At 57.5% G+C, this 115,343-nt stretch carries 87 protein-coding genes and 3 pseudogenes (1 of these 90 running past the window's edge); 65 read left to right on the top strand and 25 right to left on the bottom strand.

The genetic code is table 11. The features are described from left to right. On the top strand, positions 1–360 hold the 3' portion of the coding sequence (locus H7C18_RS32415; RefSeq protein ID WP_185133274.1) for a M24 family metallopeptidase. It extends 747 nt beyond the left edge of the window; the window shows 360 of its 1,107 coding nt (coding positions 748–1,107); its start codon lies off the left edge, out of view; the stop codon is at positions 358–360. A 167-nt stretch (positions 361–527) separates the two neighbouring features. Here the strand turns inward: H7C18_RS32415 and H7C18_RS32410 are convergent, their stop codons facing one another. Next, the gene (locus H7C18_RS32410; protein ID WP_185133273.1) at positions 528–752 is read right to left on the bottom strand and encodes an EthD domain-containing protein; all 225 of its coding nucleotides are present in this window, start codon (positions 750–752) and stop codon (positions 528–530) included. Between the two features lie 137 nt (positions 753–889). Then, positions 890–2,095, bottom strand: a complete 1,206-nt coding sequence (locus tag H7C18_RS32405; protein WP_185133272.1) for an MFS transporter — start codon at positions 2,093–2,095, stop codon at positions 890–892. A 175-nt stretch (positions 2,096–2,270) separates the two neighbouring features. Here H7C18_RS32405 and H7C18_RS32400 point away from each other — a divergent pair, with 175 nt between their 5' ends. Continuing rightward, entirely contained in the window at positions 2,271–2,852 is a 582-nt protein-coding gene (locus H7C18_RS32400) for a TetR/AcrR family transcriptional regulator (RefSeq protein WP_185133271.1), read from the top strand. Between the two features lie 11 nt (positions 2,853–2,863). On the opposite strand, the gene H7C18_RS32395 is transcribed toward H7C18_RS32400, so the two are convergent. After that, the gene (locus H7C18_RS32395; RefSeq protein ID WP_185133270.1) at positions 2,864–3,787 is read right to left on the bottom strand and encodes a proline dehydrogenase family protein; all 924 of its coding nucleotides are present in this window, start codon (positions 3,785–3,787) and stop codon (positions 2,864–2,866) included. A 150-nt stretch (positions 3,788–3,937) separates the two neighbouring features. Between H7C18_RS32395 and pruA the strand changes: the two genes are divergently transcribed. From pruA to H7C18_RS32370, 5 genes are all read left to right on the top strand, one after another. Beyond that, positions 3,938–5,485 (top strand): L-glutamate gamma-semialdehyde dehydrogenase, encoded by a 1,548-nt coding sequence (pruA, locus tag H7C18_RS32390; RefSeq protein ID WP_185133269.1) that lies wholly within the window; start codon positions 3,938–3,940, stop codon positions 5,483–5,485. An 89-nt stretch (positions 5,486–5,574) separates the two neighbouring features. After that, on the top strand, positions 5,575–6,642 hold the full coding sequence (locus tag H7C18_RS32385; protein WP_185133268.1) for a lactonase family protein: 1,068 nt from the start codon (positions 5,575–5,577) through the stop codon (positions 6,640–6,642). Between the two features lie 49 nt (positions 6,643–6,691). Next, positions 6,692–7,528: a lipase family protein gene (locus H7C18_RS32380; protein ID WP_337914025.1), complete on the top strand. Its 837-nt coding sequence runs from the start codon at positions 6,692–6,694 to the stop codon at positions 7,526–7,528. Between the two features lie 70 nt (positions 7,529–7,598). After that, complete coding sequence (locus tag H7C18_RS32375; RefSeq protein WP_185133267.1) at positions 7,599–11,747, top strand: choice-of-anchor I family protein; 4,149 nt, start codon at positions 7,599–7,601, stop codon at positions 11,745–11,747. Between the two features lie 173 nt (positions 11,748–11,920). Further along, positions 11,921–13,249, top strand: a complete 1,329-nt coding sequence (locus H7C18_RS32370; protein ID WP_185133266.1) for a DUF6688 domain-containing protein — start codon at positions 11,921–11,923, stop codon at positions 13,247–13,249. 165 nt (positions 13,250–13,414) lie between these two features. On the opposite strand, the gene H7C18_RS32365 is transcribed toward H7C18_RS32370, so the two are convergent. Further along, positions 13,415–15,445, bottom strand: a complete 2,031-nt coding sequence (locus H7C18_RS32365; RefSeq protein ID WP_337914023.1) for an eCIS core domain-containing protein — start codon at positions 15,443–15,445, stop codon at positions 13,415–13,417. Positions 15,446–15,608: 163 nt separating this feature from the next. On the opposite strand from H7C18_RS32365, the gene H7C18_RS32360 reads away from it, so the two are divergent. The 21 genes from H7C18_RS32360 to H7C18_RS32260 all read left to right on the top strand — a co-directional run bounded on the left by H7C18_RS32360 (position 15,609) and on the right by H7C18_RS32260 (position 42,189). After that, positions 15,609–16,049 carry an ATP-binding protein gene (locus H7C18_RS32360; RefSeq protein WP_185133265.1) on the top strand — a complete coding sequence of 147 codons (441 nt, stop codon included), beginning with the start codon at positions 15,609–15,611 and terminating at the stop codon, positions 16,047–16,049. A gap of 17 nt (positions 16,050–16,066) precedes the next feature. Then, positions 16,067–16,408: an STAS domain-containing protein gene (locus H7C18_RS32355; RefSeq protein WP_185133264.1), complete on the top strand. Its 342-nt coding sequence runs from the start codon at positions 16,067–16,069 to the stop codon at positions 16,406–16,408. A 34-nt stretch (positions 16,409–16,442) separates the two neighbouring features. Next, on the top strand, positions 16,443–17,810 hold the full coding sequence (locus tag H7C18_RS32350) for a PP2C family protein-serine/threonine phosphatase (protein ID WP_185133263.1): 1,368 nt from the start codon (positions 16,443–16,445) through the stop codon (positions 17,808–17,810). 94 nt (positions 17,811–17,904) lie between these two features. Beyond that, positions 17,905–20,139, top strand: coding sequence for an ATP-binding protein (locus H7C18_RS32345; protein ID WP_185133262.1), 2,235 nt, complete (start codon positions 17,905–17,907; stop codon positions 20,137–20,139). A 113-nt stretch (positions 20,140–20,252) separates the two neighbouring features. Continuing rightward, positions 20,253–20,831 (top strand): Pvc16 family protein, encoded by a 579-nt coding sequence (locus H7C18_RS32340; protein ID WP_337914027.1) that lies wholly within the window; start codon positions 20,253–20,255, stop codon positions 20,829–20,831. 2 nt (positions 20,832–20,833) lie between these two features. Continuing rightward, positions 20,834–21,640 carry a hypothetical protein gene (locus tag H7C18_RS32335; RefSeq protein ID WP_185133260.1) on the top strand — a complete coding sequence of 269 codons (807 nt, stop codon included), beginning with the start codon at positions 20,834–20,836 and terminating at the stop codon, positions 21,638–21,640. Positions 21,641–21,868: 228 nt separating this feature from the next. Next, positions 21,869–23,581, top strand: coding sequence for a phage tail sheath C-terminal domain-containing protein (locus H7C18_RS32330; RefSeq protein WP_185133259.1), 1,713 nt, complete (start codon positions 21,869–21,871; stop codon positions 23,579–23,581). Positions 23,582–23,663: 82 nt separating this feature from the next. After that, positions 23,664–24,098, top strand: a complete 435-nt coding sequence (locus H7C18_RS32325) for a phage tail protein (RefSeq protein ID WP_185133258.1) — start codon at positions 23,664–23,666, stop codon at positions 24,096–24,098. Positions 24,099–24,215: 117 nt separating this feature from the next. Then, a complete protein-coding gene (locus tag H7C18_RS32320) occupies positions 24,216–24,596 on the top strand; it encodes a phage tail assembly protein (RefSeq protein ID WP_185133257.1) in 381 nt (126 codons plus the stop codon). Beyond that, positions 24,527–24,793, top strand: a complete 267-nt coding sequence (locus H7C18_RS35900; RefSeq protein ID WP_337914021.1) for a DUF6760 family protein — start codon at positions 24,527–24,529, stop codon at positions 24,791–24,793. Before H7C18_RS32320 ends, H7C18_RS35900 begins: the two co-directional genes overlap by 70 nt. A gap of 9 nt (positions 24,794–24,802) precedes the next feature. Beyond that, on the top strand, positions 24,803–25,264 hold the full coding sequence (locus H7C18_RS32310; RefSeq protein WP_185133255.1) for a phage tail protein: 462 nt from the start codon (positions 24,803–24,805) through the stop codon (positions 25,262–25,264). A gap of 14 nt (positions 25,265–25,278) precedes the next feature. Beyond that, entirely contained in the window at positions 25,279–29,868 is a 4,590-nt protein-coding gene (locus H7C18_RS32305; RefSeq protein WP_185133254.1) for a hypothetical protein, read from the top strand. A 19-nt stretch (positions 29,869–29,887) separates the two neighbouring features. Then, positions 29,888–30,547 carry a CIS tube protein gene (locus tag H7C18_RS32300; RefSeq protein WP_185133253.1) on the top strand — a complete coding sequence of 220 codons (660 nt, stop codon included), beginning with the start codon at positions 29,888–29,890 and terminating at the stop codon, positions 30,545–30,547. A 12-nt stretch (positions 30,548–30,559) separates the two neighbouring features. Continuing rightward, positions 30,560–31,651: a contractile injection system protein, VgrG/Pvc8 family gene (locus tag H7C18_RS32295; RefSeq protein ID WP_185133252.1), complete on the top strand. Its 1,092-nt coding sequence runs from the start codon at positions 30,560–30,562 to the stop codon at positions 31,649–31,651. Next, a complete protein-coding gene (locus H7C18_RS32290; protein WP_185133251.1) occupies positions 31,648–32,376 on the top strand; it encodes a phage baseplate assembly protein V in 729 nt (242 codons plus the stop codon). The genes H7C18_RS32295 and H7C18_RS32290 overlap by 4 nt, the downstream gene beginning before the upstream one ends. A gap of 34 nt (positions 32,377–32,410) precedes the next feature. Next, positions 32,411–32,812: a GPW/gp25 family protein gene (locus H7C18_RS32285; RefSeq protein ID WP_185133250.1), complete on the top strand. Its 402-nt coding sequence runs from the start codon at positions 32,411–32,413 to the stop codon at positions 32,810–32,812. Between the two features lie 18 nt (positions 32,813–32,830). Beyond that, positions 32,831–35,917 carry a baseplate J/gp47 family protein gene (locus H7C18_RS32280; protein WP_185133249.1) on the top strand — a complete coding sequence of 1,029 codons (3,087 nt, stop codon included), beginning with the start codon at positions 32,831–32,833 and terminating at the stop codon, positions 35,915–35,917. Positions 35,918–35,955: 38 nt separating this feature from the next. Then, entirely contained in the window at positions 35,956–36,120 is a 165-nt protein-coding gene (locus H7C18_RS32275; RefSeq protein ID WP_185133248.1) for a hypothetical protein, read from the top strand. A gap of 25 nt (positions 36,121–36,145) precedes the next feature. Next, complete coding sequence (locus H7C18_RS32270; RefSeq protein ID WP_185133247.1) at positions 36,146–38,353, top strand: putative baseplate assembly protein; 2,208 nt, start codon at positions 36,146–36,148, stop codon at positions 38,351–38,353. 37 nt (positions 38,354–38,390) lie between these two features. After that, positions 38,391–40,496: a phage tail protein gene (locus tag H7C18_RS32265; protein ID WP_185133246.1), complete on the top strand. Its 2,106-nt coding sequence runs from the start codon at positions 38,391–38,393 to the stop codon at positions 40,494–40,496. Between the two features lie 46 nt (positions 40,497–40,542). Continuing rightward, the gene (locus tag H7C18_RS32260) at positions 40,543–42,189 is read left to right on the top strand and encodes a hypothetical protein (RefSeq protein WP_185133245.1); all 1,647 of its coding nucleotides are present in this window, start codon (positions 40,543–40,545) and stop codon (positions 42,187–42,189) included. Between the two features lie 685 nt (positions 42,190–42,874). On the opposite strand, the gene H7C18_RS32255 is transcribed toward H7C18_RS32260, so the two are convergent. Next, complete coding sequence (locus H7C18_RS32255) at positions 42,875–45,001, bottom strand: MORN repeat-containing protein (protein WP_185133244.1); 2,127 nt, start codon at positions 44,999–45,001, stop codon at positions 42,875–42,877. Further along, positions 45,001–45,387, bottom strand: coding sequence for a DUF4280 domain-containing protein (locus tag H7C18_RS32250; RefSeq protein WP_185133243.1), 387 nt, complete (start codon positions 45,385–45,387; stop codon positions 45,001–45,003). The genes H7C18_RS32255 and H7C18_RS32250 overlap by 1 nt, the downstream gene beginning before the upstream one ends. 186 nt (positions 45,388–45,573) lie before the next feature. On the opposite strand from H7C18_RS32250, the gene H7C18_RS32245 reads away from it, so the two are divergent. The 4 genes from H7C18_RS32245 (at position 45,574) to H7C18_RS32230 (ending at position 56,477) form a co-directional block, all read left to right on the top strand. Next, positions 45,574–48,324, top strand: a complete 2,751-nt coding sequence (locus tag H7C18_RS32245) for an adenylate/guanylate cyclase domain-containing protein (protein ID WP_185133242.1) — start codon at positions 45,574–45,576, stop codon at positions 48,322–48,324. Between the two features lie 57 nt (positions 48,325–48,381). Next, on the top strand, positions 48,382–48,879 hold the full coding sequence (locus tag H7C18_RS32240) for a GNAT family N-acetyltransferase (protein ID WP_185133241.1): 498 nt from the start codon (positions 48,382–48,384) through the stop codon (positions 48,877–48,879). Between the two features lie 32 nt (positions 48,880–48,911). Then, positions 48,912–52,019, top strand: coding sequence for a HEAT repeat domain-containing protein (locus tag H7C18_RS32235; protein ID WP_185133240.1), 3,108 nt, complete (start codon positions 48,912–48,914; stop codon positions 52,017–52,019). A 585-nt stretch (positions 52,020–52,604) separates the two neighbouring features. Beyond that, the gene (locus tag H7C18_RS32230) at positions 52,605–56,477 is read left to right on the top strand and encodes a heparinase II/III domain-containing protein (RefSeq protein WP_185133239.1); all 3,873 of its coding nucleotides are present in this window, start codon (positions 52,605–52,607) and stop codon (positions 56,475–56,477) included. A 66-nt stretch (positions 56,478–56,543) separates the two neighbouring features. Here the strand turns inward: H7C18_RS32230 and H7C18_RS32225 are convergent, their stop codons facing one another. Together H7C18_RS32225 and H7C18_RS32220 are read right to left on the bottom strand one after the other, a co-directional pair. Next, positions 56,544–56,984, bottom strand: coding sequence for an SRPBCC family protein (locus tag H7C18_RS32225; protein WP_185133238.1), 441 nt, complete (start codon positions 56,982–56,984; stop codon positions 56,544–56,546). Positions 56,985–57,007: 23 nt separating this feature from the next. Further along, complete coding sequence (locus tag H7C18_RS32220; protein ID WP_185133237.1) at positions 57,008–57,913, bottom strand: AraC family transcriptional regulator; 906 nt, start codon at positions 57,911–57,913, stop codon at positions 57,008–57,010. Positions 57,914–58,069: 156 nt separating this feature from the next. Here H7C18_RS32220 and H7C18_RS32215 point away from each other — a divergent pair, with 156 nt between their 5' ends. The 3 genes from H7C18_RS32215 to H7C18_RS32205 are packed head-to-tail and all read left to right on the top strand — an operon-like array spanning position 58,070 to position 60,588. Then, entirely contained in the window at positions 58,070–58,690 is a 621-nt protein-coding gene (locus H7C18_RS32215) for a carbohydrate-binding family 9-like protein (RefSeq protein ID WP_185133236.1), read from the top strand. A gap of 40 nt (positions 58,691–58,730) precedes the next feature. After that, positions 58,731–59,573, top strand: a complete 843-nt coding sequence (locus H7C18_RS32210; protein ID WP_185133235.1) for a sugar phosphate isomerase/epimerase family protein — start codon at positions 58,731–58,733, stop codon at positions 59,571–59,573. Between the two features lies 1 nt (position 59,574). Continuing rightward, positions 59,575–60,588 carry a Gfo/Idh/MocA family protein gene (locus H7C18_RS32205; RefSeq protein ID WP_185133234.1) on the top strand — a complete coding sequence of 338 codons (1,014 nt, stop codon included), beginning with the start codon at positions 59,575–59,577 and terminating at the stop codon, positions 60,586–60,588. A 180-nt stretch (positions 60,589–60,768) separates the two neighbouring features. Here the strand turns inward: H7C18_RS32205 and H7C18_RS32200 are convergent, their stop codons facing one another. After that, a complete protein-coding gene (locus tag H7C18_RS32200) occupies positions 60,769–61,134 on the bottom strand; it encodes a hypothetical protein (protein ID WP_337914017.1) in 366 nt (121 codons plus the stop codon). Positions 61,135–61,267: 133 nt separating this feature from the next. Between H7C18_RS32200 and H7C18_RS32195 the strand changes: the two genes are divergently transcribed. Continuing rightward, positions 61,268–61,495: a cold-shock protein gene (locus H7C18_RS32195; RefSeq protein WP_185133233.1), complete on the top strand. Its 228-nt coding sequence runs from the start codon at positions 61,268–61,270 to the stop codon at positions 61,493–61,495. A gap of 88 nt (positions 61,496–61,583) precedes the next feature. On the opposite strand, the gene H7C18_RS32190 is transcribed toward H7C18_RS32195, so the two are convergent. Further along, positions 61,584–62,441 carry a helix-turn-helix transcriptional regulator gene (locus H7C18_RS32190; protein WP_185133232.1) on the bottom strand — a complete coding sequence of 286 codons (858 nt, stop codon included), beginning with the start codon at positions 62,439–62,441 and terminating at the stop codon, positions 61,584–61,586. A gap of 184 nt (positions 62,442–62,625) precedes the next feature. Here H7C18_RS32190 and H7C18_RS32185 point away from each other — a divergent pair, with 184 nt between their 5' ends. Next, on the top strand, positions 62,626–64,509 hold the full coding sequence (locus tag H7C18_RS32185; protein WP_185133231.1) for a beta-L-arabinofuranosidase domain-containing protein: 1,884 nt from the start codon (positions 62,626–62,628) through the stop codon (positions 64,507–64,509). A 93-nt stretch (positions 64,510–64,602) separates the two neighbouring features. On the opposite strand, the gene H7C18_RS32180 is transcribed toward H7C18_RS32185, so the two are convergent. Genes H7C18_RS32180 through H7C18_RS32170 form a run of 3 tightly spaced genes read right to left on the bottom strand, consistent with a single transcriptional unit; the run spans position 64,603 to position 67,887 of the window. Continuing rightward, a complete protein-coding gene (locus H7C18_RS32180) occupies positions 64,603–65,424 on the bottom strand; it encodes a phosphate/phosphite/phosphonate ABC transporter substrate-binding protein (RefSeq protein ID WP_185133230.1) in 822 nt (273 codons plus the stop codon). A 36-nt stretch (positions 65,425–65,460) separates the two neighbouring features. Further along, positions 65,461–66,588, bottom strand: coding sequence for an acyl-CoA dehydrogenase family protein (locus H7C18_RS32175; protein WP_185133229.1), 1,128 nt, complete (start codon positions 66,586–66,588; stop codon positions 65,461–65,463). A 39-nt stretch (positions 66,589–66,627) separates the two neighbouring features. Then, positions 66,628–67,887: a sulfurtransferase TusA family protein gene (locus H7C18_RS32170; RefSeq protein ID WP_185133228.1), complete on the bottom strand. Its 1,260-nt coding sequence runs from the start codon at positions 67,885–67,887 to the stop codon at positions 66,628–66,630. A 318-nt stretch (positions 67,888–68,205) separates the two neighbouring features. Here H7C18_RS32170 and H7C18_RS32165 point away from each other — a divergent pair, with 318 nt between their 5' ends. From H7C18_RS32165 to H7C18_RS36230, 6 genes and pseudogenes are all read left to right on the top strand, one after another. Beyond that, positions 68,206–69,006, top strand: a complete 801-nt coding sequence (locus tag H7C18_RS32165; RefSeq protein WP_185133227.1) for a response regulator transcription factor — start codon at positions 68,206–68,208, stop codon at positions 69,004–69,006. 21 nt (positions 69,007–69,027) lie between these two features. Continuing rightward, positions 69,028–70,875, top strand: coding sequence for a sensor histidine kinase (locus H7C18_RS32160; RefSeq protein ID WP_185133226.1), 1,848 nt, complete (start codon positions 69,028–69,030; stop codon positions 70,873–70,875). Between the two features lie 303 nt (positions 70,876–71,178). Next, complete coding sequence (locus H7C18_RS32155) at positions 71,179–72,129, top strand: ABC transporter permease (protein ID WP_238358110.1); 951 nt, start codon at positions 71,179–71,181, stop codon at positions 72,127–72,129. 26 nt (positions 72,130–72,155) lie between these two features. Beyond that, positions 72,156–73,055 (top strand): carbohydrate ABC transporter permease, encoded by a 900-nt coding sequence (locus H7C18_RS32150; RefSeq protein WP_185133224.1) that lies wholly within the window; start codon positions 72,156–72,158, stop codon positions 73,053–73,055. A 69-nt stretch (positions 73,056–73,124) separates the two neighbouring features. Further along, positions 73,125–75,059: a type 2 periplasmic-binding domain-containing protein gene (locus tag H7C18_RS32145; protein ID WP_185133223.1), complete on the top strand. Its 1,935-nt coding sequence runs from the start codon at positions 73,125–73,127 to the stop codon at positions 75,057–75,059. Between the two features lie 62 nt (positions 75,060–75,121). Beyond that, a pseudogene (locus H7C18_RS36230) lies at positions 75,122–75,223 on the top strand (ABC transporter ATP-binding protein); the annotation flags it as partial. A 177-nt stretch (positions 75,224–75,400) separates the two neighbouring features. Here H7C18_RS36230 and H7C18_RS32140 read toward each other — a convergent pair. The 6 genes and pseudogenes from H7C18_RS32140 to H7C18_RS35420 form a co-directional block, all read right to left on the bottom strand. Next, complete coding sequence (locus tag H7C18_RS32140; RefSeq protein ID WP_185133222.1) at positions 75,401–76,993, bottom strand: response regulator; 1,593 nt, start codon at positions 76,991–76,993, stop codon at positions 75,401–75,403. After that, on the bottom strand, positions 76,993–78,780 hold the full coding sequence (locus tag H7C18_RS32135; RefSeq protein ID WP_337914014.1) for a cache domain-containing sensor histidine kinase: 1,788 nt from the start codon (positions 78,778–78,780) through the stop codon (positions 76,993–76,995). The genes H7C18_RS32140 and H7C18_RS32135 overlap by 1 nt, the downstream gene beginning before the upstream one ends. Before the next feature lie 112 nt (positions 78,781–78,892). Next, positions 78,893–80,569, bottom strand: a complete 1,677-nt coding sequence (locus H7C18_RS32130) for a type 2 periplasmic-binding domain-containing protein (protein WP_185133221.1) — start codon at positions 80,567–80,569, stop codon at positions 78,893–78,895. A gap of 62 nt (positions 80,570–80,631) precedes the next feature. Then, positions 80,632–81,525 (bottom strand): carbohydrate ABC transporter permease, encoded by an 894-nt coding sequence (locus tag H7C18_RS32125; RefSeq protein ID WP_185133220.1) that lies wholly within the window; start codon positions 81,523–81,525, stop codon positions 80,632–80,634. Between the two features lie 6 nt (positions 81,526–81,531). Beyond that, complete coding sequence (locus tag H7C18_RS32120; RefSeq protein WP_185133219.1) at positions 81,532–82,425, bottom strand: ABC transporter permease; 894 nt, start codon at positions 82,423–82,425, stop codon at positions 81,532–81,534. A 115-nt stretch (positions 82,426–82,540) separates the two neighbouring features. Then, a pseudogene (locus H7C18_RS35420) lies at positions 82,541–82,732 on the bottom strand (helix-turn-helix domain-containing protein); the annotation flags it as partial. Between the two features lie 470 nt (positions 82,733–83,202). On the opposite strand from H7C18_RS35420, the gene H7C18_RS32110 reads away from it, so the two are divergent. The 3 genes from H7C18_RS32110 (at position 83,203) to H7C18_RS32100 (ending at position 86,618) form a co-directional block, all read left to right on the top strand. Further along, positions 83,203–83,790 (top strand): beta-galactosidase trimerization domain-containing protein, encoded by a 588-nt coding sequence (locus tag H7C18_RS32110; protein ID WP_185133218.1) that lies wholly within the window; start codon positions 83,203–83,205, stop codon positions 83,788–83,790. Between the two features lie 707 nt (positions 83,791–84,497). Then, on the top strand, positions 84,498–85,082 hold the full coding sequence (locus H7C18_RS32105; protein WP_185133217.1) for a TetR/AcrR family transcriptional regulator: 585 nt from the start codon (positions 84,498–84,500) through the stop codon (positions 85,080–85,082). A 105-nt stretch (positions 85,083–85,187) separates the two neighbouring features. Beyond that, positions 85,188–86,618 (top strand): MFS transporter, encoded by a 1,431-nt coding sequence (locus H7C18_RS32100; protein WP_185133216.1) that lies wholly within the window; start codon positions 85,188–85,190, stop codon positions 86,616–86,618. A gap of 340 nt (positions 86,619–86,958) precedes the next feature. On the opposite strand, the gene H7C18_RS32095 is transcribed toward H7C18_RS32100, so the two are convergent. After that, a complete protein-coding gene (locus tag H7C18_RS32095; RefSeq protein WP_185133215.1) occupies positions 86,959–87,333 on the bottom strand; it encodes a VOC family protein in 375 nt (124 codons plus the stop codon). A 196-nt stretch (positions 87,334–87,529) separates the two neighbouring features. Between H7C18_RS32095 and H7C18_RS36155 the strand changes: the two genes are divergently transcribed. The 7 genes from H7C18_RS36155 to H7C18_RS32065 all read left to right on the top strand — a co-directional run bounded on the left by H7C18_RS36155 (position 87,530) and on the right by H7C18_RS32065 (position 94,701). Next, entirely contained in the window at positions 87,530–87,772 is a 243-nt protein-coding gene (locus tag H7C18_RS36155; protein WP_420481898.1) for a glycoside hydrolase family 95-like protein, read from the top strand. A gap of 206 nt (positions 87,773–87,978) precedes the next feature. After that, complete coding sequence (locus H7C18_RS32090) at positions 87,979–89,460, top strand: class I adenylate-forming enzyme family protein (protein ID WP_185133214.1); 1,482 nt, start codon at positions 87,979–87,981, stop codon at positions 89,458–89,460. Continuing rightward, positions 89,457–90,608, top strand: coding sequence for a thiolase family protein (locus H7C18_RS32085; RefSeq protein WP_185133213.1), 1,152 nt, complete (start codon positions 89,457–89,459; stop codon positions 90,606–90,608). The genes H7C18_RS32090 and H7C18_RS32085 overlap by 4 nt, the downstream gene beginning before the upstream one ends. Continuing rightward, positions 90,605–90,985: an FAS1-like dehydratase domain-containing protein gene (locus tag H7C18_RS32080; RefSeq protein WP_185133212.1), complete on the top strand. Its 381-nt coding sequence runs from the start codon at positions 90,605–90,607 to the stop codon at positions 90,983–90,985. Before H7C18_RS32085 ends, H7C18_RS32080 begins: the two co-directional genes overlap by 4 nt. Then, complete coding sequence (locus H7C18_RS32075; RefSeq protein ID WP_185133211.1) at positions 90,982–91,332, top strand: MaoC family dehydratase; 351 nt, start codon at positions 90,982–90,984, stop codon at positions 91,330–91,332. The genes H7C18_RS32080 and H7C18_RS32075 overlap by 4 nt, the downstream gene beginning before the upstream one ends. Then, complete coding sequence (locus H7C18_RS32070; RefSeq protein WP_185133210.1) at positions 91,325–92,164, top strand: SDR family NAD(P)-dependent oxidoreductase; 840 nt, start codon at positions 91,325–91,327, stop codon at positions 92,162–92,164. Before H7C18_RS32075 ends, H7C18_RS32070 begins: the two co-directional genes overlap by 8 nt. Positions 92,165–92,742: 578 nt before the next feature. Further along, positions 92,743–94,701 carry an ATP-dependent DNA helicase gene (locus tag H7C18_RS32065; protein ID WP_185133209.1) on the top strand — a complete coding sequence of 653 codons (1,959 nt, stop codon included), beginning with the start codon at positions 92,743–92,745 and terminating at the stop codon, positions 94,699–94,701. Positions 94,702–94,800: 99 nt separating this feature from the next. Here H7C18_RS32065 and H7C18_RS32060 read toward each other — a convergent pair whose 3' ends face one another. Together H7C18_RS32060 and H7C18_RS32055 are read right to left on the bottom strand one after the other, a co-directional pair. After that, positions 94,801–95,190, bottom strand: a complete 390-nt coding sequence (locus H7C18_RS32060; protein WP_185133208.1) for a ThuA domain-containing protein — start codon at positions 95,188–95,190, stop codon at positions 94,801–94,803. A 44-nt stretch (positions 95,191–95,234) separates the two neighbouring features. After that, positions 95,235–96,317: a LacI family DNA-binding transcriptional regulator gene (locus H7C18_RS32055; RefSeq protein ID WP_185133207.1), complete on the bottom strand. Its 1,083-nt coding sequence runs from the start codon at positions 96,315–96,317 to the stop codon at positions 95,235–95,237. A gap of 592 nt (positions 96,318–96,909) precedes the next feature. Here H7C18_RS32055 and H7C18_RS32050 point away from each other — a divergent pair. The 10 genes from H7C18_RS32050 to H7C18_RS32005 all read left to right on the top strand — a co-directional run bounded on the left by H7C18_RS32050 (position 96,910) and on the right by H7C18_RS32005 (position 108,120). Beyond that, a complete protein-coding gene (locus H7C18_RS32050) occupies positions 96,910–97,890 on the top strand; it encodes an ABC transporter permease (protein ID WP_185133206.1) in 981 nt (326 codons plus the stop codon). 31 nt (positions 97,891–97,921) lie between these two features. After that, positions 97,922–98,791: a carbohydrate ABC transporter permease gene (locus tag H7C18_RS32045; protein ID WP_185133282.1), complete on the top strand. Its 870-nt coding sequence runs from the start codon at positions 97,922–97,924 to the stop codon at positions 98,789–98,791. Positions 98,792–98,899: 108 nt separating this feature from the next. Continuing rightward, positions 98,900–100,447, top strand: a complete 1,548-nt coding sequence (locus tag H7C18_RS32040; protein ID WP_185133205.1) for a DUF3502 domain-containing protein — start codon at positions 98,900–98,902, stop codon at positions 100,445–100,447. A gap of 80 nt (positions 100,448–100,527) precedes the next feature. Further along, positions 100,528–101,169, top strand: a complete 642-nt coding sequence (locus H7C18_RS32035) for a ThuA domain-containing protein (protein WP_185133204.1) — start codon at positions 100,528–100,530, stop codon at positions 101,167–101,169. Between the two features lie 33 nt (positions 101,170–101,202). Further along, positions 101,203–101,994, top strand: a complete 792-nt coding sequence (locus tag H7C18_RS32030; RefSeq protein WP_238358108.1) for a sugar phosphate isomerase/epimerase family protein — start codon at positions 101,203–101,205, stop codon at positions 101,992–101,994. 28 nt (positions 101,995–102,022) lie between these two features. Further along, complete coding sequence (locus H7C18_RS35890; RefSeq protein WP_185133202.1) at positions 102,023–103,009, top strand: zinc-binding dehydrogenase; 987 nt, start codon at positions 102,023–102,025, stop codon at positions 103,007–103,009. 51 nt (positions 103,010–103,060) lie between these two features. Continuing rightward, positions 103,061–103,471 (top strand): VOC family protein, encoded by a 411-nt coding sequence (locus tag H7C18_RS32020; protein WP_185133201.1) that lies wholly within the window; start codon positions 103,061–103,063, stop codon positions 103,469–103,471. Positions 103,472–103,631: 160 nt separating this feature from the next. After that, on the top strand, positions 103,632–104,588 hold the full coding sequence (locus H7C18_RS32015) for an ROK family protein (RefSeq protein ID WP_185133200.1): 957 nt from the start codon (positions 103,632–103,634) through the stop codon (positions 104,586–104,588). Positions 104,589–104,607: 19 nt separating this feature from the next. Next, a complete protein-coding gene (locus H7C18_RS32010) occupies positions 104,608–107,007 on the top strand; it encodes a glycoside hydrolase family 9 protein (protein ID WP_185133199.1) in 2,400 nt (799 codons plus the stop codon). Between the two features lie 27 nt (positions 107,008–107,034). After that, the gene (locus tag H7C18_RS32005; protein ID WP_185133198.1) at positions 107,035–108,120 is read left to right on the top strand and encodes an SIS domain-containing protein; all 1,086 of its coding nucleotides are present in this window, start codon (positions 107,035–107,037) and stop codon (positions 108,118–108,120) included. Between the two features lie 143 nt (positions 108,121–108,263). Here H7C18_RS32005 and H7C18_RS32000 read toward each other — a convergent pair whose 3' ends face one another. Then, entirely contained in the window at positions 108,264–109,169 is a 906-nt protein-coding gene (locus H7C18_RS32000; RefSeq protein WP_420481900.1) for an AraC family transcriptional regulator, read from the bottom strand. Positions 109,170–109,367: 198 nt separating this feature from the next. Between H7C18_RS32000 and H7C18_RS31995 the strand changes: the two genes are divergently transcribed. Continuing rightward, the gene (locus H7C18_RS31995; protein WP_185133196.1) at positions 109,368–110,207 is read left to right on the top strand and encodes an SDR family NAD(P)-dependent oxidoreductase; all 840 of its coding nucleotides are present in this window, start codon (positions 109,368–109,370) and stop codon (positions 110,205–110,207) included. A 197-nt stretch (positions 110,208–110,404) separates the two neighbouring features. On the opposite strand, the pseudogene H7C18_RS31990 reads toward H7C18_RS31995, so the two are convergent. Continuing rightward, positions 110,405–110,946, bottom strand: a pseudogene (locus tag H7C18_RS31990) (IS110 family RNA-guided transposase); the annotation flags it as partial. Positions 110,947–111,442: 496 nt separating this feature from the next. Continuing rightward, the gene (locus H7C18_RS31985) at positions 111,443–113,749 is read right to left on the bottom strand and encodes a serine hydrolase (RefSeq protein ID WP_185133195.1); all 2,307 of its coding nucleotides are present in this window, start codon (positions 113,747–113,749) and stop codon (positions 111,443–111,445) included. Between the two features lie 169 nt (positions 113,750–113,918). Between H7C18_RS31985 and H7C18_RS31980 the strand changes: the two genes are divergently transcribed. Further along, positions 113,919–114,833, top strand: a complete 915-nt coding sequence (locus H7C18_RS31980; protein WP_185133281.1) for a class I SAM-dependent methyltransferase — start codon at positions 113,919–113,921, stop codon at positions 114,831–114,833. Positions 114,834–115,343: the final 510 nt, after the last annotated feature.

The raw sequence follows: 115,343 nt of genomic DNA, 5'->3' as shown, positions 1-115,343 counted from the left end.
CAGGAGCGGATCTACGAGACGGTGCTGGCGGCGAACCGGGCCGGCATCGCTGCAGCGCGGGCGGGCACCGCGGCTTCCGAAGTCGACAGGGCCGCGAGGGATGTCATCGCGGCTGCCGGCTACGGGGACTTTTTCACCCACCGCGTCGGTCATGGTTTCGGATTGGACATTCATGAATTTCCGTCCCTTCACGGCGCCAATCCGGCGCTGCTGGAATCGGGGATGCTGTTCACCGTCGAACCGGGCATCTACGTTCCGGAGCTCGGCGGCGTGCGGATCGAAGACGATGTTTACGTGCAAGAGGATGGATCTGTTCGAGTATTGACGAGCTATCCGAAATCGTTGACGCGGCTTGGGTAGCGGCGCAAACCCAAAACGCTTTTTCAAAGACCAACCGGGACATCGCCATTTGACTCCTAATCGGAAGTCACGTGTTCTTCGACGATATAAGATCTCGTTCGCGAACGATCAAGAAAATGGAGCTCGTCCTCTGCAACTCCGGAATGGGGAGCATACATCTTGGCTACTCAAGCTTCATAAACGCCACGGTCGGGAAATACGAGTTCTGTCACGATATCGAAGTCATCTTTTGTGCTGGAATCGTCCTTTCGTAAAATGTAATTGCGTTTGTAAACGCTAGGGAGCGGTGCCAATCTAGCAATCAGCGGTACATGTTGATTCTCATAGTATTCGATAAGATCTCGTGTATTCATTCCATCCTTTTTGGCAAGAAAGGCCATTACCTTCATCATGTTGATCCACCTCGATAGTTTTTAAATGCCAATGAAAGAGGGATGGCGCCCGGTCGGATTGAGGATTGCTCCATTAAGTTCCGGGGCCCCCGCAAAGTATCTGGGTATGCTTCGAAGCCGAGCCTCACTTTGTGGGGTTATTTTGCTGTCTGGCGCGGGCGAAGGGTCAACGCCCAGAACAAAAGGGCAGTAGCGCTGACGGCCGCTCCCAGCAGGCAGACGCCGTCCCACCCGGCGCGGGCGTAAACTTGCGTCGAAGCGATCGAGCCGGAGGCGCTGCCGAGAGAGTAGAAAATCATGTAGCCGGCGGTCAGGCGGCTGCGCGCTTCGGGGCGGGCGGCCAATATCAGGCTCTGGCTCGTTACGTGAACGGCTTGCACCGCCAGGTCCAGCAGTACGATCCCGAGAATGAGCATCGGCAGAGAAGAAATGGAATGGATAAACATCCACGACGCAAGCAAAAGCGCGAGCGAGACGCCGGTCGTCCGCTGCCCGAATCCCCGGTCCGCCAACCGGCCGGCACGGCTGGCGGCCAGCGCGCCCGCCGCTCCCGCCAGCCCGAAAGATCCGATGGCAGCGTGCGAGAGCGACAGTGGCGGGCTGCTCAGGGGAAGGACGAGGGACGTCCACAAAATGCTGAACGAGGCGAACAGCGGCAGCGCGAGCAGGGCGCGGACGCGCAGCACGCGTTCCTCTGCGAACAACGCCAGGGTCGAGCGGATGAGACGCGGATAAGACAAGGAGGGAGTTCGCCTGGTTTCTCCTGAAGGCAACAGGAGCCAAAGAACGGCGCCCAAGACAAGCGCCGACATTGCCGAAAACCAATAAACGGAGCGCCATCCCGCCAGCTGCGCAAGCGTTCCGGCGACGGTCCGCGCCAGCAAAATGCCGATGACGATCCCGCTCGTCACCTGCCCGACGATGCGTCCCCGCTCGTCCGGGGCTGCCAAGTCCGCCGCGAACGCCACCATCGTCTGGGCGACCACGGCGAGCAGGCCGACGACGGCAAGCCCAACGAACAGCAAGGCTGCGGAGGGCGCAAGTCCGACCGCGGCCAACGCGATCGACGACAACAGCATCTGGACGGCGATCAGCCGCCGCCGGTCGAGCCGGTCGCCGAGCGGGACGAGCAGAAGCAGGCCGAGTGCATAACAAAGCTGCGTGACAGTAACCACGATGCCTACGGACGAACGGGAGATGCCGAATTCGCCGGCGATGTCGTCCAGCAACGGTTGCGAGTAATAAACCGATGCGACCGCAAGGCCGCAAGCCGCCGCGAACGCGGGGGCGGCCCGGCGCGCGGCCGTTCGTTTCCCCTTATGCCGAGAAGTTTCCCGATCCATACTGCGAATCGCTCCATTTTATCATACCGATTGGTAAGTTATTTTCTGCGAATATACCGAATGGGACGGGATGTTGTCAAACAATATTTTGCTATTATGCGAAATTGACAGATTTCCTCTAACAAACTAGAATGATTATTACAATACCGATCGTTATAAAAAGAGGGCGAATGATATGGGCCGGCAAAAACAATTCGATACCGACCGGGCGCTGGACGCGGCGATGAGGCTATTTTGGGAGAAAGGCTACGAGGCGGCGTCGATGAGCGAGCTGACCGCCGCCATGGGGGTGCAGCGGCCAAGCGTCTACTCCGCCTTCGGAGACAAGAGGGAGCTGTTCGAAGCGGCATTGCGGAAGTATACGGTCGACCACGCGGCCGGAATTCGGGCGACGCTGCAGCGCGCCGGGTCCGTCCGGCAAGGGTTCCGCGAAGTGTTCGGGAACGTATTGAAGGACGGAGATTCGGACCGGCCGGCGCGCGGCTGCTTCTGCATCAATACGATGGTGGAGCTGGCGCCGCACGATGAGAGATTCGAAGTGTTGACGCGGGAACACCAGATGTATTTGGCGGCCCTTTTCGCGGAGGCGATCGAGCGGGGCGTGCGGACGGGAGAGCTGAAAGAAATTTCTCAACCGAAGGCTCTCGCCGAGACGCTGGTCGTCGCGCTGATCGGCTTGACCGTGCTGCTCAAGGCCCGCCCGGAACGGGCGACGGCGGAACGCTCCGCGGAGACGATTTTGACGCTGCTCCGGTAGCGGCGGGCGCGCTATTTCCAAAAATTCCGGACCACCAGCCACAGATGCGAAGGCCGTTCGGCCAACCGGCGCGTGTAATAGGGGTACCATTCGGTGCCGTAGGGCACGTAACAGCGGACCCGATAGCCTTCGCGGGCGAGCTTCTCCTGCTCCGCCGTGCGCAGCCCGTAAAGCATCTGAAATTCGAACGAATCCCGGCCGATTCCGTGCGATTCGGCGTACGTTCGGACCCAGCGGATCAGGCGGTCGTCATGCGTGGCGACGGCGGTTTCGAAGCCGGCGTCCAGCAGCTTTCCGACGATCGTACGGTAGCTGTCTATGATCTCGCCGTTTTTTTGATAGGCGATGTCCTCCGGTTCCCGGTAAGCCCCTTTGACGATCCTCATCCGAATTTTCTCCTCCATCAGCTTATCCGCGTCGCCCGCCGACCGCCGCAGGCAGGCCTGGACGACCGCTCCGACTTGGTCCAGTCCTTCGGCGCGCAGCCGTCGGACGAGATCCAGCGTCGCTTGCGTGTAGGCGGAGCTCTCCATGTCGATGCGCAGAAACGTGCCTGCCTCCCGAGCGGCGGCAGCGATCATTCGAAGGTTGTCGCAGCACGCTTCCGGGTCGAGCCCCAGCCCCAACTGCGTCGGCTTGACCGAGACATGCGCATCCAGCCCGCGGTCCGAGATCGCCTGCAGAAGGCGCAGGATTTCGTCCCGGCTGCCGGCGGCCTCCTCCCAATTCCCGACGCTTTCTCCCAAATAGTCCATTGTCGCCGCGATTCCCTTCGCTTTCAGCTTCAAGACGGCATCCAGCGCGCCTTCCCGCGTCGGAGCGGCGACGAACCGGCCGGCCAGCCGGCTGCCGTACCGGAGCGATAGCCGTTTGACGGTGTCCCTGGCGGCCAACCCGAGCATCGCCCGCCGGTATCCGCGAATCCAAAGATCCATGCGAATCTCCCCTTCCGGAATCCATAAGGCAGTTTATGCGGCAGCCGCGCCGTCGGGGCTTGCGCCGAGGCCCAAGCTTCGGAACGGCTTCGCTCCCGGGATCATAACCTATCTTGGCGAAGCATATTGCGAAAGGGGACTTCGGGTGGCATGAGAACGGAATTTGCGAACGAGCCGTTGACGGATTTTCGGATAGACGCGAACAACCGGCTGTACGACGAAGCGCTGCGGCAGGTCGAGGCCGAACTGGGCAAGGAGTATCCCCTCCGTATCGGCGGGGAACGCGTCATGACGGAACGGAAGGCGGCATCGGTCAATCCCGCCGCTGCCGGCCAGACGGTCGGCTTGGTCTCCCAAGCCGACGAGGCGCTGGCGGAACGGGCGATCCGCGCAGCCGCGGACGCTTACCGTTCCTGGAGCCGGGCCGACCCGAACGAGCGGGCGCGGGTGCTGTTCAAGGCCGCCGCGCTGCTGCGGCGGCGCAAGTTCGAGTTCTCGGCATGGATGACGTACGAAGCCGGCAAAAATCGGGCCGAAGCCGACGCGGACACGGCGGAAGCGATCGATTTCATGGAGTTTTACGCGCGCGAAATGCAGCGGCTCAGCCTGCCTCAGCCTCTCGTTCCCCTTCCGGAAGAGGAGAACGAACTCTACTACATCCCGCTGGGCGTCGGAGTTGTGATTCCGCCTTGGAACTTCCCGCTGGCGATTCTCGCGGGCATGACGACGTCGGCCGTCGTCGCCGGCAACGCGGTCGTGCTGAAGCCGGCCAGCCCGACGGCGGTCATCGCGGCCAAGTTCGCGGAGCTGCTTGAGGATGCCGGGCTGCCGGACGGCGTCGTGAACTACTTGCCGGGAGCCGGCAGAGACATCGGCGATTTCCTGGTCGAGCATCCGCAGGTCCGGTTCGTCAGTTTTACGGGATCGCGGGAAGTCGGGCTGCGCATTCAGGAGCGGGCGGCCCGCACGGCTCCGGGACAAATCTGGATCAAGCGGGTCGTCGCCGAGATGGGCGGCAAGGACGCGATCGTCGTCGACGCCGACTGCGACCCGGAAGCGGCCGCCGAGGCGATCGTCGCATCCGCCTTCGGCTTTTCCGGTCAGAAGTGCTCGGCCTGCTCCCGGGCGATCGTGCACGAGGCGGCATACGACGACGTGCTGGAACGGGTGGTCCGCCGGACGCGCCAACTGACGGTCGGCAATCCCGCCGAGCGGTCGGTAAACATCGGCCCGGTGATCGACGGCGACGCCCGCGATAAGATCATGCAGTACATCGAGATCGGCGGGCAGGAAGGCCGGCTGGTACTCGGAGGAGGAACCGGCGACCCGGACGGTTATTTTATCGAGCCGACGATTTTCACCGACGTGGACGCAAAAGCGACGATCGCGCAGGAAGAAATCTTCGGCCCGGTGCTCGCCTTCCTGAAGGCACCTTCGTTCGGGGAAGCGCTGAGGATGGCGAACGATACGGCATTCGGCTTGACCGGCTCCGTCTTCTCCCGCAACCGGGCCCATCTGGAGCAGGCGCGCCGCGAATTCCACGTCGGCAATCTGTACTTGAACCGGAAGTGCACCGGGGCGCTCGTCGGCGTGCACCCTTTCGGCGGCTTCCATATGTCCGGAACGGACTCCAAAGCGGGAGGCCGCGATTACCTTCTGCTATTCACGCAAGCAAAGGCGGTGTCGGAGCGGTTCTAGCTCCGCCCGCCTCCTCTTCCGTCGTTGCTCCCGCGGCGTCCCGATGGTAGAATGAGGCGACCGAACTCATTCCGAAAGGGGTCAAAGCCATGCGGGACAACGACGGCAATCCTGTATACGTTTTCGCCGGCAGCTACGGCAGCGCCGGGCAAGAAGGCATTCACTTGTTGACTCTGGACCGGGAAGCCGGAACTTGGGAGAGGATCGGCGGCGCGGCAGGGGTGGAAAATCCCTCGTTCCTCGCTTTGCATCCGAACGGGGAATGGCTTTATGCGGTAAGCGAGACGAACGGAGGAGCGGTCGTTTCGTTCTCCTTCGACCTGGAAAGCGCCGCGTTCCAAGAACGGAACCGGCAGCCTTCGGAGGGCGACGCGCCTTGCCATTTGCATGTGGACCGCACCGGCCGCTGGCTGTTGGCCGTCAATTACACGAGCGGCAGCGTCTGCTTGTACCCGATCGAACCGACGGGACAGATCGGGCCGATCGCAGACTTCATCCGTCACGAAGGACAGGGGCCGCGCGCGGACCGGCAGGAAGGACCGCATGCGCACTCTGCGTTCCCCATTCCGGGTACGGACGACTGGGTCGTCAGCGATCTCGGAACCGACGGCTTGTACGTCTACCGGCTCGACGCGGAAGCGGGCAAGCTCGTTCTGCGCTGCCGGACATCGGAGCAACCCGGCGCCGGCCCGCGGCACGCCGCTTTCCATCCGAAGCAGCCGATCCTGTACGTCATCGAGGAGCTTAGCTGCGAAGTCGCGGTTTACCGTTACGATTCCGCGCGGACGGACAAGCCGCTCGAACAGCTCCAGCGCTTGTCGACGCTGCCGGACGGCTTCTCCGGAGAGAATACGTGCGCGGACATCCACCTGACCGCGTCCGGCCGGTATTTGTACGGCTCGAACCGGGGACACGACAGCGTCGCCGTCTTCCGGGTAACCGACGAAGGCTTGCTGGAGGCCAACGGTCACGCCTCGACGCTCGGCCGCACGCCGAGAAATTTTGCCGTGCTCGGCGACGAGTGGCTGCTCGCGGCGAACCAGGACTCCGACGAAGTCCAGTCGCTGCGGATCGGCCCGGATGGCGTTCCCGCCGCGTCGGGCCGCTCGATTCGTCTGGCCAAGCCGGTCTGCCTGCAGATCGTGTCCGCGAAATAAGCCAGGCACCGCTCCTTCCTCCGCCTAATAAGGTATAGGAGGAAGGAGCGTGCTGCCCGTGCGGACGGTTACCTACGATTCTCAAAAAGCGCTATGGCTTGCCGCCGTATGCTACCAGACTTACAGGCAGTATACCGACCCGAACGGAGATTACGCGCGTCCGGCGGGTTTCCGGACGGTGGCCGACCTCGCCGCGCGCTCGCTGGGCGGGGATGAGGAGCCGTTCGGCTTCGTGCTGGAATCGCCGGACGAAGCCGTCGTTGCGTTCCGGGGAACGAGCTCCGCTTCGGATTGGCTCTCCGATGCGCTGGCCGTGCAGACCGACTACCCTTACGTCTACGAGTCGGGTCAGACGCATCTCGGATTCACGGGAATCTATCGATCGGCCAGAGATCAAGTTCAATCGGCTCTCGACCGGATTCGGCCGGGCAAACGTCTCTATGTAACGGGCCATAGCCTGGGCGCCGCGCTTGCCGTGCTGTGCTCGCTGGACGCGGCGGTCCATTCCTCTTTCGACTCTCCCATCCTTTATACGTTCGGTTCCCCCCGCGTCGGCGACCCCGATTTCGTACGCTCGTTCGCCGGCGGCGCCGGATCGTTTTTTCGCGTCAGCAACCTGTACGACGCCGTCACCTACTTGCCGCCGACGACGTTCAAGCTCCCCCGCCTCGACCAAGCATACGAATATCGGCACATCCCCGGCCTCGTCACGCTCGAATTCAACAACGGAAGCATGTCCTCCAACCATGTAATCGGCAGCTACTTCGCCGCGCTCTCGAAGCTCGATCCGGCATACGCCCGCCGCCTTCGCGAGTCGGAACCGGACTTCTGTCCGCCCCTGATCGGGGAGAACGGTTCGAACAACCGTCAGTTAACGCTCCCTTAACACAAATCTCCATTCCGGATGACAAGCTCATCATACAATAGGCATATCTACCCATAGAGGAGAGTGTCGCATGTCTACCGGATTTTCCCGCAGCAAAAAGCTGATCTCGCTTGTTCTGTCCGCCGAAGTCGCGTTAAGCGGGTTGGCCGTCGCCCTTCCCGCCGCATCGGCGGCGGATGAGGCCACCCCAGGAGCGCCGTACAAGGCAGACGGTACATACGACGTGACGGTTCCTCATGTCATCATCAATCAGGTTTATGGAGATGGCGGCAAGACAGGTGCGGCCGGATCGAACGGCTTTATCGAATTGTATAACCCGACCGATGCAAATGTCGATTTGAGCGGTTGGTCGCTGCAGTATGCCGATCCGGACACCGAGGAAGACGCCGAATCGGATCCAAGCTCGAACGCTTGGCACAAACTCGACTTGCAGAATGAAATCAAGCCGCATTCCTCTTATCTGGTCGTGGGCGCCTCGGCCGAACAGCCCGATACGACGCTCGACCTAACCGGCAAAGGCGATCAGACTTGGGACCAGGTTATCAACAATAAGGAGCTCAAGGTTGTGCTGATGAGCAATCAGGACCAGCTCTCCAATGCGATGGCGAATCCGTTTGCGGACAAGCCTCCCGGGTACGTGGACATGCTCGGTACGGCGGGGGAGGACGGCGATCCGATCGACGGGTACGAAAGCAATTACCCGTTCGGCGCCGGCATGGCCAACACGAAGAATGTTGCTCTCAGAAGGATGAATTTCGCCGACACGGACGATAACAAAGCGAACTTCGAGCCGGTCAGCTACAAGGAATACGTTCCGACGGGAACCTCCGCCGATCCGGCGCCGCGTAACAGCGCATCCGGGGAATGGGGCGTCGAGCTGGCAATCTCCACGTCATCGCTGCCCGATGCGCAGGTCGGCAAGGATTACGCGGCCGCCATCGCGGCGACCGGCGGCAAAGCGCCGTATACGTTCGCGGCAACGGGCCTGCCCGAAGGCCTGACGCTTGACGCTGCGACGGGCGCGATTACGGGCGTGCCGGCGGATGGGGCGGAAGGCGCCGCAACGGTCGAGTTGACCGTCACCGACAGCGAGCAGGCGACGGTTAACGCGACGCTGACCCTGAACGTGGCGGCGGCCGAGACCGCGATCGAGCCGGTCGCCGATCAAATCTCGATCGCCAAGATCGGCGGCTATTCCGTCGGCACGACCAACGCGGACGGCGGCGTGGCCGAGATCGTCAAGTACAATCCGGACAACAAGGAATTTTACCTGGTGAACGGCTCGGCCAACCCGCCGACGCTGGACATCGTCTCTCTGACGGGCGGCGATCAGGTGGCGCCGGCCAAGACGACGAGCGTTCCCGTCGCCGATTTGGCGGAGCGGAAGGAAGGCTTCGTCTACGGCGACCTGACGAGCGTCGACATCAATACGAGAACGAAGCGCGTCGCGCTGGCCGTGCAGGAAGCCGATTCGATGAAGAACGGGCAGATTCTCGTGCTCGACTATGACGGCAACCTGATCAAGTCCTACGAAGCCGGCGTTCAGCCGGACATGGTCAAGTTCACGTCCGACGGACGTTACATTCTGACCGCCGACGAAGCCGAACCCCGCACGGCGGCCGGCGATCCGGAAGGAAGCGTCACGGTCGTCGACACGCAAACCGGATCCGACGTTCACGTCAAGTTCGACAAGCCGGACGTCATCGACGACAACGTGCACGTTCGCGGCCGTTCCGATGCGAACAGTCCGCAAATTACTTCCGCCGGCTCCAAGGAAGACGCCGTGTTCGATTTCGAACCGGAGTACATCACCTTGTCCGCGGACGAGAAGACGGCTTACGTCAGCCTTCAGGAGAACAACGCGATCGCCCGAATCGATGTCGCAAGCCATTCCTTGCTTTCCGTCAAAGGATTGGGCCTGAAGGACCTGAACGATCCGCGCAACGAACTCGATCTGCTCAAGGACGGAAAAATTCATTTCGAGAACGTGCCGTTCTACGGGGTGTATATGCCGGACGGTATCGACAGCTATACGGTAGACGGCAAGTCGTACGTGCTGACCGCCAACGAAGGCGACGAGACGGAATGGCCGGCAACCGATGGCGATCCGATTCGCGTCAATACGACCAAGGTCAAGAGCCTGAAAGGATCGCTGGACCCGAATTCGGCGGCGGCGCAGTTCCTGAACGGGACGACGGCTTACGACGGCGTTACCGCGATGTCGGACATGGGGAATGAGGGCATCTACCTGTACGGAGGCCGCTCCTTCTCGATCTGGGATGCGGACACGATGGCGCAAGTGTACGACAGCGGCAGCGACTTTGAGAAAATTACGGCGACGCGGCTGCCCGATTCCTTCAACGCGAGCAACGACGACGCCGATCTGGACAGCCGCAGCTCGAAGAAAGGGCCGGAGCCGGAGTACGTCAAAGTCGGACAAGTCGGCAACCGCACGCTCGCGTTCGTCGGCCTGGAGCGCGTCGGCGGCGTCATGACCTACGACATCACCGATCCCCATAACGTTTATTTCGTGAATTACACGAACACGCGCGACTTTACGAAGGGACTGGAAACCGATAGCGGTCCCGAAGGGCTGGATTTCATCCCGGCCGCGATCAGCCCGACCGGCCGGCCGCTGCTGCTGGTCGCCAACGAAGTGGGCGGAACGGTGGCGGTGCTTCAAGTGAACGTGGCGAAAGTGACGCTGGACCGCTCGTCCCTGTCTCTTCTGACGAACGCGTCTCCGGTTCAACTGAAGGCGACCGCCGATCCGGCGTCGGGCATTACGTGGACCTCTTCGAACCCGCTGGTGGCCGGCGTGGACGAGAACGGCAACGTCAAGCCTTTGTCCGCCGGCACAACGGTCATTCGGGCGGCAAGCGCGGACGGCTACGGAGCGGCCGAATGCGTCGTGAGCGTCTCCTATCCCGCAGTCGTGACGAACCCCGGTTCGACTCCGAACGGTTCGGGGGATTCTTCGAACGCAGGCAAACCTTCGGTAACCGACGGCGCCAAAGGCGCCGTCGCGACGACCGTGGTGAGCGCAAAGACGGACGAGAACGGCAAGGCGACGCTTGCGGTGACGCCGGAGCAGGTGGCCGATGCGCTTGAGGCGCTGCGGCAGTCGGCGAGCGGCAAGAGCGGCGGAACGCTCGAGCTCAAAGCGTCGGTCGAAGGAAACGCGACTTCGGCGGCGTTCAAGCTGCCGGCCGAAGCGTGGAGCCAAATCTCGGCGAACGACGGCTTGTCCGTGCGTTTTGACGCCGGTCTTGCCGCGGTGACCCTCGATCCGAAGGCGCTGGCCGCGATCTCGTCGGTTGCCGGAGACAGCGACGTATCGATTACCGTTTCGCTGGCGGACAAAGCTTCGCTGCCGAATACCTTGGCGCCGGAAGCGGCGGCTGCTATCGGCGACCGGCCGGTCTATGTCTTCGCCGTGGATGCGGGAAGCGAGCATGTCGGCAACTTCAGCGGAGGAAAAGCGGACGTCTCCGTTCCGTATAAGCCCGGCGCAGGCGAAGGCTCGGATGCCGTCATCCTGTATTTCGTCGCGGCGGACGGTTCGGCGCAGGTCGTTCCGAACGCGAACTATGACGCGTCAACGGGCTTGCTGAGCTTCCGCACCGGTCATTTCTCGACGTACGCAGTCGGCTACAACCCTGTGACGTTCACGGATACGGAGTCCAGCTTCGCGAAAAGAGATATTGCGCTTCTGGCAGCCCGCGGAATCGTGGGCGGAGCAGGGGACGGGACGTTCTCGCCGAAGGCGAAGCTGACGCGCGGTGATTTCGCGCTCCTCCTGGCGCGCCTGGCAGGAGCGGATTTGAGCGGCGTTCAAGGCTCGCCGTTCGCGGACGTTCCGGTATCCGCCTATTACGCCAAGGCCGTTCAATGGGCCGCAAGCGGCGGCGTCGTGAACGGAGTCGGCGAACAGCGTTTCGACCCGCAGGCGATTGTCACCCGCGAGCAGATGGCGGTCATGATCGCCAGGCTGGCGAAGCTGTCCGGCGTAGACCTGCCGGCTACGGCCTCGGCCGGCTTCGCCGATCAGGCGGACATTCCGGCTTACGCCGCCGACGCCGTGAGCGAGCTGCATGCGGCAGGCTTGCTCACGGGCAAATCGGCGCCGGGCGGCACCGGCTTCCGCTTCGCGCCGAAGGACGAGACGACCCGCGAAGAAGCGGCCAAAGTGCTGGCGGCGATGCTGAAACTGCTGTAACAGCCCGTCGATTCGGCGGTCGGACCTCTATAGGCAAATCAGGCCATTCCCCCGGACCTCATCGGGCGGAATGGTCTTTTCCTTTTCCCAAAAGGTTGAAACCGGCAACGAACCGAAGCCGTCTATCCTATGGCGGGCACCGTCCCGCTTACTTCGACCGCTCGGAAGGGAGCATGAGCATGGTGTTCTACATTCCGTTCGCTTTCCTCCTTCTGATCGCTTTGTTCCGGACGGCGCTGGCTTTTGCGGGGAAAAGGGAGACGGTTGCGGAGGACGGAGCGAGGGGACAGGCGATGGACGGCATCATCATGCTCTTCGCCGCGTTCCTGATGATCGCCGGCTTTCTTATCGATCTGCAAGGGGTTCGGGGCGGAGTTCCGCTAGACGTTTACAAGGGCATCGGCAGACCGCTGACTTCCTATGCTTCCTTGGCCCGGAAGCACATTGCGGTCATCATCGTCGACTGGCTGCTCGGATTATTTGCCTACTGGGCGCTCAGGGGCTATCGCGAGAAAGTGCCTCCGATCCTTTATGCCGGGTGCCATGCGCTGCTTGCGCTTGACATCGCATGGACCGCGGTCTATCTCGTTCATACCGGGATCTTGCATTACGAGGAAAAGATACTTTCCGTGCCGTTCCTTCAGGCGGGAAGTATCGCGTTCAGCTTGCTTTACGTGGCCCAGCTCAAGAGGTCGCTGGACGTCTGGATCCTGAGCAGGAAGGAGGAAGCCGCGAAGACGTTATCTCCTTGGATAAGGATCCTGCACCGCATGACGCTGCGCTACCGGGCGTTGCCGCTGTTGTGGACGCTGCTTCTGTTTCCCGTTCAGCTTCTCGTGCAGCTGTTCCTGGTGCTGTTCGGGCAGCGGCCGGACAGCGTCGTGAGGGCGTTTCTGGAGACGAGCGGCTTCGAGCTGTCCCGGCTGCCGGCGCCTCCGCCGCACATCGTGAGCGGAGACGGCCATTATTTGTGCACGGCGGCCGCCAGGGGACACCGCCGTCTGGTGAAGCCGGTCCGGGCGGGAATCCGGCACGGCGAGCTCATTCCGATCAACCGCCAGCTTATGATCGCCAACGCATTCGAGAACGTGCTGGAGCAGATCATGCCCCGCGGCCACCGGACGATCCGCCGGCTGTACGACAAGTACGGCTATCCGCTCAGCCGGCACATCCGCACGAAGGCAGCTGCGGACGCGGTATATGCGGCGATGAAGCCGCTGGAATGGCTGTTCCTGCTGGTGCTTTACACGGTCGACGCCCGTCCGGAGAACCGGATTCATCTTCAATACAGCGGACTCGGGAAAATGCGGCTGCCGGGCAACCTCTCGGACGGACGGCGGAGCATGAACGGAGCCGTGTTCGCCAATTCCGTGGCAGCCTGCATTTCTAACGAAACTTACGCGTCTTATTTGGATGAAATGAACGGTTTTGCGAATCTAACGAATCGTGCGGGGCTTATTGGCCGGAAAACGGAACAAAAAAGCGTGGAAAGAGACAAATAGCGTCTTGACGATTCGTTACCTTTTCGCGAGCTCCAAAAGAGGCCTCATAAGGTTTGCATGTTTCGTTAGCGTTGTGAGCGCGAGTCCAGACCGGCTATGCCGTCAGCAGGCCTCAAAAGCAAAGACCTTCCGGGGATCCCCGGAAGGTCTTCTCGTCTTCTTGGTCTAGCCGCCGTTCACGGCGTTTTTCATGCGGCCGTAATAGCTGGAATTGTCGTTGCCGTGATTCTTGTGCTCGTCGAGCATCCCTTTGGCCGACGCTTCGTTCCATTGGTCCGGCGTGAGCAGCCGGGTCTTGTCCTGCTTCAGATGGTCCTGCAGGCTGTGCAAGCGAGCGAGCATCGCGTCGATCTCCTCGGGGCTGAGCAGATCTTCCATGATCGAGACGAGATCGTCGTCGCGCAGCGCGATGATCCGTTCCGCGAGCTCCTTGTCGACGAAGCGGCTGAGGCCCGGGAACTCTTGCCGTCCCTTCGCGATGCCTTTGACGTTCCCGAACGACATGTCGTTGTCGATGCCGGTGACGCCGAGCACCCGGCCGCTCTGGTCGAACTGAATGAAGAAATTGCCGAAGTGGCGGTCGATCTGCATCGCCAGCGTATCGATGAGCTGAAGCCGCGACAGGCTGCGCTGCAGGTTCGGGTCGTTCATGTCGATGGCATTCCGGGGCGCATCGTCCTGCTCTTTGGCCTCGGCGTCCTTCACAATCTGACCGCCGTTGATCAGGTCGCCTCCTTTTCGTCCCTTGGCCTTGAGCATGAACGTTCCTTTCTGAACGCCGGAGCCCGAGTTGTGAAGAGCGAACTCGGTATGGGCAATGACGCCGGCGCCGAGCAGTTGGTCGAGCCGCGACATGGCCACGTTCCGCTCGGCGAGCCTGGCGTTCTTCAGGTCGATGCCGGCTTTCTCGCCGGCGACCCATGCCTCGTCTCCCGCCTTCGACCGTTCTTCTTTGGTCGCCGTATCCGGCATCTCGTCCTCTGTCAGAATCGTGTTCTTGGTCTCTTTGAAAACGCCCTCGTCCCCGATCTCGTTCTCGAAGAAGGAGACGCTGTTAAGCGCGCCTTTGTCGGAAACGCCGGTCGCCATGCCGGCATCCAGATCGACCATCTTGATCGGGTTCGCGCTCGTAATCAGCTTCCACTTCGGCTTCGGGAGGTCCGGATGGCGCTTATGCTCTTCCACCGTCGAGCGGACGGCTATCTTCTCCATCGGCAGCGAGCGGCGCAGGCTCTGCATGTAGGCGGTTTTCTCGTCTCCGCCCTTGTCGGCGATGTATTGGTCCGCCGCGTTCTCGACCGAGGCGTAGAGGGACATGACGTGCTCCGCCTGGGCTTCCATGCCGTCCGGCTCATCCGCGAGCACGGTTCCGTCCACGTATTGATCGAACTGGTCGACCTTGTCCAGAACGGAGCGGTAACGGGTGCTGTTCTCGATCAAATTCTCTTTCATCTTCAGGAACTTGCCGACTCGAGTACTCGCCATCTTGTTCTTGACGTGCTTCTTCGGAGCGCCTACCTTCGCGATGATGTCCTGCGAGCTCGGCATCCGCTGGATCAACTCCGTGGACGGCCCGCGCACGAGCGGCGTCGCCCGCGTGCGGTCGACCATCCGCTGCACCGTCTCGGGACCGGGCGTTCCGAACGCCGCCGCCCGCGCGCCCATCTCGTCCGCTTCCCGCTCCAGGCCGGGATCGTCGTTCAGGAGCGCGCCGGAGCCGACTCTCCCGGTCGGCGCGACGCGGCCCGCCTTCTGCTGGATTACGTGCGTCAGCTCATGGCCAATCATCTGCTGGCCCCGCTGGCTGTGCGGATTGTACTGACCCGGGGCGAAATGGATTTCATTGCCCTGAGCGTACGCGAGCGCTCCGACATTGTTGGCCGCCGAGGAGTTGGCATGGATCTTGACGTCGGAGAAGTCGGCCCCGAAAGCCGATTCCATCTTGGCTTGCACTTCCGCCGGAAGCTGGTTCGAGCCCGGCGATTTCCTCTGCAGCGGCGCTTCTTCCGGCTCGTCCGCTTCCGACGAGCGCATTCTCTGCAGCAAGGCCTGATTGCCGGTTGCGGCCGCCATTCGCTGCAGCGGATGCGAATCCGACGCCTCCGGTCCCTGTTCCGTCCGCTTGCGCTGGACCGGCCGATGTCCCGCGTCGGTCTTGTCCGTCCGGCTTCTTCTGTCGGCTTGCCAACGACTCACGCTGCTCACTCTCTTTTCCGATTCAAATGGGAGAAGCTACTAATCTATTATTATATCGGATCTTCCGCGACGCGAGAACAGAAATTGTTCCAACAATCGACTTCTGTGGTATGATGAGAGATGAAAAAGTAGGAAAAAGGACGGAGTCGAACGGAGGGGCGTCATGGCCTTGCAGAACGATCGGGAGGGCAGCCCTGTCTTCTTCTCCCTGGAGATGCCGAACCGGCTGGACGAGCTCGAGTCGCTGCATCTTTTTTTTGAGCGGGTAGGCCGGGAGACCGGGTGGTCCGATCGTCTGTGCATGAACATGACGCTCGCATGCGAGGAACTCTTGACCAATACGATCTCATACGGATTTCCGCAAGGGGGAGACCACTTGCTTCGGGTGTCGGTATTCTGCTCGGAGCGGCAGGTCGAGGTCGTGCTGGAGGACGAAGGAGTCCCCTTCGACCCTCTGGCGGCGGAAGCGCCCGATCTCGAGATGGCTCTGGAGGACCGTCCGATCGGCGGCCTCGGCATTCATTTCGCCAAGCGTTTGATGGACGACATGGCGTATGAGCGGACTTCTTCCGGCAATCGCCTGGTCCTGCTCAAAAAGGTATAAAACGGAGGTAGCCGCAAATGAACATCGTAACAACGGAACGGGACGGAGCGATCGTCTTTTCGGTTCAGGGGCGCCTGGACGGCACGCACGCGGCGGAGGCGGAGAGCGCCTTTCTGAAGCTGGCGAACGAAGGACGGAGCCGGTTCGTCTTCGATTTTACGGATATGTCCTACATAAGCAGCGCGGGGCTTCGGGTCGTGCTCGTGGCCGCCAAGAAGATCCGCGCGGTGCAGGGAGCGCTCGTCTGCGCGGGCATGAGCGAGCAAGTGACGGAAGTATTCGAGATGTCGGGCTTTCTGAGCATATTGGAGACGGTCGCTTCGGTGGACGAAGCGGTCTCGCGCCTGCAGGCGGACTGAGACGGCCGCAAGGCGGGAAGAGGAGATCATCAGGATGGACGGACAATGGCTGGCCGCGACGGCGGCGTTGATGGCGGCGTGCGCGGCGGGAGGAGCTTGGGCGGCCTCGGCGGCTTCCCGATTGAAAAACCGCAGATCGAGTAACTTGTTCGATATCAGCATGCAGCTCAACTCGACGTTGAAGCGCCGGGAGCAGATGACGCTGATCATGGAGCGGGCCAAAGAGGTGCTGCCGGTGGAAGCCGCCTCCGTGCTGCTGGTCGATCCGGACACGAAGGAGCTGTTCTTCGAGATCGCCTTGGGCGACAAGGAGGAGGAAGTCCGGGAAATCCGGCTCCGCGAGGGCGAGGGCATTGCCGGGCACGTCGCGCAGACGGGAAAAAGCGTCATCGTCAACGACGCCGGCAGCGATCCGAGGTGGTCCGGCCGAGTGTCGGAATCGACCGGCGTGACGACCCGGAACCTGCTCACGGTTCCGATCCATGGCGGCGGCCGGATCGAAGGCGTGCTCCAGGTGATCAACAAGCGGCGGGGCAAGCCGTTCACGAACAAGGACCGGCAGCTGCTTGAGCAGGTGGCGAGGCCGATGGCCGTCGCGTTGGAGAACGCCCGGCTGTACGAGAAGCTGGAGCAGTCGATGCGCGAGCTGCAGAGCACGAACGCCATCAAGGAGCGGCTGGAGAGCGAGCTGCAGATCGCCGGCGGCATCCAGATGAGCTTCCTGCCCCGTACGATGCCGTCCGCCCAGGAGCCGTTCGACGTGTGCGCGCTGCTGAAGTCCGCCAAGGAAGTCGGCGGGGACTTCTATAACTTCTTCAAGATCGACGAGGACCATCTCTTCTTCGCGCTGGGCGACGTCTCGGACAAAGGAATTCCCGCCGCGCTGTTCATGGCCGTCACCTTGACGCTGATCAAAGGGAAGATCCGGCCCGGCCTGACGCCGGGGCAGCTGCTGGGGATGGTCAACGAGGAGCTGTCGAAGGACAACCCGCTGCTGTTCGCGACGATCGTATGCGGTATTTTCCATTGCGGCACCGGGGAGATCGTCATGAGTGAAGGCGGCCACTGCACGCCGTACGTCGTCCGCAAGGACGGGGAAGTCGTTCCTTACAAGCTCAAGAAGAGCCTTCCGCTCGCCGCGATGCCGGACGTGCCTTATCACGACTCCACGTTCGCGCTTCAGCCGGGAGACCGGCTGCTGTTGTACACGGACGGCATCACGGAAGCGGAAAACGCGCGGCAGGAGCAGTACGGCGGCGAGCGGCTGCAGCAGTTTCTCGCCATGACGTCGGGCATGTCCAGCGCGGAGGTTATCGACGCGCTGCTGATGAACGTGTTCATGTTCGCGGACGGAGCGTCCCAGTCCGACGACATCGCCGTGCTGAGCCTGATGAGGCGGTAATGACAGGGGCGGCTTTTTCGGGAGACGACATCGGAGAGAAGGATCCGACCGCGGTCGGGTCCGTTTCGCCGTTCGGTGCAGGAGGAACAAACCGATGATGGAGACGAGCGCGCCGTACCGGGACGGCATCGATCACTTGCAGGCGGAGCTGGAATGGCTGGATGCCGGGCTGCAAGCGCTGCTCGATTCTTCCGGCGGCGATCCGCTGAACGACCCCCTGGCCGCGATGCGCGGGCTGGTCGTGACGGAAGAGGAGCTGCGCGAGGACGACCGGGAGCCGTTCGAGGCTTCGCCGGAGTGGCGGGCGTTCGCGGAGTTCCGCCGCCGGAAGGAGCGGGAGATCGCCCGGGACGTGAGAGCGAGCCTGCAAGCCGGTGCGGAACTGCCCCTCGCCCGGCTGGCGTTCGAATTGCGGCTGTCCGTCTGGGAATGCCGCTGCCTGGTGCTCGTTCTGGCCTCGGAGTGGGATCGCAAATACGAGAAATGGTTCGGTTATTTGAACGACGACGCGACTTGCCGGACGGCCACGCCGGACTTGGCGCTGCGGCTCTTGTGCGACAACGAATCGGAGCGGCAGATCGGCCGCGAGTGTCTGGCCAGCGGCGCGCTGCGCAAGCTGCTGCTGGAGTCCGAGGCGGATGACGCGCCGCTGGCAGGCATAAGGCTTAAGGCTCCGCTGCGGCTGGAGCCGCGAACGGCGAGTTACTTGCTGGGAACCGAGCGGATGGACGCGAGGCTGGAGGGGATGGCGACGGCTTACGACGAACCGCCCGCAGAGGTCGCCGGTCTGATCCCCGAGGATACGGATCCGGCCTGGCGTCTTTTGGCGCCGCTCGCGGAGCGGCCGGAGCAGGTTGCGGCCGTTCGGCCGTTCGTTCACCTGTGGGGTCCGGACGGCGACGGTCAACTGCTGCGGCTGCGGAAGCTGGCTGCCTTGCGCGGCCAGCGCTTGCTTGCGGTCGAAGCGGGCGCGCTGCCCCGCGAGCCGGACCGGCTGCGGACGGCGCTGGCGCGCATCGTCCGCGAAGCGGCGCTGACCGGCGCGGCGCTTGCGTTCGCGGAAGGAGCCGATGCCGAGGCGGAGGCGTGGGCCGCGCGGCGAAGCGAATTCGCGGCGGCGATCCGCCGCTATGCGGAACTCGTTCGCCGGCCGCTGGTCGGCTGGACGGGCCCGGTCCGGCGCGGGCGGCCGGAGCTGCCGGCGCCGGAGGGTGCGGTGCTGCGGGAGGCGGAAGTCGGCGTGCCGTCCGCGGCCGTCCGCGCCGCCGTCTGGGAGGCGGAAGCGCGCCGTGCCGCCGGAGGCGCGGATATGCCGGAAGCGGCTAATCTTCCGGATTTGGCGCGGGAGCTCGGCGACAAGTACCGCTTTACGCCCGGGCAGATCCGGCAGGCGTGGCGGCAGGCTGCGGCGCTGGCCTCCGCCCGCGGAGAGAGCGCGCCGCGCCGGGAAGACCTGGAGGCGGCGTCGCGCCGCCAGTTCCGCCACCGGCTGAGCCAGCTCGCCGACCGGATCGTGCCGGTCCGCGCGTGGAGCGATCTCGTTCTGCCGGAGGAGCCGCTGGCGCTGCTTCGCGAGGCGTGCCACCGTTTCTCGCATCGCGAGACGGTGCTCTCCCGCTGGGGCTTCGGCCGGAAGCTGCCCTACGGCACCGGCGTTCACCTGCTGCTGGCCGGACCGCCCGGCACCGGCAAAACGATGGCGGCCGAGATCATCGCCGGCGAGCTCGGACTGGAGCTTTACCGCATCGACCTCTCCCGCATCGTCAGCAAGTACATCGGCGAGACCGAGCAGCGGCTGCGCGAGCTGTTCGACGAGGCCGAGCAGAGCGGCGCGATCCTGTTCTTCGACGAAGGCGACGCGCTGTTCGGCAAGCGGACCGAAGTCAAGGACGCGCACGACCGCTACGCCAACATGGAAGCGGCCTATCTGCTTCAGCGCATCGAAGCGTACGACGGCGTCACCGTGCTGGCGACCAACCTGATGCAGAACTTGGACGAAGCGCTGCTCAGACGGATGAGCGTCGTGGTCAAATTTCCGTTCCCGGACGCGGCCGACCGGGAACGCATTTTCCGGGCCCACCTGCCTCCCGAAGCCCCGCTCGCGGAAGACGTGGACCTCTCGTTTCTGGCGGCCCGCCTCGACGTCTCCGGCGGGCATATCAAAAACATCGTGCTGGCCGCGGCGTTCCTGGCGGCGGCGGAAGGCATGCCGATCGGCATGCCGCATCTAGTGCGGGCGGCCCGCCAGGAGCTGCGAAAAATGGGCAAAATTTTGATCAAGGAGGCTTTTGCCCCATATTCCGACAATTTTTACGAAACTATCGGATAGTCAACCGGGAGCGATCACGATATAATAGATAAGGCCGTGTTAAAACATGGACATTTAACCAAAATGATGTCGCTTGATGTCGCCGGATTCACTTCGGTTAGGAGGGGGTTTCCATCGGAGGGTATACCGCCATCGCGGACGCGGGAGCCAGCCTGCTCAAGCTGCTCCGCGAAAACATGACGCCGGATCCGATTCCCCGTCCCGATCTGATCGGAATCGCTTCACCGGCGGATAAAGGCGATCTTGCTCTTTCTCTGTACCTATGCGCCGTCCGGGAGAACGGCGACGCGAGGCGCAACGAGATGCAGCTGCAGGGAGGCGTGATGCGGTATCCGCCGCTCACGGTCGACTTGCATTACTTGCTGACGCCGCATTCCACCGCGGATCTGCAGACGAGAGCGCTGGACGAGCATAGGCTGCTGGGGCGGGCGGCGCAGGTGCTTTACGACCATTCGATCGTTCGTTCGCCTTATTTGGAAGGCACGCTGGCCGAGAACGAAGAGGAACTCCGGATTACGTCGGTCGGCCTGGAGCCGGATCAGATTACGCGGTACTGGTCGTTCGGCGATTTGCCGTACAAGCTCTCGCTCGTCTACCGGGTCGGTCCGGTCCTGCTGGAATCGAATCGCGTAAAGCCCACTTCCCGCGTCGTCGAGCGCAGGATCAAGCTGCAAGAGAAAGAAGGCGGCTGACGATGGCGCGAGCCGAATCGCTCTCCGTTACCCGATGCTCCTTGGTCGTAAGAGCCATCGACGCCTGGACGGGGCGTCCGGTGACCGGCTCGGGCATTCAGGTGTTTTTGGACGGAATCGGAAGCAAGCCGGTCCGTACGTCGGACGGCAGCTTCGCTTTTCTCGACGTCGGCCGGCCGTCATGCGAGCTGGTCGTCTCGTCCTCTACATATTTGGAAGAACGCGTCGCCGTCGATTGGGCGGCGCTGCCGGCCGCTTCCCCGGTCGTTGTCGTGAGCCTGCTTCCGGGCCGGCTCTACCCCGTTCCGCCTGCCGGGTCGGGGGTGGAACTGACGGTGCGGGATTCGTCCGGCAAGCCGCTGGCCGGCGTATCGGTCGCGGCGCTCGTCGACGACGAAGCGGCGGTGCGCGGCCGGTTGGCCGATGACCGGGCCGTCGCGGGGGCAACGTCGCTGCGCTATGTACCGGGAGCCGTTCGGCTTCAGGAGGGCGACGTCGTCGCGCTGCGGGAACGGGAAGGCACTCCGGCGGAATGGTGCCGGATCCGGTCGGCGGACGCCGCCGAATGCGTGCTGGAGCTCTCCGCTCCGCTGACGCGATCCTGGAAGCGCGGCACCCGTCTGCTTCCCGCCGCATCGACCCGCAGCGACGCCGACGGGACGGTCGTCGTGCCGTTTCGGGGACGCTTGCCCCAATCGTGCGAGGCGGAAGCGCAGATGGTCCTGAACGGGCGGCTCGTCGGCGCGAGATGGCCGGCGGGAGGCGGCAAGGTGACGAAGCTGCCTCCGGTCGTCTGGTCGGAAGATTAGCCAGGGTATGGCGTTGATAAAGCTGCCGCTCGTTCGGAACGGCGGACGGAACCGCACGAGCCCGCAAGGCTCCCGCGAATTGCGCTCCGCGGCTTCACGGAAGGCGCGAGATCGACGATAGATATTCATAGAACCTTAATTTCAGAGAGGAGGAACTGGTTTTTCCGGGATTCGCGCAAGTGAGCACCAACCGTTCTAAACAAGAATCCAAGGGAGTGACCGGGGAACATGGCAGATTACTTGTCGCCAGGCGTTTATGTGGAAGAGTTTGATAGCGGTGCGCAGCCGCTCGAAGGCGTCAGCACCAGCACGGCGGGCTTTATCGGGCTGGCGCAGCGGGGGCCTACCTGCGGGCTGCCGCTGCTCGTGACGAGCCCGGCGGATTTCCATCGCACGTTCGGCTCCTACTTGTCCGAGAGCGCGTTCGGCAGCTACCGTTTCTTGTCTTATGCCGTCGAGCAATTTTTCACCAACGGAGGATCCCGCTGCTATGTCATGCGCGTGGCTCCGTCCGACGCCAAACCGGCCTCCAATGAAGGCCGAGTCTCCGAGGCGCTGTCGATCGCGGCGAAAAACCCGGGTCAATGGGGCAACCTCGTCAACGTTACGCTGTCCCCGGCAAGCAAGGCCAAGACGCAAATTTACGAAGTGACCGACAAGCGCTACCGCGTCAAGAACGCGACCGGCTTCTACGCGGGCGACGTCGTCTCCTTCAACGACGGAAGCGGCGAGCTGCAATGGAACCGGATCGTCAGCGTTCAGGATAACGTCATCGAGCTGGCCGAAGCGCTGGAAGGCGACGTCGTCGATACGGCGCTGCTGCCTTCCAAAGTGCTGGCGACGAGCGAATTCACGCTGCAGGTCGTATTCGCGGACGAGTTGGAAGTGTTCGAGAAAGTTTCGCTCAATCCGGAAGCTCCCACCTATGTCGACAAGGTAGCCGGACGCTCCAATCTGGTAGACGTGCGGGCTCTGACCGCCACGACGGATTCGGAAGCTCCGTTCGCGACCGTAACGGGCGAGACCGAAGGCCGCGTATCGTTCGTGCTGTCCGGAGGCAGCGACGGCTCGGTCGAGAATCTCGCGGCTTCCGATTTCATCGGCGAAGACCGCGGTCCGGGCCGGCGCACGGGCATTCAAGCGTTCATTGACAACGACGTCGTCAGCATCATGGCGATTCCGGGCGTGACCGACGCCAACGTGCAGCTGTCTCTCGTCGCCCACTGCGAGAATCTGGGCAGCCGCTTCGCCATTCTCGACATTCCGCGCGAGAAGACGAAAGTGGCGGACGTGCTCACGCATCGCGATCTGTTCGATTCCAGCTACGCCGCTCTGTACAATCCGTGGCTGTCCGTGTTCGATCCGCTGGACAAGCGCAATATTTTCGTTCCGCCGTCCGGTACGATGGCCGGCATCTATTCGCGTTCCGACACGACCCGCGGCGTTCAGAAGGCGCCTGCCAACGAAGTGCTGCGCGGCGTCGTCGGCCTCGACGTTCAGTATAACAAGGGCGAGCAGGACATTCTCAATCCCGCCGGCGTCAACCTGATCCGTTCGTTCACCGGCCAAGGCATCCGCGTCTGGGGAGCGCGCACCGTCTCCTCGAACGGGCTCTGGAAGTATATCAACGTTCGCCGTCTGTTTATTTTCCTCGAAGAATCGATCAAGACCGGCACCAACTGGGTCGTGTTCGAACCGAACAACGACCAGCTGTGGGCTCGCGTCCAACGCACGATCGACGCCTTCCTGACCCGCGTCTGGCGGGCCGGCGCGCTGATGGGCAACAGCCCGTCCGAAGCGTTCTATATCGATATCGGCCGCACGACGATGACCCAGGACGACATCGACAACGGGCGCCTCATCTGCGTCATCGGCGTCGCGCCGGTGAAGCCGGCCGAATTCGTCATCTTCCGCATCACGCAGAAGACCGGAACCGAATAATCCGCGGGCGCGGTTAAGGCTGTACCATATCTGACGGCGGCCGCAGGGCGGCGCCTTCGAATTCGAATGGAAGGGGATATCCATGACGGCAGAACGCACGGATCCGTACCGCAATTTTAGATTCAGAGTAGAGATCGAGGGGCTTCAACAAGCCGGTTTCAGCGAGGTCAGCGGCTTCGACGCTTCCTTCGACGTCATTCAATACCGCGAGGGCAACGAAGCCATTACGACCCGCAAGCTTCCGGGACTCGCCCGTTATGGCAACATCAGCCTGAAGTGGGGCGCGACCGATTCCATCGAGCTGTGGGAATGGATTCAGGATTGCGTGAACGGCACCGTGGAGCGCAAGACGGTGACGATCATCGCGATCGACGAAGAAGGCGGAGACGTCGCCACGTGGCAAGTGATCGAATCGTGGCCGGTGCGCTATACGGCGCCGAACTTCAACGGCCAAGGCTCGGAAGTGGCGATCGAGCTGCTCGAGCTGGCGCACGAAGGCATGACGCGCACGCAATAACGAACCATTCGTCCCGCTTAAGGGGCGGCGAGAGGCTGTCCTAAGGGATTTTTTCCACTTGAGGCACAGCCTCCTTTGCTTGTACGATGGTAGACGGAAAAGGAAGGAGAAATGCGCATGGCTTTTCAGACGGAGTACGAGTTTGAGCTTCCGCGCGGTTACGTCGACGATCAAGGCACCCTGCACAAGCGCGGCGTCATGCGTCTGGCCACGGCGGCGGACGAGATACTGCCGATGCGGGATCCGCGGGTGCAGCAGAATGCGGGCTATTTGACCGTGATTTTGCTGTCTCGGGTCGTCATTCGGCTGGGAGACGTTCGTCACGTCGACACGAAGGTGATCGAGAAGCTGTTTACGGCGGATCTGGCCTATCTTCAGAACCTGTACCGGCATATCAACGAGATGGAAGCGCCGAAGCTCCATACCGCATGTCCCAAATGCGATCACGAGTTCGAGGTGGAAGTCGATTTTTTATCCGTAACGGAGGGCCTCTCGTAGCGTATCCGCTCGATCGGATCTACGAGGAAGTCGGCTTCATCGCCTATTATTTTCATTGGCCCCACGACGAGATCATGAATATGGATCATCGCGAGCGCCGCAGATGGTGCGAAGAAATCTCGCGAATGAACCGCAAGCTGAACGAAGAGTCGGATCGGCCGGGCGGCAACCCGTTCGATGTTTTCGGAAAGAGGTGACGATGCCGAATGTCCGACAACGCCGGGGATTACGTAGAGGCGTACGGCTCTTTCCGGTTCCTCGTCGAGCTGGAGGGCGTGGCTGTCGCGGGTTTTTCCGAGGTGCAGGGACTGGAAGCGGAGACGGAGATGGAGGAGTACCGCGAAGGCGGCGTCAACGATCACGTCCATCTGCTGCCCAGAGGGATCAAGCACCCGCGAATCGTGCTTCGAAGGGGGATCACCACTTCGCCCGCGCTGTGGGAATGGTACGACAACTACGCACAAGGGTCGAACCCGCGCGCAAGGAAAGACGGCTCTATCATTTTGTACAAGCGCGACGGCGAAGAGCTCTGCCGCTGGAATTTTTTCAAAGCTTATCCGGTCAAGTGGAGCGGTCCCAGCCTGAACGCCATGTCAAGCGACACGGCGATCGAATCGGTGGAACTGGTGCACGGCGGCCTCAAAACGATCTTTAGCCGCAATTCGTGAAAGGAGAGCCCCGCATGAAGCCGAAAGGAGGAAGCGTACGCGCAGCGGTTCGCGCGATGACGAGGCACGAGTTTTTCGCCTCGGGCATTCTGGATAAGTACGCTCCGGTCCGGCGGTCTTCCGAGCGAGGCTCGCCCCTGGTCTTTCGCAAGGCGGAAAACGCGAAGCGATCCAAAGCGCCGGGAGCTTCCGTTATTCACGTTCGCTTGACTCCCTCGGCAGCGCCCGGCATTCGCGAACGGCTCCGGGAGACGGAGCGGGTCGTGGAGAAGCTTCGCGTGATCGAGCGTGAGAAGGTTGTGGAGAAGGAACGGGTCGTCGTTCGCCATGTGTTGCCCGTTCGGGAAGCCGATCGAATCGTTCGCGAGCAGCGGCTGCTGCGGGAGAAAGCCTTGACGGTTCCTCCGCCGGTTCAAATTGGGCGAAATCCGGCTGGCGGAGTCGAAGCCGATGGGCGCGCGAATTCCGGTCTGGCCGGAGATATGCCGTTGGGCCATGCGGCTTCCGCAACCGGGAAGGCCCCCCCGGACGGCGGACGAAAAGCAGGCTCAGGCAAGAAATTGGCGGCAAGAGCGGAAGCGAACCGGAGAGCGATCGGCTCGCCGTCAGGCCGGCAGCCGGATCGTGAACGGCAATCGTCGAATCAGATTCCGGAATCGGATCGCGTGAGTCAGCGGGGTTCCGACGAGGCCGGTCCGGCGGCAACCGGCGAAGGGATCGCGGAGCAAGCGCCGGACGCTGCGGGTCTTTCCGGTCCGTGGAGCGGAACCGCCGGCACCGAAGAGGGCGCATCCAATGCTTCCGGCGGCCATGGCAAAGGAGCGTCAGCGACGGATGCTGCACGCAGCGGCGGGGTTCAAAAGGCGCCGGCCACGGCCGCGCTCCGGTATCGGGACTCCTGGCCTTTGACCGCCAGGAGGAAAATGACGGGTACGCTCGTGCCGGCACGGACAGACGGTCCTTCTTCGGCAAGCATCTTCCCGAGGAAGGCTGCCGTCAGCCTGAAGCGCGCGGCGTTCGAAGGAGCGTTGATCGTGCATCGGCAAGGCTCGGGGCGATCCATGCCGCCGTCCGCTTCCTCGCCGGCCGGCATTTCAGCTTCCTCCTCTTCGCAGCCTTCCCGATCGCGGTCGGACGTCTCTCCGCCCGCGGGCGAACGCACCCGGCGGTTCAGGGCAGAGCCGGGAATCGCATCGACCGGCGCTTCCCGGGAGCAGTCGGCCGCGGGCGGTATCGCTTCTCCGCAGACTCCAGCAAGTTCGGCGCCGGGCACTGCGGTCGCGGGAACGGGGGAAGGAACGCTGCAAGCGGGGCGTGAGGGGCGCGGAGATCGCAAATCCGTGCCGAATCCGTCTACGGATGCAAACGAGGAGGCGGATCCGGGCGATACGGGGCAGGGCGGTCCCGCTCCCGGTTCGAACAGGACCGGGAACACGGGGGCTCCGACTGCTTCGGAGTCCGTTCACCCGATCTCCGCTCCGCCGTTGCCGGGATCGGACAACGAGCTGCCGGCCTCGAAGGCGGAAAGGAAAGAGGGACGCCGGACGCGCGAAGCAGCGGCTGGACCTTCGGATTCCGCGAGTCCGGCCGGATCGGGGCATGAAACGGAAGGAACTGTCGAATCGTTCTCGGTTGATGGCATGTCGGGCGCAGCGTTTGTTTCGGAAGAGCTTGTGTCGGCACAGGACCCGAAAGGGAGAGCAGAACCCGAGGTTAGCTCGCATGAAGAGCTCTCGAAGACGGCCGCTCTCGGAGAAGACACGAGCTCAATCGATGGAATCGGCGGCTACCCGTCCCCGATCAAAGGGAGGTTCGTGCGGGCAACCGGTCCGCGTCCGGACGGCGGTTTGCCTTCCGTTTACTGGCTGCTTTCGGCGGAACGGTTGGCATCGAAGCCGAACCGCATCGTCTCGATCCCGTCTCCCCTGCGTTTGATCGATCGCTTGGCACGCCATGGCGGAACGGGCGGCCTTCGCGCTCCCGGTCCTGATCTGGCGGACGGCACGCCTCGATTCGGATACGGCACGTCCGGCTTGGCGGCGGTCGATCACCCGCCGGTGAGGGCGCCGTCCCGCAGCGCTCCGGCGGCGGAAATGCCGGAGGCCGGTCAAGACACGAACAGCAACGGCAAGCCTCGGGTTGGTCTAGGCCCGGGCGTCGGACCGGATGCCGGGAGCGCAGGCAGAGAACCGTCGCTTGTTCACCGGACCGAGCAGCCCTCCGCTTCGCCTTCCGCAGCCGCCAAGTCCGACATCGAGGTGCGTCAGGGCACAAGTGAGGGCGGGCGAAACACAAAAAGCGCTTTGCAGGCGGAGACGGCAGCGGGAAGGCAAGCGGCCGTTTCCTCGCAGCCGGACATAGCGGCAGTGCCGACAGTCGAAGCGACCGGTCCTAACCGTGTTGCGGGCGCAGGACAGAGTGCTGCCGCCGGCGGACCTAACGCTGCGGAAGCGGCGGAAGCGACGGAAGCGACTGCCGGAGAACGGAAAGGCGCGGCCGGTCCGCATGCGGCTGCCGGGGATAAGGCCCCGAGCGCCCCAGACGCGCAGATGACAAATGGGGCGCTCCAAAGCGCCTCCGTTTCAACGCCGGTCGTCCAATCGCGTCTTTTGGCGAAAAACGGCGCCGATGCGGCGGCGGCACCGGGAGTTACCGGCGAGGGAGACCCGGACATAGAAGCAATCGTACATAAGGCAACCGGCGCAGGAACGCTCGCCGACCGGAATCGCTTGTCCCGGCTCGCATTCGCCAACTGGCTGAGCCGTCGGAGCTTGGGCCCGGTCCGGATCGGCAGCCGATTCACCCGGGCGGAGCGGCCGTTTGACGCTCCGGAGACGGAGGATTCGGCCGGAGCCGATAAGGAACGTCCTCGGACTCGGGCCATCGTCGCAAAACCCGGAGCTTCGACCAAGGGCGGTCCGCTTCTGGCGCACCGGAAGCCGACCGGCAGCGGCGGCCGTGCCGCCCCGGGAGGCGCAAGCCTGATCCGGCAGACGTCGACGAACGGCGGAACTGCGCCGTCCGCGACGATGACGGGAAGGTCCGAACGGACGGCTTCCGCATTGAAAAATTCGGAACGGCCGTTCGCGATGCCCGTTCGACTCGACGGTTCGGATGCACAGTCGACTCGGCGCGACGGTTCGAACGCAGCATGGGTTCCGTTCGACGGATCGAGCGCGGTTCCGGTCCGACTTGATGGTTCAGGCGCAACGCCGGATCGCTCCGCGCGTTCGGCGGACTTGCCGCGACTGATTCATCCGGCAACCGGAGCGATAGCGGCGAGTCCCTCCAACCAAGGAGCGGGGGAGACGGCTGCCGGACCGCTTGCGGGAAGTAGCCGAGAGGCCACTCCTTCGCCGACTGGCGAAGCGAACTCTTTCGCCTCTCCGGCAACGCGCGAGACGGCAGCCATGAGTTCTCCGTTTGGTATATACACGGAAGATGCGGCTTCGGACAAGCAGCAAACGTCCATTATAGACGAGGCGAATGTTGACGAAGGGACCGTACAGACGGCTCGCGGCGTTTATGTTCCGACGGCTTCGCCGAACGAAAGGTCTTATCCGCTCCTCGCGCGCCTTATTCCCGGCGGGCAGGCTCGCTTCCGTTCGCCGGGCGGCCCCGATGCTCGCACGCCGGCCGCGGCAGGAGCTCGAAACGCGGGCCCGCGCAGCCGGCATGCCGGGCAACCGCTAATGGGTCATGCGCAGAGCGTCGGCTCGCGCGGGAAGCAAACCGGGCAGCCTCCGATGGGGCATTCGCCGGTAGGCCGGACTTTTCCGGTCCGTTCCGGACCTGCCGACCGGACCGAAATCGTGCAGGCACGCTTTGCGCCGCCACAGACTAAGCAGCAGGCGCTGAGAGCGTTCCGCATTCCGTCCGACTTCGCATCGCCGATCGCCGACCCGTCGACATCCCTCGCCTCGAGCGTAGCGGCCCCCGGCGCAGTCCCGCGCCTGACGGCCGCAGCATCGCCGATTCCCTTCGGCGGAGCTGGACACTCGCCGGGCGAACGAGCCCTGGCGTTGACGGAGCCGCTGCGCCCGGCCGCGGCCGGCTTGACGGCGGCACTGCCGCGGAGCTCGCCGCTCGCCGCTAGCGCTGCCGCTTGGCCTGGCGCGGAGACGCCCGCGCATGCCGCCGCCCTAGCAGCGACGACGCCGGGCCTTGCCGGCCCGTCTCCGCTTCGGCTCGCCGCCGCCCGCTCGCCCGGCGCCGGCATCGGTCCCGCGGCCGCGAGGCACCGCCGCCTCGCGGCTCCGGCCGCCGGCTCTCCGCCGCAGGCCTCCGCCCGGTCGAACCCGGCGGCTCCGGCCGACGCCGGACCGAGGCTCGCCTTGCTCGCGCCGACGCCGCGGGCTTCGCTTGCGCAGCCATCCCGCTCGCCGGCTCCGGCCGAGCTGGAGATGCGCCGCCAGGAGCGGCAGGCGCCCGTCGCCGCGCCGAAACAGGAAGTCGTCGTCGAGGCTCCCCGGGAGATCGACGAGGAGCAGTTGAAGGCGGCGCTGAGCAAAATGCCGGAGCTGAGGCCGGACAAACTGGCCGATCAGGTGTATAAGGCGCTGATGAAGCGCATGAAGTTCGAGCAGCGGCTGCGCGGCTATTGATGAAGGAGAGAAGCGAGCGATGGAACCGGCCAAAGCGATCATCGAAGTGAGCCGCTCGTCGGAGCCGAAGACGATCAAGGTGCTTTTCAACCCGAACGAGTACAACTTGCAGTCCGGCAGCACGTATTCGTGGAAGACGATTCCCGGCTTGCAGTCTCCGATCGCCCAATTCGTGAGCGGAGAAGCGGCGACGCTGTCGATGGAGCTTTTTTTCGATACCTACGAACGGCTTCCGGACGAGAATGATTCCACCGAATACGATACCCGCGACGTACGCCGGTTTACCGACCAGATCGTGGGGTTGACCGAGGTGGACAACGACCTGCACGCTCCGCCGATGTGCCGCTTCATCTGGGGGAAGCTCGATTTCGGCGGCGTCGTGGAGAAAGTGTCGCAGCGGTATACGATGTTTCTCGACTCCGGTATTCCGGTGCGGGCGACGCTGAACGTCACGTTCCGGAAGGTGCTCGGAATGACCGAGCAGTTCCAGGAGACGCCCCGCCAGTCGGCCGACCGGACGAAGCAGAAGACGCTGAAGCAGGGCGAGCATCTGTGGATGATCGCGGCGGAAGAGTACGAGAATCCGGGGATGTGGCGTCCGATCGCGGAAGCGAACGGCATCGACAATCCGCGCCGGCTGGCGACCGGTCGCAAGCTGATCATTCCCAGGCTGGAGTAAGGAGGAAAGGGCGTGAATCTCGACACCCAGACGTATACGTTCGGAGATTTGGAGACGAAGTACGGAAACTTCTTCGCGCCCGCCTTCGAGATCTCGATCGACGAGCAGAAGCTTCATCTCCAGGGCGTCGCCGTCTCCAGCGTAACCGTCGAGATGACGACCGAACCGCGAGCGGACAACTGCCGTTTTCGGATCGAGAACGCCTATAACGCCGTCAGCCGGGAATTCCAATGGGTCGGGTCGCTGATTGACGTCGGCAAATCGATCGTCGTCAAGATGGGATACAAGGACAAGCTGGAAACGATGTTCGACGGCATCATTACCGGCGTCACGCTCGATTATCCCAGCGGAAGCCAGCCGACGGTCGGCGTCACTTGCATGGACCGGTCGATGCTGATGATGCGCAGCGTCCAATCGAACGTTTGGCACGACAAGAAAGTAAGCGACGTGGTGAAGGAAATCGGCTCCAAGTACGGCTTTCAAATGCAGGTAACCGATACGACGGACACGCTGAAGACGATCGAGCAGTTTCAGAAGAGCGACTTTCATTTCTTGCGCAAGCAGGCGGAGAACGAGTTCTTCGAGTTTTTCGTGCTGGGTCAGACGCTCTATTTCCGCAAGCCGGATGCGGTGGTCAGCCCCGTGCTGACGCTGATGTACGGCAAAAACCTGTCCAGCTACACGGCGGAGGTGGACATCTCCAAGCAAGTGAGCCAGATCGTCGTCCGGGGCTACGACCCGAAGACGCGCGAACCGGTCGAAGGCAAATCCGGCCAGGTCGATCTCATCGGCACGAACGGACGAGCGGGCGCGGACATTATGAACACGTTGTCGAAGCATATGATCGAATACGTGTACGAGAACTCCACGACGCAGCTGGAAGCGAAGGAACTGGCGGACGCCAAGCTGAAGGAGCGCTCGATGGATCTGGTGACCGGCCAAGGCGAATGCATCGGGATCCCGGAGATGCGGGCGGGCCGCTTCGTCAAGCTTGAAGGACTCGGGCCCAAATTCAACCAGCCGATGCTGATCGGCGGCGCCACGCATACGATTGACGGCAGCGGCTACGCCACCAGCTTCACCGTAAAGGGGAACGCGATATGAACCTCGGCGCCTTCGATTGGCACGAGCAAGGAAGAGGAAGCGATTCGGAAGGCATCGTTCGCGGCGTCATGATCGCGACCGTTACCAACAACAGCGATCCGGACAATCTGGGCCGGGTCAAGCTCAAATTCCCGATCCGCGAGAACGAGCACGAGACCGATTGGGCGCCGATCGTCTCGCTGATGACAGGCTCCAATATGGGAACGCTGTTCATTCCCGAAGTGGGGGACGAAGTGCTGGTCGCTTTTCACCTCGGATATCTGGATCAGCCTTTCGTGATCGGAGGCTTGTGGAACCAGAACAAGAAGCCTCCGGCCAAGCACGAGAAGAACGATATCCGTAAAGTTCGCACGAGAGCGGGACACGAGCTGATTTTTCAGGACACGGATTCCGACGGCAAAATTACGCTTAAGACGAATGCCGGCCTCAAGCTGGACATCTCGGAAAAGGACGATTCCGTCACGCTCGCGACGAAGAACGCCCAGCAGTCCGTCACCCTCACGGGAGGCAGTAAGAATTCGATCGAGATCAAGGCGGGCACGAGCAAGATTACGCTTAATAACCAGGGACAGATCACGATCGAGTCAAGCAATTCGGTCCAGGTCAAAGGGACGCAAATCAGTCTCGAGGCGCAGGCGCAGATGTCGTTGAAGGCCGCAGCGTCGCTCGATCTTAAATCGGACGGAATCGTCACCATCAAAGGCTCGTTGGTCAAGATCAATTGACCGATCATTCATGCGGCGGAAGGAGAAGTGGCGGATGAGCGCTCCGTTTCTGGGAAGAGGCTGGAAGTTTCCGGTCCAGGTTGACGCCACGACCGGCCGCATGCTCATGTCCGAAGGCGAAGACGATATCGCGGAGGCGATTCGGGTCATCCTGCTGACTTCCCGGGGCGAACGGGTGATGAGACCGGATTTCGGCTCGGGCCTAAGGGATTTCGTCTTCCGGACCATGGACGGCACGACGCTGACGATGCTGCAGAGCGATCTGAAGCGGGCGATCACGGTGTGGGAGCCGCGGGTAAGGGACGTCGAAGTGCAGGCGACGGTTGAGCCTTCGAGGCCCGGCCAGCTGCAAATCCGCATTCAGTACGTCGTTCGCTCGACGAACAACCTTTTTAACCAGGTGTACCCTTTCTATTTGGACGAAGGCACGAAATAAACGGGAGAGACAAGCGCTATGAAATCAGGAGTCTGGCAAGGCGGAGCTCACCTGCCTCCGGCGATCGACGGGAGGGACCTCGCCGCGCTCGCCTTGCAGATGAAGGCGATGGTGCCTCATTATACGCCGGAATGGCGGTTCTCTCCGGACGATCCGGACGCGGGAACGGCGCTTTTTTTCCTGGTGGCGGAGATGCTTCAGGACAACCTCAAAAGGCTCAACCGGGCTCCGCTCGCCAACCTGATCGCGTTTCTCGACATGCTTCAGGTGCGGCTTCGGCCGGCCCGGCCGGCGCGGGCTACGATGGTGTTCTCCTTAAGCGACGGAGCGGCCGAACCGGTCTATATTCCGCGGGGAACGAGGCTGACGGCCGGCGCGCCGGACGGAGGGGAAGACGTGCCGTTCGAGACGGACGCGCCGGTGCTCGTGACGCCCGCGAGGCTGCTCGACTGGGTCAACGTTCATCCGGACCGGGATCGGATCGTCTGGATGGCGGACGACTGCGAGACGATGACGCTGTCGGGCGAGAAGGTCGAACCGCCGCTTTATGGGGTGGACGGAGCCGATTTGCAGGAGCATGTCCTCTACATCCGTCATGACGAGTTATTTTTCCTGGACCGGCCGGCGAGCGTAACCCTGACGTGGCACAACGCCGAGCGGCGCTATGCGGAGGAGGAACTGGCCAAGTCGATGGCCCGGACCGACTGGCTCGAATGGGCGTGGTTCGGGAAGGACGGCTGGGTTCCGTTCGAGCGGGTGACGGCGGAACGGCAGGAGATCACGTTGTGGAAAAGAAAGCCGGGACCGCTCCTGCGCACGGAAGTGAACGGTTCGGAGGGGTACTGGATCCGCTGCCGCGTCAAGCCGGATCCGGCCGGAGACGCGGCTTCCCCCGCGCTGACGGCCATTCCGGAGCTGGATCGGGTATCTCTGCGAGCCGCTCACGACAGCGAACGGGACCCTGACGGCATTCTGCCGTCGGCTCTCTTCTTTAACGATCTGGAGCTGGATTCGTCCGGGTTCCACCCGTTCGGAGAACATTTCGTCCCTTATTCGGTTTTTCATATTGCCTGTCCCGAAGCGTTCACCAAGAAAGGCAGCAGGCTGAGGCTGTCCTTCCTCGCCCGCAACGGAAGGAACCCGCTGCGCAACGCGCCGGACCCCGAGATTCGCTGGAAAATGATCATGCGCACGGCCGACTTCGAACCGAAGCCGCCCCAGCGGATCGCGATCCGCCGCGTTCAATGGGAGTACTGGAACGGAGAAGCTTGGGTCCGCGTTCCGGAGAGCGGGATGTACGAGAAGATGTTCGCGGAGCTTCCTGAGGAAGAAGCTTCGCCGCGGTTCGTCGAGTTCCCGTGTCCCGAAGATTGGGCGCCGACGTACGTGAACGGCAGCGAAGATCTGTGGCTGCGCGTTCGCGTGCTCGCGACGGACCCGATCACCGAACCGATGGTCGAATACTTGTCTCCTTGGCTGGAAAATCCCAATCTCACGTACCGCTACCCGACGGACGTCCGCCTGCAGCCTTGGGAGGCCTGGGCGCGCAACAACGCGCAATGGGCCGACAGGACGGCTACGGTACGCCAAGGGGGACCGGCGTTCAAAGCGTTCGTTCCGATCGACTGCGCGGCGCCGGCGGCGTATTGGGGATTCAATCTGCCGCCGGTCAAAGGACCGATCCGCCTTCACTACGCGCTCGGACGGAGAACGCCGGCCGACGGCGAGCCTCCCTGGATCGAATGGGAAGCGCTCGTTAAGGAGCCCGGCGGCTGGCGGTGGACGCCGCTCAAAGTCGGCGACGAGACGAACGGCTTCACGCAATCCGGCTCGGTTCAATTCGCCGGTCCGCCGGGGCTTGCGCCGGCGCCGCTTTTCGGGCGGGAGCGGGTATGGCTGCGCTCGGTCAATCGCGACGGGCGTTACGGCGACCGCAGCTCGGTTCTGCCGACCGTGCGGCGGCTGGACCGGAACGCCGTTCCGGCCGTGCAGCGCAGCACGATCCGGGACGAGCTGCCGGAGGAGACGAGAGAAGGCTACCTTCTCTCGCGCGCGCCGGTCATCTCCCAGGAAGTTTGGGTGGACGAGACCGGCTACCTCGGAGAGCAGGCGCTGGCGGAGATGGACGAAGACCGCTACGAGGCGGTACGCGACAGCGAGGGCAGGATCGGCCGGCTATGGGTCCTCTGGGACGAGGCGGAGTCGCTCGTCGGAACGGGTGGAGGAGACCGCCTCTACACCATTGACGCCGCGACCGGGCTTATCCGGTTCGGGGACGGCAGCCGCGGTATGGCTCCGCCGAATCGGGGAGCGGGAAAAGTCCGGGTCACTTACCAGGTGACGGAAGGCGCCCGCGGCAACGTCGGCAGCGGCGACATCGCAGATTTGCTGCAGTCGATCGCCTTCGTCGGGGGCGTCTACAATCCGGATCCCGCCGTCGGCGGCGGGAATGCGGAACGGCTGGAGCAGGCGCTGCGGCGAGGCCCGCAGCAGCTGAGGCACCAAGGGCGGGCGGTATCGGCTTCGGACGTGGAATGGATCGTGCGCGAGGCCGATCCGTCGGTCGCCAAGGTCCGCTGCCTGCCGAACCGGAACGCGAGGCTGGAGCCGGAGACGGGAGCGGTGGCGGTCGTGGCGCTTCCCGATGGCGGGCGCGAAGGAATGGCCCACTTTCCGGAGAGCAAGCGGAAAATCGAGCGGGCTCTTCGGGACAAGGCGCCGAACCTGGTCGGGCGAACGGGCAAGCTGGCGGTGCTGGCGCCGGCGCTGCTGGAGGTATCGGTCATCGCGACCGTCACCGTCTCCGCCGCCGAATTCATCCTCCCCGCCGAGTCCGCGTGCCTGGCGAAGCTGGACACTTTCCTGGACACGATGAACGGCCAACTCGACGGCGAAGGCTGGGAGATCGGCGAGGCGGTACACGCTTCGGCGTTTTACGGACTGCTCCATTCGGTCCGCGGCGTTCAGACGGTCGAACCGCTTCATCTATCGGTCGTCTGCATCGAGAACGGAGAGGCGCGGGAGATTCCTCCCGAGAACATGACCCGCTACCCGCACGGCATCGTCGTGCCGGGCCGCCACAGCCTGACGGTAACGATGGCCTAGGGGATGGCTTGCTCGCGTGGCGATGGGCAGGCGGATCAGTGAGTAACCGCATTGCTCTCTTTGGCGGAGAACTGCTCGATGAGTCGAAAGTGAATAACCGCATTGCTCTCTTTGGCGTAGAACTGCTCGATGAGTCGAAAGTGAGTAGCCGGATTGCTCTCTTTGGCGGAGAATCGTTAGAAGCAATGAAAAAAGGCAATTAGGAAAAAAGAAAGGAGGCTGCCATCGATGCTTCCCCGTTTGTCGCTGGACGATCGGACGTACGAGAACATTCTGGAAGACGCGCGCCGGGGAATCCCGAAGCGGATGCCGGAATGGACCGACGAGAACGCGCACGATCCCGGAATGACCATGCTCGAGCTGTTCGCCTGGATGACCGAGATGCAGCAGTTCTACCTCAGCCGCATTCCGGACGCGAACCGGCGGAAGTTCCTCGATCTGCTCGGCTTCGCCCCGAAGGAAGCGGCCTCGGCCCGCGCCGAAGCTTCGTTCGGAGCGATCGCGGCGCCCGTGGCGCTGCCGAGAGGAACGAAGCTTAAGGCAAAAGGCGAGACGTTCGAGACGGAAGAGCAGGTCCGGCTCGTTCCGCTGTCGATCGAACGGGTCGTCACCCGGACCGAGCGGGAAGCGAGCGACATGACGGCCTCCAACGCTCAGGGCGACGTCTCGTATTACGCATTCGGCCGCGAGGCGGGGCGAGGCAGCCGCTTGTATATCGCGCTGGACCGCGAACCTTTGCTCGGACAGCTGGTAACCCTATCGGTTCAACTGGTCAACTCCGACAACTTGTTCGGAGACCGGGTCGTTCCGTCGGCGAAGGTCAGCTGGAAAGCTTACGGCCTCGACGAGAAAACGCAGCAGCCAGGCTGGCTCCCGTTGGAAACGTACGAGGATGCGACCGTCCACCTGACTTACAGCGGGCGCATTACGTTTTTCTTCGAATCCCAGCTGCTGCCGGTCATCGTTCATCCGGCCAACGACCGTCCGCGCTACTGGATCTGCTGCACCTTGGAGGAGCCGGGCTACGAATTTCCGCCGCGCATCGACCGGCTTCTGCTTAACACGGCGATGGCCGAGCACCGCGACACCAAAAGCGAGACGCTTGACTTCAACGGTCCGGGACTGTCCCGTTGGCGGTTGGAGGCGGACAGCTACCTCGGGCGCTACGGGGACCTGCGCGTGCAGGTTCGGGAGGAAGACGGCCGTTGGCGGGAATGGCGGCAAGTAGCCGGCTTCGACGGCGCCGGTCCGGAAGACCGCTGCTTCACGGTAGAGACGCGCGCCGACGGCGCCCGGGCGGTCCGCTTCGGCGACGGGGTGCGCGGCTTGGCGCCTCCCGCGGGCAAGGGCAATGTCAGGCGGATTCATTCGGATAAAACGTTCGGCGGGCAGAGATGGCTCGGCCGCAGCAACGGACTCCCGAACCAACGGTTCGAGCTGTTCGACCTCGCGGTCCGGCGGCGGGAGGAACTCCGGCTGCAGGTCGGAGAGCCCGGAGAGAAGCCGGGGGAGTGGCTTTGGGAGGACTGGCTGCCGGTGGAAAGCTTCGACCGGTCCGGACCGCTCGACCGCCATTTCGTCTACGACCGCGAGAAAGGCGAGATTCGCTTCGGGAACGACGAGAACGGCGCGATCCCTTCCGTCTGCGCGGAACCGAACATCTGCATTACGGTATGCGTGCTTGGCGGCGGGGAGCGGGGCAACATTCAACCGCATCTGCTGACGCATTGGGTTCTGCCCGAGCAGAGAGCGCTCGGCCTCGCGGTCACCAATGCGGGCTACGGCTCCGGCGGGGAAGAAGCGGAGAGCCTGTCGGACTGCGTGGAGCGGCTTCAATTGGAGCTGAAGCGGCCATTCCGCGCGGTGACGGACGAGGATTACGCGAGCATCGCGAAGGAGACGCCAGGTCTCAAAGTGGCTCGCGTTCATGTCATTCCGGCTTACGCGCCCGGCCGCTCGGCGCCCTCGCCCGGAGCGGTGACGGTCGTCGTCGTGCCGGATAACGACCAGAAGACGCCGATGCCGAGCGAAGGCTACCTGCGAACGATCGCGGGGCATCTTGACGATCGGAGGCTGGTGACGACGGAAGTGCACGTCATCGCACCCGAATACGTCGAGGTTACCGTCCATGCTACCGTAATCGTCGAGCCTTATTTTACGGAAGAGAACGAACGGATCGTCAAGGCGCTGGCGAACATGCTCCGGCCGCTCGGAGGAGAGAACGGAGGCTGGCCGTTCGGCCGGACGGTGCACCGGGGAGATGTGTACAGCGCCATCAGCCGGGTGAACGGAGTGGCATACGTCCAGGAGCTTTGGCTGGAAGCGGCCGGCCGCTACGCGCGCAAGAGCGCAAGCGGGGACGTGCTGCTGCCGCCGAACGGTCTCGTCTACTCGGGGGGCCACCGGGTCGAGCTGATCAGCCGGACGCAGGTGTAAGGACGGGCCGGAATCTTCGGCGAAAGGAGGGATGGGTTTGGAGAGCGGGGCGACGTTTTTCTCGCTGAATCGCAAAGAGCACTGGATCCGCCGGGGCTGGATGGGCAATCTGGATGCCGGTGAGGAAGACGTCCGGCTGCGAAGCGGCCGCAAATACGGCATTACGGACACGGTGAACCTGGAAGCGCTGGAGGGCGTCGGAGCGATCGCTTCCTTCGCCGTCGGCCCGTTCGGCCGGCTCGTGCTGCTGGACGACGGCGGCGATCTGTGGGTGTACGACCGGCGCGGACGGCATCACGAACGCCTCTTCGTCTCCCGTCACGGCATGTTCTCGGCGGCGTCGATGCTGGCCGTGTCGGGAGATACGCTGTTCGTCTCCGACCCGGAAGGCGAGCGGTCGCTTATCGCCTTCGACATGGCGAACGGACAAGCGAAGTGGAGCCGCTCCGGCCATGAGCTGGAAGGGATCCATTACCGGCCGCTGGCGTTGGCGGCCGACGAGCGCTACGTTTATGTTTTGACGCCGCGTTCGGAGGAGCAGGAATCGGAAGACGAGACGGCCGGAAAGATGCCGCTTGCGCTTATTCGCCTGACGCTGTCCGGCGCCGTCGATTCGGTGTTCGCCGACGGCCGCTTCTCGCTGCGGATTCAGACGGACGGCCCGAGCGGCCCGATCGCTCCGTTCCTCGCGGTGTCGAAGCAGGGCGACGCCTATATTTTCGACGGCGTCGGGCGAACGCTGTTCGCTTTCGGGCCGGATGGCGCGATGCATACCCGAATGATGCTGCCGCCGCTTTCTTTCGCCGGAATCGGGGTCGACAGCCGCCGTCAAATCTATGTCGGGGACTCCCGGGTCATCGGTCCGGAAGACGAGGACGACCGCTTCATTCTCCACTTCGGCGAGGACGGCGAGCTGGTCGGACGGGTTGCCGGGTTCCGGGGCAAAACCGACGGGCTGCTCATCGACGATACGGACAACATGTACATCCTTAGCGCGGAGAACCGCACCATTACCGTGCTCGATCTGCAGCCGCAAATGCTGAACTGGCCGGAGACCGGCGCCCCCGAAGGCGTATGGCTGTCCCGGGCGCTGGACAGCGCGGAGGCGGAGACGGTCTGGCACAAATTGACGCTGGACGCCGACGTGCCGGACGGCACGCAGCTGAGGATCCGTTACTTTGCGTCGGATTCGCCGGAGCTTGTTCTCAAGGGGGAGCTTCGCAACGTCAGCGATTGGATCCTGCGAAGCGATATTTCCTTCGAGGAAAAACGCTCCGCGCTGGCGCCCTATTGGTCGGAGCCGGTCGTCAATCCGCAGGACGCGCTGTTCTTCGGCGCCAAGGGACGTTATTTGTGGCTGCAGATCGAGTGGATCGGCAGCGAGCGCCTGACGCCGGCGCTTGCGCGAATGCGGGTTTATTTTCCGAGAGAATCGCCTCTCGCCTTCCTTCCCGCCGTTTATCAGGAAGAGCCTTCGAGCCGCGACTTTCTGGAACGGTACCTGTCGCTGTTCGCCACGCTGCTGGACAGCGTCGAGGAGCAGATCGACGCCATGCCGCGGCAATTCGACCGGGAACGGACAAGCGGCGGATCGCTGCGCTGGCTCGCGTCGTGGCTCGGCATGGAGATCGACGAGAGCTGGACGGACGAGTGGGTTCGGCGTTTTCTGCGCATCGCGCCGGAACTGTATCGGTACCGGGGCACCAAGCGGGGCATCGAAAAAGCGGTCGAGATTTGCACCGGAATGGTTCCGATCGTCGTCGAATCGTACCAGTACAAATCATTGCGCGACAAGGCGGAACTCCGGTGGCTGGTCGATCGGCTTTACGGGGACGATCCGTTCACCTTCACGGTTCTTCTGCATCGGGATCAGGCGCCGAGCGAGAAGGAGAAAGTGCTGCTTCGGCGGCTGATCGACGACTTCAAGCCCGCGCACACCGAAGCCAAGCTGGTCTGGCTCCAGCCGTGGATGTACCTGGATCTGCACACGTACCTCGGCATGAACACGGTGCTCGCGGAACCGTCGCTGTTCACTTTGCGGTCGGACCGGCTCATGCCGAACGATACGCTGCTCGTCGATCTCGACATGAACCGCAGGCTGGACTCGCATACGCGGCTGGAGATGGATTCCGAATTGGAATGACGTGCCGTTTGGCACGATTATAAGCGCAGGCAAGGAGGGGCTTCAGGTGAAAAACGCGAGAATGTTCCCGTTCGAACGGAACCGGTATTTCTATGGGAAGCTGTTGACCGTCCGGGATTTCGAATCCGAGCAAAAGTATCTGAACGACAAGAGGCGGCTGCTTAACCGTCTGCTGTTCGGAAGCGGCGTCGTGGCGGGCATGCAGGTGGTCGCCGTCGACGACAAGACGATTACGGTCGAGATGGGGCTGGCGATCGATTACATCGGGCGGGAGATCGTCGTGCCCTCGCCGGTGACGCTCAAGCTGTCGATGATCGACGGCTTCACGAACAACGAGTACAAGAAGAACGTCTACCTCTACGTCGCCTACGACGAGAAAGGCCGGGAGCCGGTGCATTCCGTCGGCAATTCCTCCGTCCGCGGAGAAGAAGTGGGCGAGTACAACCGGCTTCTGGAATCCTATCGGCTGTTCGTCAAGGAGGAGGCTCCGGATCCGAGAACGTTCGAGAACGTACAGCTGCTGGAGGACGTCGTGATCCTGCACCAGGACGCGAACGTGCGGGTGTCGCAGCGGATGCCGAAATACGTGAATCCGGGGGACGTCGTCGACGTGACGCTGGTCGTCGAGAAGACGCTGCAGACGCCGCGCGTCAGCGTGTCGTTCGGTTATGAGGCGGACGGGTTCGATCCGGTCGGCTATGACGGCAACCGCGTTTCCTTCGTGGAGCCGGGAGAAGGGCAGGAGACGGAATATCGTCATACGTACAGCGTCAAAGTGCAGGACCGCCCCGGCACGCTCGGCAAGCTGAGGCTGCCGGCGGAAGCGATCGAACTGTTCATCGGAGACAACCGCATTCCGATCGACCATGCCGCCGTCCACTCCTCGGAGATCGTATCGAAGCCCGCGATGGAGCGGGTGCTCAAGGACTGGTACGAGCGTTCGCTGGACCAGGCGGCGGAAGGATCGGCGGACCGGGAGGTGTGCCTGGCGAAGATCGGGCTGCTGCAGGTGGGTCCGACCTATATCATCGAGCAGGTCGAGCGGGTGCCGTTCGGGGAGTACATCCCGAACGCGTCGCTGATGCAGCGGATGGCGCTGACAGGGCGCGGCGCGTCCTTGAACCGCTTCTATGCGGAAGCCCAGACGTACGACGTCGACTACGGCGCGAAGCCGGAGCTTGGCGTCACGTATCATCCGGAGCGCAACGCGTTCGAGTTCAAGCTCGGAATTCCGAAGCCTCAGGCGATTCAGGACGAGATCGCGACCGGCGTCGTCGAAGTTCCGCTGGACGCGACCGCCAAGACGCCCAGACGGTTTTTCTCGCGGGGGCTGCGCAATTTCGTCACCGACGAAATCTTTCACGGCCTCGGAGCGGGTCAGGTTACGCTCGTCGTCGGGCTGGAGGAGCATACCGACGGGCGCGCGTTCGTGTACTACGATTCGTCCGACGTCTTCAAAGGGACGGATTACGAGGCGGACGTTCCGAACGTGCGGTTCGGCACGATCGTTTATCCGGCGAGCGGCAGCTTCCGCATCGGCATGAAGCTGATCGAGGCGACCGAAGCCCAGAAGCTGAGCGTCCGCTGGTGGGCGTTCAAGAAGCTGCAGCCCGGCACGGCCGACGCGGCAGCGGGCGCTGTGATCGGCCACGCGATGGCCGAGGCCGCGGCGGCGAAGGAAGAAGATTCGTAGACGGCGTTGCCGGAAAAAACAACAGACCGGGGGCATCCGCTTCCGGTCTGTTGTTTTTGTTGGTGAGGGAGTGATTTGAGCTGCTGAAGGCAATACAGGCAGCGCTGAGGCATTAGCTCCCATGGCTTCGGCAGACGGTGCGGATGGCACGCCGCACGCAAGCCCCCGGGTCTGCTCCGGTCTCTCGCCGAAAACGAAATCCTGCGAATGAGTGAGCATTCGTGAGATTATCTCTAAAATACGAGGGACGAATCGGAGGAGGCTTATTTGCCCATTGAATCCGGCAAACGGCCTTATTCTGTCCCTTAAAGTCGATAGGATTCGTTACGTCCGGCCCCTTCTGGGCGTATCCGGATCAGCGCCGCTGAATGTTTAGGGCGCCGCTGCCAGCGCAGCAATATACTTCGAGCACATGGAGGTGCTGGCAGCGGCGGTTGCCGCGTTGTAAGTTCGCGGCATGCACTTGCAGTTGTTGGCAGCGGCGGTTGCTGTGCTGTAAGTTCGCAGCACGCACTTACAGGTGTTGGCAGCGGCGGTTGCCGCGCTGTAAGTTCGCAGCATGCAGTTACCAGTGCCTGTAGCGGCGGTTTCGACGCTATAAGTTCACTTCGTGCACTTGCGGCTGCATAAAAGCTAGGATGATCGGTGCAGAGAAGCCCGGCCTTGGGGAAGGCCGGGCTTTTTGTCAGGTGCCGTCCCAGGGGCGGATCGTCGCCCGGACGGGTTTGTCTTTATTGTATAGAACGATAGCCCAGCGGCCGTTCCATTTGTGCCACATCTCGTACCGGTCGGCATCGACCGGCTGCTTGACGCCGGCGTTTTTGTCCGCCTGGAGCTGAGCGACCAAGTCGGCAAGCACGGTCTTGTTCCAGATTCGGACTTCGGTTACGGAGTAGGACTCCGGATTGTCCGGGTCGGGCGTCAGCTCGAACGACAATTGATTGGCTCCGTATACGAGCTGCTGTTCGGTCGGAGTCGCGTCCGCCGCGATGGCCGAATCGCCGGAATCGGCGACATCCGCAGTGCCGTCACCCGCCGAGCCGTCCGGAGAAGAAGAGCTTCCGCTTCCGGAACCTGCCGGGCTCCCCGTTCCCGCGGCGGATGAATTCGTTCCTTCAGACGAGGAAGACGTAGAATCCGCTGAGAAAGTCGGTTGCGATTGGGTTGAAGCGTTCGACTGCGAAGCCGGCGAAGGTGCCGCCGGAGTCTCGGAACCAGCATCCTTGCTGGACGATTGAGTCGCCGCCGCCGCGCCTGCCGCCTCCGAGATGGCTTTGCCGGGCGGATTGGAAACGGCCGCGGCCGGGGTTTTCGTTCCGGCGTTCGGCGTTGACGTACCGCTTGCGGATGAGTCCGCCTCCGAGCTGGTTCCGCCGGAAGCGGGAGCCGTTCCGGTTCCTCCCGCTGCTTCAGTTCCGGCTCCGGCGCTTCCGGCATCGCCGCTGTCGGAAGTGCCGCCGTCGCCGCCCGCGCTGCCATCGCTCGCGCCGCTATCCGTGCTTCCGCCGCCGGAGCCGCTGCCTTCGCCGCCTGCATCATTGCCGCCCGCGCTTCCGGCATCGCTGCCGCCCGCGCTATCGCCGCCGCCATCGGAGCCGCCCATCGCCGCATTGCCTCCGCCGTCCGCCGGAGCGTCCGGATCGCCGAGCGTTTCCTGCAGCTTGGCCAGCGTCAGGCCGAGGAAGCCGCCCGCGTCGATCTTGCCCGCGCGGAAAAAGCCCTTGTAAACCGTCGCCCCGTCCGCGTCCAGCAGCGAACCGACGCCTTCGTACTGTCCGGCGCGGAACATGCCCTGGTACAGCGGCGCGCCGTCGTCGCCGAACGCTTGTCCTTCGCCTTCCTTCTGCCCGCCGGCGAATGCGCCCGTGTAGACGACGACGCCTTGCTCGTTCATGAGCGAGCCCGTTCCGTGGTATTGTCCGAGCTGGAACGTGCCCTTGTATTTCGCGACGCCGGAAGGATAGTATTCGGTGCCGTCGCCCGAGAGAGAGCCCGCCGCGAACGTCCCTTCGTACTGGACCGTTCCGTCCGGCCGGTAGAGCTTGCCCGCTCCTTCGTATCCGCCTGCGTTAAATGCGCCTTCGTACAAGAGCGTACCGGCGTCGTCGTAGAGCTTCCCGTCGCCTTGGTACTTCCCTTGGGCGAAGGCGCCGGCGTACTTGACGACGTCCGGGGCGGAGTACAGCGTGCCGTCCCCGTCGTACTGTCCGGCGGCGAACTTCCCCTGATAGAGGACGCTGCCGTCCTTGGCGAACAGAATGCCGTCGCCGTCGTACTGGTCGTTCGCGAAGCCGCCCCGGTAGAGCAGGACGCCGTCCGTGCCGTACGCATCGCCGGTTCCCGCGCGAATGCCTTTGTCGAAGCTTCCGTCATAGATCAGGGTGCCGTCGGGGGCGTACATTTTGCCCGCGCCCGAATAAAGTCCGTCCTTTAGGCCGCCGACATAAATGACGTTGCCGTCCGCATCTTTCACCTTGGCGGTACCGGTAAAACCTTTCGATTCGGCTGCCGCCGCGGCAACGACCGGGGTTCGCGCAAACCACTTGTCGACGAATTTAGGCGGATTGATCCAGCCGAAATAGACGATGACGAGAATGATCAGCGCGGTCAGCACGACAAGCTTCTTGGCGACGTAATAGCTTCCGATCCGCCAGTAGTTATCCAGCGAGCGAAGGCCGGTTCCAAGAATCGTCTTGCCCCAGGAGATCAGCCAGCGGGCGATCAGCTTGGGGAGCATCGCCGATTTGCGGATCGGCCTCATGATTTTTTTCTGAATCGGGCGGATAAAGGGTTTGAGAATTTGTTCGATCATCAGGGCATCTGCACCGTCACTTGTCCGGAATTTACGATCTCAATGACGCCGCCGAAGCTGCACATGCACTTGGACGAGTTGTTCAAGGCCGGCATGTTGGCGACCAAGACGGTGGGGGAGCCGGGCGCCCAAGGCATCGAAACGGCGGGAACGCAGGGCGCGGGCGTAAAAACGCCGGACTTGGCGGCGGTCGCCGCCGCAACGGCCGGGTTCGATAACGTTTGGCACATGCCGAACGGAAGAATGTTGACGAGAGGCTTGCTGTCCATGATATTGGCATACGGCATCTTCGTAAGCACGCCGTTCGCGGGAAGCACCGTAAGCACGCTCGGCGCAACGCCGAACGAGCATTTCAGCGTTGCGCCGCCGCAGACGAATTGACCCATGTCCGCTCTCACTCTTTTCGATAGAATTATCCTCAAATTATACTACACCATATGGCTGTAATTGTCATTTTAAATAGGAAAGGGAGTGTAATCTGTCGAAAAATATAGTAGGATGGAAGCATCAGGTTTTGCAGCGGACAATGGCATTTCACGAGCGAGATGAATGAGAAAGCGGGCGTTGGGGTCATGAGGAAAATATCCGTTGTGCTGCTGGTTGCGGCTCTGGTTATCATCGGTTTGACCGGATACGGATTGACGAAGAACGGAGGGCTGACCGCCGCGCCTTGGAAGACCGAGCAGCCCGTCTCCAACTTGTCCGCGGTCGCGCCGGATACGGACGGTTCGCTTGTCGCGATCGGCTCTTCCAAGCAGGAGATCCTGCGGATCGCGTCCGACGGCTCGCTGCGGCTCCGCATTCCGAACCGCGGGGACGGAAGCGGGAACCGCAGCGATTTTACCGAAGCGGCGGCCGCGCCGGACGGGCAGATCGCGGCCCTTCGCACGGTGCTCGACCCGTACGGCCTGTACGTAACGGACGAGCAGATCGTGCTTTACGACGGATCGGGGCGCCGGGAGAAGGTGCTCTACGAACGTCCCGGAGACGGCAAAAGCCTGCGGATCGGCCAGATCAAAGGGCTGCAGGTGCAAGGCGGGGAACTTTCTTTCTTCGAAGCGAACAGCGACCGGGTCACGCTTCGCCGCGTCCGGTTGGACGGGAGCCCGCCGGAGAAGGCGTTCTCGTTCCAACTGCCGCCGGACCGTTACTTATCGGAAGTAACCGGCACCCAGCCGGGCCAAATCTATTATACGACGAAGCGCGGCTCTATCTTCCGGGTCGGCGAAGACGGGACGAGCACCCTCCTTTATCCGTTGGACACGATGGAACGCACGCGCAAAAATTTTCCCGAGCTGCTGACCGTGGACGCGTCCGGCAAGCTGCTGTTCGTCGACCGGCTGCTGAACAGCGTCATGTCGATGGCGCCGGGCGACCCGTCGAGCCTGAAGACGGTCGTGGACGAGGCGATGCTGGAGCAGGACGCGCCCGGTCTCGACAGCTATGAGATCATGGACGCGAGAAAGGCCGCGGACGGCGGCCTCGCGGTCGCGTTGAACGACCGGCTGCTGCGGCTGAACGCGATGATGGGCGCGGCAGGGATCGTCTCGCAGACGACCTACGAGAGCTCGGCCATCCGGGGGCGCTGGCTGCTGTGGATCGGGCTGTCGGCCGGGGCGCTGCTGCTCGCCTTCGCCGCGCGGCACGCATACGTTCATCTGTTCCGCCGGCGCTTTCCCTTGTTCCTGAAGCAGCTCGCCGTCATCGTTCCGGTTATCGTCGTCTGCATGATACTGCTGTCAAACTTTATTTACGACAGCTTCTCCTCGCGAATGGAATCCCAAATGCAAAGCGAGCTGTCGCTGCTCGCCCGCAACGGCCAGCATCTGATCGACGGCGATGCGCTGGACCGGCTCCGGTCGCCCGAGGATTACGGCAACGCCGATTACCAGGCGATCAAGAGCCGGATGAACTTCCTGTTCGAAGGCGAGGACGCGAAAGACCGCAAAGGGCTTTACAGCACGCTTTATAAAGTAGAAGACGGGCAGCTCTACATTGTGATGGACGATGACGACGGCGTCAACATGTTCAAGCCGTTCGAGAAAAGCGAAGAGAACGAAGAAGTGCTGACCCAGGGAGTCGTGCGCAACGGCCAGTGGGAGGACGCGGACGGGAAGTGGCTGTACGCCATCGGCCCCGTCTACGACAGCGCGGGCAAGATCGTCGGCATATACGAGACCGGCCGCGACATGAGCGTGCTGGAGCGCGAGAATCAGAAGATCTACCGCAATATCATCGAAAATATCGTAATCATCACGTCCGTCCTGCTCGCGGTGATCGCGGCGCTCAACTTCCTGCTGCTGACATCCATCCGCAAACTGCGCCGAAGCGTCATGGATATGGCCGGCGGCAATTGGGACGCGGAGGTCAAGATCCGCAGCCGCGACGAGGTGGGCGATCTCGGCGAGCAGTTCAACCGGATGGCCCGCTACATCCGGCAGTACATAGCGGACATTACCTCGTTCAGCGAGGCGTCTTACCGTTTCGTGCCGCAGCAGTTTTTCCGCGCGCTCGGCAAGAAGGGCATTCTGGACGTTCGCCTGGGCGACCAGGTTCAGCAGAACATGACCGTTCTCGTGGCGAACCTGCGGGATTTCCGGCAGCTGTCGCGAACGCTTACGCCCAAGGAAAATTTCAACTTCATGAATTCGTTCCTGAAGCGCTTCGGTCCTATCGTCCGCAAGGAGGACGGCCTGATCAGCAAATATTCGGGGGCGGGCTTCATGTCGCTATTCCCCGGCCACCCGGAAGCGGCGATTCGCGCCGCGGTCGCCATCCGGCAGGAACTCACCGCGTACAACGAACATCGCCAAAGGTCCGGCTTCGCAACGGTGGATATCGGCATCGCGATGCACAAAGGACCGCTTATGATGGGCATTATCGGCGAGGAGATGCGCTGGGAGAGCAACGTCATCTCCGACGACGTGCAGCGAACCACGCTGCTCGAGCAGATAACCGACACGCTTGGGGCGTCCATTCTCGTGACGAAGGACTTCTTCGGCCAGCTTCGCGATCCGGAGCGGTACGGCCACCGTTCGCTCGGGCGTATCCGTCCCGACGGGATGGAGGAGGCGGTCGAGCTGATCGACGTATTCGAAGGAGATCCCGAACCGCTGCGCAAGGCGAAGGAACGAACGAAGGCGCTGTTCGAGCGGGGACTCGAGCTTTGTCAGGAAGGCCGGTTCTTCGATGCCCGCGAGACGTTCGTCGAGGTGCTCAAGATGAACAGGCAGGACAAAGCGGCCAAGCTGTATTTCTTCCTGTGCGACGAGTATTTCCAGAAAGGCACCTCGGCCGGCTGGAACGGCACGCTGGCGGTTTGACCGGGCGTCCGGGAAACCGGGAAACGGACAAGCAAGGAACGTCTGGAGGTGCGTCGGATGATTGCCGGTACTTATCGCATAAAGCGGCTTAGCACGGCGGAAGAGGCCGCCCGGATCGTCGATTTCTTCTTCTCGCCGGATTCGTTCGACGATACGAGGCATACTCCGGGAGAAGAGGAGCACTTCAAAACGCTGCCCTTCCGGGCGATGCGGGGAGAGTCGGTGTTCTGGTACGTCACCGACGAGGCGGGCGAGGTGATCGGAGTCAACAGCATCGCGGAGAACGAGCAGCGGACGGGCGGCTACAGCTGGGATTATATCGTCGTACACCGGTCGCATCGGGGCGGCGGCATCGCCGCGGCGCTGATCGAGAGCATGATGGCTTATTTGCGGCAAATTCGCGCCCGCTACGTCGTCACCTACACGTGCGATTTGCCTCCTTACGAAACGATACAGCGGCTGTTCGTCAAATACGGCTTCCGGTTGGCCGGGCGGCTGCCGGATTACTATTACGACGGTGAAGACCGGCTGATTTACGCCCGCAGCCTGAACTGACCGCCGGCTGCGGGAGAAAGCGAAGAGAGAGTATGGCTTGGATAACGATAGAAAAAAAGCTCGGCATCCGGGCGGAGGATCGGCGTAAGCTTTGGCTGATGACGCCGATTTTTCTCGTCTGCGGCATTGCCGAGATTCTCAATTATAACGGCTTCATGACGCTGTTCAACCAGCGTCTGGGCGCCTCCTACCTGCCTTATGTATACATGGCGGAAGCGGTCATTCTGCCGTTCGAGGCGTGGGCGATGAGCCGGCTCGCCGGCAAGCTGTCCAAGGCGTCGCTCATGCGGCTCATGTACGCGGCGCTCGTGGCGATCGTAGCGGCGAACGCGGCGGTGCTGCTTGCGTTTCGCGGGGCGGGCTGGGACTTTCGATTCTATTATGCCATCTTGTTCATCACGTCCAACTTCGTCGTTCGGCAGCAGACGATTCTGCTGTGGAGTCTGGCCGTCGACGTCTGTCCGACGCATCAGGCGAAGCGGCTGATGCCCGTGTTCGTGTCGGGCGCGACGCTCGGCGGCGTGATCGGCGGGCTGGCGACGCAGGCGGTCAGCCCTCTCGGCGCCGACATCGTTTACGCGATCGGGCCGCTGCTGCTTGCCGCGGTTGCGTTCAACTATCGCAAAGTGATCGCGAGGTTCCTCGTGCCGCTGACGCTGCAGTCGGTTCAGACGCAAGAGGAAGAGGGCTCGAACTCTTCATTCTCGTATTTCCGGGGAACGTTTCGTTCTCCCTTTCTGCTGGGCGTGCTGGGCATGATGTCGATCATGCCCGCGCTTTATTTTCTGATCGAATATGTATTCATGAATACGGCGCACGCCCGTTATCCGGACGAGGCGTCGTTCGCGCGAATGTTCGGCGTCGTGTCCACGCTGCTGTTCACGCTGGCGTTCTTGCTGCAGCTCGTCTCCGGCAAGCTGACGGCGAAGCTGGGCGCGAGCGGCATGCTGGTCGGTATTGCGGCCGTTTACGCGATATCGTTCGCGGCGGCATTCGCCTTGTTCGATACGCCGCTTGTCATGGTCGCGGTGTCCGGCGCGTACATGCTGACGAACGTGCTCGTCTATTATTCGGCGGAGCCTTCCTACCAATTGTTCTACAAGACGCTTCCGCTGCATATGCGGGACGGCTACCGGTTCGCGGCTCAAGGCTTGTCCTCGTTCCTCGGCATCGTGCTCGGCTCGGGAATGCAATTGCTGCACAGCGGGCTCGGGTGGAGCTTCCCTTCTCTGGCGGTTGTCGGCGCATGCGTCTCCGCGGCGATGCTGGCGCTGTCATGGGTTGTCCGCCAGCTGTACATCCGGTCCCTCGTCGGCAGCGTGCGTGCCATCGGAGCGGAAGAGCGGGAGCAAGCGGACTCGCTTCGCGAACTGGCGCGAAGCCCCCGGGCGATGGGCGCGGTGCTGGCGATGCTGCGCCTGCCGGACGAGGAGGCACGCGAAATCGCGCTAGATATTCTGGCGGCGGTCGACGATCCGCGCTACTTGCCGGACGTTCTCGAGCGCCTAGGGGACGGGAGCCCCAGGGTAAGGCTGGCGGCCCTTCGGGCGCTCAATCTGACGGGCGCGGAGCTGGATGCGATGATCAAGGTCGCGCAGGTTCTGGAGGACGAAGATCCGGACGTGCGGGCGGTGGCGGTGCGCAAGCTCGCGCAGATGAAGCATATGCCCGAGAAAGCCTTTTTCTTCCTGCGTCTGAAGCTGATGGATCCTCGCCCCGAGGTGGTGGCGGAAGCAGTCAAGGCGATGTATCTGCTCGAGAACGAAGTGAGCTATGCGGCCTGCTACGAGGTGATCGAGCGGATTCTCGGCGAAGGCGGGGAGCAGGCGGTGCCGATCTGCCGGGTGGCGGCCGAGTTGGAATTGGTCCGGTTCGCGCCCCAGGTGCTGGAGCTCCTGCACGACCCGCATCCGTCCGTGCGCGTGGCGGCGACGGCTTGCTTGGGCGCATTGCGCCGGCTCGAAGCGATTCCGCTGCTGCTGGAACGGCTGCCGACGGCGGACCAGGAGCTCTGCCGGGTAACGGTCCGGGCGCTTACGGAGATGGGGGAGGGCGCGACGAATCCGCTGCGCGGCTGCTTGCCGGAAGCGCAGCCCAAGACGTGGCAGGCCGCGGTGACCGTTCTTGCGGCGCTGCTGCCGGAGGAAGAGACGCGAGGCTGGTTGGCGGAGCAAGCGGCGAATCGGCTGGAAGCGGCGGAGGAGGAGGCGGTCTATCCGCAGGCGTTCGCGGCCGTCGGCCGGCCGGAGCTGGCCGAGCTGGCGGCGCTGCGCAGCCGGGAGCTGGCGGCGATCGCGGAAGAGGCGGCGTGGAGCGTGATGGGGAGGCTCGCGGACGAGCAGGTGGCCTCGTCCGTCCGGCAGGCGATCGCGGCCGAAGACGAGGACGTTCGCGGCAGCGGGCTGGAGGTGCTGGCGGAAGGTCTGGGCGAGCGCAAGCTGTCGCAGAAGCTGGCGGCGTTCCTCCAGCGGGAAGCGGACCCCGCCGGGGATGTCCCGCCGGAGCGGGCGCTCGAGCTGCTGGCGGACGCCGCCCGTTCCGCCGACGACTGGTGGCGGGAATTGGCGGCGGAAGCGGGGAAAGGGCGCAGCGGGTTCGCCGCAGGCGAGACGCACGAATGGCGAAGCGAGATTGCGGCAAGCTCGGCAAGCGGAAAGGAGCGGACGGACGTGGCGGACGAACCGAATGTGCTGGGGCGGTTGAGTAAGGTCGTCTATTTGAAAAAGGTGCCGTTTTTCGCGGATTTGTCGCTGGAAGAGCTGGGGCTGATCGCCGGCGCGGCGCGGGAGATGACGTTCCCGGACGGGGCGCGGCTCTTGAACCGGGGCGAGAAGAACGAGGCGATGTACGTGATCGTCTCCGGTAACGTCGAGCTGAGCAGCGTGTCGGCTGCCGGATGGGAAGCGACGCTCGGCGTGATCGGTCCCGGCGAAGTGTGCGGCGCCACGTCGGCGCTGGACGGTTCGCCTTCGACCGTGACGGCGCAGGCTTTCTTCGGCGAAGTGAAGGTGCTGACGCTTCGCCAGCAGGAAGTAACCCGGCTCGTCCGGTTGTATCCGGAGATCGGCCTCGGCTTGCTGCGAGCTTCTCTCGTCCGGGTACGGACGCTGGAAGAGATGATCATGCGGATCGACTCGTAATAATCCGGCTTTGCTTGCTAACGAAACGATACGATCTTATTTGGCGAAATAGAAAGAGGTTCGCGTTCTAACGAATCGCAGATAGCTTATTTGCCCATTTCATTCGGCTAATGGCTATTATCCGCCCCGATAAGGGTTCCTCGATTCGTTACATTTAACCCAACCTAGGTTTTGCAGAAATAGCGTCTCTGGAATTCGTTAGCGTTTCCGTTCGCTTCTAACTGGCCGTCAGCCGGATGCTGATCCCGGCAATGCGCTTTTTGTCACCGCGCACCTTTCAATACAACTTCATTGCGAATGCGATCCCCGGATGCTCCCAAGCGTCCGGGGATCGTTTTTTTTTTTTGCTTCTCCGAAAGTGTCGTCGTCCGTTTCTTAATCTCTTGACGAAACCAAGAGATTGGGATAGCATTTTAAATACAGGTATGATACATATATCAACAGTTATCGAGAGAAGAAGGAGGTGATGTCCTCACCCCGAACAAGCAAGCCGGCTTAGCTCCCCTTCACATCTACGAATCTCGCACGCAGGAGGAACGAGCGATTTCGATTCGAGGCCGTTAAGAATGGCGAGGAGGGAAATCAATGAGATTATGGAATTCCGGACGAATGCTTATCGTTGCTCTCATCTTGACGCTTGTCATCCCCGTCGGCACGAAGGCGAGGGCAGCCGACATTCCCCAGACCGGAGACGAGGAGGAGGTTGTCATGGCCGATACGACCGTCTATCCGTTCGTCGCAGGCGATGCTTCGTCCGACCCGGCAGCGACGCTGGAGGGCGACCCCGCGGCGGAACCGGCGGTCCGCGCCGCCGGGACCGGGCTAGCGATCGATTCCACGGCGGCTGCGCCCGCACGAACTTTCCGCTTCGAGGTGCCGTCTGCCGGACGCTACCGGATCGAACTCGGCGGCATGACCGCTGCCGACGGCGGAACGGCGGAGATCAGCATCGACGGGACGACGTATGGCGAATACAGCTTCTACAGCATCAACGGTCAATATCCGAAGCCGGATCTTTATGTGGAACAGCTCGACTTGAGCGCGGGCGAGCATACCGTCACGCTGTCCGTCAAGTCGCCGGGCAACGGCGTCGGGAACGGCACCGGAACGAAGATGTACCCGGTTCGCCTGCTTCTCACGGACCTGTCTGCGGTCGCGAGCAGCAAAACAAGAAGCACTTACTATACGCCGGCCAAGCAGGAGGCCGCGAGGCAGAACGTTCAGCAATTCGATTGGGCCGCATCGCAGCGCGACAGCGCGGTAAGCAGCGCGAACGCCTACTTGGCGATGGGATATGAGGGGCTATGGGATTTGGTCCCGACTCAGAATATTCCGCGAAGCTACAACACCAACCAACTGCTCGGCAACTTCAGTCCGGTCTCGGGCGATTTGAAGTCGTACGGCAACTATCCCTGGCAGGCCGATCCGCTGAACGATCCTTGGAAAATCGTCGATCCTGCCAGCGGCTACAAGTTTCCGACGAACGACTTCCAGGCTTATTACAAAAGCGGCTTGGATGCGCACGGCGATTTCCAACCCGACCTGGCCGACAAAAGCTTGCTCGTCAATACGCTTTATCCCGAGAAAGGGCCGACGTGGGGCGTGGACGACGGCTATGGCTGGGTGGACCCCGCAACCGGCAAACGCTATACGTTTGTCGCTTATTATGCGCATTGGTTCCTCTGGTACGGAGGCACGGCGGCGATCAACAATGCCGTGAGCGCTCTTCAGAACGCATATGTCTATACCGGAGACGCCCAATACGCCAGAGCGGGGGCCGTGCTGCTGAGCCGCATCGCCGATGTCTATCCGTCCCTGGACGTCGCCGCTTTCGACAAGGGCCTCTACGTGAACTCGCACGGGGGCACGGGCGACGGCAAAGCCGTCGGTTCCATCTGGGAGACGAGTCTGGTCAAGTCCTTTGTCACGGCATACGACGCCTTCTTCCCCGTATTCGACGACCCTGAAGTGATCACGTTCCTGCAGTCGAAGGGCGAACAGTTCGATCTTCCGTTAAAGAATAACGGAACGGAATTGCGCAGAGGCATCGAAGACGGCATTCTGCGGCAAGTGTATCCGGGCGTGAAATGGGATCAAATCCGCGGCAATAACGGGTTCCACCAGAGCGCTCTGGCGATGGCCGCCGTCGTTCTCGACACGATGCCCGAGACCCGAACGTGGCTCGATTATGTCTTCCGGCCGGGCGGCTTCGTCAATTCGATTCCGCGCCAGGTAACGGGAGGCAACGTGCTGTACAGCATGGTGAACGACGTCGACCGGGACGGCAACGGCAACGAGGCCGCGCCGGGCTACAACCGTTTGTGGCTGGGCACGTTTATGCAGGCGGCGGATATTTTGGCCGGCTATGACAAGTATCCGGCGGCGGACTTGTACCAGAACGTGAAGTTCCGCAAGATGTTCCAGGGCATCTACCCGCTGGTCATGCTGGGCAGCTATACGCCGTCGATCGGGGACAGCGGGACGACGGGCCAGCCCGGCGTGCTCGTCGACAAGGCGCAATCAATCAAAGCATTCGAACAATTCGGAACGCCGGTCTATGCGCAGCTTGCGTATATGCTGAACGGAAACAAAACCGACGGCATCCACTCCGATATTTTCACGCCGGATCCGGAGAAGGTGAGCCGAGATATCGAATCGGTCATTCAATCGGAGGGGCCGCTGGATCTCAAGAGCGTCAATCTAACCGGATACGGTTTCGCCGGATTGAGAGACGGGGAGCAGACGGACGATGGCGACAACAGGCGGTCCGCCTGGATGTATTACGGACGAAGCCAGGGCCACGGGCATCTGGATTCGCTGAATATCGGGCTGTACGGATTCGGATTGGATCTGGCGCCGGACCTCGGCTATCCGGAGCAAGCGAACGCCACGGACGTCAACCGGTTCGAATGGGTGCAGAACACGATCAGCCATAACACGGTCGTCGTCGACGATTCGAAGCAGCAGCCTCAGTACGGAGGGACCCCCGTCCATTACGACGACAGTCCGATGGTTCAGATGGTCGACGTGGAATCGCCAAAGGCATATCCGCAGACGGAATTGTACCGGCGGACCACGGCAATGGTCAAAGTAGACGAAGAGAATTCGTATGCGATCGATTTTTTCAGGGTCAAAGGGGGCAGCGACCATCGGTTCAGCTTCCATGCGGCAGAGGGACCGGTCACGACGGAAGGGCTGAATCTGACGCCGCAGGAGACGGGAAGCTATGCGGGCCCGGATGTCGAATACGGCGTTCGTCCGGCGGACGACAGCGTCTCCGGATCCGGTTATGCCGGGCCGGGCTACCACTGGCTGAAAAATGTCCGGCGCGATAACGATCCTTCCTCGCAGTTCAGCGTCGACTGGCATATTACGGACACGTGGAAAGTGCTGCAGAATCCGGAGGATATTCACGTGCGTATGACGATGGTGGGCGAGAACGACGACATCGCGCTGGCCGACGGGGTGCCGCCGCAGAACAAGCCGGGCAATCCGAAAAGCTTGACGTATCTATTGGCGCACCGGAGCGGGCAGGACTTGAGCAGCACGTTCGTGTCGGTGATCGAGCCTTATAAGGATCAGAGGTTCGTTCGCGGCATATCGGCCGTACCGGTGACGGCGGCGGATACGGGCGAAGAGGCGGGCGATGACGTGCGCGCCGTCAAGGTGGAACTGCAGGACGGCCGAGTCGATTACATCGTCAGCGCCTTGAATCCGGACGCCGCTTATACGGTCGACGGTAACGTCCGTTTCCAGGGCTCGTTCGGAATCTACTCGGAGAAGGAGGGGCTCCCCGTCTTCACCTATATGAATGACGGCGCCTACATCGGCAAAATCGGCCCGGCCTCGTTTGCCAGCTCTGGCGTCGCCCGCCTGTCCGGCACCGTGGCCGATTTTACGAAAGACTTGTCTCTGGACAATACGTTGACCGTACAAATGGATCTGCAAGGCGAAGATCCGAACCGGTTGATCGGGAAGACCGTTTACGTTCGGAACGACGGCGTTCGGAACGCCGCTTATCTCATTCGCGGAGTGACGCAGACAGGAGAAGGAATCTACGAGCTCGACCTCGGCGATGCGACCCTGATTCGGGCTTATGCCGACAATGCGGATATAACGAAAGGGTTCGTGTACGACGTTGCCGCCGGCGATGCGTTCGCGATTCCGCTGTCCCGCACCCGGTATTGGCTTAGCGACGTGAAGATCGCGGTTCCGAAAACGGAATTGAAGAAAAACGAATCCGTCCCGGTTGAGGTTCAAGGCTACTATGCGGACGGCACCCGGGCGGATTTGTCGGGAGTCCAGATCAAATACGATATCGATCACGAGAACATCGCCAACGTGGACGAACAAAATCGGCTGAAGGCGCACAACCCCGGAACGGCGGTCATAGCGACGACCGTCGAGCTGGACGGAGTTCGCCGGCAAGGGTCCGTTCGGGTGACGGTAAGCGAATAAACCTGATCGGACGGCAGATCGGTCTAAATGGCGGATTGAGCTGCGGAGAGGCAACTTTCCGACGGCTCAATCCGTTCTCAACTCTTGCTCCTTTTCCCGTACGACCTCGACGAACAGCCGCAGCAGCTCGGGATAGATCCTGTTCGTCGGCCGGCCGACGAGCCATGCGTACAGCCAGCCTAAAGCTCCGCCGAAGATCAGATCGTGCGTGATGCGCAGCATGCCGGGGCCGATCCGCTCGAACGTGCGGTCGAACCGCAGCTCACCTCCCGGCATGGGGACGATGCAAGAGTAGCCCTTGTCCCGCCGGACTTCCACGATCCGGAACGCGGACCATACGCCGCCCTTCTTCGATCTCATCTTCCCGGCAGTTCCGGCGGCAAAAGGGCCTTCCAGCGCCGCTTCAATCAGCTCCGTATCCCACCTCGGCCATGAAGGCACGTCCGACCATGCGAGCCATAATGCTTCTTCGGAGACATTCGCCACGATGCCGTTGGAAAATTTCATGCCCGCTTCCTCCCATTCGTGAATTACAAAATTCGCGACAGCTTCCGGTAATCGGTCGGAGAGATGCCTTCGTGACGGCGGAACACGCGGCTGAAGTAGTGGATGTCGCCGTACCCGACGCTCTCGCCGACCCTCTCGACCGACAGGTCGGTCTCGCGCAGCAGCCGCCGGGCTTCGCGGTGCCGGACGGCATGGACGAATTCGCCGGGAGAGAGGCCGGACGCCTGCTTGAATAGCTTGGCCGCGTGGTCCAAGCTGAGATGGAGGCTGCCGGCCACGTCCCGGTTCGTCCACGGCCGGGCAGGCTCGGCTTCGATCGCCGTCATCAGCGCCTGCAGCTTCGGGTCGTGCGGGGAGGCGGCGTCGGGCCGGCCGCGCGGCAGACGCGCGAGCTGGGCGAGCAGGCTCAGCATAAGCGCCTTGCACGCCAGCTCGTAGCCGACGGGCCGCATCGCGAACTCCTGAACGATCTGCTCCATCGTCTGGACGAAGACGAGCGGAACCGTATAGACGGCGGCGGAGGACAGCGGCGGAAAGGCGTCGGACAGCGCTTCGCGGGCGAACTTGTCCGGCTGCGGCGAGTCTTCGTTCACGATCATGTCCGATTCGGTCTGGATGTCGAGCTCGTCGAAGAAATCGAAGTGGATGCCGAGGAAACGGGCCTCCGGCTCCGAGACGACCTCGTTGCGGTGATAGACGCCTGACGGCAGGAAAATCAGCTGCCCTGCCGCGATCGTATGCCGCTGCCCGCGCATCGTCGTCGCCGCTTCTCCCTGGCTGACGTACAGCAGTTCGAAATCGTAGAGCCGCCGCTGCGTCAAAACGCCGGTCGACATCCGCTGATGCCGGGCGTAGTGGACGCTTGGCGACCATTCCCGGAACGGCGCGCGCCGCTGCAGCGGATAGCCGCCGTCGGAACGGGACTCCATACGTTTCCCTCCCATCCAGGATCACGGAATGATCCACATAATCGCTTTTCCCGCTAAAGAAAATCGGCACCTGATCTTTTACAATATAGCTATTATTGCACAATCGCATGACCCCGACAATAGCACGGAATCAGTCAAATGAAGGAGAGTGCGGAGTTGTCCGAACTGTATTCGTGCCCGAGGGCCCGGTTCGTTCGCCCCGGAGGCGGAGATGAAACGGTCGACTGGAGCGAATGCGCTTCCGTTCTTCTGGCGCACGCGGCGACAGGCCAACCGCCGCGGGAAGAGACGCAGGTGCAGTGCTGCTGGAGCCCCGATCGCTTCTACGTCCGCTTCCTGTGCCGGGATACGCATGCGGCGTCGAAGTTCGAGAACCGGGACGACCCGCTGTACGAGCAGGATGTCGTCGAACTGTTCCTCGACGAGGAAGGCTTGGGCCGGAAGTACTTGGAGCTCGAAGTCAGCCCCCGCAACGTCGTGTTCGACGCTTGGGTCGAGAACGACGGTGTGGACCGCGTCACCAAGCTGGACAAGGAGTGGGACCTGGAGGGACTGCGGACGTCCGTTCGCCTGACGGATTCGGATTGCCGCGAGTATCTGATCTCCATTCCCGCGTCGCACTTTGCGGCTCCGCTCGTTTCGGGCGTCCGGTGGCGGGCGAATTTTTACCGGATCGACGAGGACGCGGCGGGTGTAAGGGAATTTCAGGCATGGCGGCCGACGGGGAAAATCAATTTCCATATCCCGTCCCGATTCGGCACGATTGAGCTGGCGTAAGCGACATTTTCGATTTTCATAACGAGGAGGAGAAGGTGGCATGAAAAAGGGCATCAACATCTGGTCGTTCCGGGACGGAACGCCGGTCGCGGACTGCATCAAGCTGGCGAAGAAGGCCGGCTTCGACGGCATCGAGCTGTCTCTGAACGAGGAAGGGGAGCTGGGGCTCGGCTCGACGGAGAAGGACCTTCGCGACATCCTGGCCCGTCTGGAGGAAGCGGAGCTCGGCATCGCGGGTCTGGCGACCGGCCTTTACTGGTCGTATCCGATGACGAGCGAGAACGCGGCAACCCGCGAGAAGGCGATCGACATCTGCAAGAAGCAGCTTGATTTCGCGGCGGTTCTCGGCGTCGACGCTATTCTGGTCATTCCCGGGGCGGTCGGCGTGGACTTCATTCCCGGCGCGGAAGTGGTCGACTACGAGCGCGCTTACGATCGGGCGCTCGACGCGATCTCGAAGCTGGCTCCTTACGCGAAGCAGACGGGCGTCTCCATCGGCATCGAGAACGTCTGGAACAAGTTCCTGCTGTCGCCGCTGGAGATGCGCTCTTTCCTCGACGCGGTCGGCTCCGAATTCGTCGGCTCTTACTTCGACGTCGGCAATACGGTGTACAGCGGCTATCCCGAGCACTGGATCCGCATTCTCGGCCATCGGATCAAGAAAGTTCACTTCAAGGACTACCGCCGTCAGGCGGGCGGACTGCACGGATTCGTGGACCTGCTGGCGGGCGACGTCGATTACCCGGCGGTCGTGGCGGCGCTTCAGGCGATCGGCTACGACAATTACGTGACCGCGGAGATGATTCCGCCTTACAACCACCACTCGGAACAAATCATTTTCAATACGTCCGGCGCGATGGACGCGATACTGGGGAGGAACTGACATGTTGAAAATCGGGCTGGTCGGCTTCGGCTTCATGGGACGCATGCACTTCGACAACTACGTTCGGCTGATGGAGGAAGGAGCGGACTTCCGGCTCGTCGCCATCTGCGACGTGCAGATCGAGCAGCTGAAAAACTCGAAGGCGAACGGCAACATCGCCACGGAACAAGAGGTGTACGACCTGTCGCCGTTCCAATTGTACGACGACATCGAGAAGATGCTGGCGTCGGAAGAGCTCGACGTCGTGGACATTACGCTGCCGACCGATCTGCATGCCGAATTGACTTGCGGCCTGCTGGAGCGGGGATATCACGTGATGTGCGAGAAGCCGATGGCGCGAAGCCTGGAAGAAGCCAGCAAGATGGCGGAGACGGCGGCCCGCACGGGCAAGACGCTCATGATCGGGCAGTGCCTCCGCTTCTGGCCGGCTTACGAATATTTGAAGGCGTGCGTCGAAGACGGAAGATACGGCGCCGTGACGGCGGGATCCTTCTTCCGCGGCTCCGCCGCGCCGCAGGGCTGGTTCTTGAACGGAGAGCGCAGCGGGGGCTGCATGCTGGACATGCACGTTCACGACACGGACATGATCCATTGGCTGTTCGGCAAGCCGGAGCGGGTATCCTCGATCGCCCGCAACGTCATCCCGGGCAGCGCATACGACACCGTCTCGACGAACTACGCCTACCCGGACGGCAAAGTGGTGAATGCCCAAGCCGACTGGTCGCTTCAGGGGGATGTCGGCTTCTCGATGACGTTCCGGGTCAACTTCGAGAAAGCCACTCTCGTGCTGGCCGGAGACGAATTGAAGGTGCATCCGGCGGGGGAGACGGGCTTTGCCGCCGAACTGTCGCCGGATATGGGCTACTATCGCGAGCTCAAGTATTTCCTCGATTCAGTCGCGAGCGGCAAGCCGGTGTCGGTGTGCACGCCGGAGAGCGCGGTCGGCTCGATCGCGATCGTCGAGGCGGAGATCCGCTCGGCCGATCAGGGCGGCGTGCCGGTCGCGGTATCCTGAGCGAACGGAATAGCGCTCCAATTAGAGGCGCTTCCGGCATCGGCCGGGAGCGCCTCTTTTGGCGTGCATCGACTCGCTCCCTCCGGGAGGACCCGATGTAACGGAGGTTTTTGGCACGGTAAGGAGCGGATAAGCTTCGCGCTCCTCCGCTTCGTTATCGGCCGGGCCGGTTCCCGCCTATTAGCCGTTATATTCCGCAGTCGCTTGGTCGAGCATCGCTTTCCAATTCGTAAAGTGGGTTTCCCGGTCCACATGCCGGTCCATAAGCTCGTCGGGGATGTTGTTCAGGTCCTCTTGCGTCTTGGCCGTAAAATTTCCTTTATGGAGAAATTCCTCAAAGCTCTTAAGGGAAGAGCAGCGGCTCATGAAAGCTTCGTTGAACAATTCCTCCAGGGCAACCTGCCGTTGCTCGCCCTCGGACGACTTTGCTCCTTGCAGCTCTTTCAACAACTCGTCAAATGAAATCGGTTTGTTTTTTTTCTTCAGTCGAATCACCTCTTCCAACAATATAAGCTTTAGAATACCACATTCGTTTGCTTTATGCATTACTTTGTGTTATATTTAGTCTTTAAATCACATGTTGCAAAGGGTTCACTTGCGCGCGGGAACCTTTCTCATCATGTGAATTTTTGTTTTATGCCGAAATAACAGGCCAATCGATTTTAAGGAGGAATTCACCATGGCTTATCGAAGCAAACCGGTAGAAGATCTCCCTCACGAGGACACCAAGATTTGGACGTGCGAGAATAAGGAATGCAACGGCTGGATTCGGGACGACTTTGCGTTCGCGGACGTGCCCGTCTGCCATCTATGCCATTCTCCCATGATCAGCAGCGTGAAAAACTTGCCGCAAATCATAAATCCGGACAAGGACATAAAGTCCAAGAGTCTCGGGGTTCGAATTTAGCCATTATCGGATTTCGACGAGAGCATACGACACCTGAACCGGTTCTTTCCGTGGAGGTGTCGTATTTTTTTTGTTTCTTCCGCTATCTTCATCTCTCCCGGAACTGCTTGCGGAACGCCGCTGGCGTCATGCCGGCCAGCCGGCCGAAGCAGCGGACGAAGTAGGGGAAGGAACCGAAGCCCGATTCTTCGGCGATCCGTCCGACCGCCTCGTTCGTGTCGATCAGCAGCCGCTTCGCCTGCTCCACCCGGTAGCGGGTCAAATAGTCGAGCGGCGTGCAGCCGTACACCCTTTTCATGCAGAGGGAGATGTAGTTGGCGTGAAAATGAAGCGCGTCGGACATCTTCCGGTAGGTGAAGGCCGCCTTGTAATTTCGGCGCAGGAAGGCGGCCGCCTCGTCCGCGATCGTCAGATAGGAGCTGCCCGGAGGAAGCTTCGTCTCCTCCCGGAGCCGAAGCAGCAGCTCCTGGAACAGCAGCTGCCGCCGCCAATGCGAGGGGGCTGACGAATCTTCCTGCATCGCCGACAGTTGGCGAAGCTGAGCGAAGGCGGGTTCGGGGGAAGGCAGCGTCCCGGACCTGGGCAAATAAATCGCGAACTGATCCATGGCGCGATACGTTTCTTCGGGTCCGGAGCCGCCGGCCGGTTCTTCCGATTCGGCCTCGCCCCAGAGGCCGAGCGTCTGAAAGTGGGCCCAATAGAAATGCGTCTCTTCCCGGCAGGGCTCCGTCGTCCGATGCGCGCGGTCCGGCCGAAACAGGGCGAACGAACCGGGGCCGATCGTCAGCGGGACGTTCTCCTCCGCTATGTGGAGGCAGCCGCGGGTCACGAGCAGCAGATCGAAGACGCCGATGCCGGAACGGTCGGCGTGCTTGCCGCCGATCGGGTAGGTGTCTTCTCCGCATAGGATGAAGTGCGGCAGAGGCGGAGATATAAATTGGAACATTCGTTTCCCTCCCGGGCTAGCGGATTTTCCTTTTATTATAACGGCTAATTGCGTCATTGACCTCTGCCATCATGTTGCGATCGGACAAAAACAGTGTGCGTTCGGATATCGGCGCAGGCCCCCGGACGGTGATATATTCGGATAGAAGGCCGGGAGATTGGGAGAAAAGCGAGGAGATAAGGTCATGGGCAGAAGAAGAACGGCATTCGAAACGCTGCCGCTGGGAGCGATCAAGCCGCGGCAATGGCTTCTCGATCAGCTGCGCATTCAAGCCGACGGTTTGACGGGGCATCTGGAGGAGCATTGGCCGGACGTCGGTCCGGACAACGGCTGGATCGGAGGCAAGGGGGAGAGCTGGGAGCGCGGGCCTTATTATTTGGACGGCTTGCTGCCGCTAGCTTACTTGCTGGAAGACGAGAAGCTGATCGCCAAGGCGAAGCGATGGGTGGAATGGTCGCTGGCCAGTCAATTGGAGAACGGGTCTTTCGGACCGGACCGCATCGAGACGGTCAATTCCGAGGTGAGCCGGGAATATGACTGGTGGCATTACATGATCATGCTGAAGGTGCTGACACAGTACGCGGAAGCGACGGGAGACGAACGGGTCGTGCCGTTCCTGACGTCGTACTTCCGTTACGTGCGCCGGACGATCGAAGTGAAGCCGCTTAAGGGATGGGCGGAAGCTCGCGGCGCGGAGATGCTGCTTTCGATCCAGTGGCTGCACCGGAGAACGGGGGATTCGTTCCTTCTCGAGCTGGCCGGCATCGTGGCGGCCCAGACGACGGACTGGACGACCGTTTTTCACGATTTTCCGTTCTGGCGCAAGGTGGAGGAATGGGATTGGAAAACGCACGTCGTGAACGTCGCAATGGGAATCAAGGCGCCGGGAGCGTGCTTCGAGCTGACGGGAGACGTTAGGGAGAAAGACGCCGTGCATCGCGGCATCGACAGCCTGATGACGTACCATGGACAGGCCCACGGCATGTTCTCGGGCGACGAATGGCTGTCCGGCACGCATCCGAGCCAGGGCGTCGAGCTTTGCGCCGTCGTGGAATACATGTTCTCCATGGAGCAGCTGACCCGAATATTCGGAGACGGACGCTTCGGCGATATTCTTGAAAAGGTGGCGTTCAACGCGCTGCCGGCGGCGATCTCCAAAGATTGGACTTCGCATCAGTACGATCAACAGGTGAACCAGATCCTGTGCAATGTGGCTCCGCGCCCGTGGAGCAACGGTCCGGAAGCGAATCTGTTCGGACTGGAGCCGCACTTCGGCTGCTGTACGGCGAACATGCACCAAGGCTGGCCGAAGCTCGTCTCGCACCTGTGGATGGGCGACGGCGATGGAGGACTGGCTGCCGTGTCGTATGCGCCGTGCGCGGTGATAGCCCAGGTCGGCGAGAAGGGCGAAGCCGAAGCCGAGCTGCAGGTGAGCGGAAACTATCCGTTTCGCGACACCGTCGACATATCGCTGAAGCTGAGCCGGCCGGCCCGGTTCGGCCTCAAGCTTCGCATTCCGGCCTGGTGCCAAGCCCCTGCCTTGACGGTGAACGGAGACCCGGTGCCGCTGCATTCGGTTGACGGCTACGCCGACGTGCGCCGAGAATGGCTAGACGGCGACCGGCTGACGCTGCGACTGCCGATGGCCGTCAGAACCGTCACCCGCAACCTGCTCGCCGTCAGCGTCGAACGAGGCCCGCTCGTCTACGCGCTGCCGATTCGCGAGAACTGGCAGCTCGTCAAGGAACGCGAAAAATTTCACGATTGGGAAGTATACCCGGGCTCGCCGTGGAAGTACGGGCTGCTGGCGGATACCGGCTTCGAGGTCGAACTGGCGGACATCGCCTGCCAGCCGTTCGACGCCGGCAGTCCTCCCGTAAGGTTGAAAGCCAAGGGTCAGCTTATTCGCGATTGGAAGATGGAAGACAACAGCGCGGGAACGCCGCCGATCCACCCGAAGACGGACGGCCAGCCGGTCGTCGACCTTGCGCTGGTGCCCTACGGCGGCGCCAAGCTCCGCGTCGGCGAGTTCCCGACGATCGGTCACCGGCTGGAAGCCAGGAGATAACAAAAGCACCCCCTGGATTGACGGGCATTGAGAGAGCATTTCTCAAACGTCCGTTCTAGGGGGTGCTCAGCCGTATACATGGGAATAACAAGCCTACAGGCCCTGGTCCGCCATGGCGTCGAACAGCACCCGATAGCCATCGAGTCCGGCGCCTTCGGCTTTCACCCATTCGTTCAGCCCTTCCATCTCCATCATGTTGCGGATGTCCGGATCGGCGGGGTCCATGGCAAACAGCAATTCGCGGAAACGCTCGGCGAGCGCATCGTCCAGGCTCGGCAGCGCCGTGAAATTGCAGTGGCTGTAGTCCGGCGACGTCCAAACGGCCCGGATCTCCCGAGTGTCGACCTGCCCTTGTTCAAGCAGCCGGATCCAGGTCGAATCGCCGACGGCGCCGGCGTCCGCTTCGCCTTCCCTCAGCGCGCGAACGACTTCAAGCTCGCTCGTGCCGGTGTCCCCGTGCTTGCCTACATCAAGATCGAAGCGCAGCAGCGTAAGATCTTTCTCGGGATCGATGCCGCTCGTCTTCACGTAATGATAAGGCAGGATCGCCGCCTGCCCGGAGTCGGCGCTGCCGAGCGCGAGCCGCTTGCCCTTCAGATCGGCGAGAGATTCGATGCCGCTGTCCGTCCGGGCAATGATCTTCGAGGTGAAGCCGATGTCCGTATCGCGCATGGCGAGCGCCTTCGCTTTTCCTTCGAGCCGGCGCTGAATGCGGACGTAAGCGACGTTCGTGTTCCAGGCGATGTCGATGAAGCCTTCCAGCAGCGCGTCCACCTGCGCCTCGTAATTGGAGAACAACACATAATCGAGAGCAAAATCGTGCTTGCGGTAATATTCGCGGATGATGTCCCAGATCGGAATGACTTTCGGGTCGTAGGCGACCGCCCCGATCAACAGCGTATGGTTTTGGCCCATGCCGGCGATGATTCTCCCTTCGTTGTCACTTCTCGCTTAAAATAGCGGAACGCCCGCGACCGACTTGCCCACCCATTCCTTCAGCACTTCCGTCGTCGGAGCCATGACGGCGCCGGCGCGAGCGTCGCGCAAGTAGCGCTCGACCGGCAGCGATCGGGTATAGCCCTGCCCGCCGCAAACCTGCATCGCGAGATTCGTCACGCGAATGGCTTGTTCCGAGGCGATCACCTTCGACTGCATGACGTGCAGAACCGCGTCCTCGTCGCCGCGCACGGCCTTCGCCGCCGCATTCCGCACGAACAGCGATGCCGATTCGACGGCGCCGAACATGTCGGACAGATAAAATTGAATCGCTTGAATCTCCGCCAGGCTCCGGCCGTCGGCGTATTTCCGCGCCTGCGCATGGCCGAGCGCCTGTCGGTACGCGCCCCGCGCAAGGCCGGCGTTGACGCCCGAGACGCCGAGAATGAACGTCGGGGCCACCACCTGGAAGATCAGCCCCATGCCGTCGCCTTCCGCGCCGACCAGCGCGGTCTGCGGCACGCGCACGTTATCCAGACGGAGCGAGATGCTGTTGTTGCCGCTCAGGCCGATACCTTCCCATACGCCGTCGAAGCGAGCGCCCGGCGAGCCGGCATCGACGATCAGCATGTCGAGCCCCAGCTCCGGGGACGATGCGTTCGTCACGACGATGAGAAAATCGGCTTTGTCGCCGTTCGTTACGAAGCTTTTGCGGCCGTTCAACACGAATTCGCCGTTGTCATGGACAGCGGAAATTTCGGGAGAGTAGAAGTGGGCGCCGGTGCCCGTCTCGCTGAACGCGAGCGTTCCGAGCTTCTCGCCGCGTGCGATCGGCCGCAGGTAGCGCTCCTGCTGCTCGGGCGTCGCCTTGGCGGAGACCACCGCCGTCGCGCAGCAGTGCATCAGGAAGCACATGGCCGTCGAGCCGCAGGCTTCCGCCAGAACTTCCGTAACGGCGGCGAGGTCCGCCACCGTTCCTCCCAGACCTCCGGCTTGCTCCGGTACGAGCAAGCCGAGCAGCCCGGCTCGGCCGAGCGCTTCAATCCCTTCCCGCGGGAAACGCCGCTCGCGGTCGATTTCGGCCGCCAGCGGGGCGACCGTTTCATTCGCAATTCGTTTCGTCAGTTCCAGAATGTCCGGCATTTACGTTCCTCTCCTCATATGAAATCGTATCTTTTCGACTTACATGAAATTCGGCGTATGCGACTTCGAGATCGCTTCCGCGGTTTCCCGGTCCAGCCCGATTTGAAGCAATCTTTGCACGCGATGCTCGTACATGACCGTTTTCAGCTTGCCGACCTGGATAAATCCCGCCTTCAACCGCCCGGGATCGCGGCCTCCGCCCGCCAGAATCGCGAGCGCCTCCATGACATGGGAGTTGTCGCCAGCATCCGCCCCGTTCAAGTACTCGTTCCGTTCGTCCGCCGCTTCGACAAGCGCCTTCGCCATGCCCGGATGCTGCTGCAGAATATGCCGGACATGACCGATTCCGTAAGCGACGTGCCGCCCTTCGTCGATCTTGGCGAGCGTGACGACTTGCCGGGTGACCGGGTCCGGAGAATGCTGCTCGATGAACGTCAGCAGATCGAGAAACGTCCCTTCGCCCAGCACATGAAGCAGGAAGGAAGATTTGAAGTAGTCCTCCTGGATGAAGAGACTGTGAAGAGACCGCTCCGTCAGCGTCGACGAATATTGCAGCCCGCCGCCGCCCGCCAGCGCGCGCTTCGTGAACGCTTCGATATGCCGGGACTCGTCCTGGATCAGAGTGGACAAATACATCAGCGCCTCGATGTAATGGGGATTGATTCGGGCCATGAACTTGGCGGGAATGTACAGCGCGGAATATTCGTTCTCGGCCAGAAACGTCATGATCTGGCAGACCGCCCATTCCAGGTCTTCCGGCAGCTGCGGCAGCGCCTCCCAGTCGATATCCTCCGTGGCGTTCCACTGTCCGGCCTTGGCCTGTTCGTACAGATCGAGCAGGTTGTCCGACCAGACATCGTCCTTCCGGTTCAGCGTAAAGCCGAAATCGGGTATGCCCGGCTCGGCGACCGCTCCGCGCGGCACGAAGCCGACATAGGAGGAGGCATGCTCGCGCAGCTCGCCGACCCGTCCCTCGAACCAGTCGCGGATGTCGAGCTTGCCGCCTTTGCGCAGCGGCAGACGGATGCCCCAATCGGGCTTGTCCAGCGCCGCGGTTCCGCTGCGGATGAGGAACCGGTAGTGGTCTCCGCCGTCAAGCGCCATCAGGAAGCGGTGCCGATGCAGCCGGCACCAGCTCTGCAGGTCGTTCTTGATCTGGGGGACCGTGCTGATCAGTTCGAGAATTTGACCTTGCTCCGTTCGCTGCAGCGCGTTCCGGACCAGCAGGAACAGATCCGGTCCGGCGGGAATATCGCCGAGATCGAGCTGCCGGTCGGGCGTCAGGCCGTGCACGTCCATTTCATTAGCTGTCGGTTCGTTAATGGCGGCTCTCTCCCATCTTGCCGTTTAGGTGACCAAGAAAAAACTGGATTTATTATACCATACCTCCCGCCGGTTGAGCGACGAAAGCCATCGGCTGCGCAAGCATTACAACCAGACAACAGATAAATACTCTTAACGGGAAAACTTCTGCCGATACTCCGAGGGGCTGATTGCTCTGGCCATTCATCCTGGCGTCCGTTCCGCCACAGGCTTGACTGCGCCCGGGATCTGTAATATAAGCTATGATGGACGGGCATGTTCATTCTTTAACTCAGGTTCGGAAGGATGGGGGTCATGTATAAACTGTTTATCGTTGACGACAATCCACTGGATCGCCGGGGCGTTGCGGGATTATTTCAATGGGAAACGCTCGGCTGCCAGGTGGCCGGCCTGTTCGCCAATGCGGTGGAAGCGCTCTCTGCAGCCGAAGCCGTCCGTCCTGATATCGTGCTAACCGACGTTCAAATGCCGATTATGAGCGGCATTGAGTTCGGACAGCGGCTCAGGGAGCGGCTGCCGGCGGTCGAGCTTATTTTTATGAGCGGCTACGACGAGTTCGTCTTCGCCCATGGAGCGCTGCAGCTTGAAGCGGCCGATTATGTACTGAAGCCGATCCGCAAGCCGGTACTGGAGGCAGCTGTCTTAAAGGTGGCTAGCAAGCTTGACCGAGTGCATACGTACGAACAGGAAAGAGCGCGGCTGCTTCGGCAGCTCCGGCAATCGGCTCCGCAAGAGCAGGTCTCCGCAGACGCGGACGGGGAGGAACTGCCGCATTACGAGCGGATCGTCAGCCAAATCAGATCCATTGTCGCGGCCCGCTTTCAGGAGGCGATAACGGTTCAGGAAATCGCCGACGAGGTTTTTCTCAGCCTGAGCCACGCCAATAATATTTTCAAAAGCAAAACCGGACAAAAAATTTTCGACTATTTGACCGATTTCAGAATGGAACGGGCAAAGTCGCTGCTGCGACATCCAGACTGCAAAATATACCAGGTGGCAAGGCAGGTCGGATATTCGAACAAATCGCATTTTTGCCTTGTTTTTAGGAAGCATACCGGCCAGACGCCATCGGAATACAAAGAACAGTTTATGTGACGGGGGAGAGCAGAATTCGCCATGAAGCGACCAGGATTTTTTCTCCGCCTTTTTTATCGGCTGCAATACCGGCAGAAGCTGCTGGCCGCCGTCCTGCTGCTCACACTGACGCCGCTGTTGCTGCTCTCTGTCATCTATCTGTCGTCCTATGCCGGCAACAAGCGGGATTCCATTCTGCAGTCGGAGAGTCGGCGGCTTGCCGGCGAAGTCGAAAATTTGGACAATAAATATTATTCTGCCATCCAGAAATCGGTTTACATAACTAATAATTTGCAAATTATTCAAACGCTTAAGGAAGATTATCGGGACGATTTGCTATCCTATATGAATAACCTTGGCAATGTTGAGGCCGTTTTGAAAGCGCTACGATCCGACGAGCTCCAGAGCCAAATTACGGTGTACGGCTTTAATCCATCCATTTACCGTACCGAGGGTATACGCAAAATTGGCGATCTCGATCCGGATATCCGGACTCGCGTTCTTACGAATGAGGACGACTACCCGGTGCGTTCGTTCCGCGTCTCGCCCGACAGCGGCCGATTGGAGGCGCATATATACAGCAAAATTATGGATTTCAACGAGACGCTGGCGATTACCGAGGTCGTGTTTCCGCTAGAGCAATCATTTGCCAAGCTGAAGGCGCTGCTGCCGTCCGGCAGCTTTATCCTGTACCAAGCGAAGGACGGCACAAGCTTCGCGGTCGGCGGCAGCAACGTCTCGGAAGCGGTGATTTCTGGAGCGGAGAACAGTGTTCCGGCCGATTATTACCGAGTTGCGTTACATTTGAAATCGGCGCAGGACGATCTTCTGCTGTATGTGGGCAAGACGTCTGTCCGATTGAGGGTGGATGGTCTGCTGGCCATTCCGCTTGTCATGTTGATCGGGCTGCTGCTGACGATTTTTTTCTCCATCCGCTTCGTCACATCGCTGCTGACCAGACGGCTCACCGCATTGACCGACAATATGCGCAGCGAGACCGATACGCTGAATTCATTCGGGACGGAGGGGGAGGAGTCAGGGGGAGACGAGCTCGGCCAGTTGGAGGGAACATTCCGCAAACTGGTCGTTCAGATTCGCGATTACTATCGCCTGTCGGCGGAGCATGATCTGGAGCGCGGATTGCTGGAGGCAGAGCTGCTGCAAGGCAATCTGAATCCACATGTGTTGTACAATACTTTGTCCGCGATCAAATGGGTATTCCCACACGAAAAGCTGACGGCGATCGTCGATGATATGGTCGACTTCTACCGCCTGTTTCTTAACCGGGGGGAAATTGTCGCTCCGCTAGACCAGGAGTTCGAGATGATTCGAAAGTATATGGAGATCCACAGATTTTCCTACGAATCCGATTTTACCTACGAACTGCTGCTGGAGGAGGAGGCGAAGAAGGCGCATGTTTTGCGGAACATGCTGCAGCCTATCGTCGAGAACGCACTGATCCACGGCGTAAATTCGCTTGCTTCCGGCGGTAAAGTGACGCTGATCGCCGGCAAGGAAGGAGATCATATCGTCATTGAGGTTACGGACAACGGGCCTGGTATGAGTGAATTGGCGCAAGCCCGAGTTCTCGGAGACGGAACGGTCTCCGCAAAAAAACAGGCGCAGCTTCCCGACGCGGAGGCGCCCGCCGGCCAGCCCGCAGTCGCCGGCGGCGGGCGAGGCCCGTCCGGGCCCGGCAGCGGCTATGCGCTCGCCAACATCCGGCGCCGGATCAAACTGTATTATGGCGAAGCGTACGACATGCGTTTAGAGTGTACTCCCGGAGGGGGAACAAAAGTGATTTTACGCATCCCATTCCGCCTCAAGGAGCAACTCCCGGTTAAACCCGCACCCATCTTTCCTGCCCCGCCGGTGTCTTCCTCGCGTTAATGAAAAGTCCGTTTTCGCTCAGCCCGCTGTTTGTCAGAGTCGGCTGAGCGGAGGCGGGCTTTTTTTGACATTATTGAAACACGAATCTCCGAAACGGCTCGCCGGGTCCGGGAGATCGAGCGAAACAAGCAGCAGCGCCCAGCCGATCGCAGACTCCTTCGGGGCCCGGACATCTCCGAACTGTACGAAATACCGTTCTACCATTGCCATTTTCGCGTCTTGTAACCGCATCCAAAGCAAGTAAACTAAAAAAGGAAGCGGCAAATGCCGTCCAACAACATGAAGGGGGTGCACAATGTGAGTATGGCATCCGACGGGAAGGGTTCTTCCCTGTCTTCGGTCAAATCTGGATCTTGGCGTTGGCAGCAGATGAAGAAAGACAAATACTTGTATATTTTGCTGGCGCCGGCCATTCTGTTCGTCTTCGTTTTCGTCTATATGCCGCTTCCCGGCATTATGGTGGCTTTCAAGGATTACGACGTCTTCAAAGGCTTCTGGGGCAGCGATTGGGTCGGACTGGAGCATATCCGCGAAGTGTTCGAGCTGCCCATGATCGGCGATGCGGTGGTACAGACGCTGCTGATTAGTACACTGACGCTGCTTGTTTGCTTCCCGGCGCCGATTCTGCTGGCGCTGCTGCTGAACGAGCTTCGTCTGAAGTTGTTCAAGCGGGTCGCGCAGACGCTGCTTTATTTGCCTCATTTCCTGTCCTGGATTTCCGTCATCGGCATTGCATATGCTTTCTATTCCATCTACGGTCCGCTCAACGATATCCGATTATGGTTGTTTGGCGCGGATACGGAGCGAGTTATGTTTCTCGCGAATCAAAACTTTTTTATTCCGAACGTGCTGCTGTTATCGCTATGGAAAGAAACGGGCTGGAGCACGGTCATCTTTCTCGCTTCGATCGCTGCGGTCGATCCGCAATTGTACGAGGCGGCCTATATAGACGGAGCCGGCAGGTTCAAGCAGACGATACATATTACATTGCCTTCGATTTTGCCGACCGTTATGATCATGCTGATTTTTCAATTGGGCAATTTGTTTCAGAGCAACTTCGAACTGATCTACGGGCTGCAAAATCCGTTCGTGAATACGGAGGTCATCTCCACCGTCATTTACAAGCAGGGCATCCAGCAGGGGGCATACGCCTTATCCACGGCGCTTGGCTTCATCCAGGGATTAATTGCCTTCATCCTGACGGTAGCTGCCAACTTCCTATCCAAAAAGCTGACCAGCAGCGGAATTTGGTGATTTTACAGAAAGGATCGGACGCGAATATGAAAATAACCGGCACCGGTTTCCGGATATTCACCATCTGCAATATCGTGTTTCTCGGATTGCTTTCGCTGCTTTCGCTTTATCCTTACTTGAACACGGTTGCAGTTGCGTTCAACGACGGCCAAGACAGCATGCTCGGCGGGATCACCTTCTTTCCCCGCAAGCCGACCTTCGGCAATTTCGCCACGCTGCTGAGCGACGACACGATCATTCGGGCGCTGTTGATCTCAATCGCCAAGGTGGTGGTCGGAACTTCGATCGCGATGACGGTTCAATTTGCCGCCGGCTTCGCGCTGACTAAGAAGCGGTTGATCGGACGAAACGTTCTGCTCCTTTACTTTATCGTGCCGATGTTTTTCAACGGGGGACTTATTCCGGTTTATCTGCTGTACTCGAAGCTGGGGCTGCTCAATAATTTTCTCGTTTACGTACTTCCGGGTGCCTTCGCCTTTTTTAACGTAATCATTATCCGCACCTATTTATATACGATTCCTGTTAGTTTGGAGGAGTCGGCGAAAATCGACGGAGCCAGCGAACTGACGGTGATGTGGCGGATCATATTGCCGCTGTCCCGCCCGATCATCGCTACGATCGCTTTATGGACGGCAGTGACCCATTGGAACGACTGGACGACGACGCTCAATTTCATTACCAAGCCCAGCTTGCATACGCTTCAGTTCAAGCTGATGCTAATGATCAAGGAGAACGATATGATCGCCAGTCTTGTCCAAGAGGCGGCTCAGCGTGGCGAGGCAAACAGGGCGGGCATGATTCGCGTTACGCCGGAAGCGATCCGGGCGGCGCAGGTAATCGTAACAACCGTGCCGATTATACTCGTGTACCCGTTTTTGCAGAAGCATTTTATTAACGGAGTGCTGATTGGCTCGGTCAAGGAATAAGGCCAACCGCTCCGGCCCTGCTGGAGCTTCGGCATAGATTGATTCGAAGAAAGGGAGGACAGAAGGGTTATGAGAACGTGGGGAAAAACATCCTTGGCGCTACTGACGGGTGCGCTGGCGCTGACCGCGCTTGCTGGCTGCACGGACAACAATAAGGGAGAATCCGGCAACAACGGCAATACGTCCGCCGATGCTTCACCGGGCGCAGCATCCACGGCGGAGCTTCAGCCGATTCCGACGGACATCAAGGACAGTTCGGACTTGCCCGCTTGGACAGGCAAGCAGCTAAATTTGAAAATCTGGCTCGACCACGGCACAGGAGGCACGTATGCCGGTGCACGCAAGTACAAGGATGATCCGGTGACGAACGAAATCGCCCGCGTCACCGGCGTAAAAATCGATCTGGACAATTCCTTCGACAATGGCGGCAACTCGACCGGCGCGGTCAAGATGGGCATGCTCGCCGCCACGAACAACTGGCCCGACCTGATTCTAGACGGCGACGAGATGAATTCGCTGGTGGATAACGGCAAACTGTACGACCTGACCGATCTGCTTCCCCAGTATGCGCCGAATCTGATGAAAAAAATTCCACAGACGCTCAGCACTGTATGGGACATGCCAAACGTCAAACAGGACGGCAAGGTATTCATGGCTCCGGTGTCGATCTACGAGAACGCGCTGCCGGAGCTGTACCCCGACCTTGATCCGGCCGATTATCCACTGCCGCATTCGATGGGATACATCTACGTTCGCGACGATATTTTGAAGAAGCTTTATCCGCAGGCGAAGACGGAACAGGAAATTCAGGATCTGTACATGCAAAAGGGCAAGTTCACCAAGGAAGACATTCTCGACGTGCCGATCCACTCGACAGAGGATTTTATAAGCTTCCTGTATAATATCCAGAAGCTGGGTATCAAAGAAGGCAACCAGGAGGTCTCCCCTTTCTTTGTCTATTCCGGGCAAGACAACTGGAATCTGATGACGATGCTGTTCAGCTCGCTTTACGGCGGAAGCAGCCCGGGCGGCGACAATTCCTACTTCACCTATTGGGACAAAACGACGGATCATTTGGAGTGGGGCTTCAAGCAGCCGTACTTCAAGGATTTGGTGAAGCAAATGAATCAGCTGCTGCGCGACGGCGTTGCCTCCAAGGAAGCGATGGTCGATCCGTACAATGTTTTCCAGCAAAAGCTGAACAACGGCTTGTATGCGGTTTCCTACGGATTTCTTGCACCCGACAACCATGCTCTCGCTGCGGCGGGCAAGCCTTACCGGTACCGCAAGGTGTTCCTGGATATTCCCCGCAACGACGACAAATTCATCTTTGCTTCGGCGCTGCCGGGAGCCCGAACGCGGGTCGGCATTTTCAAGGATGCGGTGGCCGAGGAGGATTTGCCGCAGGTACTGCGCTGGCTGGACTTCCTGTCCTCCGACGCCGGCGAAAAGCTGTGGTTCTGGGGCCCGCGGAGCACCGGGCTGTTCGACGAGAAAGAGGATGGCACGCGCGTCTATAAGGATAAGGCTCTGGAGGCTCAGATGGTTTACAACAAGCAGGGGACCCTGGCCCAACAATACGGCCTGGAGCTGAGCAACGGCTCCAATGACGACCGAACGATGAGCGATTACATCAGCTTTACGGGCAGAGGCCGGTTCTATCCGGGCACCTGGTACGACAAACAAAGAAGTCCCGATGAAGCGGATACTTATTTCGATATGGGGCGGGTCGAGCGGGCGCCGTCCACCGATACGCTCAAACCGAATATTTACAGCTTCACTTCACAGGTGCCCGAAGCTGACAAGGCATGGAAGGCACGACAGGCGTTTGAGGACGCGCTGACGAAGGTGCTGGTGGCCAAGGACGACAACCAGTTCGAGAAGCTGTTCAACGATTTTCTGGCAACCGCCGAGAAAAACGGGTACACCGACGAGTTGAAGGACAAGATCGATGCCGCTTTCCGCGAAGCCAACAAAAATTATATGGACAATTTATTGAAATAGAAGATTTCCGAGGAAAGAAGGAGCCGCAGAATGCAGCTCCTTCTTCGCTTTGCCAGCGGAACAGGGATATTCGACAGCTCATTCTTGACTTGACGCGAGAACGGCATCTTACGATTCTAGTTTCCAGTCATATTTTAAGCGAACTCCAACAATTGGCAGACCGAAACTTGTGGTATGGTTCAGCTTAACGGGTCATTCGTCGAAAAAACCGAACCACAGCCCGGTTTCACGGCAGCGGCTCTGTTTGTGCCATGCCATTTGGAAGCTAGGCTGCAGACTCTGTTGCGAGCCTGCAACCGGTACTTCATGAATCCTGCTTACCTTAAATATAAGTAAGTATGTCAACGGTAATAACGGTCTCGGTACACCTGGGGCGTACAGCCTTCGTTCTTCTTGAATTGATAGGTGAAGTAATCGGGAGTCTGGAACCCTACTCGTTCGGCTACCTCATAAATTTTGATAGACGGATCTCGAAGCAGTTCCTTTGCTTTTTTCATTCGCAAGTCCTTGACGAAATCGGATATCGTCTGCCCTGTTTCCTTCTTGAAAAGTACGCTGAGATGCCCTGCGCTGAGATGAAACTTGTCAGCAAGCTGTTTAACCGTCACGTTGTTCGACAGTTGATCTTCCAAAAAAGCAACGATACGATTGATGAGGTGATGCTGCCGAAGCGTTCGCTCTTTCCGTGCGAGCAAAAAAGCCGAATCGATATATTCGAGAACGATATCCTTCAGACAACCGACCGTTTTGCACTCCAATAACCGATGCCAAGCACGTTTGCTCAGATAGGCTATCGCTTCGATATCCTGACATGATTTCCGTGACAGATCGCCTAGAAGCCCTATGCTGAAAGCTTGGATATAAGCGAACGGGGCTTTGGCGTTCAGCTCATCGAATGCCTGTCCGACTGCTTCCGCCAGCCGATCCGCCTCGTCGCTTTCGGCGAGTGCGAGCAGGCTGGGTAGCAAGGTCTCTTGCTGTTGAAAATCTTCGTATGCCTTCTGTTCATCACTCCCGACATACACGAGCTGGCCGCTCCCGCTCAGCCGGGCCTCGGCCATCGTATGTCTTGCTTCCCGGAAGAGCCGCTGAATCTCTTTCCATTCGCTTCCTTCGCGGCTGACCCCGATCGTAACCGACTCTCGGTGAGTATCCCGCATGTAGTCCTGGATGAACCGCATCCGCTTGTCCATCTGGCTCTTCCCATCGGCTGTCGGATTAACCAATATGACGGCTACCTCGTCTGGCTTAAGCTTCGAAACCAGGACATTTCCCATATCCTGAAAGGACACAGATACGGATTGCAGGAGAGCCGAACTCAGCATGAGCCTGCGGTTGGCGTCGTTTCCAGGAACGGCATAGTTATCAAGCGACACAACGAGGATGCGAATCCCCTCTGTCAAGTCGGGGAGATGGAGAAGACGGCACCATGAGTTTAGCATCCCCTCCTCCATCGGCTCATTTTCCAGTAATTCATAAATGTAAGAATCCTTAAGCACTTCCAGACTATCCGAAATCATCGTTTGAAAGTTGGACGTTTTTTCATTAATTTGTTTGATATTTTCTAATGTTTGTCGAAAAGAGGATAGCTTGCGTTTGATTTCCCCCAAGTTAAGAGGCTTCAACACGTACCCCTGTACCCCGATCTCGATAGCTTCTTGAGCAAACTCGAACTCATTATAACCACTGATAATCAGAATCTGAATATCCGGATGGATCGCTTTCGCCGCTGTAGAAAGCTCGATCCCGTTCATACCGGGCATGGATACATCGGTTATCAGGACGTCGATGTTACGGGAATGAAGCAGCGTCATTGCTTTTTCCCCCGATTGCGCTGTTAATGGCTCTGTGTAGCCGAATTTCACCCAGGGGATGTGCCGTATAAGCCCTTGAACATGAGTCGGCTCGTCATCGACAATGAGTGCTTGCAGCATTATAACCCCTCCTGTTGAATACGTGGTTTGTCCGTGCAGGCTGGCAACTCGATCGTGACCGCCGTTCCTACTCCTGGCGTACTTTCAACCGTCATTTGACCGGCTTTGCCGAAATACAAATCCAGACGTTCGCGTATGTTCGAAAGCCCAAAGCCGTTACCCTTTCCCGCTTTTTCACCGTTCTGAATAAGTGTCAGCGTGTCCGAGCTCATGCCTATTCCATTGTCCCTTACGTAAAAACGAACCCTGTCATCGCATCGTTTAATCCCAATGACAATAAAGGCATCGTCCCGCGTGAATATTTTACCGTGAATATAAGAATTCTCAACGATTGGTTGCAAGATTAACTTAATCGAATATAGCTCTAACGCGTTTTCATCCAACTCCCACACAATGCGAACACTTTCCGGATAGCGAAGCTGTTGAATGTCCAGATACGCTCTCACGTGTTCGAGTTCATCCTTGATTAAGGTTACATTCGTTTTGTTATTGAGTGCGAATCGGTAAAAAGTCGTCAAGGCTTCAATGGCCTCCACGAGAAACTGGTCGCCTTGATCTAAAGCCCGCCAATGGAGCAGACTTAACGAATTGTAGATAAAATGCGGATTAATCTGGGCTTGAAGGGCCTGAAACGACGACTCTTTCTCTTGCAATTTGGCGCTGCTAAGCAACTCCACTATAGTCCCTAGCCGACCAGCCATCTGATTAAACATCAACTCCAAATCCCCGAGCTCGTCCCGGTTCCGGCTCCGAACCGATACGTCGAAATCTCCTTGGGCGATGTCGTTCATCCTTCCGCCTAACTTGCGAATACGCAAAACGACGTTCTTCAGGACGATTAAGACGAGACACGTAGAGAGAAAGAGAAAGAAGACTGTGATGGCCACGATACTATACACAGTCATGGCAGATTGTTTCTCCATCTGCCGCATCTGAATTAGCGCGGCGACTTTCCATTCCCCGTCAATGCTCCTGACTGTAAAATATTCGCCATTGACCGTGGCGCTCTCGGAGTTATGCAAGCTTGCCATTAACTTGGACAGCTCAGTTGCCCCTGCCGGTTTGCCGATGATGGATCGATCTGAAGCGGCGACAATTCGATCTTGTTCGTCCAAGAGATACAAACTTCCCGAGCCCCGAAAGGGGCGATCCATTAATTCTCCGAATACGCTGTTATAATCCAGAAGCATATAGATAGCTCCCGGGACGCTCCCGCCCCCATTCGTTATTTTTCGCGAAACGATCAGTTGGGCGGTGTCTCCCGGGACGTAGGTCCAACGTAAAGCGGAGGGCGAGTCCATGAAACTTTGATACCAGGATGTTTCGTCCACACCAGCCAGCGGCCGATGATCCGGTTTCCATAGCAGTCCCCCGTCCTCCACGAGAGTAGGGTTGGTATGATAAATCCGAAAAGTGTCAATACCGGGCAAATATCGGCTCATGACTTGAAAGGAACGGTCTACATAATTAACGGTTTCAATCTGATCCGCTAATTCTGCATAGGTACGGGTAAGCCTGGAAATGAGTTCACCATCCGTACCCGCTCGTGTTGCAAGAAGGTCGTAGCTTTGTTTCCGGAATTGGATGCTCTGCGTCGTCTGTCTTACCGCTTCATCGATGGTGAGCATATAGTTGGTCCTGACGTTTTGCAGCGCAAGGTACCCTGCTCCCACTCCTAGAATAACGGTTGGTATGAATACAATCAGTCCGAAAAATACAACAATTTTGCTGCGCAGGTTCATGGTTCGGGTTAGACGGATGATCATACTCTCAATCCAACGTCGCACAATGCATTCTCCATTCTTCTGCCCGATTCGTCATACCACTGGAAAACTGCAAAGGGAGCATCCCCGTTTCGGGGCTGCTCCGCTATGATACAGCAGGTTGAGTGATTTCTTGTTATTGCATGGCTTGGTACAATTCGTTCCACTCTTGCTTGAGCTCGCTCCAATGCGCACGTGTCTCGAGCGCGGAAGTGAAGTCGTTCCAGGCCTTCTCGAATGCCGCATCGTCCTTGGCCATAACCAGCTTGGCCCGGTACTCTTTATACACGTTGGTGAGTTCCGGCGAATACTTCTCCCAGACTCCTCCGGCTTTAGCCTTTACCATATCGTAATCTTCTGCCACTCGGGTTGCGCCAAATTTAGCGATTTCCTGACTAAACTCGGCAGTCTTTTTGAATCCCGCATGCTGGCTATCGTCTACGTTGGTCCACCAGGCGTACCATTGGTTGCTGTAGGTTGACGTCTGCCAGATATCCGGTGCTACTTGCGCTTTCTTGGCCGGGTCGCCCGAGTTGCGCAGTTCTGCATATTTTGGATCGATGTATTTCCACTTGCCTAAAGGCTGGTCAACCCAATCCCAGTATTTCCCCGCAGGACCTTCGCCAAGAACCTGGCTTTGCTCCGGTTTCGGCTCTAACGTATAATCATAAAACTTCAAAATAGCATCAAGGTTCTTCGTATTTTTGCTGATATACGTGTCGTAGCCCGGATACGGGTTTATGACTTGAGTAGTCCCAGGCTGGCTAACTCCATTGACTTGAGGGAAAGGAATCGGTTCATAATACCAACCCGGTCCAGTCGGCCCGTCCAATTGCTCCCATAAGGATGCATCGAGATTCCAGAAGCTGCCGATATTCATGGCGTACCGGCCGCTTTTGTCTTTCTCCACGTACCTTTCTTTTTTATCGGTGAGGGCCTCGGGATCTAGCAACCCTTTGCGATACATGCTGTTCATCCATTTGTATGCCTCTTTGAATCCCGGGTCGTCATACTCAAAGATAAAGGTATCGCCGGCCTTCTTAATCGGAATAACGCCTCCCGCGCTTGCGACGGGCACTCCGAAAGCGGCCAGAACAGTAGTCTCGTCGTTCGCATCCATGAGAATACCCAACGGCAGCAGGGGTTTACCCGATTCATCTTTAACCTGAGCCGCCTTCTCCAGGTAGGTCTCTACACCCTGAAGCGTCGTAAGGTCTTTCTCAGTCATCCCAACCTTTTTCAGAATATCTGTCCGAATGTAAAATGCGCTGGTTGACCAGCTCGGCCAGGGATTGGAAGGATCAAGGTCGAAATAGGAAGGAATTGACCAAATATGTCCGTCGGCATCCTTCATCGGCTCGAGGTACTCCTTCGGGATAGCAGCCAGACTCGGATATTTATCCGGCATGTTAAAATACTGCTCAAGAGGCTGGATCAGCTTGGAACGCTTCATGGCATCATCGACAACCTGATTTCTCCCGAAGATAGCCGCGTCTTCAAAGCCGCCGGTATTCATCTTGAGGTTAAGCGCGGTTTGGGCGTCACCTTGCGTAGCTTCAAGCTGAACATCGACGCCTGGTTCCTCATCTCTCCAAAGTTGCTGGATCCAGCTATTGTTGTTGACGGTTTGCGACCAACCCAGCCATAGCTTGAAGTGGTTAGAGCCTGCCGAGTCCGCACTCCCGGTTGCGGAGCTGTCGGGGCTGGATGCTGTATTGCCGTTGCTGCTGCCCGAACAACCGGCCGTCAAGCCGAGCGCGGCTGCCAAAGTTAACGCCATGGCACTTTTGATGCCGCTCGATTTGAAATTCATGTTCTGCCTCCCTTTTCGTATAGAAATGTTCGGTATATGGTATCTTGCCTTATACCCGAGGATTAGCCTTTGACCGAACCGATCAAAACGCCTTTGACAAAATACTTCTGCAGGAAAGGATATACAGCAAGAATCGGAAGGGCGCTGGTCATCACGGTAGCCATCTTGACCGACATTAACGTGACATTTTCCATAGTGCTGCGAGCCAGCGCTTCCTGATTACTATTGGAGCTCGTAACGGCCGATAGATCCTGGGCTGAGAGCAATTGTTGCAGGAAAGTCTGAACCGGGATCAAATTCTGGTCGGTCACATAGAAAGCCCCGGAAAACCAATCGTTCCAGTGGCCTACTGCCGTAAAAAGGCCAAGCGCGGCAAGCATTGGTTTCGAAAGCGGTAAGATGATTTGAACCAAAATCCGAACCGGGCCTGCGCCGTCCAGTTCAGCAGATTCGAGCAGAGCTTCCGGAATACCTTGCAAAAATTTAAGCATAACGAACATATTCCATGACGAGAATAATCCGGGGATGATATAAACCCAAAAGGTATTGGTCAGCCCTAACTTAAACAATTGAATGTAAAAGGGGACCAATCCACCATTGAACAACATGGTAATGAGGATATAAGACAATATCCCCTTTCTAAAGGGAAGATGCTTGTGCGAAAGCCCATACGCGGCCGCAAGCGTGACGGCGAGTCCGCCGAATGTGCCGACAATCGTTCTTGCGATCGTGATCCAATAAGCGTTGCGAATGACCTGGTTGCCCAGCACAATCTCATAGTTCATCCAAGTAAAGGATCGCGGCCAAAGGTAGATGCCTCCCTTTGCCGCATCCACTCCGGAATTGAACGAGATCGCCAGCATATAGAGAAAAGGATAGAGAATCGAAACACACATCAGCAAAAGCAGGAAAACGATCAAACCTTGTCCCGCTCGTTCAAGCGCAGTCGATTTCATCCGTCGTCACCACAGCCCCTCTCCGTTGATTTTCTTGGAGATCGAATTCGTTGTCAGGACAAGAAAGAGACTGATGACCGAGGATACTAATCCGACCGCGGTTGCCATGCCGAAATAGCCTTGCTGGAGCCCGTTGCGGAGGACATAGGTATCAAGAACGTCCGCAACTTCCTGATTCGCCGAATTCATCATGGGATAGATTTGATCCATTCCCACGCTGATGAGGCTCGGAATGCTTAAGATCAGAACAATCGATATGGTGGGCAGGATACCGGGCAATGTAATATAGCGTATCCTTGCGATCTTGCCCGCGCCTTCCACTTTTGCGGCTTCATAAAGCTGCGGATCGATCGTCGTGATCGCCGCCAAGTAAAGGATCGTGTTCCAACCGACTTCCTTCCACAATCCGCTGGATACGATCATGGGACGAAACCATTCCGTCGAACCCAGAAAGAAGATGGGCTCTCCCCCTAACTTCCTTACGAAATCGTTTACAAGTCCACCGTCTAAAGAGAGAAAGGATTGGAGAATATAGGCCACCACGATCCAAGAGAAGAAGTGCGGCAAATAACTGACCGATTGTACGAACCTCTTAAATGCCGGGTTTGTAACTTCATTAATCATAATGGCGAGAAGAATCGGCAGCGGAAAACCAAAAATGAATTTCAAGACAGAAATATAAAGGGTGTTTTGCACAACCTTCCAGAATTGCAGATCATGGAAGAACGAAAAATTGCTCATCCCCACCCAGTTACTTCCCCATATCGACGACCCGATCGCAAAGTTCTTGAACGCGATCTGAATGCCCGCCATAGGGATGTAATTAAAAAGAAAAAGCAACACAAGCGCCGGTAAAATCATGACGTACTGCCAGCGATATTTATACATTTTTGCAACCATGCTTCCCCTCCCCTCCTTGTTTGTCTATCATTATACTTTCGGAGAAACGGAAGGGGCACCTAACAACGAGTAGATTTATATCAATTTGATACGATGTTTTGTCACTTGCACTTGGCTATTCCTGCTGCCGATTCGATGTCGTACCGGAGCCGTACAGCTTCCGATACGTATCCGGGGTTATCCCTTCCTTCTTCCGGAAGGTCGCGATAAAATGGCTGACGTCGCGAAATCCAACGGCCTCCCCGATGCAGCGAACGGTCCAATCCGTGCGAAAGGGAAGCCATTCCTTCGCTTTGCGAAGTCGAGCTGGATCAAATAGGCATACGCCGTTTGACCGAACAGCTCGCGAAACCTCTCGTTCAACTGTCGCTCTCCGATGCCAACCTGCGCCGTCATCTCCGAAAGCCCAATCCCCGGGTCGGAGAAATGGGTGTCAAGCCAATCGAGAAGACCTTGAATGCTTGACAGCCGCTTAGACATGGATGGTCGGTTGTCCATGCGGGCGTCGGTCCGAAGCAGAGTCAGGAACCGATACAACTCCGCTGAACTATGCCACCCCGACGAATCCCCCCAAGACCCAGCTAATTCGAGTATGCTTCGACTTGCCCAGAGCCGGATTCTATCCTGGAGTCAATCCGGAGGATCAACGGGCGTTGTTCGGCGCCTGCTTTACCTCGACACACCGAATCGCCGAGAAGGACGATCCGATATGGTGCCTTGAATTTCAGACCAGCTCCTTCGGAGCTTATGCGCCGCTGTATCGAGAAGGATTACAAGTTGCTTCTTGTTCCCGGTCATTGCGTGATGGATGAAGCTAGCGCCAATTCCGTCAGACAATTCGTGGAGCAAGGCGGAACCGCCATCATGACGGCTTATTCGGCCAAAGTGGACGAGCACAATCAAGTATTTCGCACTACGATGCCCGGGCGGCTTAGCGACGTATTTGGAATCCGCGCGAATGCGTTTGAACGCCCGGTGTACCATCATACCGATTCGAACGAAGACGGGCTGCAAAAGCAAAAATTGAACCTGAGGCGCGAACATCCAGGCATTAAATTTGCAAACCATGTTGTAGATATTCCTATCGACTATTATGAAATGGTAGAGACTTCCACAGCGAAGGTTATAGCTCAATTTACCAACCTGCAGCAGGAGCTACCTGCCATTACCGTCAATTCATTCGGCAAGGGAAAAGCCGTTTATCTAGCTGTTCCGGCGCACGCAAGCCTTATGCAAGATTTGCTGCGCCAGATTTACGTGGAACTCGAAATCCGGAAAGGACCTGAAACGCCTTCAGGAGTGGCGGCGCGTCAGGTCGGTAAGTTTACGATCTATGTGAATACCACACTTCCAGGCAGCACTTAACCGTTCCCGCACCGGGGCGTGGCATGTTGACGGGCCGCAGTTACGAGCATTGTCTGCAGTTGGACCCGTATGAGGCGGAAGCTTACAGGGCGGATGTGAGCGGCTGATAGAGCATGGTTTCCATGAAGTCGTTAGTATGAAATTCCTTTTTATTTTGCTCAAAGACTTCCGCTTTTTCAGGGGTAACTAACTCAACTTTCACGGCATGTAAAGAGTTTATCCTTGTTGAGTCTGTACTTAGCGTTGGCAACCGAAATGCATGCGGGAACAGAAGGGGCGAGCGTTCGCTCCTTTTTTGTTGCTCTGCTGCACGCTGCTCCACATACCTCCGGAGGCTTTCATTCCCATTTCTCGATGGGTCGATACCCTTTAAGTCCAACTGCGAAAGGGAGTGTTTTCAGCAAAGACGAATTGCCCAGTGCTTAATCTGAATCATTTATTATTGACCGAACGATCTAGTAATGATAAGATGAACGTCAAGCGAATAGGGGGTGAAGGGGCATGACACTTTAGCGAGAGGGATGTACCATATCGAACAATGGAGTGCGCTTTTTTTTATTTCTAAAATAGATCGATCGGTCTATAATTTGCATTTGTCAGTTTGCAGGTGGAACCGAGCTTAATCTTCTCTTTGCGGATAACGTCATATTCATTCTTGACTGAACGATCCGGAAAGGGTAGGATGAGACAAAAAGGGGGCCGCTTACATGGCAAGAAACAAGGAATTCGACGAGAACGTCGTTCTGCATAAGGCCATGGAGATGTTTGGCCAATACGGCTATGAGGGAACCTCCCTGCAAATGCTGCTCGAAGGCCTGGGAATCGCCAGGCAAAGCCTATACGACACGTATGGCACGAAAAGAGAGCTCTTCATCAAAGCCGTCAAGCACTACCTGAACGAGAAATCGTCGGCAGCAGTCTCCTATCTCGAACGAACAGGGCCTGTAAAGCAAACGATTATGGCGATTTTCCATGAGATTATGGCGGCGCTTCAGGATGCAGATCGGCGCAAAGAATGTTTAATTCTGTATAGCGCCATCGACCAGGTACCGCACGATCCGGAGATCGCATCGTTATTCGAACAGGACCGAGTTCGGTTGGAGAAGGCGTTCCATGACGCTTTGGCTCGCGCAAGGAAGCAAGATGAGCTGAATGACCAACTGGATTTGTCCGCGCTTGCGAAATATTTGTATCATTCGCGATACGCATTGACCCAAGTCGCAAAGCTAACCGATGATCCGAAAGTATTGGAGGATATCACGACGGTTACTCTGTCCGCGCTTGAACGATAAGAAGGAATCCGAGACGCGGTACTTCCTTATATTCATTTTAGACTGATCGGTCAGTTATATGCTCATTTTAGACCAAATGGTCTATAAAAAAGGAGACGTTATTTGATGACATCAACCCGATTCAAAGGATTAGCATTGCTCATACTGGCCGTTTCACAGTTAGTGATGGCGCTCGATTACACGATTATTTTTGTCGCTATGCCGTCGCTTGGCGAAGAACTAGGATTTTCCGCCAATAACTTGCAATGGGTCGTGAGCGCTTATTCGCTCGTCTTCGGCGGATTTCTGTTAATCGGCGGCCGACTGTCCGATTTGCTCGGAAGACGACGGATGTTCATGATTGCCATGGCTTTGTTCGGACTAGGCTCATTGCTAGGAGGAGCCTCGGAATCCCAACTCATGCTGATTATTGCAAGAGGGCTGCAAGGCTTTGGCGGTGCGCTGTTGTCACCTGCGACTTTGTCGCTCATCATGTCCAACTTCGAAGAAGGTGCCGAGCGCAACAGAGCTATGGGCGTCTGGGCATCAATGGGCGGCGTCGGCATGTCCCTTGGTTTGCTGCTGGGAGGCGTATTGACCAGTTACGTCGGGTGGGAAGCCACCTTCTTCGTGAATGTTCCGATCGCCGTATTCACAATAGCATTGGCGCCTATCGTGCTCAAAGAAAGTATAAATATATCCCATTCCAAGCATTTCGACGTTGCGGGCACGGTATCGGTCACGGCAGGTATGCTGTCTATCGTTTATTATCTGATTCAGTCGCCGGTCGAAGGTTGGCTTAGCCTCAGTACGTTCCCGTTCGTTCTGGTAGGCGTTGCACTGCTCGTCGCCTTCGTCGTGATCGAGCTGCGTTCGGCAGAGCCGTTGATCTCCTTCCGGTTGTTCCGGAATCGCAATCTGACCGGCGCCGTGCTGACCGCTTTTCTTTTCTCCGCATCGTTCGGCACGCTTTATTACTTCCTGACGCTCTATACGCAAGACGTTCTGCATTATTCGGCGGTTCAATCCGGTTTCACGTTCTTACCGCTTACGATTAGCGCATTATTGGGAGTAAGGTTGATTAACGTTATGCTGGCAAAGGTGGGGGTAGCAGGTACGATTGCAACGGGAATGGCGATTGGAGCTGTCGGGTTTCTGATCTTGACACAACTATCCACGAATGGATCGGCGTGGGGAGTCATTCCGGGTATCGTGATCGTCGGCATCGGGCAAGCGTTTGTGTTCACGACGATGTTCATTGCCGGGGGCACGGGAATCGCCCCCAAAGAGCAGGGCGTGGCTTCCGCCGTGATCTCGACCGGGCAGCAAATCGGCGGCGCGATCGGCCTGGCGGTCATTATGGCGATTATCTCCGCAAGCTTGGGCTCGAATGCGACATTGGAGACGATGAATCCCGCGGATCTGAATCATGCCATTCATACCGCGTTCTTCGTCGCCGCGGCTACGGCGGTGATCGGCATTCTCGTAGCTTTCGCCACCCTCAGACAAGGCAAGGCGGCTACTACTGATCAATCGGCGATTAAGGCTTCTCACTAAAGTGAAGGATGAGGAGGGCAGATAGATCGTTTTTGGGAAAGCGATTGGTTTGCACGTGTAGAAAGCAAATTGCGACGCTCGCGTTCGTGACAGTCATTCTGATCTCGCCCAAGATGAGTGAAAAAGGAGGATTGTATTCAACCCGCTGTTATTAAAGCAAATAAAGTTTAAGCGGAAAGGGGCTGCCCCCAGAAGGTTATAAACCTAGGGCAGCTCCTTTGCATGTTTAAAGAAGGGAGAACCCGGCAATCAAGATGGAGAAGGAAATAATCTCAATGTAATAAAAATGCGAAAGGATTCATCGTTGCAATCCCTTTGTCTTAGCGATTTGACGGTTTTTTTAATTTGCAAAAAAATAAACGAGGTTCCAATTCACTCCGAACTTATCAGTCACCGCAGCCGCAAGTGCGCCAAAAAAGGTCCTTTGAAGTTCAGAGTCAACATTGCCATCCTCCTTAAAGGCTTCATATACCTTCCTGATTTCTTCCTCATTATCGATCTGAAGGTTAATTCGATGATTGCCGTCATAGGTAACCGAATGTTTCCCACCTTCGGTAATTATAATTAAAGAATTGTCTAACTGTAAATTGGCGAAGTTGGTTTTGCCTTCTTCATTCTTATTGAGATTTTTTACTTCTCCGCCCAACACTTCTTGATAGAACTTTAACGCTTCTTCACAATTGTCTACTATTACTACGGGGGAAACTGTTTTCATTTTTTACTCCTCCAATCAAGATTATGAGTTCGAGGAAAGCGAATAATGCCTGTCACTAACTATGTCGTAAGTGCGCGAGAAAACGTGACCGATCAAAAAAAATTTTCAATCTCTCTGTGTAAGGCCAGCATGGGCGTCATCTTTAATTTTATTTTTGTTTGTCGGCAACCTAGGAGCAGCGGCAGGCATTGCAGAAATGCTGCTTCAAAGCCATCTCAATGAGACTCTGCTTCTTCCTGCACTTCCTGAAGAGTGGGAAAATGGTTCAGCCACCGGTTTGAAAGCAAGAGGGGGCTTCGAAGTGAATAGGGTGTGGAAGTTTTTTGTCCAAAGCTCCGTGCAGACCATGCCGGAGCTTTCTTTGTATCCTTTTTCCCGGTACTACCGAAGAAGTGTTCACATTACATATCACCTAACATCAAAACGAACGATGTCATAAACGACAATTGTTAACCAAACTATAAACTTTTAGTTTACAATTAAAAGCCGCCGAATTATAATTCAAAACATTAGACGTCAACCTTCTTATGTTGGCACAATTCCGCATCTTGTTAGGGTTGATCCTTATGAATCGTTGGCCGATCACTACCTACTCCATCGGGCGGGCTTCTGAAACAAACAATCTAAATTAAGGTGTGACTGAAAATGAATCTGGTACTTCCTATACTAAACCGTGCATCGCTGGCACCGGACCGAATCGCTTTATCACACGGGCAGAAGCAACTTACATATTCCCAACTCATAGAGCGGGCCAAAAGAATCGCGAATGGAATCGGGAAATGCCGTTTTGATTGTGACAAGATTGCGATCCTATCTAGGAATCGAATAGAGATTGCCGAAGTCTTTATCGGTGCTGTTTATGCAGGGTTTGTGCCCGTTCTGTTAGACCCCAAATGGAGTCCGTTTGAAGTGAACAGGGTTATAGGGCAATGTCGGCCAAGTATTATTTTTAGCGAACATGACCTTGCCGAGATTCTATCTGAAGAACATAACCACATCCAGCGGTTGACCTTCACCGATGAACAGCCGGGAAGCTATGATCAATGGCTAACCTCTTTCACGCCTGAGGCTCTCGTTGGTCGAAGCAATGAAACATTATTTATAGGCTTTACATCAGGGACCACGGGGGTTCCGAAAGGATATGCGCGATCGCATCTCTCCTGGATTATGAGCTTTGAGGCAGCAAATAGGGCTTTCCATCTGGATAAAATGGAGCATGTGTTGGCTCCGGGACCTTTCGTACATTCCTTATCGTTATTTGCGCTGATACTGTCGTTGTACAATGGCGCAACTTTTCATATTTTGCATGAGTTTCACGCTGCCGAAGTGCTGAAGCTATGTTCCAAGGTACCGGATATGATATTATTTGTGGTTCCCACGATGATTGAATCGTTATTACAACGGACAGATCCCGGACAAGCATCCATTCAAGCTTTGATTAGTTCAGGCGGACAATGGTCCATTGCTTCGAAGCGAAGGTGCCGACAGGTTTTTGCCGGAGCAAAGTTGTATGAATATTACGGCTCTTCCGAGGCGAGCTATATTAGTTATATAGATGCGAATGAGGAAGAGAAATCCGGTTCACTTGGCAGACCCTTCGATGGGGTGGAAATTTCGATTCGTGATGAACAATTTCGGGAGGTGCCTACAGGGTCGATCGGTCACCTTTACGTTCGAAGCAAAATGGTTTTCGCAGGCTACTATCCGTTACCTGAGGAGACAGAGGGAGTTTTTCGGGAGGGCTGGCTTCGAACAGGCGATTACATGTATATCGATAGCGACAATTATCTTTATCTGGCAGGTCGTTCACAAAATATGATAAAGACGGGTGGAATGAAAGTATTTCCGGAAGAAGTGGAGGCTGTATTGCAGCGCATTCCAAATGTTCAGGAGGTCATGGTTTTTGGCAAGCCTCATGGTCATTGGGGCGAGCAAGTAACGGCCATTATTCAATGGCGCAGTGAACAGCAATTGACCCTAGAAGAAGTCAAACGATTTTGTATGGGGCGTTTGGCTAGTTATAAGATGCCAAAAGAGCTGATCACCGTGGACAAATTCTTTTATACAAACAGCGGAAAAGTCGCGCGTCAATTCATGAAGGCTTATGCGGAAAGAGCGATGTTATGACAGATGCGGTCATTGTCACGGCTAAGCGAACGCCGATTGGCAGAATCGGAGGAGCGTTAAGCAAGGTTGAACCTGAGGCTTTGCTTGCCCCGCTTATTCGGCATATTTTAATGGAAACGAACTTGTCGCCCGACATCATTGACGATGTGATTATCGGTAATGTTGTGGGACCCGGAGGGAACATTGCGCGCGTTGCGGCACTAGAAGCAGGGCTTCCTGTAACTGTACCGGGCGTAACCGTTGACCGCCAGTGCGGTTCGGGCTTGGAAGCCATTAATTTGGCCGCCCGACTCATACAAAGCGGGGCTGGTGAAGTATATCTGGCAGGAGGAGCCGAGAGTACAAGCCGTGCGCCATGGAAAATGCAGAGGCCGAGCACGCTGATCGAAACCCCGCAGATGTATTCGCGTGCCCGTTTTACACCAAGCTCATATGGGGATCCGGATATGGGAATGGCAGCGGAGAATGTGGCCCAGGCTTTTGCCATCTCAAGAGAGGCACAGGATCAGTATGCTTTAAGCAGTCATCAAAAGGCGGTTCGTTCCCGGACGACAGGACGATTCCAACACGAAATCGTACCTTTTCATGCGGATGGAAGCTGGGTCGGCGAGGATGAATGCCCTAGACCGGATACCAGCTTAGAAAAACTGCAAAAGTTAAAGCCCGTTTTTCTCGAGCAAGGCACCGTAACGGCTGGCAATGCATGTCCCATCAATGATGGAGCTGCGCTTGTCCTCATCATGTCGCGCGAGAAATGTAAGGAGCTGAATCTGCGAGCCGTGCTGCGGTTCGTGGATGCACGGGTAGCGGGAGTAGACCCGCATGTTTTAGGGATAGGCCCCGTCCCTGCTATCCGCGGCTTGTTAAGTCGTCACCGGCTGACGGCAGACGATCTGGATCTCGTGGAGTTTAATGAAGCTTTTGCTTCCCAGGTGCTGGCCTCCTTACAGGAGCTTCAGATTTCACCGGATAAGGTCAATATTGGCGGAGGTGCAATTGCTTTGGGACATCCATATGGTGCATCCGGCGCGATCCTGATTACGCGTTTATACGCGGAGATGCTGCGGAATCCCTTTAAACGCGGAGTGGCTGCACTCGGAATTGGAGGAGGGATGGGGATTGCCACCTTGGTGGAGGCAACCGGATGAACAAGCTTATATTTGAATATCATCTTACTGCAGTGTCCATCATCGTGTATTCGCAAAGCATCGAAGCCCCCTTGCAGAAAGTAGGCGGCGTATTGATTGCTCCGTCAACAATGCCGGTTCTATTTTGGAGAATCGCAGACGTTCCCTGGCTTGATAAAGAGAAAACATTCATTCATGGCCGGCAGTCCTTTACATACAGAGCCCCCCTAAAAGCAGACTCACATCTTGATTGCGAGTTGACATTAACCAAGAGGGAACAGAAGACAGGCCGAAGCGGGAATTTGATTTTGTATACACACACGCTTTCATGCAAATGCAAGGATGAACGGATCGTGACGGCAGAAACGGTATTAATATCCATAGGCGATCTATCATGAAGAAAAAAGTAACCGCAGAAGCGATCCGGCAATATGCCGATGCTTCCAGAGATTCGGCTGCTTTTCATTTCAATCCTGAAGCCGCCAAGAAAGCCGGGTTCAAGCGTCCAATTGCTCACGGCATGTATATCATGGGCCTAGCTCATTCCCTATACCTGAGCGAGAATCCCACTCACTGGATTCAATCCACTCAGATGACATTTGTAAGACCGCTTATGTCGGAATCGCTAGTGGACTTTGCATTTGAGTTGATGAACGAAGAGGTTCAGGTCACGGTTGCAGAGGAAAATGGGGAAGTCATTGCCAGGGGATGCTTTACCGTGGGAGGAGTTCTGGACAATGAATAAGACCGTTCTCATTACCGGTTCTAGCAGAGGCATCGGACGCAGATTAGCTCTGCAGCTTGCAAAAAACGGTTATCGGGTGGCTGTTAATGGAACGCAGCAAGCCAGCATTGACCGTGTTGTTGCGGAAATACGCCAGAATGGGGGCGAAGCCTCAGGTTATTGCGCAAACGTTGCGGACTCCGCACAGGTCACAGCCATGATTCAAGCAGTCGCTATGACATATGGTTCGATAGATGTTTTGATTCATAATGCGGGTAATTTGCAGGATCGCAAATGCGAACAGATGACGGACGAAGAATGGAAATCCGTGATTGACGTGCACTTGAATGGTGCTTTTTATTGCATTCGGCGGGTGCTGCCCTACATCCCTGATCGAGGCGGCGATATTCTTCTGGTAACTTCAACGGCCGGGTTGAATGGTTCTGTCGGACAAGTGAACTATAGTGCTGCCAAAGCCGGAATACTGGGCATCGTGTGGACGCTCGCGGAGGAGCAGCGGCACCGTCATATCCGAGTCAACGCCATTGCCCCCGCTGCATTAACGGACATGACCCGCCCTGTGATTGAGCATCTGAAAGAAAAATACGCACGTCGCAACGAACCCTTTCCAGCCTATTGGGACGTAGGTGATCCGGAAGATGTTGCACGATTTGTTAACAACCTTCTGGAGCAGCCCGATGAGGATTTGACAGGTGAAATATTCGGGATTAATGGCTCCATGGCGACACAGTGGCAAAGGCCCTCAAGAGCCTGGTCGATGAATGATCCTGCCTCTTTTTTTAAGACCTGGAAGAGCAGCCGGGGGGAAAATAAGGGAGGAAGAAGTATATAAAAATTGGAGCACACGCTTGACAGAGGTGTCCGATAAGCGGAACGTACTGGCTACGTATCTCTAAATTAATCTAGGAATCGAAACTCCCCTCTTCAAAAGCAGACGCTATACAAGACTATTGATGAATTTGTGCAGCATGGCCGAAAAATCCCGCTTGACATGTCTATGTTTGATCCTAATTCGTCCGAGGCCTCCTTTATTGGACTTTAAATTACAGGGCGGTGATATCACTCTCATAAATACGGCGATCATTGCCCTGGGTCGTCGACCCCAGCATGCCGAGCCCGATGATCGCTGCAGATGGGGACGGCTGTCAGATGACAAGATCATTGACCGATTACTGGCAAACGGTGTGACCGAAGAGATGAGCAACTGGCTCCGAATTAAGTGTTCTCCGGGTGGCGGCTTCCAAGTCAATCATGACATCAGATTTGTTAACAGAGCAACAATCAATTTCACGCGATTCAGCGCGCAAAATTGATCCTGCTACTGAGGGATCAGCTTTTTATTGGAATTTTGATTTCATGGGAAGAACATGTGATAATGTTTCGATATGATTCCTGGAGGCACAACCAACATTGAAACGCTACCCTTTTGAATATGACCATTCCCGTCCCTTTCTTCAACAGGTTGGTGAGTGGACTGCGGATGTGTTCTACGAGATACTGCCGGAAGCCGGTTTCGAAGTTCGCGATGAGCAAATTTATATGGCTTACCAACTGGAGAGAGCATTCGCCCAGAAGCAGACCATCTTCGCGGAAGCAGGTGTAGGAACGGGCAAAACGCTAGTGTATTTGTTGTACGCGATTTGTTACGCTCGCTATACCCGTAAGCCGGCGATCATTGCCTGTGCTGACGAATCTTTAATCGAGCAACTGGCAAAGCCGGAAGGCGATCTTGCCAAACTGGCTCGACATTTGAGCCTGTCGATCGACGCTAGATTGGCGAAATCCGCAGACCGGTATCTTTGCTTAACCAAGTTGGATCAGGTACAATCCGCTCACGAGCATTCGGATGTATTCAGAGCGGTGCACGAGGAATTGCCTAGGTTTGTCCATCAATACAAAGCGATGCAGTCATTCCATGCCTACGGAGATCGCAAACAATTTCCACACCTGAACGATCATCAGTGGAACAAGATCAGCTGGGACTCGTTTCAAGATTGCTTTTCTTGCGAACAAAGACACCGCTGCGGACAGACTTTATCACGCGAACATTATCGGAAGTCCAGCGATTTGATCATTTGCTCGCATGATTTCTATATGGAACATGTGTGGACGTATGAAGGACGCAAGCGGGAGGGGCAACTTCCGCTGTTGCCGGATCATTGTGCCGTCGTATTCGACGAGGGGCATCTGCTAGAATCTGCTGCACAGAAGGCGCTCACTTACCGATTAAAACATTCAGTGTTCGAACAATTGATCAGTCGATTGTTACAAAATGAAATACGGGAATCATTGGCTGTGCTCATAGACGAAGCGATTGACCGCAGTGAGTCCTTATTCAACATCCTTTTAGGACATTGCAAGGATATACCCGACTCTGACCGGAAACGAATTGTTATGAGTAAACAGTTGCTTGAAAAAGTGCGACTGTTCCGCCAAGTCATTGAAGGGATCGAAGAAGAACTGGTTTTTGAGAGCGAACTGTATACTTTGAACGAGTACCAGCTGCGCATCGTCGAGGAGCATCTGGAGATGATTCAGAAAGCTTTAAGCTTGTTCCAGAGCTCGGAAGCGTTGATTAGTTGGGTAACGGATGATGAGGACGGGCTAACCTTGGTCATCATGCCCAGAGCTGTTAAGGAAGTGTTGCGTGAAAGGGTATTTGCCCTGAATATACCGGTTGTGTTTTCATCTGCCACATTATCTGTGAATGGTTCATTCGATTATATAGCAAGCAGCTTGGGAATTGACCGTTATGAGTCCTTCAGCACGAAATCCCCATATGATTATAAGAATCAAATGGATGTCTTGGCTCCCAAGTTTCCTCATGGGGCATCGTCTGAGGAGAAATTGAAGGCTACCGTGAGCTTACTGAACCGAACCGAAGGCAGGGCGTTGGTTTTATTCAACGGCAAAGAAGAGTTACTCCGATTTAAGGAGTTGCTCCCATCCTATCCGGAGTGCGCGGATATGCGATTCTGGTTTGAAGGAGATGCTGAAATCAGCCACCTCATTGGCTCTTTTCAACGGGATGAGGCAAGTGTTTTGTGCGCTTTTAGTCTATGGGAGGGCCTCGACATACCCGGTCCTTCTCTTTCGAACGTCATCATTTGGTCGCTGCCTTTTCCTCCTCAAGATCCAGTGTTTATGGCGAAGCGGGAGGCGGCGACAACGCCGTACGACGAGGTGGATCTGCCCTATATGCTTCTTCGTCTTCAGCAAGGAATGGGACGGTTGATTCGCTCTCGCGAAGATCGCGGCATCGTCGCCATCTTAAGTGAGGAAATACATGATGACACGAAACTTCGACAGTCTATTGAGGAAATATTACCGCAAGGGGTTCCGCTGCAAAAACGGGAGCTTCGTGACTAGCATAGAGGCTGTCCCAAAATAAAAACAAACTAATCTCGAATCCCACCACAAAGTGAAGGCGAGGACCTCTTTCTACCAGAAATTCGGCTCTAAGTTGAGTTAAAAAAATCGCAAATTGACCCAAGGACCGGCATCATAATAAATACCAAGCATTCGCTGCCATGGTTTTGAAAAAATGGAGGAATGAAGGGCGACAAAACCCATTCCGCGGTTGACGACGTGATAGCAGATCCGGCTTGCAACAGTGTCATCAAAGGCTGCATTGTCGATGTGGCTCCACCAGATAAGAACGTCGGTAGCCGCCAGAACTTCTTCGGAAAGTCCATGGGAAGGCATATCCTGAGTGGCAATCGTCACATCAAAATCATCGTAACCATGAAAAGCCTGGGCTATAGCAGCATGAATACCATCGGGATAGACTGATTTCACGGGTTCGCTGCGGTCCTGATTGTGCTCGTTGAATATGGTGACATGGATTTTTCGTTCCATCAGGAATATCTCCTTTCTGTAATAGTAGTCCCTCAAATAGAGTACTATCGTTCGAATTGAAAACCCAGACGGGCTCCACAAGATTCCCGAATGATTAAATGGGGCTCATGGGAAATGTTGATGCCTTCGGAATCATGATTGATCGCGCTTATCAAGGTCATGATGGACATGCGCCCCAGGTAACTGTTCTGCTGGTCCAGCGTTGTCAGTCGGGGGCAGGTATATTCGCCTGAGGGAAACTGATCACAGCTGACGACAGAGATATCTTCCGGTACACGCAGTCCTTTATCCACGATTGCCCGGATGGCGCCCTGCGCTACCGCATCGTTGATGCAGATAATGGCGGAAGGGGTCGTTTCGGTTTGTTCCAGCAATTTTGCCATGGCTCGATAGCCGTCCGGCGCGTAATAATTACTTAGAGAGATCAGGGAAGGGTCAAAGGAGATCGCCAGGTTCTTCAGCGTCTGTGTAAAGGCAGCCAGTCTGGCTGTGGTCGTACGGATCCCTTCCTCGCCTCCGACAAAGCCTATCCTGCGGCGACCCAGCGCCAGCAGATGATGGATCAGGGCAGATATACCGCCGCTTATATTACGGTTCAAGAAGGTACAGCTGCAGTCCGGAACGGACTGTCCCAGAATGACTACCGGAATCTGTCTGCCCATACGGTTTAAGGCTTCTTTATAGGAATCGGAAATCGTATCCCGGTCGATTTCACCACCCAAAATCAATACGCCATCCACCTTTTTATCCAGCATCATCTGGAAATAGGTTTTTTCCGGTATGGCGTCGGAAACGCCATGGTTGGATCCGCCGTAAAAGGTGTTGCATAAGATGATGGAATACCCGAAATCCACTGCGTAGCGCTGGATCTCCAGATACAGCTCGCTAAAGTAAGGATTTGTGATATCCGATACGATAACTCCCAGCGTCTGGGTATGGTTGCTGTTCATGGCACGTGCCACGGAGCTTGGCGAAAAGTGATACTTGTTAATGATGTCGGTCACATGCGCTTTTGTCTTTGCGGAAACATAAGGGCTGTTGTTGATAACGCGGGATATTGTGGAAACGGACACCCCGCTCAACTCTGCGATTTTATAAATGGTAAGGTTTTTCTGATCGTCTGGCATGAAAAAAATCCTTTCTGCTATAGCATCTATATGGGAATACCAATACTCGAATCTGCAACCGGTACCAGAATGTCGTATTCAGTTAAAAACAGGAAAAAACAAGCAATTCGATGTTTTTCTTAATTGTAGTATGGGGGAAATTAAAAGTCAACGCAGAGCGAAATGGCTTTGATACCGATACCATGAAAAAGAGACCAAAGTAAATTCGCGTTAAAATCATATTGACAAAAACAAAAGGTTTAATTTATAGTTCAGGTTAGGAAGCGAAGATTCCAAAAAATGATAATTGGAGGCTGCTATTATTTTTTTATTTCGATTTGGTACCGGTACCAAAATTTCTACAAGATAAATATTGGTTTGACAGAAGGAAAATGTTTGATTTATAGTTCGGATTAGGAAGGAAAAAACGACAATTGGAGGTTGTTTTTCTTTTTTATATCTTTTTGGTACCGGTACCAAAATGGTTTGGGTCAAGGAGTAGAGATGCTAAAAACGATAAACGGAGGTTGCTTTTCTTTTTATATCATTATAAAACCGCTTTCAAAAAAACAAGGCTTTGGCATCGATACCAATAATAAAGGGAGAAGTTGCGATGCGAAAAGACAGGGAGACGAAAAAGACGGCGCAGAACCGGCTGATTAAACAAAAGAAAGGCGGCGTATTCAGCGAGCTGTACAAACACAGGACTTTATATGCGATGACGCTTCCGGCGTTATGCTTTTTCCTGATTTTCAGCTATATCCCCATGATGGGTGTGTATTATGCATTTGTCGATTACGACTTCGGCAAGGGTATTCTTCACAGTCCGTTTGTGGGATTGAAAAATTTTCAGTATTTCGTTTCCGGCGGATGGGACGCGCCGATCGTTTACTTGACCAAGAATACGATCCTGTATAACCTGGCGTTTATTTTCTTGGGAAATATCATGCAGTGTATGTTTGCCATCATGATTACAACGGTTGCCGGACGACTCTTTAAGAGAGTAACGCAATCTGTTATGCTGCTGCCGCACTTTGTATCCTACGTAATCGTGGGTACGATTGCCTATAACATTTTCAACAGCAACTATGGCGTACTCAATTCGCTTCTGAAGGCTTTGGGCGGGAGCGGGATCAGCGTGTATATGATTCAATGGATCTGGCCGTTTATCATTACCTTTTTCTTCCTATGGAAAAGTACCGGCTTCGGCATGGTCGTTTATCTTGCCGCCATCACGGGCTTTGACCGGGAGATTTATGAAGCGGCAAAAATCGACGGCTGCAACCTGTTTAAAGAGATCCGATATATAACGCTGCCGATGTTAAAGCCAACCTTTATTATGCTGGTGCTGTTCAGCCTTGGCGGTATTATGAGAGGGCAGTTTGAATTGTTCTATAACCTGATTCAGAGAAACGGACAGCTATTCAACGTAACGGATGTTCTGGATACGTACATATACCGTGCGATGACCGTCAATTTCAATCTGGGCACCTCTACGGCGGCAGGTGTTTACCAGTCCGTATTCGGCTTTATCCTTGTGGTCACCGTAAACCAGATCATCCGCAAGACGAGTCGGGAAAACGCCTTGTTCTAAAGGAGAGTTGAGAAAGATGAATAAACATGAGATGGCTGTCAGTGAAAAAGGATTAAAAATATTGTTCTATATCGTTTTATCCATGGCGTCTCTTGTCTGCGTGCTGCCCTTTATTCTGGTGATTTCCGGTTCCTTTTCAGACAGCGCGCAGATCTTGCGAAACGGATATTCCATTCTGCCCAGAGGATTTTCGCTGGATGGCTACCGCAGTATTTTCCTGTTTCCGATGCAGATCGCCAAAGCCTATGGGGTCAGTATTTTTGTAACCGGCGTGGGGACCGGCATGGGTCTGGCGGTCATGACCCTCTGCGGTTATGCGATTTCAAGAAATGAATTGAAATATCGCAATATCATTTCTTTCGCTATTTATTTTACGACGCTTTTTTCCGGCGGTCTGGTACCCTGGTACATCGTAGTGACCAAGCTGGGATTAAAGAACAGTATCTGGGCGCTCATCATTCCGTCCATCTGCAGCTCATTCTATATATTGCTCATCCGTAACTTTATGAAGACGATTCCGGATGCCCTTGTGGAATCTGCAAGGCTGGAAGGGGCCGGAGAGTTTCGTACCTTGCTGCAAATCGTCGTGCCGATGTCAAAGCCGATCCTGGCCACCATTGCCTTGTTCCTGGCGCTTGCATACTGGAATGACTGGTACCTGGCTTCCCTTTATGTGACAAACGCCGATATGTGGCCTTTACAATACCGGCTCTACAACATCCTGAATGCCGCCTCCAAGATCGCGTCGGTCGGAGCGGAGAACTTTACCAGCAAAATTCTGCCGACAGAGACACAGAAGCTGGCGAACGCGATTGTGGCAACCGGACCGATTATTTTCTTATATCCTTTCCTGCAGAAGTACTTTGTTCAGGGGATTTCCATCGGAGCGGTAAAAGGATAATTCCAAAGCGGTAGTAATGCAAATTACTATATAAACCTACTTTTTGAAAATTGGGGCAAGGGTCAAAAAGCAGGAACAGTTCATCTCAAAAGAGGAGGAAACGGAAAGATGAGAAACATGAAGAAACTGACGGTAGGGCTATTGGCGGCAGCGACGGTTCTCGGCAGTACGGCATGCAGCAGCAAGGCACCGACAGAAAGTGCGGAGAGTACCGGGTATACGGGCGATTTGGATTATGTGAAGCTGAAAATGTATGCGATTTCCGATGCGCCCAATAATACGGACCTGGCCAAGAAGTACTGGGATAATCTTAATGCCCGATTAAAAAAGGAACTTAATACGACGATCGATTTTACTTATGCGGCGGGAAACGATTACAAAAACAACTATGCTCTGGCCATTGCTTCGGGAGAAAAATATGACCTGATGCAGGCGGCTCCCGGCTGGCTGGATTATCAAAGCTATGCAGCAAAGAACGCATTTTTACCGCTTGACGATCTGCTGCCGAAGTATGCACCGTACCTTTGGAAGAATATCCCCAAAACGACATGGGACGCAGCTTCGGTCAACGGAAAAATCTACGGTGTTCCCGGTATGGATACGGGAGTCACCGCCCCCGCCTTCGTATACAGAGAGGATTTAAGAAAGAAATACAATCTGCCTGAGATCAAGTCCATGGATGATATTGAGACCTACCTGCAGGGAATCAAGGATAATGATCCGGGAATCGTCCCGAGCGATGACTATCAGAGTCAGGTATACGGTACTTCCTGGATTTACACCACGCCTTATATCGGCATCGATGAGATTCATGACAGACTTTTCAACTTTGTTTACGACCCCCGAAACGGTCAAGTGCTCAGTGTGATCGAGACTCCTGAATTCAAACAATTTATGTTTAAAATGAAAGATTGGGCCGACCGGGGCTTCTGGTCTTCCAGCGTACTTTCCAGCACGAACTGGGGCGTAACGCAGGTACTCAACGGAGTAGCGGCGGCGTCCTTCAACGAACAGCTGCCCGGCTATAACAACCATGCGACACAGGTGGAAAAAGAACATGGCGCCGAGGGCTGGGAATTGAATTACTTTATGTATTTTGAAGGAAATCCGGACTCCGTCCTTCAAGGCTCCACAACCGGCAGTATGACGGCAATCTCCAAGAATGCCGAGAATCCTGAACGAGCGCTGATGGTTCTGGATTATATCCAGCAGCATGAAGATCTCTGGGATCTCATTACTTATGGTACGGAGGGTGTCAATTACAACCTGACTGCAGATGGAACGATTGATACGTCTAACATTGCGGACGGCGCATCCTTCAACTATTTCCCCAGCGGCATGTTTGCCAATGCGAACTTCAAGAAGCGCAAAAGCGATGCGTGGGTCCATTACGACACCATGATGGAAAAGATCAATAAAAAGGTGGTACCCGACATTTTTGAAGGCTTTGTCATGGATAAGAGCAGCTTCGAGACGGAGTATACAGCGCTCAATGATGTCAATAGCCAATACGGATACCCGCTGGAGGCAGGTCTTGTCAAAGATGTGGATAAGGCATACGAGAATTATCTGGAGAAAGCCAAAGCCGCGGGTCTTGATAAGATTAGAGCAGAAGTGGAAAAACAGGTCCATGCATGGCTTGCATCCAAAAAGTAAAGAAAAATAGATGGACAGACCCGTCCTTTCCCGCAAGGGAAGGGACGGGATTAAGAAGATAAGGCGAGGAGCGCAGGTCAATGAAGAGCACAGTGTATATTATTCGCGATGATTACAACCACCCGAAGGAAGTTATTGATCCGGTTATGGAAAAGGTATTCGATGCGGAGCGGTGGGAGGTTATTCTCACGGATCGGGCGAGAGATTTGATTGAGACCGAGGCAACGGTAGATTTGGCCATGTTCTTTACCAACGGGCGTCCTGAAGGGGAGACCAATATGACCCCGGAAGAGCAGGGGCAGATTGTCCGGAAGGTGAGGAACGGCATGGGCATTATGTTCATACATGCAGGACTTGTTCTCATCGAGCCGGACAGCCCGTTCTATTTGGAGCTGAATTCCGGCCGATTCGTCGAGCATTCTCCTCATCACGTGGAGGTGACGAATAACCCGGCGATTAGCTTCAAGCATCCGATTATCGAGGGCATAGAGCCGTTCGTCGCCATCGACGAGCATTACTACTGTCAAGTCGATACGACGAGAACCGATGTGATTCTGTTCGGCACTTCCCGGCATGTGACGGCGGCGGCGGGATGGGCCCATCAGGTTGGGACAGGCAAAGTAGCGGCGCTGACTCCCGGACACAATCCGGAGGCGCTGGGCCATCCCCAAATGATTCAACTCATGAAGAACGGAGCGGACTGGGCTGCTCGCCGGAGCTAGCACATAACAAGGGAGCGATTGTCAGTGGGTTCGATGTCAGTGGCATTAGGATTGTACTCGGTATACAAGGAGCTTCAGCGCGACCTGGAATCGACGCTGCGCAGAGTCAAGGCAATCGGCTATGAAGGGGTGGAATTCTACGGCCCGTTCCTTCATGAGCCGGAGAAGATGAAAGATCTGCTGGAGGATATCGGACTCGTCAACTGCGGCTGGCATACGGAATGGAAATGGCTGCAGGCAGATACGCTTGATGAGACATTGGCCTACCATACCCGCGCCGGAACGACCAATATCATCATCCCCGCCCTGGGCGGGCCTTGGCAAATCGGACATATGATGAGCGAGGATTGCGCGGAGGTGTGGGTGCGATACGCAGGCCGTATCAATGAGCTTGCGAGGCTGGCGGAAGAACGGAATCTGCGCATTGGCTACCACACCCATGCGCATGAATTTCAAACGCATTTTGGCCAGTCAACGCCGTGGTCGCTGCTTAGCGAACATACCCATTCCGGCATCCTGCTGGAGCTGGATACGGGCAATTGCATGGAAGCGGAGACTGATCCGGCCCGGACGATTGCAGATCACCCGGGGAGAGTACAGCTTGTTCATTGCAAGCCGTTCTCCAGCAAACTTGGCCACGAGACCTTCATCGGCAGCGCTACGGATGACAGTGATTGGCCGGCTATTCTTGAGGCATGCAGCCGCTCGGGAACCGAATGGCTGATTGTAGAGCATGAATCGGAGACGGAGTATCCCCAATTTGATGGCGCGGAACGATGTTATGCCGGGCTGCTGGAGCAGTTGAACAGCTTCGGTCGGCGATAAAGTGACGAAACGAATAGGAGATGTTGCCGTGATACAGACCAATCAGGCGATCAGATTCACAGGCAAGCAGCAAGCATCGCTTGTACAGTGCAAGTGGGAGCCGTCGCCGCTTGCAGCCGATGAAATTATAGGGCGAACGATCGTATCGCTCGTATCGAATGGCTCGGAGATGGGCGCGTATCGGGACTATTCCGGGGGGATGAAGTATCCGGTAGAGACTGGCTATGCCGCTATTCTCGAGGTGCTTGAGGCGGGGGAAGCAATTGCAAATGTGAGAGCGGGCGAACATGTGCTGGCACTGTCCCCGCATCAGGCATACAGCCGGGTCAAATTCAATGATTATATTCCGGTCCCGGCCGGAATGAAGCCGGAGCATGCCGTGATTGGCCGATTCCCGGCAGTCTCGATGACCTCCATGATTCATTCCCGGATCCGCCCGACGGAATCGGTTATGGTAACGGGGCTTGGCATTGTGGGTCTCATGTGCGCGCAGGTGATGCAGCATTGCGGCTATGAGGTCTATGCCTTCGATCCGAATGAGGGCCGCAGAGCAACAGCCCGCTCTTGCGGATTGCGCCATGTATATGCCTCGCCGGATGAGGTTCCGATACTGAAAGGAACGGCCGGATTGGCGATGGATTGCTCCGGCAGGGAAGAGGCGGTGTATTCCTTGCTTGCCAACCTGCGCAAGGGCGGGGAACTGTATCTGATCGGCGTGCCCTGGTACCGTTCGACGGACAAGTTTGCGCATGACTTGCTGCGCAGCATTTTCTACGGATACGTCCAGGTTCATTCCGGTTGGGAATGGTCTCTTCCTCGACATTCATCGGAGTTTCATCCCAACAGCAATCATGGGAGCATCAGGAAAGCGATGGAATGGATTCGCGACGGGCTGATCCGGGTCGAGAACATTTATGATAGCTATGCGCCAAGCGCATGCGGAGAAGTGTATGCGGGAATTGCGGACGGCGCATTGACGAAACCTTGCGTTATTTTTGATTGGAGCTCGGTCTAATTCCGGCTTGCCGTCGGCAGCTCATCACATTTCCAGGAAGAGAGTGAGATCGTGTATACGACGACGAAAAAGCAGGGGATCCATCATGTTTGCCTAAAGACACGGGATATCGAAGGTACGGTCAAGTTTTACATAGAAGGTCTTGGCGCCCGCTTCGTCGTGGAATGGGGCAAGGATGGGGCCGAGGATCATGCGGTGCTGGTGGATTTGGGCGATGGCGATTTCCTGGAAATCTTCGAGACGAAGAGGGAATTTGCCGATGGAATGTGGGAGCATCTGGCCGTTCGTACGATGGATATCGAAGAATCGGTGCGTCGGGCCGTAGCGGCGGGTGCAACGCCTCTTGGCGTTCCGCGCCATAGCAATATTCCGACTCGCTCGGGCGAAATCGTCAGTTTAAGCTTCTCCTACGTTCGCGCGCCGGGCGGCGAACTCGTTGAATTCATTCAGGATGACCAATAAATAACCCCACAAAGTGGGGCTTAGCTTCGAAGGTTATTCAGGTACTTTGTGGGGGCCCCGGGAACTTATACATTCTTATCTAGTTAAAAACAGGCCTTCGCGCCATGATTTGTCTTCAGTTCCCGTGCCACCAAAGCAAGCGCTATCAGGAGGAACCACGATGGAGAAGTCCGTACTGGCTGTTGATCTGGGAGGAACCAAACTCTTGATCGGGGAGGTTTCGCTGGACGGCGAGGTGCTCGGAAGCAAGGTTTATGCATCGACAGTAGAATCGCAAGAGCAAGTATTCGAGACGATAGCGGCGGGCCTGGGCGATTATATCAAACAGGTGGGGCTGCGGCGCGAAGCGGCGGCGATCGGTATCGGCGTAGTCGGACGGGTCAATACGAGCGAGGGCATCTGGCTCGAAATCGATCCTTCCAGAAGTCAGCCGATCGAGCTTGCCCGCAAGATCGGCGAGCTGTTCGCGATGCCGTGCGCCATCGGCAATGATGTCTACTGTGCTACGCTCGCGGAGCAGAAGTGGGGCTGCGGCACCTATTCGGACAATTTTATTTATATGAATATCGGTACGGGAATTGCCGCCCGTTGCGTCGTAAACGGCGAGCCGATTATCGGCGGGCATTTCAATGCGGGCGAGATCGGGCATCATGTCGTAGATTATGACAGCGATGTTCCATGCATATGCGGGAGAAAAGGCTGCGTGGAGCCGTTGGCTTCCGGGCTCGGGATGCACAATCGGATCGTCGCGCTGAAGCCGTCCTATCCAGATTCGTCCCTTGTCATCCCGAATGATGGCCGCGTAGGCATCGAAGACATTTTTGCAGGCTACGATCACGGCGATCCGCTCTGCATAGAGGTTGTGGATACTGCGCTGCAAGCTGTAGCGGAAACGATTATGAATATGGTCCGCTTCTCCGATCCGGACACTGTCGTGCTTGGCGGCGGCGTTGTTAGCGGAAGCTGGTTTATGGACAAGCTGCAGTCCCGGCTGCAGGCGAAGACGATGCGCTTCGTTAGGAACGGCGTGAAGAAGTCGATGATCGACGAGGCCTTCGTCGGCCTGAAGGGCGCTGCATGGCTGGCTATACGAACGATAGCCAAGCAGAAAGCTTAAGAGGAGGGATAACGAAGTCATGGCATCGAAAATCGCACGTGAACTGGAACGGTCAAATTTGATTCACAGACCGCTGAAGGCGGACGAGAGTGCGTCATTGGAAGCGGATAGCTTGAAGAAGGAAGTATTGGACAGGAGAGTCATTCTCGATCAGGCAGCGGGCGGCGATCGGTGGACGCATCGCGGACTGGGGGCGTCAAGCGTGCTTGAGGGCGGTCTATTGCAGCTGACTTCTCCGTATGATATGGATACTTGGCCGGAAGGTTCGCCAAGCGACGGGGATTACAGCACTTACGGGCATGTAGGCGTCTATCGGACGTTCGATCATGAGAACTGGGACAATTTCAACCGAATTTCCTTCGAAATTTACCCGGACTGCAGCGGGATGTCGAACCCGCATATTAGAGTAGCCATAAAAAATGACGGCACGATCAAAATTCCCGATATTTATAATCGCGAAGGCTCCAATGTCATCAATTTGAAAGACCGCCGGTGGAATGTATGCTCGATGGAAATTCCGGACTTGCCGCGGGACGGGATTACCGAGCTTGAGTTTTGCTATGATATGTACGGCAAAGACCGTGCGACCGGCGATAAGATGAAATATCGCATTCGCAACGTCTTCCTGGAAAAGGTAGCCTACCCGAACCTTTCGAAAGGATGGCAGCCAAGAAGCAAGGATATTATTTTTTCCCATAACGGATACAGCGTGGAGCAAACTAAAACGATGATATTGGCGGAGCAGCAGACAGCGTCATTCACCGTTATCGAGCTTGAGACGGGAGAGGAGAAGTTCACCGGCCCCGTTCATCATGTGAGCACCTCCATCGGCAGCTTCTCCGTTGTTGATTTTTCCGCGTTTAAGGAGAAAGGGCGGTATATCGTCCGGGTAGGCGAACTGCTGACAAGGGCCTTCGAGATTGGCGACGCGGCGGACCGATGGGAAGATTCGATCTGGAAATCTATTAACTTTATTTATTGCGAGCGCTGCGGCTGTCCGGTGCATGGCATCCACGGCAGCTGCCATGAGGATATTCTCGCCCGGCATCACGACAGAACGATCATTTTTAATGGCGGCTGGCATGATGCGGGCGATGTATCCCAGCAGCTGGTTCAGACGGCGGAGGTGGCAAGCGCCCTCTACGAGATGGCCCATCAATTGAAGGGGCATAACGATCCGCTGTACCTTCGTCTTGTCGAAGAGGGAGAATGGGGGGTGGACTTCATTCTGAAGACCCGATTCGGCGATGGCTACCGGGCTACAAGCGCAGGGATCCGAATCTGGTCGGACGGCATCATGGGCAATATGGACGATATGACGGCCCGCGTGCATAACAACCCGTATGAAAACTTTATCCTCTCCGGCATAGAAGCGCAGATCGCCTTGTTCATGGAGGATGGGGATATACTGAAAGATAAATTAACAGCCTGCGCGATCCAGGATTTCAAATATGGAGTCGAGCAATTCGAGCTCAGAGGCTTTGCGCCGAAGCCTATCTTCTGGGAGCACACCTACATGAGCTCGGAAAGCTTGTTCATGGCGACGGCTTCCTGGTCGGCATCGCTCCAATATCGGCTGACTGGCGAAGCTTCCTATGCAATCAAGGCAGTCGAATATTTAGACTACGTTATCGATTCGCAAGAGCTTGCCGGCATTCGAACCGATGACGGCAAGACCGTAGCCGGCTTCTTCTACCGGACGCCGGAGAAGAAAGTCATTCAGCATTTCAACCACCAGGCCAGGGAGCATGTGTATTTGCAGGCTTTCAGCGAAATTCTGAAGACGCAGCCTGAGCATGCCAAGCGTGACGACTGGATGGAATCCGTCCGAAGCTACGGGGAATATATCAAGTTTCTAACAGCCTTTACAACGCCGTACCCCATGATTCCAAGCGGCATCTACCATGTGAATGAGAACGAGGACCGTGAAAGCTTCGAGCTCCAGCATTTGTTGGTTGGAGAGGAAGCGAAAGCGTTGTACACGGAACAATTGAGGCAGGGTGTCCGTCTGAACGACGACCATTACTTGAAGCGGTTTCCGGTATGGTTTTCGTTCAAGGGCAATACGGCGGTCGTCCTTTCTACAGGCAAGGCCGCGTCCCTGGCAGGCATGCTTCTTGAGGATCAGGAGCTAATCTCGATTGCGGAGAGCCAACTGCAGTGGGTAGTAGGCAAGAATCCGTTCGGTCAATCGCTGATGTACGGCGAAGGCTATAACTTCGCCCAGCAGTACAGTGTGCTTAGCGGAGAAATCGTAGGGGAAATTCCGGTAGGCGTACAAACCTTCGAGAACGAGGATATTCCATACTGGCCGCAAATGAACAACGCTACTTACAAGGAAGTATGGGTCGGCCTTGCAGGCAAATGGTTATCTCTGCTCTCCGACTTGTACGCGTACGACAAGCAGAGCGAGGCTTGAGCCATAGGAGGAAGAGAGGAAGAATTGATGAATCCGACAATGATGACTTATATTCAAGAAGAGCAGGCGGTAACGGAAGGCATTCTCGGCAATTACCCGGGCAATGTGGATGCCTTTGCGGAACTGGCGGCGAACAATAAGACGGAATGGCTTATTTTGGCGACCGGTTCAAGTATCAATGCCGCGCTAAGCGCCAAATATTATATCGAGAAAGTGGCGGATGTGCGTATTGACGTCAAAGAACCGTTCAATTTCACGCATTACGATAAAATCAGTCCGCACTGCGATCTGGTCATCGGCATTTCGCAAAGCGGCCAGAGTACTTCGACGATCGGCGCCCTGAATCGGATTCGCAACCAAACAGACCTCAAAACGGTCGCCTTCACGAGCAATGTGACAACAGCCATCTCCGAAGCGGTTGATTTGACGCTTGATATCGGCTGCGGCAAGGAAAGAGTCGGCTACGTGACCAAAGGGTTTATCTCTACTGTATTGACGCTGATGCTCGCCGGCCTTAAGACGGCAGTAGCGAAAAAAACGCTGACGGAACAGGAGGAGCAGGCCCATCTCGATAAATTTCGCGCTGCGGTAGCCGCTATCCCGCAAACGATCGCCAAAACGGAGGCATTCTTCGAGCAGCACAAGGAAAATTTGGCGAGCGCGCCCAGATTTTCCGCTGTTGGTTATGGCCCTACCGTCGGAACGGTGAAGGAATTTGAAACAAAGTTTTCAGAAACGGTTCGCTTGCCGTCGCAGGGGATCGATCTGGAGGCCTTCATGCATGGACCGTATCTTGAGGTCAATCCGGAGCACCGTATTTTCTTCGTTGAAACAGAAAGTCCGGTCAAGGAGCGGATGGGGCTGCTGATTGCGTACGAGAGCCGGATTACGAACTACACCTATACCGTTACGTTAGATAAAGCGGAGAATGACCGTACGATTGGTCTGGAGGTGAAGTTGGACGAGTTCATGGCTCCGTTCCTTATGATGATTCCATTCCAGATTCTGGCTCACCATATTGCGGAAGCAAGAGGAATCGATTTGACCCAGCGGATTTATACCGACTTTGGGGTAGCTATGAAGAGCAAGACACAGCCGGGAGACTACGCATAAGAGCGGAATCGCCCGGCGTGCGCAACTCCGTTCGTGCATGAGGCGCAGTACGAACGGCAGTTGTCTATCATGGTTGAACTAATGGCAGCCGTTAGAATGAGCGGCTGCCGTTTTCATTAAGCTAAAGGACATCTTGATCTTTATTAGATAAACCGCTTGATATCACTCGCCGGAGAGAAGCCGAACAGGCGCGCATATTCCCGGCTGAATTGGGAAGGGCTCTCATAGCCTACCTCGAAAGCGATATCTGCCACATGGGTCGATTCGGTTAACAAGCGACGGCGTGCTTCCTGCAGTCGAATTTGCTTCTGATACTGTACCGGAGTCATGGCGGTTACTTCTTTGAAGTGACGATATAACGAGGAGGAGCTCATGTTCGCCAGTTCAGCCAAATCTTCGATGCGCAGCGGCTGGCTGTAATCCCTCTTGATCCGCTCGACCACCTCTGCAATGGAGGCGTAATTGCTTCCAGCCATGGCAATCTGCTTGAACACATCCCCTTGATCATCGCTAAGGAGTCTGTAAATAATCTCACGTATGACGAGGGGCGCCAGTGCCGGAATGTCCTTCGGCGTCTCTAACAGGCCTACCAATCTGACCGTTGCATCGAGGAGAGCATGATTCATTTTGCCTACGAATAGCCCTCTGCGATATCTATTGGTGCTGTCGGGAAGCAATTCCGTCTCCTTCATGATCTGAAAGATTTGGCTGGCCTCTAAATCTAGACGAATCGCTAAGTAGGGGGATTCGGAAGTGGGCTGAGTGGCCCGGCCGGTTATCGGTACATCCAGGGATACCGCCAGGTAATCGGATACCCCGTATTGGTAGCGCTCATCTGCGAGCATGATTACCTTCTCGCCTTGAGCTACAATGCATAGCGATGGTTTTTGAATTCTGCAAATCGGAACCTCGGAGCGGGAATCGCGGACCAGATGCAATGAGGGGATCGGGGTAGCGTGGTCGCCATCTGCACCAGAGAACTTCTCAACGAGTTGCGCAAGCTCCAACTGTTTAAAGTATGTTTTTTGAGCTTCATCAAGCATGTGCATCCCTCCCATTACTGTGTTCCCTATAATCATCATAAATTCTTGAACTGTATTTGTTAAGCAGGGTGAGAATAATAGGCAAGAATGTGAGAATAATATTCTAACGGAATTTTGCTTGGAAGGAGCATAATATGTTTGTTCCGACAGACCTGCAGCAATGGCCCATATACACAAGAGTGATTATCCATCGGAGGGGAAAATATGCGGCACACTAAAGTATGGTACGTGACCGGTGCTTCGAAAGGACTAGGACTGTCCTTGGCGAGAAAATTGATTGAGCGAGGATATCGTGTCGCTGCAACTTCACGTAATATAGAAGGTTTAAAGCAAGCTGTGGGTGAGGTGCCGGAAGGACAATTCCTGCCGTTGGCGGTTGATCTGACCCAAGCGGGTTCGGTTCAGACATCCGTGAACAAAACATATGAGCAGTTCGGGCAAATAGATGTGGCCGTTAACAATGCAGGCTATGGCATCGGCGGTGCGATTGAGGAGCTGTCGCAGAAGGAAATCATGGCCAACTTTGAAGTCAATGTATTTGGCCCGATTCATGTCCTTCAAAGTGTGCTGCCCTATATGCGGAAGCAGCGTTCAGGGCATATTTTCAATATTGCTTCCATTGCCGGCTTCGCTCCGCATATGGGCTGGAGTGTGTATGCAGCCACGAAGTTCTCGCTAATGGGATTGACCGAGGTGCTTGCTCAGGATGTGCAATCTCTGGGAATCAAAGTGACGGCAGTAGCACCCGGGGGATTTAGAACCCAATTCAATAAGGCAGATTCCCTAGTTCTGTCCGCAAATAAAATGGAGGATTACAGCGAGCTTCACTCTGGGCACAACCAGTTCATAGCGGCAGACGGCAAGCAGCTTGGCGATCCTGAAAAAGCGGCAGAGGTGTTCATCGATTTGGCGGAATCGTCGAATCCCCCGGTCCAATTGTTTTTGGGCAGCGATGCTTACCGGAGAGCGTCCGAGAAGCTGCATCAATTGCGTAATGAACTGGAAGCGAACAAGGGCATCAGCTTCCGAACTGATTTTGAATAAACGGCGATCACGATATCTGGATACGAACAGGTTGCCGCCGCGGACCGATTCGGCGGCTTCATTAAGCTAAACCAGCTAATAGCTTGTCAAGATTTTTCAATAGAAGCTTGGGAAGATGATGATATACTTGTTTTTAGGCATGCCAAATACCCCTCCATTGAGTAGGTGGAAGGATTTCCATGTATTGGTTCTGTCCTCTAGGTAAGGTCTAGGAAGGTTTCTTTGCTTCTAAGAAGAGCAAAGATCCAATGAAGCAACTTATTTACACAAGCAATCATTGCTACTTTATGCGGCTTTCCTTCGGCAATCTTCTTATCGTAAAAAGCCTTCATTTTCTTACTGCCGGAACGTCGCAAGCTACAGATTACGGCCAAGAATAGGGAGTGGCGAAGCCTGCTGGATCCACGTTTCGTGATTCGGTTAATTGTGGTGAATTTCCCAGAGATATGAACACTTGGGTCCACGCCAGCAAAGGCCACCAGCTTCTTTGGGTGATTAAACCGATCGATCTCACCGATTTCCGAGATAATCGTTGCCGCGATTTTTTCTCCGATACCAGGGATTGATTGGATAATCTTATATTCCTCAATTTCATTAGCGAGGGCATCCATTTGCTTTTCCAGGGCGGTAAGATGCTCTCGGTAATGAAGTAACATGCTGACGTACATTTCTCAAGACTGATCAGTTGGCTTTGGAACGGCGCTCTACGGAAGGGATTCCGCTCAGCCGCAGTTAGTAAACGTTTCGGCCGGAGGTTGTCGTTTCGTTTTCGCTTCGCTTTGCCCCGCTCGTCACGTTGGTCAAAGAATTGTCGATTCGGGCAAAATCGGTTCCATTGTGCACGTTCAAGCGGTTAACAAGGTCCCGTACGGCGGCGTCTACTATCATCATTGGTACCGGGATGAGAACCATACCGGCGGCCTTTTCCTACAGAAGGCCAGGCGGAGCAAAGGCTGACCTTTGAGCAGCTAAGCGGACTGGCGCCGTTTATGTCCGCTTCCGCGCTGGAAGCGGCGGTTGAGAAGACGGACAGCGACATCCGCTGGTCCAACGTGGAGGCGGTGGCTCCCTTTCTCGGAAGGGAGACGTTGGAGAAGTTGGCGGACTAGGTGGCGGGTAGCGTGGACAAGCCGGAAAGAATCGTCGTATCCGGAAAATCAAAATGCGCAAACAAACCCGGACCGCTTCAATTGCGGCCGGGCTTGTTGTTTGCGTATGCCAGGGAAATTCGGCTGTTATGCGCCGAATACGATGCTTTTTGCCGCTTCGGCACGGGTGGCCGGGCTGTCGGGACGGAACGTGCCGTCCTCGTATCCGTCGATGATGCCGAGCTGCCGGCACTTCAGAACGGCTTGCTCCGCCCATTGCGCAATGTCTCCCGCATCCGTGAACGGCAGCTCCTCGCTGCGCGCCGGCACAGGGCCGTTGGCATATTCATATGCGCGAGCGAGCAGCGCCGCGAGTTCCGCGCGGCTGACCGCATCCGCTGCGCCGAATGTCCCGTCCGGACGCCCTTCGACGATGCCGGCGGCCTTCGCGGCGGCAATATCCGCCGCATACGCGCTGTCTGCCGGCATATCGGCGAATGCCGTCCCGTCGTTCGGCGGTACCAATCCGAGCGAGCGCGACAACATCGAGACGAGCTCGGCGCGCGTCACCGGCGCGTTCGGACCGAACGTCGTTTCGGAGGTGCCCGCAATGAGCTCGGCGGCGCTTGCGGCTTCGATATACGGGGCTGCCCAGTAACCGGCCGGCACGTCGGTGAAGCCCGGCTCGTAGGAAAGCGCGCCGTAGACCGCCTTCGCAATGCTCTGGACGATAGGATTGCCAATTTCCTGCGCCTTGTCGAAATCGCCGGTCGTCGTTACCTCGGTTAGGACGGCGATGGCAATTTCGCTGCCCGGAATGAGGAAATATCCCGCGTCATGGGTGACGTTCGCATTTTCGCCAGTCTTGTGGGCGATCGGCTTGCCGGGAAGGGCGGCGCCGAACTTGGTGTTGACTTCCTGCGCTTTCATCCAGTCGATAATTTGATCGCGGGATTGATCGCTTAAAAATTCGCCTTTATAAATTTTGTCCAGCAGGGCAATAAAGTCCGCGGCGTCGATATAATTGTCCTGCTCGGGCGTAGGCGCGGCGGCGAACATTTTGCGCCCGAGATGCATAACCTTCAGCCCCAGCTCGTCCATAAGCGACTGAACGTTGTCCAGTCCGACGACATCGATCAGCACGTTCGTGGCGGTGTTGTCGGATTGGGTGATCATCAGGCGGGCCAGGCGCTCGAGCGTGACGTCCTCCGGGAACGACGGGTCTTTCTGCAGCGACCCCGTGCCGCCCACGACGTCGTCCTGCTCGACCGTCACGGTTTGATCGAGCGAGAGCGTCCCCTCGTCAACCTGCTTCATCAGCGTCGATACGAGCGCCATCTTGATCGTGCTGGCCGGCGCAAAGGGCTGACCCGATCCGAGCAGCAGCTCCCGCTCCGACTTGCCGCTCTCGTCCTTGATGCCTACGGCTACGCGGATGCCGGCCTTCTCCGCCGCTTTCACGATCGGTTCGACGGACAGATAGAGCGTCGGCCACGTCGCCGGCGAAGCCGCCGCGCGAGGCTCGTCCATCAAGAAGTTGTAAACCGCCTTGGCTACCCGCTGCACGATCGGATTGCCGAGCTCCTGCGCCTTGCCCGAGTCCTCCGGCTTCAATACTTTCGTAAGCACCGTTATGGCGATTTCTTTGCCCGGGATCAGGAAGTAGCCGACGTCATGGCTGACGTCGCCGAGCTCGCCCGTTTTGTGGGCGATCGGCTTGCCGGGCAGCGCGGCGCCGAATTTCGTGTTGACCTCCTGGGCTTTCATCCACGTCAAAATCTGGTCTCGGGATTCGGGAGAGACAACCTCGGCGTTGTAAATTTTATCGAGCAGCGTCAGCAGCTCCGAGGTATTGACGTAGTTTTCCTCCTTGGGAGGATTGGCCGGCGATATCATTTTGCGGCCGAGCTGCATTACTTTGAACCCGAGGCTGTCGATCAGCTCCTTCACCCTGCCGAAGCCGAGCAAGTCGATCAGCACGTTCGTTGCCGTATTGTCCGACTGGGTGATCATCAGCCGGGCCAGCCGCTCGATGGCGACATCTTCCGGGAACGTATCGTTTTTGAGCGATCCCGTGCCGCCGACCACGACGTCGGACGTAACGGTCACTTTCTGTTCCAGCGAGAGTCGGCCGGCTTCGATCTCCTGCATCAACGCCGTCACGATCGCCAGCTTGATCGTGCTTGCCGCCAAATAGGCGTCCGGCGATCCGAGCTCGATTCTGTCGTTGCCGTACGTTCCGCTGAGGTCCTCGACGCCGATCGAAACGCCGACGCCGTCTTCCGCCGCGGCATCGATAATCGGCTGCAAAATGCCCGTTAACGATTTGAACGATCCGGCAGACGAGGCCGATGCGGCCGATGCCTCGGAGGGCTGCGCCAACGGATACAGCATAGAGGCAAGCAATACGAGGGTCAGACTGATTTTGATCGTCACGAAATTCCTTAGGCGCACAGCGATCTCTCCCCAATACTAATTTTGATGGCATTAGTTTGTCATATTATCTGACGCCAACTTAAAAAAATTATAGTATATTGTCATTAAATATTACAATGTAAAATTTTCCTGTCGGAAGATCGTGGCGAACGCGGATTCGATTTGTGAAAAATCAGGTTTTTGCGTCATGTTTTTAACACGAAACCCCCGACCTGCTCTCCCGCCGCTTGCAAAGGCCCTTCGCCCGTGTCAAGATGAGGATAAAATCGCTACGCAGGAGGAACCTTCACCATATGCCTTCCCCAAGGACAAATCCATCCAATCGTTTAGGGACACCATCCGAGCCCGGACACACGGACGCATCCCGCTGACCGTCTTTGAACTCATCGCCTCGATCAACCCTGTCATACGAGGATGGGGCAACTATTTCCGTAAAGCCCACGTAAGGAAGCTCTTTAACCGATTCCAACGCTGGATTATCCGGCGAATCTGGAGTCACCGCTTTAAACGCTGGCGCAAATCGTACGACATCGACTCTCATCGCAGGGCGAATGGGACGCCAGCGGAATGGAAGGTCAAGGAGCGTGCTACTTTCCTCTCCCGCCTCCAATCAGAGGGGCGGACGCGCTTGCTCGAAATCGGCGCGGGAACGGGGATTGACAGCCTGTTCTTCCGGGAGAACGGACTTAAAGTGACTTGCGTCGACTTGTCGGAGGAGATGGTTCGCTATTGTCGGGACAGGGAACTGGACGCCCATGTCATGGACTTCTATCGCCTGGACTTTGCGGACGAGACGTTTGATGCCGTTTATGCGATGAATTGCCTACTGCATGTGCCGAAGCACGAATTTGACGGCGTGTTGCAAGAGATCGGACGAGTCATGAAACCGGGAGCGCTGTTCTTTATGGGGCTGTATGGAGGTGCTGATTCAGAAGGCATCTGGGAGAACGATTGGTGCGAGCCCAAACGGTTCTTTACCTCGTATTCAGACGACGCGCTGCGGCAAGCTGTCACCAAACGTTTTGTTGATATAGATTTTCACATCGTACCGCTTCAAGAGGGACAGCCGTATTTCCAAGCGCTCCTTGTTCAGAAGTCGTGATAAAGAATCCGAATTAGTAAAAAGGCTCGCATGCTTAACGCAGAGGTCGATATTTCCAATCATTTCTTTGTTACGGAGAACCCTCTTCATCCGAATTCGAGACAGATATCTTGATCGAACCTTTTCGAAGTATACAAAAGAAAATGTTATGCTCTCTTCTGAAGATTGGAGAGCAGCATCGGAATAGCAAATGTGCGAAGAATTTTGATTGTTACAACCCCTTATCACATGCGACGTTGCTATCTAACAATGTTGACATTTCTACCTGATTCAATTTCTTATACATTTTGTCCCGCCAATGATGAAAATACAAGAAGAGATACTTGGTTTTTGAATGATTTAGGAACAGCAAGAGTAAGAGATGAATGTAAAAAATAGTCGAATGCATAAGAAACAATCAATTAAGGGATTTTGCTATTGAATTGAGCTAACGGGAAACGAGCTTCATAAACGACGAGGGAGCTGCCGCGCAGCTCCTTTTAATGTCTTGCGTGCCCAGCGAAGCACGCA

It is taken from the genome of Cohnella zeiphila (assembly GCF_014212055.1).
Lineage (GTDB): Bacteria > Bacillota > Bacilli > Paenibacillales > Paenibacillaceae > Cohnella > Cohnella zeiphila.
This window is presented reverse-complemented; position numbering and strand designations above follow the sequence as displayed.

Excerpts from the sequence above, each read along its gene's own strand:
- H7C18_RS32410 (WP_185133273.1), bottom strand. The coding sequence starts at position 752 with ATGATGAAGGTAATGGCCTTTCTTGCCAAAAAGGATGGAATGAATACA.
- H7C18_RS32405 (WP_185133272.1), bottom strand. The coding sequence starts at position 2,095 with ATGGATCGGGAAACTTCTCGGCATAAGGGGAAACGAACGGCCGCGCGC.
- H7C18_RS32400 (WP_185133271.1), top strand. The coding sequence starts at position 2,271 with ATGGGCCGGCAAAAACAATTCGATACCGACCGGGCGCTGGACGCGGCG.
- H7C18_RS32395 (WP_185133270.1), bottom strand. The coding sequence starts at position 3,787 with ATGGATCTTTGGATTCGCGGATACCGGCGGGCGATGCTCGGGTTGGCC.
- pruA (WP_185133269.1), top strand. The coding sequence starts at position 3,938 with ATGAGAACGGAATTTGCGAACGAGCCGTTGACGGATTTTCGGATAGAC.
- H7C18_RS32385 (WP_185133268.1), top strand. The coding sequence starts at position 5,575 with ATGCGGGACAACGACGGCAATCCTGTATACGTTTTCGCCGGCAGCTAC.
- H7C18_RS32375 (WP_185133267.1), top strand. The coding sequence starts at position 7,599 with ATGTCTACCGGATTTTCCCGCAGCAAAAAGCTGATCTCGCTTGTTCTG.
- H7C18_RS32370 (WP_185133266.1), top strand. The coding sequence starts at position 11,921 with ATGAGCATGGTGTTCTACATTCCGTTCGCTTTCCTCCTTCTGATCGCT.
- H7C18_RS32360 (WP_185133265.1), top strand. The coding sequence starts at position 15,609 with ATGGCCTTGCAGAACGATCGGGAGGGCAGCCCTGTCTTCTTCTCCCTG.
- H7C18_RS32355 (WP_185133264.1), top strand. The coding sequence starts at position 16,067 with ATGAACATCGTAACAACGGAACGGGACGGAGCGATCGTCTTTTCGGTT.
- H7C18_RS32350 (WP_185133263.1), top strand. The coding sequence starts at position 16,443 with ATGGACGGACAATGGCTGGCCGCGACGGCGGCGTTGATGGCGGCGTGC.
- H7C18_RS32345 (WP_185133262.1), top strand. The coding sequence starts at position 17,905 with ATGATGGAGACGAGCGCGCCGTACCGGGACGGCATCGATCACTTGCAG.
- H7C18_RS32335 (WP_185133260.1), top strand. The coding sequence starts at position 20,834 with ATGGCGCGAGCCGAATCGCTCTCCGTTACCCGATGCTCCTTGGTCGTA.
- H7C18_RS32330 (WP_185133259.1), top strand. The coding sequence starts at position 21,869 with ATGGCAGATTACTTGTCGCCAGGCGTTTATGTGGAAGAGTTTGATAGC.
- H7C18_RS32325 (WP_185133258.1), top strand. The coding sequence starts at position 23,664 with ATGACGGCAGAACGCACGGATCCGTACCGCAATTTTAGATTCAGAGTA.
- H7C18_RS32320 (WP_185133257.1), top strand. The coding sequence starts at position 24,216 with ATGGCTTTTCAGACGGAGTACGAGTTTGAGCTTCCGCGCGGTTACGTC.
- H7C18_RS35900 (WP_337914021.1), top strand. The coding sequence starts at position 24,527 with ATGTCCCAAATGCGATCACGAGTTCGAGGTGGAAGTCGATTTTTTATC.
- H7C18_RS32310 (WP_185133255.1), top strand. The coding sequence starts at position 24,803 with ATGTCCGACAACGCCGGGGATTACGTAGAGGCGTACGGCTCTTTCCGG.
- H7C18_RS32305 (WP_185133254.1), top strand. The coding sequence starts at position 25,279 with ATGAAGCCGAAAGGAGGAAGCGTACGCGCAGCGGTTCGCGCGATGACG.
- H7C18_RS32300 (WP_185133253.1), top strand. The coding sequence starts at position 29,888 with ATGGAACCGGCCAAAGCGATCATCGAAGTGAGCCGCTCGTCGGAGCCG.
- H7C18_RS32290 (WP_185133251.1), top strand. The coding sequence starts at position 31,648 with ATGAACCTCGGCGCCTTCGATTGGCACGAGCAAGGAAGAGGAAGCGAT.
- H7C18_RS32285 (WP_185133250.1), top strand. The coding sequence starts at position 32,411 with ATGAGCGCTCCGTTTCTGGGAAGAGGCTGGAAGTTTCCGGTCCAGGTT.
- H7C18_RS32280 (WP_185133249.1), top strand. The coding sequence starts at position 32,831 with ATGAAATCAGGAGTCTGGCAAGGCGGAGCTCACCTGCCTCCGGCGATC.
- H7C18_RS32270 (WP_185133247.1), top strand. The coding sequence starts at position 36,146 with ATGCTTCCCCGTTTGTCGCTGGACGATCGGACGTACGAGAACATTCTG.
- H7C18_RS32255 (WP_185133244.1), bottom strand. The coding sequence starts at position 45,001 with ATGATCGAACAAATTCTCAAACCCTTTATCCGCCCGATTCAGAAAAAA.
- H7C18_RS32250 (WP_185133243.1), bottom strand. The coding sequence starts at position 45,387 with ATGGGTCAATTCGTCTGCGGCGGCGCAACGCTGAAATGCTCGTTCGGC.
- H7C18_RS32245 (WP_185133242.1), top strand. The coding sequence starts at position 45,574 with ATGAGGAAAATATCCGTTGTGCTGCTGGTTGCGGCTCTGGTTATCATC.
- H7C18_RS32240 (WP_185133241.1), top strand. The coding sequence starts at position 48,382 with ATGATTGCCGGTACTTATCGCATAAAGCGGCTTAGCACGGCGGAAGAG.
- H7C18_RS32235 (WP_185133240.1), top strand. The coding sequence starts at position 48,912 with ATGGCTTGGATAACGATAGAAAAAAAGCTCGGCATCCGGGCGGAGGAT.
- H7C18_RS32230 (WP_185133239.1), top strand. The coding sequence starts at position 52,605 with ATGAGATTATGGAATTCCGGACGAATGCTTATCGTTGCTCTCATCTTG.
- H7C18_RS32225 (WP_185133238.1), bottom strand. The coding sequence starts at position 56,984 with ATGAAATTTTCCAACGGCATCGTGGCGAATGTCTCCGAAGAAGCATTA.
- H7C18_RS32220 (WP_185133237.1), bottom strand. The coding sequence starts at position 57,913 with ATGGAGTCCCGTTCCGACGGCGGCTATCCGCTGCAGCGGCGCGCGCCG.
- H7C18_RS32210 (WP_185133235.1), top strand. The coding sequence starts at position 58,731 with ATGAAAAAGGGCATCAACATCTGGTCGTTCCGGGACGGAACGCCGGTC.
- H7C18_RS32205 (WP_185133234.1), top strand. The coding sequence starts at position 59,575 with ATGTTGAAAATCGGGCTGGTCGGCTTCGGCTTCATGGGACGCATGCAC.
- H7C18_RS32200 (WP_337914017.1), bottom strand. The coding sequence starts at position 61,134 with ATGCATAAAGCAAACGAATGTGGTATTCTAAAGCTTATATTGTTGGAA.
- H7C18_RS32195 (WP_185133233.1), top strand. The coding sequence starts at position 61,268 with ATGGCTTATCGAAGCAAACCGGTAGAAGATCTCCCTCACGAGGACACC.
- H7C18_RS32190 (WP_185133232.1), bottom strand. The coding sequence starts at position 62,441 with ATGTTCCAATTTATATCTCCGCCTCTGCCGCACTTCATCCTATGCGGA.
- H7C18_RS32185 (WP_185133231.1), top strand. The coding sequence starts at position 62,626 with ATGGGCAGAAGAAGAACGGCATTCGAAACGCTGCCGCTGGGAGCGATC.
- H7C18_RS32180 (WP_185133230.1), bottom strand. The coding sequence starts at position 65,424 with ATGGGCCAAAACCATACGCTGTTGATCGGGGCGGTCGCCTACGACCCG.
- H7C18_RS32175 (WP_185133229.1), bottom strand. The coding sequence starts at position 66,588 with ATGCCGGACATTCTGGAACTGACGAAACGAATTGCGAATGAAACGGTC.
- H7C18_RS32170 (WP_185133228.1), bottom strand. The coding sequence starts at position 67,887 with ATGGACGTGCACGGCCTGACGCCCGACCGGCAGCTCGATCTCGGCGAT.
- H7C18_RS32165 (WP_185133227.1), top strand. The coding sequence starts at position 68,206 with ATGTATAAACTGTTTATCGTTGACGACAATCCACTGGATCGCCGGGGC.
- H7C18_RS32160 (WP_185133226.1), top strand. The coding sequence starts at position 69,028 with ATGAAGCGACCAGGATTTTTTCTCCGCCTTTTTTATCGGCTGCAATAC.
- H7C18_RS32155 (WP_238358110.1), top strand. The coding sequence starts at position 71,179 with ATGGCATCCGACGGGAAGGGTTCTTCCCTGTCTTCGGTCAAATCTGGA.
- H7C18_RS32150 (WP_185133224.1), top strand. The coding sequence starts at position 72,156 with ATGAAAATAACCGGCACCGGTTTCCGGATATTCACCATCTGCAATATC.
- H7C18_RS32145 (WP_185133223.1), top strand. The coding sequence starts at position 73,125 with ATGAGAACGTGGGGAAAAACATCCTTGGCGCTACTGACGGGTGCGCTG.
- H7C18_RS32140 (WP_185133222.1), bottom strand. The coding sequence starts at position 76,993 with ATGCTGCAAGCACTCATTGTCGATGACGAGCCGACTCATGTTCAAGGG.
- H7C18_RS32130 (WP_185133221.1), bottom strand. The coding sequence starts at position 80,569 with ATGAATTTCAAATCGAGCGGCATCAAAAGTGCCATGGCGTTAACTTTG.
- H7C18_RS32125 (WP_185133220.1), bottom strand. The coding sequence starts at position 81,525 with ATGAAATCGACTGCGCTTGAACGAGCGGGACAAGGTTTGATCGTTTTC.
- H7C18_RS32120 (WP_185133219.1), bottom strand. The coding sequence starts at position 82,425 with ATGGTTGCAAAAATGTATAAATATCGCTGGCAGTACGTCATGATTTTA.
- H7C18_RS32105 (WP_185133217.1), top strand. The coding sequence starts at position 84,498 with ATGGCAAGAAACAAGGAATTCGACGAGAACGTCGTTCTGCATAAGGCC.
- H7C18_RS32100 (WP_185133216.1), top strand. The coding sequence starts at position 85,188 with ATGACATCAACCCGATTCAAAGGATTAGCATTGCTCATACTGGCCGTT.
- H7C18_RS32095 (WP_185133215.1), bottom strand. The coding sequence starts at position 87,333 with ATGAAAACAGTTTCCCCCGTAGTAATAGTAGACAATTGTGAAGAAGCG.
- H7C18_RS36155 (WP_420481898.1), top strand. The coding sequence starts at position 87,530 with ATGCTGCTTCAAAGCCATCTCAATGAGACTCTGCTTCTTCCTGCACTT.
- H7C18_RS32090 (WP_185133214.1), top strand. The coding sequence starts at position 87,979 with ATGAATCTGGTACTTCCTATACTAAACCGTGCATCGCTGGCACCGGAC.
- H7C18_RS32085 (WP_185133213.1), top strand. The coding sequence starts at position 89,457 with ATGACAGATGCGGTCATTGTCACGGCTAAGCGAACGCCGATTGGCAGA.
- H7C18_RS32080 (WP_185133212.1), top strand. The coding sequence starts at position 90,605 with ATGAACAAGCTTATATTTGAATATCATCTTACTGCAGTGTCCATCATC.
- H7C18_RS32075 (WP_185133211.1), top strand. The coding sequence starts at position 90,982 with ATGAAGAAAAAAGTAACCGCAGAAGCGATCCGGCAATATGCCGATGCT.
- H7C18_RS32070 (WP_185133210.1), top strand. The coding sequence starts at position 91,325 with ATGAATAAGACCGTTCTCATTACCGGTTCTAGCAGAGGCATCGGACGC.
- H7C18_RS32060 (WP_185133208.1), bottom strand. The coding sequence starts at position 95,190 with ATGGAACGAAAAATCCATGTCACCATATTCAACGAGCACAATCAGGAC.
- H7C18_RS32055 (WP_185133207.1), bottom strand. The coding sequence starts at position 96,317 with ATGCCAGACGATCAGAAAAACCTTACCATTTATAAAATCGCAGAGTTG.
- H7C18_RS32050 (WP_185133206.1), top strand. The coding sequence starts at position 96,910 with ATGCGAAAAGACAGGGAGACGAAAAAGACGGCGCAGAACCGGCTGATT.
- H7C18_RS32045 (WP_185133282.1), top strand. The coding sequence starts at position 97,922 with ATGGCTGTCAGTGAAAAAGGATTAAAAATATTGTTCTATATCGTTTTA.
- H7C18_RS32040 (WP_185133205.1), top strand. The coding sequence starts at position 98,900 with ATGAGAAACATGAAGAAACTGACGGTAGGGCTATTGGCGGCAGCGACG.
- H7C18_RS32035 (WP_185133204.1), top strand. The coding sequence starts at position 100,528 with ATGAAGAGCACAGTGTATATTATTCGCGATGATTACAACCACCCGAAG.
- H7C18_RS32030 (WP_238358108.1), top strand. The coding sequence starts at position 101,203 with ATGTCAGTGGCATTAGGATTGTACTCGGTATACAAGGAGCTTCAGCGC.
- H7C18_RS32015 (WP_185133200.1), top strand. The coding sequence starts at position 103,632 with ATGGAGAAGTCCGTACTGGCTGTTGATCTGGGAGGAACCAAACTCTTG.
- H7C18_RS32010 (WP_185133199.1), top strand. The coding sequence starts at position 104,608 with ATGGCATCGAAAATCGCACGTGAACTGGAACGGTCAAATTTGATTCAC.
- H7C18_RS32005 (WP_185133198.1), top strand. The coding sequence starts at position 107,035 with ATGAATCCGACAATGATGACTTATATTCAAGAAGAGCAGGCGGTAACG.
- H7C18_RS32000 (WP_420481900.1), bottom strand. The coding sequence starts at position 109,169 with ATGCACATGCTTGATGAAGCTCAAAAAACATACTTTAAACAGTTGGAG.
- H7C18_RS31995 (WP_185133196.1), top strand. The coding sequence starts at position 109,368 with ATGCGGCACACTAAAGTATGGTACGTGACCGGTGCTTCGAAAGGACTA.
- H7C18_RS31980 (WP_185133281.1), top strand. The coding sequence starts at position 113,919 with ATGTTTTTAACACGAAACCCCCGACCTGCTCTCCCGCCGCTTGCAAAG.